The organism is Iodobacter fluviatilis (assembly GCF_900451195.1).
GTDB lineage: Bacteria > Pseudomonadota > Gammaproteobacteria > Burkholderiales > Chitinibacteraceae > Iodobacter > Iodobacter fluviatilis.
The window spans coordinates 3,162,895-3,278,237 of sequence record NZ_UGHR01000001.1 but is presented as its reverse complement, the minus strand read 5'-3'; the positions used below and the strand labels follow the sequence as shown (position 1 = coordinate 3,278,237).

Annotated in this window: 85 protein-coding genes and 1 tRNA gene (1 of these 86 running past the window's edge); 45 read left to right on the top strand and 41 right to left on the bottom strand. The window is 50.1% G+C overall.

The window, feature by feature from the left end; translation table 11 throughout:
- Nucleotides 1–105 precede the first annotated feature (105 nt).
- Entirely contained in the window at nt 106–576 is a 471-nt protein-coding gene (locus DYD62_RS15010) for an Lrp/AsnC family transcriptional regulator (protein ID WP_115228111.1), read from the top strand.
- A 313-nt stretch (nt 577–889) separates the two neighbouring features.
- Here DYD62_RS15010 and DYD62_RS15005 read toward each other — a convergent pair whose 3' ends face one another.
- Nucleotides 890–1,795 (bottom strand): LysR substrate-binding domain-containing protein, encoded by a 906-nt coding sequence (locus DYD62_RS15005; protein ID WP_115228110.1) that lies wholly within the window; start codon nt 1,793–1,795, stop codon nt 890–892.
- A gap of 120 nt (nt 1,796–1,915) precedes the next feature.
- On the opposite strand from DYD62_RS15005, the gene DYD62_RS15000 reads away from it, so the two are divergent.
- Entirely contained in the window at nt 1,916–2,605 is a 690-nt protein-coding gene (locus DYD62_RS15000) for an FMN-dependent NADH-azoreductase (RefSeq protein WP_115228109.1), read from the top strand.
- Between the two features lie 204 nt (nt 2,606–2,809).
- On the opposite strand, the gene DYD62_RS14995 is transcribed toward DYD62_RS15000, so the two are convergent.
- From DYD62_RS14995 to DYD62_RS14980, 4 genes are all read right to left on the bottom strand, one after another.
- Entirely contained in the window at nt 2,810–3,772 is a 963-nt protein-coding gene (locus DYD62_RS14995) for a DUF4349 domain-containing protein (protein WP_115228108.1), read from the bottom strand.
- A 219-nt stretch (nt 3,773–3,991) separates the two neighbouring features.
- Nucleotides 3,992–4,747: a metalloprotease LoiP gene (gene loiP / locus DYD62_RS14990; protein WP_115228107.1), complete on the bottom strand. Its 756-nt coding sequence runs from the start codon at nt 4,745–4,747 to the stop codon at nt 3,992–3,994.
- Nucleotides 4,748–5,222: 475 nt separating this feature from the next.
- Nucleotides 5,223–6,593: a hypothetical protein gene (locus DYD62_RS14985; protein ID WP_115228106.1), complete on the bottom strand. Its 1,371-nt coding sequence runs from the start codon at nt 6,591–6,593 to the stop codon at nt 5,223–5,225.
- A gap of 8 nt (nt 6,594–6,601) precedes the next feature.
- Nucleotides 6,602–8,686, bottom strand: a complete 2,085-nt coding sequence (locus tag DYD62_RS14980; RefSeq protein ID WP_207916789.1) for a CHASE2 domain-containing protein — start codon at nt 8,684–8,686, stop codon at nt 6,602–6,604.
- 331 nt (nt 8,687–9,017) lie between these two features.
- On the opposite strand from DYD62_RS14980, the gene DYD62_RS14975 reads away from it, so the two are divergent.
- A complete protein-coding gene (locus DYD62_RS14975; protein WP_115228104.1) occupies nt 9,018–9,452 on the top strand; it encodes a FecR family protein in 435 nt (144 codons plus the stop codon).
- Nucleotides 9,453–9,455: 3 nt separating this feature from the next.
- Nucleotides 9,456–10,055, top strand: coding sequence for an OmpA family protein (locus DYD62_RS14970; RefSeq protein WP_115228103.1), 600 nt, complete (start codon nt 9,456–9,458; stop codon nt 10,053–10,055).
- Between the two features lie 78 nt (nt 10,056–10,133).
- On the opposite strand, the gene hutH is transcribed toward DYD62_RS14970, so the two are convergent.
- The 7 genes from hutH to hutC form a co-directional block, all read right to left on the bottom strand.
- Nucleotides 10,134–11,669, bottom strand: a complete 1,536-nt coding sequence (gene hutH, locus DYD62_RS14965) for a histidine ammonia-lyase (RefSeq protein ID WP_115228102.1) — start codon at nt 11,667–11,669, stop codon at nt 10,134–10,136.
- Between the two features lie 136 nt (nt 11,670–11,805).
- Nucleotides 11,806–13,476: a urocanate hydratase gene (hutU, locus tag DYD62_RS14960; protein ID WP_115228101.1), complete on the bottom strand. Its 1,671-nt coding sequence runs from the start codon at nt 13,474–13,476 to the stop codon at nt 11,806–11,808.
- Nucleotides 13,469–14,437, bottom strand: a complete 969-nt coding sequence (gene hutG / locus DYD62_RS14955; protein WP_115228100.1) for a formimidoylglutamase — start codon at nt 14,435–14,437, stop codon at nt 13,469–13,471. Before hutG ends, hutU begins: the two co-directional genes overlap by 8 nt.
- Nucleotides 14,438–14,490: 53 nt before the next feature.
- Nucleotides 14,491–15,744, bottom strand: a complete 1,254-nt coding sequence (gene hutI / locus DYD62_RS14950) for an imidazolonepropionase (RefSeq protein ID WP_115228099.1) — start codon at nt 15,742–15,744, stop codon at nt 14,491–14,493.
- A gap of 209 nt (nt 15,745–15,953) precedes the next feature.
- Complete coding sequence (locus DYD62_RS14945) at nt 15,954–17,216, bottom strand: DUF1302 family protein (RefSeq protein ID WP_267896123.1); 1,263 nt, start codon at nt 17,214–17,216, stop codon at nt 15,954–15,956.
- The gene (locus DYD62_RS24235; protein ID WP_267896122.1) at nt 17,164–17,763 is read right to left on the bottom strand and encodes a DUF1302 family protein; all 600 of its coding nucleotides are present in this window, start codon (nt 17,761–17,763) and stop codon (nt 17,164–17,166) included. Before DYD62_RS24235 ends, DYD62_RS14945 begins: the two co-directional genes overlap by 53 nt.
- 279 nt (nt 17,764–18,042) lie before the next feature.
- Entirely contained in the window at nt 18,043–18,750 is a 708-nt protein-coding gene (hutC, locus tag DYD62_RS14940; protein WP_115228318.1) for a histidine utilization transcriptional repressor HutC, read from the bottom strand.
- Between the two features lie 166 nt (nt 18,751–18,916).
- Between hutC and DYD62_RS14935 the strand changes: the two genes are divergently transcribed.
- Nucleotides 18,917–21,100, top strand: coding sequence for a sensor domain-containing diguanylate cyclase (locus DYD62_RS14935; protein WP_115228098.1), 2,184 nt, complete (start codon nt 18,917–18,919; stop codon nt 21,098–21,100).
- A gap of 61 nt (nt 21,101–21,161) precedes the next feature.
- Here the strand turns inward: DYD62_RS14935 and mscL are convergent, their stop codons facing one another.
- From mscL to DYD62_RS14895, 8 genes are all read right to left on the bottom strand, one after another.
- On the bottom strand, nt 21,162–21,587 hold the full coding sequence (gene mscL, locus DYD62_RS14930) for a large conductance mechanosensitive channel protein MscL (RefSeq protein WP_115228097.1): 426 nt from the start codon (nt 21,585–21,587) through the stop codon (nt 21,162–21,164).
- Between the two features lie 102 nt (nt 21,588–21,689).
- On the bottom strand, nt 21,690–22,745 hold the full coding sequence (rlmM, locus tag DYD62_RS14925) for a 23S rRNA (cytidine(2498)-2'-O)-methyltransferase RlmM (RefSeq protein ID WP_115228096.1): 1,056 nt from the start codon (nt 22,743–22,745) through the stop codon (nt 21,690–21,692).
- Nucleotides 22,746–22,775: 30 nt separating this feature from the next.
- On the bottom strand, nt 22,776–24,320 hold the full coding sequence (locus tag DYD62_RS14920; protein ID WP_115228095.1) for a sensor histidine kinase: 1,545 nt from the start codon (nt 24,318–24,320) through the stop codon (nt 22,776–22,778).
- Between the two features lie 140 nt (nt 24,321–24,460).
- Nucleotides 24,461–25,126 carry an energy-coupling factor ABC transporter permease gene (locus DYD62_RS14915; protein WP_115228094.1) on the bottom strand — a complete coding sequence of 222 codons (666 nt, stop codon included), beginning with the start codon at nt 25,124–25,126 and terminating at the stop codon, nt 24,461–24,463.
- Nucleotides 25,123–25,767 carry an alpha/beta hydrolase gene (locus tag DYD62_RS14910; protein WP_115228093.1) on the bottom strand — a complete coding sequence of 215 codons (645 nt, stop codon included), beginning with the start codon at nt 25,765–25,767 and terminating at the stop codon, nt 25,123–25,125. Before DYD62_RS14910 ends, DYD62_RS14915 begins: the two co-directional genes overlap by 4 nt.
- A 98-nt stretch (nt 25,768–25,865) precedes the next feature.
- A complete protein-coding gene (locus DYD62_RS14905) occupies nt 25,866–26,177 on the bottom strand; it encodes a (2Fe-2S) ferredoxin domain-containing protein (RefSeq protein ID WP_099397774.1) in 312 nt (103 codons plus the stop codon).
- A gap of 406 nt (nt 26,178–26,583) precedes the next feature.
- A complete protein-coding gene (locus DYD62_RS14900; RefSeq protein WP_115228092.1) occupies nt 26,584–27,678 on the bottom strand; it encodes a hypothetical protein in 1,095 nt (364 codons plus the stop codon).
- Nucleotides 27,679–27,774: 96 nt separating this feature from the next.
- Complete coding sequence (locus tag DYD62_RS14895) at nt 27,775–28,674, bottom strand: LysR family transcriptional regulator (protein WP_115228091.1); 900 nt, start codon at nt 28,672–28,674, stop codon at nt 27,775–27,777.
- A gap of 83 nt (nt 28,675–28,757) precedes the next feature.
- Here DYD62_RS14895 and DYD62_RS14890 point away from each other — a divergent pair, with 83 nt between their 5' ends.
- From DYD62_RS14890 to DYD62_RS14880, 3 genes are all read left to right on the top strand, one after another.
- Nucleotides 28,758–29,198: a PACE efflux transporter gene (locus tag DYD62_RS14890; RefSeq protein ID WP_207916787.1), complete on the top strand. Its 441-nt coding sequence runs from the start codon at nt 28,758–28,760 to the stop codon at nt 29,196–29,198.
- A 219-nt stretch (nt 29,199–29,417) separates the two neighbouring features.
- Complete coding sequence (locus DYD62_RS14885) at nt 29,418–29,891, top strand: WbuC family cupin fold metalloprotein (protein WP_172476502.1); 474 nt, start codon at nt 29,418–29,420, stop codon at nt 29,889–29,891.
- A 185-nt stretch (nt 29,892–30,076) separates the two neighbouring features.
- Nucleotides 30,077–31,174 carry a site-2 protease family protein gene (locus DYD62_RS14880; protein ID WP_207916786.1) on the top strand — a complete coding sequence of 366 codons (1,098 nt, stop codon included), beginning with the start codon at nt 30,077–30,079 and terminating at the stop codon, nt 31,172–31,174.
- Nucleotides 31,175–31,647: 473 nt separating this feature from the next.
- On the opposite strand, the gene DYD62_RS14870 is transcribed toward DYD62_RS14880, so the two are convergent.
- Nucleotides 31,648–32,319 carry an ABC transporter substrate-binding protein gene (locus DYD62_RS14870; protein WP_115228088.1) on the bottom strand — a complete coding sequence of 224 codons (672 nt, stop codon included), beginning with the start codon at nt 32,317–32,319 and terminating at the stop codon, nt 31,648–31,650.
- 261 nt (nt 32,320–32,580) lie between these two features.
- Here DYD62_RS14870 and DYD62_RS14865 point away from each other — a divergent pair, with 261 nt between their 5' ends.
- Nucleotides 32,581–34,047: a B12-binding domain-containing radical SAM protein gene (locus DYD62_RS14865; protein WP_115228087.1), complete on the top strand. Its 1,467-nt coding sequence runs from the start codon at nt 32,581–32,583 to the stop codon at nt 34,045–34,047.
- Here DYD62_RS14865 and DYD62_RS14860 read toward each other — a convergent pair.
- The 4 genes from DYD62_RS14860 to pepN all read right to left on the bottom strand — a co-directional run bounded on the left by DYD62_RS14860 (nt 34,044) and on the right by pepN (nt 39,628).
- Nucleotides 34,044–34,760, bottom strand: a complete 717-nt coding sequence (locus DYD62_RS14860) for an SDR family oxidoreductase (protein ID WP_115228086.1) — start codon at nt 34,758–34,760, stop codon at nt 34,044–34,046. The two genes, DYD62_RS14865 and DYD62_RS14860, sit on opposite strands and share 4 nt — an antisense overlap.
- Before the next feature lie 168 nt (nt 34,761–34,928).
- Nucleotides 34,929–35,699, bottom strand: a complete 771-nt coding sequence (locus DYD62_RS14855) for a sterol desaturase family protein (RefSeq protein WP_115228085.1) — start codon at nt 35,697–35,699, stop codon at nt 34,929–34,931.
- Nucleotides 35,700–35,774: 75 nt separating this feature from the next.
- Nucleotides 35,775–36,539, bottom strand: coding sequence for a PEP-CTERM sorting domain-containing protein (locus DYD62_RS14850; RefSeq protein WP_233702920.1), 765 nt, complete (start codon nt 36,537–36,539; stop codon nt 35,775–35,777).
- A gap of 470 nt (nt 36,540–37,009) precedes the next feature.
- Complete coding sequence (gene pepN, locus DYD62_RS14845) at nt 37,010–39,628, bottom strand: aminopeptidase N (RefSeq protein ID WP_115228084.1); 2,619 nt, start codon at nt 39,626–39,628, stop codon at nt 37,010–37,012.
- A 450-nt stretch (nt 39,629–40,078) separates the two neighbouring features.
- Here pepN and DYD62_RS14840 point away from each other — a divergent pair, with 450 nt between their 5' ends.
- From DYD62_RS14840 to rnk, 3 genes are all read left to right on the top strand, one after another.
- Nucleotides 40,079–41,740 carry a nitrite/sulfite reductase gene (locus tag DYD62_RS14840; RefSeq protein WP_115228083.1) on the top strand — a complete coding sequence of 554 codons (1,662 nt, stop codon included), beginning with the start codon at nt 40,079–40,081 and terminating at the stop codon, nt 41,738–41,740.
- Nucleotides 41,740–42,240 (top strand): DUF934 domain-containing protein, encoded by a 501-nt coding sequence (locus DYD62_RS14835; protein ID WP_115228082.1) that lies wholly within the window; start codon nt 41,740–41,742, stop codon nt 42,238–42,240. Before DYD62_RS14840 ends, DYD62_RS14835 begins: the two co-directional genes overlap by 1 nt.
- Before the next feature lie 144 nt (nt 42,241–42,384).
- A complete protein-coding gene (gene rnk, locus DYD62_RS14830) occupies nt 42,385–42,768 on the top strand; it encodes a nucleoside diphosphate kinase regulator (protein WP_115228081.1) in 384 nt (127 codons plus the stop codon).
- A gap of 54 nt (nt 42,769–42,822) precedes the next feature.
- Here rnk and DYD62_RS14825 read toward each other — a convergent pair whose 3' ends face one another.
- The 11 genes from DYD62_RS14825 to DYD62_RS14775 form a co-directional block, all read right to left on the bottom strand.
- Nucleotides 42,823–44,025 (bottom strand): EAL and HDOD domain-containing protein, encoded by a 1,203-nt coding sequence (locus DYD62_RS14825; RefSeq protein ID WP_115228080.1) that lies wholly within the window; start codon nt 44,023–44,025, stop codon nt 42,823–42,825.
- 101 nt (nt 44,026–44,126) lie between these two features.
- Entirely contained in the window at nt 44,127–44,975 is an 849-nt protein-coding gene (locus DYD62_RS14820; protein ID WP_115228079.1) for a uracil-DNA glycosylase, read from the bottom strand.
- Nucleotides 44,975–45,424, bottom strand: a complete 450-nt coding sequence (gene rimI / locus DYD62_RS14815; RefSeq protein WP_115228078.1) for a ribosomal protein S18-alanine N-acetyltransferase — start codon at nt 45,422–45,424, stop codon at nt 44,975–44,977. The genes DYD62_RS14820 and rimI overlap by 1 nt, the downstream gene beginning before the upstream one ends.
- The gene (tsaB, locus tag DYD62_RS14810; RefSeq protein WP_115228314.1) at nt 45,421–46,101 is read right to left on the bottom strand and encodes a tRNA (adenosine(37)-N6)-threonylcarbamoyltransferase complex dimerization subunit type 1 TsaB; all 681 of its coding nucleotides are present in this window, start codon (nt 46,099–46,101) and stop codon (nt 45,421–45,423) included. Before tsaB ends, rimI begins: the two co-directional genes overlap by 4 nt.
- A 183-nt stretch (nt 46,102–46,284) precedes the next feature.
- The gene (locus DYD62_RS14805) at nt 46,285–46,497 is read right to left on the bottom strand and encodes a hypothetical protein (RefSeq protein ID WP_046351320.1); all 213 of its coding nucleotides are present in this window, start codon (nt 46,495–46,497) and stop codon (nt 46,285–46,287) included.
- Nucleotides 46,498–46,916: 419 nt separating this feature from the next.
- Nucleotides 46,917–47,735 carry a siderophore-interacting protein gene (locus DYD62_RS14800; protein WP_115228077.1) on the bottom strand — a complete coding sequence of 273 codons (819 nt, stop codon included), beginning with the start codon at nt 47,733–47,735 and terminating at the stop codon, nt 46,917–46,919.
- 125 nt (nt 47,736–47,860) lie between these two features.
- Nucleotides 47,861–48,979 (bottom strand): ABC transporter ATP-binding protein, encoded by a 1,119-nt coding sequence (locus DYD62_RS14795; RefSeq protein ID WP_115228076.1) that lies wholly within the window; start codon nt 48,977–48,979, stop codon nt 47,861–47,863.
- Nucleotides 48,980–49,092: 113 nt separating this feature from the next.
- Complete coding sequence (locus tag DYD62_RS14790; RefSeq protein ID WP_115228075.1) at nt 49,093–49,743, bottom strand: ABC transporter permease; 651 nt, start codon at nt 49,741–49,743, stop codon at nt 49,093–49,095.
- A 1-nt stretch (nt 49,744) separates the two neighbouring features.
- A complete protein-coding gene (locus DYD62_RS14785; protein ID WP_115228074.1) occupies nt 49,745–50,623 on the bottom strand; it encodes a glycine betaine ABC transporter substrate-binding protein in 879 nt (292 codons plus the stop codon).
- Between the two features lie 12 nt (nt 50,624–50,635).
- Nucleotides 50,636–51,337, bottom strand: a complete 702-nt coding sequence (locus tag DYD62_RS14780) for an ABC transporter permease (RefSeq protein ID WP_115228073.1) — start codon at nt 51,335–51,337, stop codon at nt 50,636–50,638.
- 471 nt (nt 51,338–51,808) lie between these two features.
- On the bottom strand, nt 51,809–52,966 hold the full coding sequence (locus DYD62_RS14775; protein WP_115228072.1) for a benzoate/H(+) symporter BenE family transporter: 1,158 nt from the start codon (nt 52,964–52,966) through the stop codon (nt 51,809–51,811).
- A 199-nt stretch (nt 52,967–53,165) separates the two neighbouring features.
- Between DYD62_RS14775 and DYD62_RS14770 the strand changes: the two genes are divergently transcribed.
- The 7 genes from DYD62_RS14770 (at nt 53,166) to DYD62_RS14740 (ending at nt 65,388) form a co-directional block, all read left to right on the top strand.
- Nucleotides 53,166–56,174, top strand: a complete 3,009-nt coding sequence (locus DYD62_RS14770) for an autotransporter domain-containing protein (protein WP_115228071.1) — start codon at nt 53,166–53,168, stop codon at nt 56,172–56,174.
- A 315-nt stretch (nt 56,175–56,489) separates the two neighbouring features.
- Nucleotides 56,490–57,305 (top strand): phytanoyl-CoA dioxygenase family protein, encoded by an 816-nt coding sequence (locus tag DYD62_RS14765; RefSeq protein ID WP_165928782.1) that lies wholly within the window; start codon nt 56,490–56,492, stop codon nt 57,303–57,305.
- Nucleotides 57,306–57,465: 160 nt separating this feature from the next.
- On the top strand, nt 57,466–59,286 hold the full coding sequence (gene typA, locus DYD62_RS14760; protein ID WP_115228069.1) for a translational GTPase TypA: 1,821 nt from the start codon (nt 57,466–57,468) through the stop codon (nt 59,284–59,286).
- 70 nt (nt 59,287–59,356) lie between these two features.
- Nucleotides 59,357–59,755, top strand: a complete 399-nt coding sequence (locus tag DYD62_RS14755) for an RNA-binding S4 domain-containing protein (RefSeq protein WP_115228068.1) — start codon at nt 59,357–59,359, stop codon at nt 59,753–59,755.
- Nucleotides 59,756–59,887: 132 nt separating this feature from the next.
- The gene (locus tag DYD62_RS14750) at nt 59,888–61,150 is read left to right on the top strand and encodes a diguanylate cyclase (RefSeq protein ID WP_115228067.1); all 1,263 of its coding nucleotides are present in this window, start codon (nt 59,888–59,890) and stop codon (nt 61,148–61,150) included.
- 181 nt (nt 61,151–61,331) lie between these two features.
- Nucleotides 61,332–63,140: a M61 family metallopeptidase gene (locus tag DYD62_RS14745; RefSeq protein ID WP_115228066.1), complete on the top strand. Its 1,809-nt coding sequence runs from the start codon at nt 61,332–61,334 to the stop codon at nt 63,138–63,140.
- A gap of 64 nt (nt 63,141–63,204) precedes the next feature.
- Complete coding sequence (locus DYD62_RS14740; protein ID WP_115228065.1) at nt 63,205–65,388, top strand: putative bifunctional diguanylate cyclase/phosphodiesterase; 2,184 nt, start codon at nt 63,205–63,207, stop codon at nt 65,386–65,388.
- Here the strand turns inward: DYD62_RS14740 and pdxR are convergent.
- Nucleotides 65,376–66,830 (bottom strand): MocR-like pyridoxine biosynthesis transcription factor PdxR, encoded by a 1,455-nt coding sequence (gene pdxR, locus DYD62_RS14735; RefSeq protein ID WP_115228064.1) that lies wholly within the window; start codon nt 66,828–66,830, stop codon nt 65,376–65,378. The genes DYD62_RS14740 and pdxR overlap by 13 nt on opposite strands.
- A 172-nt stretch (nt 66,831–67,002) precedes the next feature.
- On the opposite strand from pdxR, the gene DYD62_RS14730 reads away from it, so the two are divergent.
- The 21 genes from DYD62_RS14730 (at nt 67,003) to DYD62_RS14630 (ending at nt 99,536) form a co-directional block, all read left to right on the top strand.
- A complete protein-coding gene (locus tag DYD62_RS14730) occupies nt 67,003–67,449 on the top strand; it encodes a rhodanese-like domain-containing protein (RefSeq protein ID WP_115228063.1) in 447 nt (148 codons plus the stop codon).
- Between the two features lie 441 nt (nt 67,450–67,890).
- Nucleotides 67,891–68,625, top strand: coding sequence for a GNAT family N-acetyltransferase (locus DYD62_RS14725; RefSeq protein ID WP_115228062.1), 735 nt, complete (start codon nt 67,891–67,893; stop codon nt 68,623–68,625).
- Between the two features lie 466 nt (nt 68,626–69,091).
- Complete coding sequence (locus tag DYD62_RS14720; protein ID WP_115228061.1) at nt 69,092–70,102, top strand: putative 2-aminoethylphosphonate ABC transporter substrate-binding protein; 1,011 nt, start codon at nt 69,092–69,094, stop codon at nt 70,100–70,102.
- 176 nt (nt 70,103–70,278) lie between these two features.
- Entirely contained in the window at nt 70,279–70,626 is a 348-nt protein-coding gene (locus tag DYD62_RS14715) for a hypothetical protein (RefSeq protein ID WP_115228060.1), read from the top strand.
- Nucleotides 70,619–71,734, top strand: a complete 1,116-nt coding sequence (locus tag DYD62_RS14710; protein ID WP_115228059.1) for a putative 2-aminoethylphosphonate ABC transporter ATP-binding protein — start codon at nt 70,619–70,621, stop codon at nt 71,732–71,734. Before DYD62_RS14715 ends, DYD62_RS14710 begins: the two co-directional genes overlap by 8 nt.
- The gene (locus tag DYD62_RS14705) at nt 71,731–73,410 is read left to right on the top strand and encodes a putative 2-aminoethylphosphonate ABC transporter permease subunit (RefSeq protein WP_115228058.1); all 1,680 of its coding nucleotides are present in this window, start codon (nt 71,731–71,733) and stop codon (nt 73,408–73,410) included. The genes DYD62_RS14710 and DYD62_RS14705 overlap by 4 nt, the downstream gene beginning before the upstream one ends.
- Before the next feature lie 286 nt (nt 73,411–73,696).
- Nucleotides 73,697–74,785: a 2-aminoethylphosphonate--pyruvate transaminase gene (locus DYD62_RS14700; RefSeq protein ID WP_115228057.1), complete on the top strand. Its 1,089-nt coding sequence runs from the start codon at nt 73,697–73,699 to the stop codon at nt 74,783–74,785.
- Between the two features lie 190 nt (nt 74,786–74,975).
- Entirely contained in the window at nt 74,976–75,809 is an 834-nt protein-coding gene (gene phnX, locus DYD62_RS14695) for a phosphonoacetaldehyde hydrolase (RefSeq protein WP_115228056.1), read from the top strand.
- A gap of 191 nt (nt 75,810–76,000) precedes the next feature.
- On the top strand, nt 76,001–77,401 hold the full coding sequence (locus DYD62_RS14690) for an FAD-dependent oxidoreductase (protein WP_115228055.1): 1,401 nt from the start codon (nt 76,001–76,003) through the stop codon (nt 77,399–77,401).
- A gap of 150 nt (nt 77,402–77,551) precedes the next feature.
- Complete coding sequence (locus DYD62_RS14685) at nt 77,552–78,211, top strand: HAD family hydrolase (RefSeq protein WP_115228054.1); 660 nt, start codon at nt 77,552–77,554, stop codon at nt 78,209–78,211.
- 363 nt (nt 78,212–78,574) lie between these two features.
- On the top strand, nt 78,575–88,060 hold the full coding sequence (locus tag DYD62_RS14680) for a beta strand repeat-containing protein (protein ID WP_115228053.1): 9,486 nt from the start codon (nt 78,575–78,577) through the stop codon (nt 88,058–88,060).
- Between the two features lie 416 nt (nt 88,061–88,476).
- A complete protein-coding gene (locus DYD62_RS14675; RefSeq protein WP_115228052.1) occupies nt 88,477–90,624 on the top strand; it encodes a peptidase domain-containing ABC transporter in 2,148 nt (715 codons plus the stop codon).
- The gene (locus tag DYD62_RS14670) at nt 90,597–91,949 is read left to right on the top strand and encodes an HlyD family type I secretion periplasmic adaptor subunit (RefSeq protein WP_115228051.1); all 1,353 of its coding nucleotides are present in this window, start codon (nt 90,597–90,599) and stop codon (nt 91,947–91,949) included. The genes DYD62_RS14675 and DYD62_RS14670 overlap by 28 nt, the downstream gene beginning before the upstream one ends.
- Nucleotides 91,950–92,003: 54 nt before the next feature.
- Complete coding sequence (locus DYD62_RS14665) at nt 92,004–93,875, top strand: O-linked N-acetylglucosamine transferase, SPINDLY family protein (protein WP_115228050.1); 1,872 nt, start codon at nt 92,004–92,006, stop codon at nt 93,873–93,875.
- 38 nt (nt 93,876–93,913) lie between these two features.
- Nucleotides 93,914–94,408 carry a methyltransferase domain-containing protein gene (locus DYD62_RS14660; protein ID WP_115228049.1) on the top strand — a complete coding sequence of 165 codons (495 nt, stop codon included), beginning with the start codon at nt 93,914–93,916 and terminating at the stop codon, nt 94,406–94,408.
- A 47-nt stretch (nt 94,409–94,455) separates the two neighbouring features.
- Complete coding sequence (locus DYD62_RS14655; RefSeq protein ID WP_115228048.1) at nt 94,456–95,316, top strand: class I SAM-dependent methyltransferase; 861 nt, start codon at nt 94,456–94,458, stop codon at nt 95,314–95,316.
- Nucleotides 95,259–96,452 (top strand): hypothetical protein, encoded by a 1,194-nt coding sequence (locus DYD62_RS14650; RefSeq protein WP_147288271.1) that lies wholly within the window; start codon nt 95,259–95,261, stop codon nt 96,450–96,452. The genes DYD62_RS14655 and DYD62_RS14650 overlap by 58 nt, the downstream gene beginning before the upstream one ends.
- An 80-nt stretch (nt 96,453–96,532) precedes the next feature.
- Nucleotides 96,533–96,940, top strand: a complete 408-nt coding sequence (locus DYD62_RS14645; RefSeq protein ID WP_115228046.1) for a sugar 3,4-ketoisomerase — start codon at nt 96,533–96,535, stop codon at nt 96,938–96,940.
- Nucleotides 96,937–97,653 carry a DapH/DapD/GlmU-related protein gene (locus DYD62_RS14640; protein ID WP_115228045.1) on the top strand — a complete coding sequence of 239 codons (717 nt, stop codon included), beginning with the start codon at nt 96,937–96,939 and terminating at the stop codon, nt 97,651–97,653. Before DYD62_RS14645 ends, DYD62_RS14640 begins: the two co-directional genes overlap by 4 nt.
- Complete coding sequence (locus tag DYD62_RS14635; RefSeq protein WP_115228044.1) at nt 97,653–98,753, top strand: DegT/DnrJ/EryC1/StrS family aminotransferase; 1,101 nt, start codon at nt 97,653–97,655, stop codon at nt 98,751–98,753. The genes DYD62_RS14640 and DYD62_RS14635 overlap by 1 nt, the downstream gene beginning before the upstream one ends.
- 33 nt (nt 98,754–98,786) lie before the next feature.
- Nucleotides 98,787–99,536 carry a DUF5672 family protein gene (locus DYD62_RS14630; RefSeq protein ID WP_115228043.1) on the top strand — a complete coding sequence of 250 codons (750 nt, stop codon included), beginning with the start codon at nt 98,787–98,789 and terminating at the stop codon, nt 99,534–99,536.
- Here the strand turns inward: DYD62_RS14630 and DYD62_RS14625 are convergent, their stop codons facing one another.
- Both DYD62_RS14625 and phnF read right to left on the bottom strand, forming a co-directional pair.
- The gene (locus DYD62_RS14625) at nt 99,537–100,295 is read right to left on the bottom strand and encodes an NUDIX hydrolase (protein ID WP_165928743.1); all 759 of its coding nucleotides are present in this window, start codon (nt 100,293–100,295) and stop codon (nt 99,537–99,539) included.
- A 10-nt stretch (nt 100,296–100,305) separates the two neighbouring features.
- Nucleotides 100,306–101,028: a phosphonate metabolism transcriptional regulator PhnF gene (gene phnF, locus DYD62_RS14620; RefSeq protein ID WP_115228040.1), complete on the bottom strand. Its 723-nt coding sequence runs from the start codon at nt 101,026–101,028 to the stop codon at nt 100,306–100,308.
- Nucleotides 101,029–101,191: 163 nt separating this feature from the next.
- Here phnF and DYD62_RS14615 point away from each other — a divergent pair, with 163 nt between their 5' ends.
- From DYD62_RS14615 to DYD62_RS14595, 5 genes are all read left to right on the top strand, one after another.
- A complete protein-coding gene (locus DYD62_RS14615; protein WP_115228039.1) occupies nt 101,192–102,709 on the top strand; it encodes a fumarate hydratase in 1,518 nt (505 codons plus the stop codon).
- Between the two features lie 582 nt (nt 102,710–103,291).
- Nucleotides 103,292–103,382: transfer RNA gene (locus DYD62_RS14610), tRNA-Ser, on the top strand.
- A 231-nt stretch (nt 103,383–103,613) separates the two neighbouring features.
- A complete protein-coding gene (locus tag DYD62_RS14605; protein WP_115228037.1) occupies nt 103,614–104,108 on the top strand; it encodes a DUF2165 family protein in 495 nt (164 codons plus the stop codon).
- 356 nt (nt 104,109–104,464) lie between these two features.
- Entirely contained in the window at nt 104,465–105,781 is a 1,317-nt protein-coding gene (locus tag DYD62_RS14600) for a hypothetical protein (protein ID WP_115228034.1), read from the top strand.
- A gap of 194 nt (nt 105,782–105,975) precedes the next feature.
- Nucleotides 105,976–107,037, top strand: a complete 1,062-nt coding sequence (locus DYD62_RS14595) for an FUSC family protein (protein ID WP_115228032.1) — start codon at nt 105,976–105,978, stop codon at nt 107,035–107,037.
- A gap of 10 nt (nt 107,038–107,047) precedes the next feature.
- Here DYD62_RS14595 and DYD62_RS14590 read toward each other — a convergent pair whose 3' ends face one another.
- On the bottom strand, nt 107,048–107,557 hold the full coding sequence (locus DYD62_RS14590; protein WP_115228030.1) for an arsenate reductase ArsC: 510 nt from the start codon (nt 107,555–107,557) through the stop codon (nt 107,048–107,050).
- Between the two features lie 270 nt (nt 107,558–107,827).
- Nucleotides 107,828–115,343: the 3' portion of a retention module-containing protein gene (locus DYD62_RS14585; RefSeq protein WP_115228027.1), read on the bottom strand. The gene runs 4,577 nt beyond the window's last position; only the last 7,516 of its 12,093 coding nucleotides appear in the window; the start codon falls outside the window, past its right edge; its stop codon occupies nt 107,828–107,830.

Here is a 115,343-nt window from a genome sequence, read left to right as displayed (position 1 = left end):
TTTGTAGTGAATATATCTTTCAAAATTTAATATATTATGAAATATATGTATTACCATTCATTTGTGTGAATTTTTATTTCATATTTATTTAAATAGTGAACTTTTATGACGTCCATTACGGCTTTAGACGAGCTGGATAAGCGCATCTTGCAACAATTACAGCAAGATTCTTCATTAAGTAATCAAGATCTGGCCGCCAAGGTGCACGCCTCGCCGCCCACCTGTTTACGCCGGGTTAAGCGTTTAATCGATGCAGGCGTGATTGCCAAGCAGGTGGCGATTTTAGCGCCAGAAAAAGTAGGCGCAGGCTTAACAGCCATCGTTGAAATTACGCTGGATGTGCAGACATCTGAAAAGATGCAGGAGTTTGAGCAGCTCGCCGCCACCGAAAAAACCGTGCAGCAATGTTATCGTGTCTCGCCGGGGCCGGATTTTGTGCTGATTATTCAGGTGGCAGATATGAACGCTTATCACCAGCTGGCCCATCGCCTGTTTGCCACCCAATCGAATATCCGCAATGTAAGAAGCTTTTTTTCGATGTTCAGAAGTAAGTTTGAGACGTATTTGGCGTTGTAAGCTTGCGGAATAAACCTTTCAAAGTAAAAAGAATCAGCAGGCACAGCGCTAAAAAAAGCATAGGGAGGGCACAGAGAAAAGCGGGGCTGGTGTAGTAAAACCGTTTACTTAAGCGATTTTGCTTAATTTCCCCCCTTTGAAAAAGGGGGGCCAGGGGGGATTTGCAGTAGACGCTGAGCTTTAATAAGCAAAAAACCAAAGGCAAATCCCCCTCAATCCCCCTTTTACAAAGGGGGAAGCAAAACCAATACCTTAAGTGAACGGCATTAGGGCTGGTGTAGGGCGTTCTTTGTGTGCGTACTGATTTCTGTGTCTACAGGCCTGAGTATTCTTTTGGGTGAGTGCTCGCTGCTTGTATCAACCATTCTTCAACGAGGGTTACAGGCGCAGCAGCTGGTTTTAGTGCCGAACGTACAAGGTGATAGGCCAGCCCTTCGACGATCGGCGTTAAAGGCGCTTCCAGCAGGCCCATTGCTATTTCTTCTCTGACTAATTCTAAACTCAGCAGCGCGACGCCTTGCCCGGCAAGGGCGGCTTGGATGGCGTGGCTTTCTTCTGAATAACGAATACCCGCTGTGCTATCCAGATCGCTTATCCCTGCATTTTGTAGCCAGCCCGTCCATGTTAAATGCGTTGGTGGCGGGCTGTGCCAGTCAAAGTGAATCAGCGGATGCAGGCTTAAATCGGATAACTGCCGGATGTGCAGTTGCTTGCTGGCAACGGGTGCAAAGTGGTCTTGCAGTAGTCGCGTGGCCAGTAAGTCGTGATAGCTGCCCTGGCCATAACGAATGGCTAAATCAACGGCACCTGAGTGCAAATCCACAGCTTGATTTGATGCGTGAATATGCAGATCGATTTCAGGATGCGCTGCTTGAAACGCCGCCATGCGGGGCACCAGCCATTTTGTGGTAAAGGCAGGCGTTGCTGAAAGCGTCACTGTGCTGCGCTGTCTTGCCCGCAAGCGCTCAAGGCCCGCCGCAATGCAATCAAAGCCTTCTTTTGTGGCGGCGTAAAGTAATTCACCCTCGGCACTCAAATCAACTTTTCGCGTTTGGCGTACAAAAAGCGCGCAAGACAAGCTGTCTTCCAGTATTCGAATTTGGTGGCTGATCGCAGTGGGGCTGACGGACAGCGCTTCTGCTGCCAGCTTAAAGCTCTTTAACCGCGCGGCTGCTTCAAAGGCACGCAGGGCAGAAAGGGAGGGGAGTCTGGGTCTCATACTTAAAATCATACATGAATTTAAATCAGTTATAGCAGCAAAATTACTCGTTTGTAGCGTTGAATTAATTAAAACAAACTAAGGCATGAATGAATTTAATCACTGATTGGAGTTTAAAACATGCCGACCTTATTACACCTTGATTCAAGTGCACGCAGTGGTTTTTCTGGGGAAGATCTTCATGGATCGCACACTCGCCGCCTGAGCGCTCGTTTTGCGAAGCAATGGCTAAACCAGCATCCCCATGGGCGAGTGATTTACCGTGATTTGGGTGCTGCGCCGCCTGCGTTTATTACCGGGCAATGGATCCATGCTGCGTTTACGCCCGTGGAAGCTCGTGAGGCGTGGATGAGAGATGTGCTGGCTGAAAGCGATCTATTGATCAGTGAGTTACTCGCTGCTGATGTCATTGTTGCGGGCGTGCCGATGTATAACTTTGGGCCGCCTGCGCAATTTAAGGCATATATCGACAATATTGTACGGGTGGGTGTGACTTTTGGTTTTGATCGCACTCGCAAAGGCCAGCCTTACTGGCCCATGCTGACCGGGCAAGCTAAGCGGCTGGTGTTGTTATCTGCCCGTGGTGATTTTGGTTACGATTCAGGCGGGCGGTTAGCAGCAAGTAACCATGTGGAGGCCGCTGTGAAAACAGCATTTGCATATATCGGCATTACCCACACAGAGGGCGTGGCGGTTGAATATGATGAATTTGCTGACGATCGTTTGGCACAATCGCTCAGGCGGGCAGAGGATGTAGTGGACGGTTTAGCACGGCAAAAGGCCGGGGCGGAGGCTTTGTTTTTAGGTTGAAAAGCGCATGTTTGTGCGGAATGTTTGAATTGATGAAGCCTTGCTAGGGCCGTCCTAGCAAGGCAAGCCAACATCGAAAAGTGAGTTTTTTTACAGGGCTGGCTTTAGCTGCGACCGCACGGTGGATGCCGTTTTGCAGTTTAAGCCATTCCTGCAGAATGGGCTTTAAAGCTCAGAGGATTAAATGGCAAGGCGGCTTGCTTATTACTCTACGTCGCTTATTTTTGTTTCATGCTCTGATTTTATTTCAGATACTTTTTTAGTTTTTCTAAACTTGCGTATTAATAAAGCAATCGCTGCAATCACCAGCCATAAAGGCCAGATTTTCATCAGCTCGATACTGGCGTCCAGCCCCGAATACCAGCCTGATTGAATTGCTTTCCCCATACGGTAGAAAAAGTTTGGGCGGGCTTGTTTGATGATGGCTTCTGTATCGCTGACTTCGGTTTGATTGATCTGTGAGGGCTGATCCAAAAATAAAGTGATTTTGCTGAATGCCACTTGATCGGCGAATTCTTTTTCCAGAATAATCGCGTTGTCTCTGGCTTGTTTGCTGCTGTCTTGTGCATCAATTGCAATGGCTTTGTCTTCTGCATTGCCACTGTTTTTGGCGGCTTTGCCCATTTGGCTTTGCGTTTCCTGATTGCGGCGAACGCCCAGTCTTTGTTTCAGTAGCTCAAATTGTGCATCTTGCGCGAGGAAAGTACGCTCATTTAAAAAGGTGATTTGCCCCGCAATTTGGCGCAGAAAATCCTGGGTTTTTTCGCTGGGCACCCGAATGATCAATGCGCCATTTACGGTGTATTCAGTGAGTTTTAGTTTTTTATTATCGCCAATCGCTTCAAAGTGAATTTGGGCAATTTCAGATTTAATGGCGTTCTTTTCTACAAAGCCACCCAGCTGAGCGGTGATGTCTTCAATAATCAGTGCAGATTTATATACATCTTTCACTTGAAACTTAGCATCGGCCGTGCGGATAAACTGGCGGGTACTATCGCTATAGGTGTTGGCGCTGGAGCTAAGCTGTTCTTTGCTGCTGACTGGGGCGCTATTTGCCGCTGAGCCGGCAGTGCTTGCTTCGGCAGGCATGTCGCCCATTTCTTCTTTTTTACCGCAGGCACAAAGCAGGACAATAGCAAGGCAAAGACAGAATGGTTTGATCTGCAAGGATGGATTTCCTGAAGGTAGTTAATGCAGTGTGTTGGCTTGCTGACATATAGCGTACATATATATTAATAGAGTAGACAATAAAACGGCAGTGATTTTTAAGCTTGTATCTTCAGATGGATGCAGGCAGAGATTGATCGCAGGGGAAGGGTGTGTGAAAAGGGGCTTTGCTTATTTAAAAATAAAGCAAAGCCCCTCTGCGTATTAAGCTTTTAGCTTTTATTTACCGCTGGCGATGCGGTTTTGGATGTTTTTAGCGCGATCAGCAGATGCCGGGTGCGAGCTCAGCATGCTGTGCTCGCCGCCACCCAGTTTTTCCAGTTTCTGGAAGGCAGAGGCAAGAGCTTCACGGTTTAATTTTTTCTGTGTTAACACATCAAAAGAGAAATTATCTGCGTCTGATTCTTGCGATTGCGAGAATTGAGCATTGATCAGGCCTTCAGTAAATTCGCCTAAATCAGAGCCATTGAGCTGGGCCACGGTGGCATTGCCGGATGAGCCCGCTGCGGTGCGTGCGGCAGCAACAGCGTAGGCGGTTTGCATGGCTTTCTTGGAGTGGCCTAGGGCCACATGGCCCATTTCGTGGCCCACTACGCCGATAACTTCATCGTCTGTCATCAGATCCATCAGGCCGCTGTATACGCGGATGCAGCCATTTGCCATCGCCCATGCGTTAACATCGTTGGTTAAATACACTTTGTAATTAACAGGTTGGCCGTTGATATCCGTGCCCAGTTTTTTGGCAATCGCATCCATGCGTTTGCTGTATTTGTTTTTAGCCGGTGCAATTTTTGATTCGGAATCGCTTTGTACGCAAGCCTGATTTGCCAGTGATTTAACATCGGTGTCTGAAAGTGTAGCGGCTTGCAAAGCTTGCTCACCCGCCTTGATCAGGCCGCCAATATCAAAAGCAGAGGCTGCAGGGGCTAATAAACAGGTAAACAGGCCGGTAAGGGCGATAGAGCGCAATTTCATTTAATACTTCCTTCGTTAAAATTTGATGCATTGCCCAAAGCAATCGATTTGCAATCGGGCAGGCATTGATACAGCGCGATGGATGATGAGGGGAGCAACAGGTTTCTGGAGACGAAAGCGCGGCCCTGTGGGGCGGACTTTGTACTGCAAAAGACAATGGCTTACCAAACTTCACATCGCAATCTTGATGGCATAATTTGCACGAGGGTGCTTTATATCGCTGTAAGCATGTTCTTGTAAATAAATTAAGAACATTACTATTTACCTTACAAGCCGGAGAAATGACGTATGAATTTATTTCAAATGGCTTGCATCGTTTTTAATGTGCTGATTTTTTTTAATGCTTTTGCTGGCGTGCCTTGATTTGCCCTTGCTCTGAGTGGCTTGCAAAAAAGCATTAGGCCTTGCCAGGCTCTGCAGATAAGCAAGCCCGCTTAGCAAAACAAGATGTTGGCTGCATATTTAGCCGGGTGGTTTAAGCGGCTGCAGCAGATAAACTGCTATGCAGATGCTGCAGTTCTTCTTTTCTGGAAATGGCAATATGCATACAGGCTTCTGTCATGGCAATAACCAGTTTAGGGTCTAGGCTTTTAAGAAAATCAAGCGAGGATAGCTCGCCGGAGAAAAAGCGTTGTGCCTGTTTCCACGCCTGTAATGTGCCTTGATGTCCTAAGCAGCGGTAAAGAAAGGCCGTAAGGGGGGAGGCATTGAGATCCAGCTCAGTTTCTTCTGAGCGCCCCTGCTCAAAAACCTGCAGCAGCTCAGGCCTGATATCCAGCGCATCGTGCGGCAGGGGCAGGTAATCTTCTGCACGCTCTGGTTTAGTGCCGCTGCTGCTGTGAATATCGCCCAAAAACATGGATACAGGGCAGTCCCCTCCCGTTTCGACGGCCATAGCTTCGATCAGGGCAATGGAGGTGAGTTTTGCGGCCAGAAAATCACAGGAAAACATAATATTGTTATGCGCGGCCTTGCTCAGGCGCTGATATTCTTCGGTGTCTGGAACGCCAGCATACTGATGAAACACAACGTCTGCTTTTAAGCCGTGCAGAAATTTTTCCATTCTGAGTAAGGCCATCCGATAGTCTTGCAGGGTGTAAACACCAACCGCGTTGAGCGGGGTGTTTGATTCCTCAATTAGTAGCCAGGTGGATGATAAAAACTTGCTGGGGTTGGCTTCGGCAAAGCCGCCTACATCCACATTGCTTAAGCTGATCGCTTCATGCATGACCTCTGTTACATATTCATCGCATTGTGCGTCATCCACTATCTCAAGCCGTTTTTTGCATTGCTGCCTGATTTTATCTTCCAGCAGCCCACAGCCATTGGTGTCTGTTGCCCGAAAAGGAATGGTTGCTTCAATACAGGCCACAATGGCGATTAAATCACTCAGAGGCAGGTAGGGTTTTAACAGCCTGACAGCCACCACTGCGCTTAAAAATTCATTCATCCCGCCATAGAGCGGCAGGGCCTGATAGGGTTTGAAGTTAAAAATTTCTGCACACAGAGTGGCAAGCGGGTCATGGCTCATTTCCTGCAAAATAAACCCGCCATTTTCGAGATGGCACACTTTGCTGAGTAAAGAATGGGTTTGTTGGGGAAAGCAGCCGTCCAGCTGGTAATAGACTAAATCGTGAAACAGAGCGGCCAGTGTGGGCCTTGCACCTAGGCCTTCGCACAGCTCAAAAATATGCATGGAGGTGTGATACTTTCGGGTTCTGTTTTCCATGGCGCGGTGGATTAAAATCGCCAGCCGCTCGATATGTGGCATGGGAACATCTGCATCCAGCCGGGTAAAAGCATCGCTGAAAATTTGAATAAAGCGGTTGATTTTTGCGGTGCTCATATAGACCTCTATTTTTCTGTCATAACAATTAAATCGCCTTGCTCTCCCCGGTTTAGCCTTTGCTGATGCAGTAGGACTAAGGGATCATTGGGGTAGCGTTGGGCCATCTCGTTAAATTGGTGGATAGCATCCGGTGATTTTTGAGCCATGGCCTGATAAGCACTTTCGTAAGCTTCAAGCCCGGCATAGTCAGCGAGACGCGACGGGGTGAGAGGCTCAAAAACCTGCAATGCTTTGTTTTTTCCTTTAAGGACTAAACGTCCAACCGGGCGGGTCTGCGCATCCGGGCAGCCGGATAAAGTGGCTTCTGAGATGCAGATATGTGTGCCCAGATGTTTGTTTACACTTTCTAAACGAGCTGCGGTGTTAACTGGATCACCTAGGGCGCGATAGTCAAAAATAGTGGAGCCGCCAAAGTTGCCCACAATCACCTCGCCGGAGTGAATGCCGATACGGGTCAGGCCAAAATGCAGTCCTTTGGCATTCAGTGCTTTGGAATACTGGCTGGCAAATTCATCCATTTCTAGGGCGCAGCTTAAGGCGCGGGCGCGGTGGTCGGCTTGCGGCATGGGGGCAGAAAACATAATGGCAACTGCATCGCCCACAATCCGGTCCAGCGTGCCCTCATGTTTAAAAGCGATGGCAATCATCTGGTCTAGATAATCATTCAGTAAGACCACCGCTTGGGCTGGATCGATACTTTCCATCAGCGAGGTAAAATCGGCCAGATCGGTAAAAATAAAACTGCATTCCTGCCGCCTGCCGCCCAAAGCCATTGAATCAGGATGTTCAATTAGATGGCTGACGCGGTTTGGCGATACATAGCGGGAAAATGCCTGTTTAATCCAGCGTTGTTCTCGCTCGCTCATCCAGTGATGCAATAGGCTGCCCGCAATAAATGTTGCGGTAAAAATCAGCGATGGGGTCACTGCGTTAATCAGCAGTGCGTATTCGGTAAATGCATACCACGCACCCAGCTGCAAGCATAAAAGTAAGGCTGCCGTAATGCTGGCTGCATGCAGTGCGCGGGTTCTGACGGCCATCAGGCCGATAGCAAGGCAGCCTGCCAGTGTGGCCAGTATTTCGGCGATTCTGGCCCATGCAGGGCGTTGCAAAATATGGCCGGAGCTGATTTGCTCTAGGAGCTGAGCGTGTGCCTCTACGCCGGGAAGGATGCGGCCAAGCGGGCTAAAACGCAGGTCCATCAGCCCCTGGGCCGAGCTGCCCACTAGCACCATTTTGCCTTGTAATTGCTCTTTAGGAATTTGCCCGGTGAACAGCTGCCATGCAGGTAAATAGCGGCTGGGGCTAGAGGGGGCGTAGTGCATCCAGACTTCACCATTTTCGGTGGTGGGGATTGTATAGCGGCCAATTCGTATTTCGCTGATCCCCTGGCCATTTTCCTGCGATTTTAAAATATAGTTTTTTTCGCCCTGAGCCACGCGCAGAATTTCTGCATCCAGTGATGGGACAGATTCGTTGGCAACACGCAGTAAAAGTGGAATACGGCGAACGACACCATCACTGTCGGGCACAAAATTAAGCGCGCCATTGCCACTGGCTGCGCTTTCAAATTCTGAGCGGGCTAGAATGGCGCTTTGAAATGAATGCAGCCAGCGCACTGGCTGCGGCCCGGCGTAAATATAGCGAAAAGGGCGGGCAGGTATGTGTATTTCATCTTGGGGTGGCCGCTCGCGCTGCACCGTAAAGCCAAGCACAACCGGCGCTTTTCTGATGCTTTGTGCAAACATCTGATCATGATCGGGAAGGGCTTCAAGCTCGCTGCGTAAGGGGCCATTGAGCGCCCAGAGATTGGCCATGGCGCGGGGCGTAGTGCGGTCCGATTCTGCAAATACCACATCAAAGCCAATGGCTACTGCGCCCGCGCCATGCAAGCGATCTGTTATTTCGGCAACTTGTTTTCGTGGCCAAGGCCATTGCCCCATGCGGGCAAGACTTTCATCGTCGATATCAATAATACGGACTGAATCATCCGTGTTTTCTCTGGGTGACCAGCGCTGGTACTGATCAAACATATTATTACGCAGTGATTGCAAAAGGGCTGGGTCGGCTAATAGCAGGATTAAGCCCATTAAAGCAGCTGTAAGCGGAAGAAAAATACTGAGCCGCAGAAGTGATGTATTGTTCATATAAGCCCGAAGGTGTTTTCTTACACTAATCACTTGGTTTTAAGTAGCGTGGCACAATAAAAGGCCCTGTGCATGGCTTATTTAGATTATCACTTGCCTTTCATTATTCTGAATTCTATTTGTAGAAAATGAATACTGAAAACACGAGCTAATGATATACAGAACTGATGGCGTACGGCTGTCAGTGCTGGGGGAATATGGACAATTAATGCTTACAAATGCATGTTAAGCTTATGGTATTTAAAGCTTTTCCATCGGTGAAGGAGAAAAAGTCATGTTTAAATTCACTTTTATTTGCGGGTTGTTATTATCCTCTGCCCTATGGGCGGCTGAAACACCGATTGCCTATGTGAAAAATGTGAATGGTGAGGCCTCGGTCACAACGGGGGGGAAGGTGGTCAAAGCAGAGGTTGGCACGGCTGTTATGCAAGGCAGTGTATTAAAAACCGGTGCTAAAAGCAGTATGGGGCTTACATTTAAAGACGAAACCATTATGTCTTTTGGTCCGGATACCCAGCTAACCGTGGATGAATACCTGTATTCACCTGCTCAGGGCAAGCTTAGCCTCGTCAGTATGATGGCAAAGGGCACCATGAATTACGTATCTGGTGTGATTGCAAAATTGCAGCCAGATGCGGTTGCGATTAAAACACCCGCCGGTATTATTGGTGTGCGGGGCACACAATTTGTAGTCAAAGTCGAGGAATAAGGCATGCGCTTGAATCAGCTTAAGGGATTTACAGGCTCATTTTTATTGTTTGTAGCGGTATTGCTACAGGGCTGTGCTTCAAACTCTTATGTTGTGCTGCTTGAAAACCCTAATGGTCACACCGGTGCGGTGCAGGTAAAGGGTGAACAGGGAGAGCAACTGATTAATATTGCTGGATATGGTGCCGCGCTGGATGGATCAGAAGTGCCTGCCCCTGTGGATGCAGATCAGATTCAGGAAGACTTTGGCGAAGCCATGGCGGCACGGCCTAAAATTCCTAAGCATTACCTCTTGTACTTTCAAGTAGATACCATGCTGACAGAAGCATCTGAAATGCTGTTGCCAGAAATTATCGCCGAGGCAAAAAAATGGCCAGCGGTAGATATCTCTGTGGTGGGGCATACCGATACCTTAGGAAGTGCGGCCATTAATGAAGAGCTGGCTCTGGTCAGGGCGAATTTAGTGGCTGAGTGGTTAAAGCAAAAAGGGCTTGAATATCATGCCCTGACGGTGGAATCGCATGGCGAGCGCAATTTGCTGGTGATGACGCCAGATGAAACACTGGAGCCAAGAAACAGGCGGGTTGAGATTTCAATTCGCTGATGGTTTAATTTTTTTCTGCCGAATAAGAAAAGCCCGCTGATGTAAAGCGGGCTTTTTTTGTGGCGGCTTAAGATGCAATTACACCGAAGGCAACAGGCCTGGCAGGCTGAATGAGTTGTAAGCTGCACGGCTGATCAGGGCCGCTGCTTTTTCGATATCGGGTGCAAAGTAGCGGTCTTTATCGTAGAAAGTCACCTCGGCACGCAGCAGGGCTTTGGCGGCTTCCAGCTTATCGGATGCCTTGTTGGGTGCTCTGAAATCAATCCCTTGGCAAGCTGCGAGTAATTCCACCGCCAGAATGCCTGCGGTGTTTTCGCTCATGTCTTTCAGGCGGCGCGCAGCGAAGGTGGCCATAGAAACGTGGTCTTCCTGATTGGCGGATGTTGGCAGGCTGTCAACGGACGCGGGGTGAGCCAGTGATTTGTTTTCTGAAGCCAGCGCAGCGCCAGTGACTTGGGCGATCATAAAGCCGGAGTTAACGCCGCCATTATTCACAAGGAAAGCGGGCAATTTAGACAGATTGTTGTCGATCAACAGCGCCATGCGGCGCTCAGACAGCGAGCCGATTTCGGCAATCGCCAGTGCCAGATTATCTGCGGCAAAGGCCACTGGCTCGGCGTGGAAATTACCGCCAGATAAAATCACATTGTCGTCAGAGAACACCAGCGGGTTATCCGATACGGCATTGGCTTCTACCAGCAAAATCTCGGCCGAATTGCGGATTTGCGTTAGGCATGCGCCCATGACCTGTGGCTGGCAGCGTAATGAATATGGGTCTTGTACCTTGCCGCAGTTGGCGTGAGCCTGGGCGATTTCACTTGTTTCCCCAAGCAAGTCACGGTAAAACGCCGCCGAATCCATTTGCCCTGCATGGCCGCGCACCGCATGAATACGGGCATCAAATGGCGTGCGGCTGCCCATGGCGGCTTCAACCGATAAGCTGCCTGCTACGGATGCGGCGATGAATAAATCTTCAGCGGCAAATAAGCCTTCCAGTGCAAAGGCGGTGGAGGCCTGTGTGCCATTTAATAGCGCTAGGCCTTCTTTTGGGGCGAGCACGATTGGCTCTAAACCGGCCGCTTGCATCGCTGCTGCGCCAGTGACGCGTTTACCATCGACAAAGGCTTCGCCTTCGCCGATTAAAACGGCGCTCATGTGAGAAAGCGGGGCCAAATCACCCGAAGCGCCCACCGAGCCTTTTTGCGGAATCACCGGATAAATCTGGTGATTAAACAGGGTAATCAGCGCTTCAATCACCGAGCGGCGGATGCCGGAAAAACCACGCGCCAGCGAGTTGATTTTAAGCGCCATCAGCAAACGCACCGTGCCGTTTTCCATCGGCTTGCCAATGCCTGCCGCGTGCGAAAGTACGATGGAGCGTTGCAGCAGTTCCAGCTCTTCCGTCGCAATCTTGGTGCTGGCCAATAGGCCAAAGCCGGTGTTAATGCCGTAAACCGTGCGGCCTTCAGTCAGAACACGCGCCACGGTGGCGGCAGCGGCATCAATGCCTGCATGGGAAGACGCATCTAGGCTAAGGGTGATGCTTTCATCGCGTGCAATCTTGCGTAAGTCTGCAAGCGTTAATTGGCCGGGCTTGATATTGAATGTGCTCATTGTGTGATCCAGTGTGTTTGTAGGATGGGTGGAGTTTTTTTTGCGATACCCATCAATAGGCTTGCGATGGGTATCGCCGTAAAAGCACCGGCTCCACCCATCCTAGGAACTGTGCTTTGAGATTTGGCTTGGCGATTTACTTCAGCATTGGCAAATCTAAACCCTGTTCTTTAGCGCAGTTTTTGGCGATATCGTAGCCTGCATCAGCGTGGCGCATGACGCCAGTGCCTGGGTCGTTCCACAATACTCGGCCTAAGCGTTTGGCGGCGGCATCGCTGCCGTCAGCCACAATCACCACGCCTGAATGCTGAGAAAAACCCATGCCTACGCCGCCGCCGTGGTGGAGCGACACCCAAGTTGCGCCGCCAGCCGTATTGAGCAGCGCGTTCAAGAGTGGCCAATCCGATACCGCATCCGAGCCGTCCAGCATGGCTTCGGTTTCACGATTTGGGGACGCCACTGAGCCAGAATCCAGATGGTCGCGGCCAATCACGATCGGGGCTTTTAGTTCGCCATTTTTAACCATTTCATTAAATGCCAGCGCAAGGCGGGCGCGATCTTTCAGGCCTACCCAGCAAATACGCGCTGGCAAGCCTTGGAAGGCGATACGTTCACGCGCCATATCTAGCCAGTTGTGTAAGTGTGGGTTGTCTGGGATCAGCTCTTTAACCTTGGCGTCGGTTTTGTAGATGTCTTCCGGGTCGCCCGACAGCGCTACCCAGCGGAAAGGGCCGATGCCTTCGCAAAACAATGGGCGCACATAGGCTGGTACAAAGCCGGGGAAGTCGAATGCATTTGTTACGCCTTCTTCCAGCGCCATTTGGCGGATGTTATTGCCGTAGTCCACGGTGGCCGCGCCACGCGCTTGTAAATCCAGCATGGCTTGTACTTGCTTGGCCATGGATTGTTTGGCGGCCTTGGTGACGCCAGCAGGGTCGGTTTTTTGCGCCTCGCGCCATTTGGCAATATCCCAACCCTGGGGCAAGTAGCCGTGTACTGGGTCGTGCGCCGAGGTTTGGTCGGTGACGCAATCTGGGGTAATGCCACGCGCAACCAGCTCTGCAAAGACATCGGCTGCATTGCCTAATAGGCCAACAGATACCGGCTTACCGGTCTCTTTTGCATCAGCCACGATAGACAGCGCTTCATCCAAAGTGGTGGCTTTGCGGTCTACATAGCGGGTTTTAAGGCGGAAATCGATACGGGTTTCATCGCACTCCACCGCAATCATTGAAAACCCAGCCATGGTGGCGGCCAGAGGTTGCGCGCCACCCATGCCACCCAAGCCGCCAGTCAACACCCAACGCCCCTGCGCTACGCCGCCAAAATGCTGCTTGGCCATCGCTACAAATGTTTCGTACGTACCTTGCACAATGCCCTGGCTGCCGATGTAAATCCAGCTGCCTGCAGTCATCTGGCCGTACATCATCAGGCCTTTTTTATCTAGCTCATTAAAGTGCTCCCAATTGGCCCAGTGAGGCACCAGATTGGAGTTGGCCAGCAGTACGCGCGGTGCATCAGGGTGCGATGGAAATACACCAACCGGTTTGCCAGATTGAATCAGCAGCGTTTGATCGTCTTCCAAGCGAGTGAGCACTTCCAGAATCTTGTCGTAGCATTCCCAGTTGCGCGCCGCACGGCCAATACCGCCGTACACCACTAAGGACTGCGGATACTCGGCCACTTCGGCGTCAAGATTATTTTGAATCATGCGAAAAGCGGCTTCGCTCAGCCAGCTTTTACAAGTCAATTCGCTACCGCGTGGGGCACGAATAACACGGGAAGGATCATGGCGTGGGTCAGTCATGGTTGGGCTCCGGAAATGAAGGTGTGGTGCTTGTTGCAAACAAAGGTTTAAAGCTTCTGGTAATCGCCCATGCCAGTCTGGCTGCGGCTTTGGCACCGTGGCTGTCGGTATCAAACTGAGGGTTGAATTCTACTAAGTCGGCTGCAGCCAGTTTGCCGCTGGCGGCGATGAGGCGGCTCAGGTGCTCGATCACGCTGATTTCCACGCCAAAACCAGCTGGGGCAGATACGGCGGGCATTTGGGCTGCGGGCAGTACATCCAGATCAATCGTCAGATAAACCACATCCACCTGATCGATAAAGGCTTGCAGCTGCGCGGTTGTTTCAGTTAGTTGCCACGATGTCATTTCGGTGTCGAGCCGCCAAGCAGCTTTGAGCCGCTCTGCGGTGGCAAATAGCGCTTGGGTATTGGCGGTTTCTGCCACGCCCATACAGAGGTAATGAAAATCTTGGCCGTGCTTGGCGCAAGCTGCGGCGATCTGGGCAAAGGGCGTGCCGGATGTGGCTTCCGCTGCCTCGCGTAAATCAAAGTGCGCGTCGAAATTAACAATGCCGATGCGCTGCTTAGGGTGTGCGTCGGCAATGCCCAGCCAGTGCCCGTAAGCCGTTTCATGCCCGCCACCGAGCACGAGTGATAAGTGCCCGGCCTGAATATTTTGGCTCACCGCAGCGGCAAGGCGCTGGTGGGCGGCGTTTAAATCACCATCCTCACAAGCCACGTCCCCTGCGTCGTAAAGCGGCAGCGTAGGGTGATAAGCCAGATTCGCCAGCGCCTTGCGCAAAGCCACTGGCCCCGCCACCGCACCCACCCGGCCCTGATTGCGGCGCACGCCTTCATCACAGGCAAAGCCAAGCAGGGCAATGCCTGCAGGCTGATTTGCGGCTAAGGGCTGCACTACTTGATGCCAGCGCCGTGCTGCATCGCCTTCTGCAGCATCAATACGGCCAGTCCAAACGGTCATGGTTTTATCCTGTTTAAACTTTTAGAAAATGCGGTAAAAAAATCGGCTGTGGCTTAACGGCCCCTAAACACCCGCTGTTTGAGCAGAGGCGTGCCCAAGCTGTAAATAATTTCGGCCGGATGCTCGATATTCCAGACTAGAAAGTCGGCTACAAAACCCGCCGCCAGCTGGCCGTGGCTGGCGGCGCGCCCCAGTGCTGCTGCGGCATGACGGGTAGTGCCGGTAAGGGCTTCTTCCGGGGTGAGGGCAAACAGCACACAGGCTTGGTTCATCGCTAGGCGGATAGAGGCAAAGGGGCTGGTGCCGGGATTTAGGTCGGTTGATACCGCCATCGGCACGCCTGCAGCCCGTAGTGCTGCTACGGGGGGCTTTTGGGTTTCGCGTAAAAAGTAAAACGCGCCAGGCAGCAGTACCGCCACCGTGCCCGCAGTTTGCATCGCAGCAATGCCTGCCTCGTCGAGGTGTTCGATATGGTCGGCGGATAGGCCATCAAACTCGGCCACCAGTGCCGCACCGTGCAGATTGGATAATTGCTCTACATGGCCTTTTACTTTTAGGCCGTGTTTTTTTGCGGCCTCAAATACGCGGCGGGTTTGCGCCGGGCTAAAGCCGACACCCTCACAGAATACATCCACCGCTTCGGCCAAATCTTCGCTGGTGGCAGCGGGCAGAATGCGGTGAATCACTTCATCAATATATTCATCGCTGCGGCCTGCAAATTCTGGCGGCAGTGCGTGGGCAGCAAGTAAAGTGGTGGCGATTTCTACTGGATAGTTGTCAGCAAACTGGCGGGCTACGCGCAGTTGTTTTAATTCATCATAGAGGCGCAGGCCGTAGCCGGATTTGATCTCTAGCGTGGTCACGCCTTCATCCATTAAGGCTTGTAGTCGTGGCAGGCTGGCTGCGCTTAAATCTGCCTGCGATAAATCCCTCGTGGCGTTGACGGTGGACACAATGCCGCCGCCTTCTGCTGCAATTTGTTGGTAGGGCACGCCGGTCAGGCGTTTTTCCCATTCCGCAGCGCGGTTGCCGCCGTATACCAGATGGGTGTGGCAATCAATCAGCCCAGGGGTAATCCAAGCGCCCGCCACATCAATGACCTCACCTCTGCCGGCAAACTCGGTAAGAGCTTGCTCCTGCGGCAGAATTGCATGGATTTCTTCACCCTTAATCCATAGAGCATGGCCATGCAGCGCTCCATAAGCGGCGTTGTGCTCTGGGGACAGGGTAGCAAGGCGGGCGTTAATCCAAAGCGATTCTGTAGTGTGGGTCATCATCGGCAGCTGGCTGTGTAATTGTATATACATTTACGCATTTTGCTGTTGATGTCAAGCAGGGAAAGGTCTGATAAGGATTGATTTGTTGCTGGAATGGGGGGTGGCGGGGTGTTTTTGTATAGACAAATCTGATATGGGTAAGTGCCGGATCTGCATTGTTCGCAAGAACGGGGTCGGGATTTAAAAGCTTATTGGCCTGACGAGCAGGCAGATAAGCCGTGCAGATGATTGTCATTTGATTAAAAAGTGGTGCGTGCACTGAGCATAAAGCTGCTGCGGTCTTTTTGCAGGTTATACAGGCCGCCACCTGTTTTGATGTATCGGAAATCCAGCCTATGGTTTTTTTGAAAAATGGCGCTGATGCCTGCTACAGACAGGTAGCGGCCTTCTGAAAACTGGCCGTCTTCAGAGTAGCCTTTTGCATCGTAAGCAAAGGATAGTGAAGGCCGCAATACCCAGTTGCCGGATTGCGACAGAACGTCATTTTCGTATTTTAGCCGCCAGCCCCAAGCCGTGGCGGAGACAAAACCATCTACGGCGCATGCGGCTTGCGGGCCTGTGCAGGCAGGAAAGGCTGAGCTGGGCGCCATTCCAAAGCCACCGCGGCCATAGCGTTTCTCGTAAGGATCAGGCAGGCTATGGACATGCCGGATGCCTATTTCGCCAGCAAGCGTTGCATTTGCTCCCCAAGCAGCAGGTAAAGGGGATTTTGCACCTAATATCCATTGGCTTATCTGAAAATCATCATAGCCCTGTGCAATATAGCCTGTGGCTGTGTCAGAGAGTTGTTTCAGTGGGCCAATACCAAGCAATATACCATTCAGAAAATCTGCGCCATTCCATGGTAAAGGCTGATTGGGGCGATAGCTGTACTCTAGGTAAAGGCCTGCGCCGCCATCTAGTCTCTGGCTCAGGTTGAGCCCAAATAAATGACGGTGGGCAGGGTAGGCCAGTCTGTATTGCCCCGCGATACTTGAGGGCTCTGCCTTGCTTGGCAGAAATACCCCCGGGCCATTGCGTTCTGCCTGAACCACGGCATTACGGCTTGTGTATTGGGCGTAAAAAACGCCTAGTGATGACATCTCCGTTATTTTGTAATTAAAGCTGAAGCCAAATTGTTCTTCGTCCGGAATGAGATCGGCTGTTCGGGCAATATAATCCAGAGCGTTGGTGCTGGATTGCTGGTCGTTGGTGGAGATGGGCTTGTTGTTTAAGACGCTGAGCATGGCTCCGTTTAAGGTTAATTTATTGCAGCCAGTCTGTGCATAATCGTTGCTTGAGTAAAAGGTGCCGCAGCCGGGGTAAGCATTAGGTAGAAAATCAAGCTGGTAGTAGGCATCAAGAGACAGCTGCTCATTCATTTTGAGCTTGGCATAGAGTGCGGGAACGGGGATGCTCAGGGTTTCTGGCAGCGGGTTGCCCCGGCGAAGACTTGCAAAATCCAGTGCGTTAACTTGCTGGATGCCGCCTAGGATAGTCGTGGGGGTGCGCCAGGGAATCACTTGCTGCCCGGCCCGAAGCTCGAGCGCTTTTTGAAAGACAGTAAAGTGGCCGTACACGATATGCATCGTGCAGCTGAACACCGCTAAACTGGCTGAGCGGGGCAAAGCCCGAATCATTTAATGGGCCGGCAGAATAATCATTGCTGACATGCCCATGCGGAACCGAATTATTCAATAGGCTTGGGTCATACCATGCTTTGCCACTGAGTCGCAGCCCATAGTTGCCAGCCGACAGATTAGCTTGCAGATAGGCGTCCAGTGCTTGAGATACCACATCGCCTTGTTCGTAGTTCAGATCTCCATCATTGTGAGTGGACATGCCCTTGCCACTGGTAAAGAAGGAGTCAGGGCTTTCTGCCCTGATGATGGTGCTGATGCCTAAAGCACCTTTCAATTCGATTTGAACATCACCTGAATCAACTTTAATTCCTTCGCCCAGCCCTGAAGGCATATTTCCAAAAACAAGCTCGCCAGCCTCTACGCCAAGCGGGGCAAAGAGCAGCGCTTTACACAATAAAACAACTGTGCAGATTCGTTTTTGTTTCATAAGGCCTCCCCAGCTTGGTTTTCAGCCATGCTCTGGTCTCTGTTCGTTTGGTTCACCAATATCTATGGGACAGGTTTTGAACGAGAATCCTTGTGAACATAGGATGGGCGTTGTCTTCAGAGCTTGCTTGGGATGTTTTTCAGCTAAAAGAGGGCGTCGTGACCAAGGCAGGCTCTGCCTGCGGAAAGCAACATTTCTTTACCTTAGTTCAACAATGACATGGCTTTATTGCGCTTTGGGATCAGGGTGGCTGAGTGGCTTGAGTTTTCTGAGACGTGCTTACTTCTTCACCCTGGTTTGCGAGCGCAGTTTGTAGCTGCTGCCGGGATGTAACAGCCTGCTGAAGCTGACTAAATGCTTATGCGACCATGTGCGGCGCAGCACGCGCAGGCAGGGTTCGGTGGCGGTGATATTGAGTAAAGCTTGCTCGCTGGCATTGGGGAGGATGGCTTCTACCGTGTGCTCGATATCGGTGAGCGGGCAGCTTTTCATTAAGTAAGCGTTTGGCGTCTCAATGCTGAAATCTTGTTGCAGATAATCGGGTGCAAAGGCGGGGTTGACGTAGCGATCTTCAATCTGGATCGCTTTATCGTTTTCAAAATGCACAATCAGCGAGTGAAACAGCGTTTCGCCAGTCACGAGGCCCAGCCAGAGTGCGATTTCATCCTGAGCCGGTTCGGCACGCAGCAGTTCAACCGATGCGCGGTAACGGTGGCCACGGCAGGCGATTTCTTCGGCAATATTATTGATATCCAGTAGCGGTGATTCGGCTTTGCGTTCGGCCACATAGGTGCCGTCCCCGGCAAAGCGGATCAGCACGCCTTCGCTGGCTAAATCACGCACGGCTTTATTGACGGTCATTCTGGATACGCCAAATTGCAAAACCAGCTCGGCTTCGGTGGGGATTTTTGCGCCTGGCAAAAAGCGACGTTCGCGTATGCCTTCCAGAATAAATTGGCGGATACGTAAGTGGATGGGTTTGTTCATATCGTTATTGTAGCGTGAGCTGTGAATATGAGGCAGGCCGTCAGCCAATACGCTGAGCGTCCTATTTGAGTTGGTAAGATGTATGTATTAATTATCCTGGTCTACATTAAATAAATTTTGGTAATTATTTTAAGTTTTTGTAAGAAATAAGGGCCGGAGGTATTTAATGAGCACGGCATGGTTTAGCGGGCATAAGGCAAAAGCAGTTATTACCGGGCAGCATACAGCACTACACCGCCTGAGCAGGCAGCTTTTATGGGGGCTGTTACTGTTGGGCTTGCTGCCTCTTTTGCTGACGGGTGGTTTGGCCTATCAGCGGAGCGAGTTAAGCCTCAGAGAAAAAACGGGCGTTTATCTAGCGGCACAAGCCGATGCCATCATCGATAAAATCGATCGTAATTTGTTTGAACGCTATGGCGATGTGCAAATGATTGCATTGAATCCCAATGTGCGTGGCTCCGCAGCAATGACGGCACAGGCTGCGGATGCCTATGTCCGTGCCTATGGTTTTTATGACTTGATGGTTGCGGCGGATATGCAGGGAAAAATTGTGGCTAGCAATACGGTGAGTGGAGATGGGAGGCGTATTGAAGTTGAAAAGCTGATGGGCCGGAGTGTAGCGGAAACGGACTGGTTTAAAAAAATCAGTGCTGGGGCTCTAGGCACCGGGCAAACGTATTATGCAGATGCCCGAAAAGATCCTTTGCTTGCTCAGGCGCTGGGGCAACCGGAAGTCAGCCTTTTGTTTGCGGCTCCGGTCTTTAATGCTCAGGGCAAAATAGTGCGCGTATGGGCTAATTTTGCCTCCTATGAAAGAGTGGTGGATGCGATTGTCAGCTCGACTAAAGCGCATCTGAATCAAAGTGGCTACAAGCAGGTGCATTTACAAGTCGTCGATAAACAGGGCCGTGTGCTGAGCGATTCAGCAGGCGAGCCCTTTGGCTCGCTTGCCTTGGCTAAACGCTCGCCCGCGGTGCAAGCCCTGATCAGCGGTAATAACGGGGTGCTTACAGAAATAAACCATGGTGATGAAGAGCTGGTGGCTTTTTCTTCCTCAAAAGGAGCGCTGGGCTTTGCCGCGTATGGCTGGGGCGTGGTCGTCCGGCAGGATACCGGGGAGGCGTTTGCTTCGGTAAGAGAGTTGGGGCGTATTGTGCTGTTTTCCCTGCTGATTGCCATTCCCTTGGTGATATGGCTGGCGGTGATGATGAGCGGGCGGTTTCAGAGAATTACCCTGCAGCGTGAGCAGGCCCTGATCCGGGATGCAGCATTGCAGGATTTTACGTCTGAGGTGCACCGCGCGCTGGAGCTGGTCGAAAACGATAGTGATGCAGCCGGAATTGTTTCTGAAGCCATTGAGCAGGGCCTGCCTCAGCGGTCGACGGCGCTGCTGATGTCCGATTCCAGTACCGCGCATTTATCTGTGATGTCCCGCAGTGAAAATTATTCGGCAGAGTCTGGCTGCGGGGTTAAATCACCCGTGCAATGCTTGGCTTTTCGCCGCGGACAGGTGCAGAAATTTGAAGATGCCAGCGCTTTGGATGTATGTCGCTATATGCGCGGCAGAGCAGGTGGAGAGTGCTCGGCCGTGTGTATTCCCCTGACCAGCATTGGGCAGGCCGTTGGGATTATGCATATTGTTGGCCCAGCGCGGCATTTGCCGGATGAGGATGAAATGCTCAGGGCAACAGCGATTGCGGCTCACGCGGGCATGCGCTTAGGGGTGCTGCGGGTAATGAGCGAATCACAATTGCAAGCGCGCACTGATCCGCTTACAGGCTTGCTTAATCGCCGCAGCTTAGAAAATCAAGCGGCCAGAGTGCTGGTCATGCCCGAGCCTGCCTGTATTGCTTTTGCAGATATTGATCACTTTAAGCGCTTAAATGACAGCTACGGGCATGATACGGGCGATCGGGCCTTGCGCTTATTTGCCCGTGTGATGAAAGAAGCTTTGCGCCCAGGGGATTTGGTGGGGCGGTTTGGTGGTGAAGAATTTGTGGTGGTGTTTCCAAATACTGATGAGGCTGGCGGTTTGTGCGGACTGGAGCGTATAAGGGCCGCGCTGGAAGGGCGGATTGCTGTGGCGGGCTTACCTGTGTTTACGGCGAGTTTTGGGCTGGCTTCAGCTTTTGGGCCGGTTGATTTTAGCGAGTTAGTTCATATCGCGGATATGGCTTTATTAGAGGCTAAGCGGACAGGCAGAAATAAAGTGTGCATTGCGGGCAAAGGGTCTGACTTGCCCATTCATGCGGTGGATTTATCTGTAGCCAGCCGACTGAAACCAGAAATCGCTTTGCCCAATAAGCCAGATGGAGCGATATTGCAGGAAGCGCGGGTGAAAAGTGAGTAAGGATAAAAAAGGAATGAAAGCATGGGCAAATGCCCATGCTTTAAATTTAAAAAGTAAGCGTTTACTTTTTAAGTAAATCGCGAATCTCGCGCAATAGTTCGATATCTTCAGGTGTAACAGCAGGTGCGGCAGGCGCGCTTGCTTCTTCCCGTTTCAGTTTGTTTAGGCCTTTAATGACTAAGAACACGGCAAAGGTCACGATGACAAAGCTGATCAGCACATTAATAAATACGCCGTAGTTTAATGTGACCGCTCCGGCTTTTTGAGCCGCATCTAAGGTAGCGTAAGGCGCTGGGGTTTTACCTTCGGATAATAAAAAATACAAATTAGCAAAATCGACCTTGCCCATGAGCATGGCAATCGGCGGCATGATGATATCTTTTACCAGTGAATCAACAATCTTACCGAATGCCGCACCAATGATAATACCGACGGCCAAGTCGATCACATTACCGCGCATTGCAAATTCTTTGAATTCTTTAAACATGCGATACCCCTGTTGCTTAGTGATGAACAATGGACCAACTCTCTTTAAAAATAGACGGATTTTGCGCAAGGGACTGTGGCAGCCCCTCACGCAATGCAATAATTAGCGCTTAATTTTGGTTAAATAACAGGTGACTTCTTCACGGTCGTGATAAAGATGGCGGGCGCGGATCTGATAGCGGATCCCTGCACCATCGAGCGCATCATCAATAATATCAAGGCAGCGCTGCAGTTCATTCCAGCGTTTTTTCATGGGCAGTTTAAAGTTAAAAATAGCCTGACGGGCATGGCCTTTTACCAGCCAGTCTGAAATGAGCGCAGCAATACGGGCGGGCTGTTCAACCATATCGCAAACTAGCCAGTCCACCGGGCTTTTGGGGCGATATCTGAAACCATCTTCACGCAGATGTTTTACGCTGGGGTGAATGGCCATACTGCCTTTCATGGGGCCGTTATCAATAGCAAAAATCTTGGTGCAGCCTCGGCTGACCATTTGCCAAGTCCAGCCGCCGGGTGCCGCGCCTAAATCCACGGCACTCATGCCAGGTTTTACCTGTGCTGATTCGGGCACCAAAATCATAAACGCTTCAGCCAGTTTTAAGGTGGAGCGGCTTGGGGCGTCGGTTGGCATACGCAGGCGTGGAATGCCCAGCGGCCAGTTCACAGAAAAATCAGGGCGGGTAAAGCCGATATAAACACGCTCTAAGGTTGGAAAAAATAAATGCAGACGTGCTTTGGCATCGGCTTGGTTAGCTAAACCTTTTGCGGCGAGTTTTGCATCGAGAAGTGCACCAAATTTACGGCTGAATGAAGAGATTTCCTTGCCATCGTTGGTGTCAGGATATTCAATCCATACATCACGCCAAGGGCCTTTATGCGCTTCATGAAGGTTGTCAAGCGCAGTTAAAATAGGCGTAAGGCGATCTTTAGGCGGCAAATCAAGCATTTCAGCCACAAAAATAATCTGGCGCGGGAAAACCCAGTCGCCACATTCTAGTGTGCGGTAAAGCTTGTCCCAATCGGCGGGGCGCTTAGGCAAAAAGATGCAAAATCCCTGGCCAATTTCCCATTTACCCGGGATATCTGCTTTAAAGGAGAATTCGGCCTCCACATCGGCTTCGAAACCGGGGCGGCAATAAAAAAGAATGGCATGTGTCATGGGCGTAAGGATACCAGAATACGGGTGATTTTAGGCGTGCTTGCCATCCTTTCCCTGTGGGGCAATCAGGGGAAAGCAGGCAATAAAACAAGTTCCTTGGCCTGGTTCCGAATTCACCACCAGCGTGCCGCCTAAGGTTTGGGTGACCAAATTAAAGACAACATTCAGCCCTAAGCCACTGCCGCCGCTGCCTCTTTTGGTGGTAAAAAAGGGATCGAAAATCTTATTTAAGTGCTCGCTGGGAATGCCCATACCGTTGTCTTCAAAACGCAGGGTGACGTTATTGTCTATTTTTGTGGCTTGCAGCGAAATCAGGCCTTCCTGCCCTTCAGCAAAAGCATGGGCTAAGGCATTGGTCAGAAAGTTGGTAATGATTTGAGAAATAGCGCCTGGGTAGCCATCGAGGTTGATCTTCTCGTTGCAGCTGGTTTCAATGCGCACCGAGGTGCGTTTAAGTGTGGGCTTTAAACTCATAATGACTTCGTCAATGTATTCCCCAAGCTCAAAGCTGCGCCTTGCTTCAGAGGTCTGGTCTACCGCGACTTGTTTAAAGCTTTGTATCAGCTGGGCGGCGCGTTCTGCATTAGCCAGAATCAGTCGGCTGGATTCAATCGCCATTTCGGAATAGCGCAATACTTCTGATTTTTTGATGGCACCGGCATCCAGATTGTTTTTGAAGGCTTGCGTGTCCTCAAATAAAACCGATGCGCTGGTTAAAATAACGCCAACAGGGGTATTAACCTCATGGGCAACCCCAGCCACCAAGCCCCCCAGTGAGGCCATTTTTTCGGCCTGAACTAAATTATTCTTGGTTTCATTTAGCTGTTTATACGCGCTTTCGGTGAGATCCCTAGTTACGCGCATGGCGTGCTCTGCGGCTTTGCGGCTTTCTAAATCATCACACAGCCTGCGGGTAATGCTGTGTACGGCATCGGCCACATCGGCAAATTCATCTTTAGTATTGTGGGCCAGCTTGATGTCATTAAAATCAAAGTCTTTTGCATCAGCGGCGTGGACAAGGGCTTCTCTTAGCTGCCCTAAGGGGCGTATCACCACCAGCAGCAGGCTGTGTGAAAGCGCCATAAAGAGGAGTAGATCCAGCAAAACAACTTCGATGATTTTAGCTACAACCATTTGATTTAAGCGGGCGGCGATTTTTTCCCTTGAGAAAACATAAACTACTTTTCCCATCGGTTTGGATACTTCATTGGCGGGATAGTAAATAGGGAAAGTCTGTGCATTGGGTGGCACAGCGCTTTTATGCGCTACGGTCATTTTGCCTTGAGCATTGATCCGGCCATCAACCTGCTCTTCGTTGTTAAAAACCAAAAGCAGCGCTAAATCGGCAGACTGCATTTCAGCCTCTACCACAAGGCCCAGCTGGGTGCTGTCGAAATTCCAGAGTATGCCTGGTAAAACGGTTTGCAAACGTTTTTGCAAGGCCATGGCCGAGAGCCGCATATTGTTTTCAAGCTCTTGCTGCGTTTGCCAATAGGAAATCACGCCCGATGTCGCCAAAAACAGCGTCACGATGGCTAAGAAAATCATATTCAGGCGGAAGCGGATGCTGTGCATGTGATTTATGCTGTAGATGTTTGCTTAACAATAGCCCTCAATGTAATTAAAGGGCAAGTTAAGTCATGTGCTTGTCATGCATAAATAAGAGGCGATGTGTTTTTTGATGCAATGCTTTGTAAGCGGTGCGGCGTAACAGGCTAATTTTTGTGAGTAAGATAAAAGGCATCATTAAAGGTGCTGACCCACTGGGGCCGCCAGATCACTAATAAAGATAAATAGACACCACTTGTAAAGCCCTCGGGCCAGCCCATTAGAAAGTAATAGGGCAGCTGTTCTTCTATCAGAAAATCGACAGGATAGGCCCCACTGGCTGCAAGCAGGCCACAGGTAAAGAGGCCGGTGCACCACATAGAAAGCATGCTTGCGGCAAAACAATTTACAAAAATATAAATAAAATAATTAGCGGGCAAAGCGCGCTGCGCCCAGTTAAACAGGACATCGGTGAGCGTCACCGGCAAAAAAGCAATAATCAGCCAGGACAGGCCCATGCTTGCCCATGCAGAGTGCCCGTAGGCCGTATCTGCAATCAGCACGGCGGCCAGCCCCAGCAGTGCTTTATCGCGCCCGGCAATCATGGTGAGTGCGCTGGCGCCAAGCAAGTGAAACGACAGCCCCGGCTGAATACTGGCTTTCATTTGCCAGAAGCACAACACAAACACGCTTGCGCCAAACCAGCCAGTAAGGCGCTCCTGAGTAAGGGCAAACCATGGGATACGCAAAGCTGCATGCAAAATCAGGCCACCACTGACGAGGTATGACGTCAGCAGCAGCCAGTTTGCAAATGGCCCGGCGTGCAGGTTCATTTAATCCGCCATTCTTTATTCACCCAATCGCCCAGCTGCGTAAGCTTGCCGTGGAAATAGTGTCCTACGCCCGGGAACACCACGACGGGCAGCGATTGCGGTCTGGCCCAGTTCAGTACGGTGTCTAAGCTGATGACTTCATCTTCTTCGCCATGAATCAGCAGCGTTTTGTTGACGGGCACAGCAGGGAAGTTATGTCGGCTGACCGCAGGGCCAATCAGAATCAGGCCTTCCACCTGATCGCTGCCTATGCGCTCGCAGAGTTGGCTTTGCACAAAGGTACCAAAGGAAAAGCCTGCTAATGTCAGGCGACTAAGTGTTGGATGCTCGCTTTTAGCAAAAGCCAGCACGGCGGCCATATCATCGACTTCACCAACGCCATTTTCAAAAGTGCCTGCCGAGTTGCCCACGCCACGTAAATTGGGGCAGTAGGCCACATAGCCTAAGCGGCTGAGGGTTTTTGCGAGGGTATGCACAATCTTATTGCTGAACGTGCCCCCTTCGGTGGGATTGGGGTGGGCGACCAGCACAATGCCGACTGTGGTTTCGAGGGCGGATGAGAGGCGTAAACATTCGAGTTTACCTGCCGGACCATCAATCTCAATGAGTTCAAAAGAGGGGGCTTTACGGGGTGTGCTCATAGCGTGTGGCTTTGCGGGGCGGCCCCGCCTGATGAGTGGATAAAAAACTACGGGCAATCAGGCGAATGCGGATTGCCCCTATACATGCTGGAGGGCGCTTAAATTTTTAAACGCTCAACAACACGGCCATTGACAATGTGCTCGTCGATAATCTCGTCGATATCGCTTTTATCAATATAGGTATACCAAACGGCCTCAGGATAAACGACCAGTACCGGGCCTTCTTCACAGCGCTCAAGGCAACCTGCTTTATTAATCCGTACTTTGCCAGGTTGGCTTAGTCCTAGTTTTTTGATGCGGCCCTTGGCGTGTTCCCACATCTCAACTGCGCCGCAGCTGGCGCAACTCTGACGCTCACCCGGCTCGCGCTGGTTGAGGCAAAAAAATACGTGGTGTTGATAATGGCTCATGGTGGCCTCGATATTGGAAGTGGAAATTTATCGTAGGGCGGGTGCAACACCATACGTGCTAAGCAAATTATTTTTTATTAGTAAACAGCAAAAAAAACGTAATAACCGCGTTCTCTGCACGGGGCTTTAGAGTCCCCTTGAAACACGCCGAAGTGAGGAACAAGCGGGCGGGGTTTCTTTGATGCCTGTTTGAGCGAAGCGAGTTCCGCAGCCGCCGCTCGATTGTCCGCAGATGAGGGGCCTTCGTGCTTTGAGGTTGTGGCTTGGCTTCGTTTCTTGGCCGTTCAAGAAAGGAAGGCCCCCGCGGTGGCCAACCGCTCCAAAATCAACGTGCCGAAGGCACTAAAAAGGTCTTTTTGTATTTTGGTTCGCGCCTATGGGGGACTCCTCCGCCCTACAAAATCAATTAATGCTGCACAACCGCCTTAATATGCGCCGTTACAAAGAACGGCAACTGATCATTATCCATATCAGGCTGTACGTTTTCGATAATGCGAATATCCGTCACCATGCACTCACGGAATAATTCGACCGCGTATTGGTGGATTTTTTCGACATGATCCCAAGCCGATAGCGGCCAGACGAAGCCTTCCCAGCGCTCAGCATCTTCGATGGTCGAAAAGGTAATACGGATTTCGGCGTTTTCGTGCGCGGCGATACAGATGACAGGCGTGCGGCCTTTGCTGCGTATGCTGCGCAGCGCATTGCTGGTCATCAGCTGCAAACGTGTTTCCAGCTGGGTTTCGCGGCCTGCTTCACCGGCAGTCAGCCACGGCATGGGGGTGCGTGGAATAGGAAATAAAGTCACGCCATTGGTTTTAAGCTGCTCGCCAATTAAATTAGCCAACTGCATGCCCCATGCGCCCAGATTGCCACCCAGCTTAATCGCGGGTGCTGCATCTTTCTTTTGCATCGCCACGCCCACCAGATAGCGCAGGAAAACGGCTTCGTCTTTCAGCGGCATTGGCGAGGTGTTTAAATCAATCGGCAAGCCGCCCGAGGCGTATTGCAACTGATCGCGCCATTGACACAGCTGCGAAGGATTAACTCCGGCCAGTGTTTCGGCATGCACCAATTTGGCGGATAGCCAAACGTCGGCGTCGGGCGCGATGACTTCGTGCTGCTTTAATAGGGCCTGCACGGCATCTACATCTTTAAGCTGGCCTGCCAGCTCGGTAGTGCCTTTAAAACCAGCCACCAAAATAACCGGGATGGCAAAAGGAATGGCGTATTGCTCTGCATCTTTAGGTGCAGTTTCAACGGCAGCGCGCAGCAGGCTCCATAGCTCCAGATAAGCGTCTAAAGACGGTGCTTGCGTCATGGCTGCGTTTAAACCGGCATGATCATTGATGGCTAGGGTGTCGGCGAGCAGCCGTGTGAGCTCCTCGCGTTTTTGACTGACGAGCGCGCTGGACGATTCGGTCAGCAGCGACATCAACAGTCGAATAATGGGGTTTTGTGCGTTAACTCTGGCGTAGAGGCGAGGATCTGGCAGGTACATGGCTGGCCTGAACGAAAGGTGACAAAGGGGTGATTATACCGAGAGTCTGGCTGTTTGAATTATTTGGCTAATCCACAACTTGAATAGGGGTTTATTTCACCCCGATTTGCCGCTTATTGGGCTTGAATTGTGAATTAAAGTTTCTTTCAGCCATTGCCCCGCTAAGCCTAGGGGGTGAGCAGGGTGCCAGACCAGTTGCACGCCCAGCTGTAAGCGGCTTTCAAAGTGTTGGAGTGGCAGTTGCACAATATCCTGCTCTAAAGCCAGATCTGCAAAGTGATTGGGCAGGCAAGCCCAGCCTAAGCCCCGGCGAACCAGCTCCAGCACGGCCCAATCACCTTCCACCCACCAGACTGAGGGGGAGTATCTGAAGCGCTCTTTTTCTGCGCCACTGTGGCGGCCGGTGACCATCAGCTGCCTGTGGTTTTGTAGTATTTCTAAAGTAAGGGTTTTTTCCTGGGCTAAAGGGTGTTGGCGGGATACCACAAATTGCATTTCACACTCTCTTAAAGCATGAAAAGCCAGCTCTTTGGGATGCTCGGCGGCCTCGTAGCTGATGCCAAGATCAACCCGGCCTGAGAGCAGCAGTTTGTAGAGGTCTTCCATAATCGGGAATAACAGCTCTAGCTCTAAGTGTGGGAATTTTACCGCAAGCTGTTGCAGTAGGTCGCCCAGCCAAGGCATTTGTGCGGAGTCATCTACCGCTAAGCGCAGTTTGGCTTCCTGCCCCGCAGTCAGTCCATGGGCGATGCCGCTCAGTTGATCGCAGCGCTGCAAAATGGCGATGGCTTCAGGTAAAAGGCGTGCACCTTCTGCACTGAGCTGGGGGTAGCGGCCATCGCGCTGAAATAAACTGACGCCTAAATCAATCTCTAAGTTGGCAATGGCGGTGCTGATCAAGGATTGCGCTCGGCCTAGGCGGCGGGCAGCTGCAGAGAAAGAACCACATTCTGCGGCAGCTTTAAAGGCGCTGAGTTGATCTAATGAATATTTCATCTATCTGTTTTTGTGATGGTTTCTAACTAACAACCATCATAGAAGCAGTTTACTATGGTGGCTACCTTTGAAATGAGAGCCAGATGATGAAAGTGCAAATGAGAAGCCGGGCAGATCGTATCCGGCAAACAATAGGTTTTGAGGTGATTGGCTTCTTGCTGTTTGTACCCTTGGCGCATTGGGCGTTTGGTTTTTCAATGCAGGATTTGGGTGTGCTGGCTGTTACGATGTCGGTGATTGCAGCCGTGTGGAATTACCTTTACAACCTAGGGTTTGATCACTTGCTTGCTCGTTGGAAAAAACGGGTTAAGAAAAATACACTGGAGCGCGTTGTGCACGCCTTTGGCTTCGAAGGCGGCTTATTATTTGTCAGCTTGCCGCTGGTGGCTTGGTGGCTGAATATCGGTCTTTGGGAAGCCTTTGTGATGGACTTGGGCTTTGCTACGTTTTATCTGGTTTATGCCTTTGTCTATAACTGGGTTTACGATAAAGTGTTCCCCCTTCCAGGGTGGCAAGCGGCCTAGAGCCAGCTTCAAATCATTCCAAAGATACTTCAGCGTAAAGCTTAAGGGAGTCAAATCTCAAACCACAGAGAGCACAGCGTTTCACAGAGAAGGCCAAGGATAGTGTGGGGTTCTCTGTGAAACGCTGTGTCTTCGTTTTACCCTGTGGTTCAAGGTTTAGCTCTCTATCAAGGCTCGCTGAAAACGCTGGCTAATCGGATTCCAAAAGAGACCAATCATATGATGAGTTTAATTAATAAAGGCACGCTGGCCGATTTGTCCGCAGCGGCAAAAGACAGCCCAAGATTGCGTAAAAATCTGAATTTTCATGCCAGTAATGAATCGGCCTGTCACCGGCTTTTGAATGCGCTGGAGCCGGGCACGTATGTGCAGCCGCATCGCCATTCAGATGTGGAAAAAGATGAAACCATGATTGTGCTGAGCGGGCGTTTTGGGGTGCTGATTTTTGATGAGACTGGCAAGATCACCTCGCAGGCGGTGTTGGCTGCTGATGGCCATTTAGGAATCAATATTCCCGCTGGCGCGTTTCACAGCATGGTGGCATTAGAAAGTGGCTCGGTCTTTTTTGAAAGCAAGGCCGGCCCTTATGTGCCGCTCAGCGACAGCGAAAAAGCCAGCTGGGCACCCGCAGAAGGTGAGCCGGGCAGTGAGGCGTATTTAACCAAGATGGTGGCTTGTTTTAATGAGGTTTAGGGTGTGACTTGCGGATCCCCGCCCGCATTTTGTTGAGTGTACAAAACGCCGCAGGCCTAGCAAGCTGACTAAGATCACCACTGGCCTGGGGGGTGTGAGCGTCCTTGAATATCTGTAAACCTGCTAAATAGACTCATTTGCTCAGTTTTTATGCACGATTAATTGATGATTAAATTGGATATGCTGTGGAATTATTAAATATTAATTGCCTTGGAAAATCGCTCAGGCTTGAGGGTACGCCAGCGGGCTGGCAGCAGTTATTTTGGGACAATACCTTAGTCGCTGAAAAAAACGCCTCGGCAGAGCGTGAAGGCTTAAGTGTTTTGCAATTTGAGCTGTCGGCAGTCAGCCCGGATGGCACTGCGGCAACGACGCGCGTTTATCTTGAAACCGATTTGCAATGGCAGCCTTTTATTCTCAGATATCGCTTATTGATTGATGAAAAAGAGGCGCTTAAAGGCGAGCGAAATACGCAGGATATTGAGCGACAAATACCTGTAAAGCAAAATATAAAGCCCAATAAACTCAGTATTTTGGGCTTGGGTGCGCTGGCGCTGAAACTGCTGAAAAGTGCCAAACTGGTAAAAGTGGCCCTAGCCGGGGCCAGTGTTGCTGCCTATTCATGGCTATTTTCTTTTCAATTTGCAATTGCGCTGATTGCCTGTCTGGTTTTTCATGAATATGGGCATATTCGGGCAATGAAATATTTTGGCTTAAAAACCAAGGGTATTTATTTGATCCCCTTTATGGGGGGATTAGCTTTGTCGGATGAAAAAATTAATACCCGTTGGCAGGATGTGGTGATTTCCATTATGGGGCCAAGCTTTGGCCTCTTGTTATCAATTGCCTGCCTAATTATTTATTGGTTGACAGGCTCGATGCTGTTTGCAGGGTTGGCTACCTTTAATGCACTGCTTAATCTTTTTAATCTATTACCCATTTTGCCACTGGATGGCGGGCATATCTTAAAAAGTATCAGTTTTTCGATGAATAGCAAATTGGGCTTGATTGCCTGCGTGGTGGGTGCGGCGCTGGGTGTGTTTATTAGCTATTCACTGGGCCTGGCATTACTTGGGTTTTTATTATTGATTGGCAGTGTAGAAATCATTTTTGAATGGCGTGGCCGGCATCAAAGCCACCTATTGCCGCTGGATCGCTACGGGCAAATCTTTTCCACAGTTTGGTATTTAATCACCGTTGGCGCTTTGATCGGGATCATTTGGTACTTTGCCAGCCATGGCGACGAAATGCTGCGTATGCCTTTGCAGATTTTGAAACATTAAGTATGTTATTGGAAGTAATATAAAAAAGCCAGATTGGATGATCTGGCTTTTTTAATAAGGATATGGTTAGTAAATGTTTAAAATAATAGATCTGTTATGCTTTTGTAGTTGCTGAATATGATGGAAAAGATTAAATCCAGTGAAAATAGTGCAAGTAATAATGAAATAACCGCTAGTAATAGCATCAGTTTTGCGTAGGTGTGCTTTTGGTCTTCTGTATTCTTTTTGTGTAGCCTGAGAGAAATGCTTACAGCCAAAAGTAAAGGAGCTAAAAGTATGGCGGAGCATATAGTGGCAGGAAAAAGACTACCCCAGCCCCCCGATCCTCCATGGCCACTATTGCCAAAAATATACGCTATGAGTATTGATAATGGAATACAAGCAAAGCTGCTAATGAGGAAAAAACGAATTAATTTGCTATGCATTTAGATCGCCTAAGATAGACTTTTTATTGCTTTTTAAAATAGAGAGTGCTAGTTGCTCAGCGTTGGTTTTATTTGCTCTTTATTGATTTCTGTAAGCTGTTTTAGAAGGCCTGTGTACCCTTCTGTGTGAATTGTTTTTCCAAATTTATTGCGATATCTTTCTTCAAGCGAATCGTTTCCAGAGATGATGTCGGCGATCAGCCAATGATCCCAGCCCCTGAGAAGAAAAAAATCGACACGTTTTGATTTTTTATTGGCTAATTTTACCGATGTGACTACATAGCTAACCGTAAAATCGACATTGCTATTTTGTGTTTTTAAATTTGTTGCTGAGCAGAATGATTTAATGGCAATTAAATTATCCTGAATAATATATTTTTTAAATTCAGTATTTAACTGCTCTTTAAAGTCATCTGAAAATTTAGAAATGGATTCTTCCGTAAGCTTGAATCCAATATTGTGAAGTAAATTTTGCGTGCTTAAGAATGTATCGAATTTGGCCAGTAAATAATCTTTAATTGCCCGTTCGTTGCAGTTTTTTAGCGACTCGTTGGCCGATAAATCATGACGCAACTCTTGATAAACATGCTGAATGTGTTTTTCGGGGTTTTCAAAGTCATCAGCAAAAGCCATGTTTGATATGGACATAAATATTAACAAGCTTGCGCTGGTAAGGTACTTAATAAGCTGGTAACGCTTGTCGTGTTTTTGTATTTGCATGGGGTTTCTCTGCTTGTATTTACGGTGATGGTTTGAAGGTTTCAAAAATAGTAGAAAGTTTGCTTTGTTGCTGGTTCTTTGTCAGTTCAGTGTTTTGCTTACGGTTGTTTTTTTGATGGCGGCGTTGGTTTTTCTGAAGAATTTAATTCTATAGAGCGAAAGCGGGTGAGGTATGACATTTTTTGCATTCCCTGTATTTGATCGCCGCCTGCGTTCATAAACCCGTAAAATGCCCCCCTTTGCCTCAGCCAGATGTCTGCCATGTCGATTATTCTTTCTACTCTCAACGCTCGCTACACCCATGCCTCCCTTGGGCTGCGCTATTTGCTGGCCAATATGGGTGATTTACAGGGTCAGACGCAGCTGGCGGAGTTTGTGATTGGCACCAAGACCACCGAAATTGTCGAGCAATTGTTGGCTAAACACCCCAAGATTATTGGTTTTGGCGTGTATATCTGGAATGTGGAGGAAACCGAGCGGGTAGTAGCGATGCTCAAACGCGTGGCGCCGCAGATCAAGATTATCTTAGGCGGCCCGGAGGTCTCTTATGAAAGCGCTGAGCAAAGTATTGTTAAGCTGGCGGATTATTTAATTACTGGCTGGGGCGAGGTGACTTTGCCGCAGCTTTGTAAGCAGATTTTGCAAGGCCCGCAACCCTTGATGAAAACGCATGTGGGTGTGCAGCCGCCGCTTAACGATTTGGCGCTGCCGTACTCCTTGTATACCGACGAAGATATTGCCCATCGCACATTGTATGTAGAAGCTTCGCGCGGCTGCCCGTTTAAGTGCGAGTTCTGTCTGTCGGCGCTGGATAAAACGGCGTGGCCCTTTGATTTGGATGTGTTTTTGGCCGAGATGGAAACGCTGTATCAGCGCGGGGCGCGGCTGTTTAAATTTGTAGATCGCACGTTTAATCTAAATATCAAATCCAGCTTAAAGATTATGCAGTTCTTTCTGGATAAAATTGCCGCCCATCCGGATGATCCGGTATTCGCTCACTTTGAAGTGGTGCCCGATCATTTGCCCGAAGCCCTGAAAGCGGGCATTAGTCAGTTTCCTGCCGGTGCTTTGCAATTTGAGATCGGCATTCAGAGCTTTAATCCTGAGGTGCAAGCCTTGGTGAGCCGTAAGCAAAACAATGAAAAGGCGGCGGATAATATTTCTTGGCTGATCAATCATTCGCACGCGCATTTGCATGTGGATTTGATTGCTGGTCTGCCAGGGGAAGATATGGCGAGTTTTGGCCGGGGCTTTGATCAGCTTTATGCCCTGCGCCCGCATGAAATTCAATTTGGTATTTTAAAACGTCTGCGTGGCACGCCTATTATTCGCCATACCGAGGATTTTGGCATGGTGTATGACAGCTTCCCGCCGTACACCATTCTTGCAAATAATGTGATCGACTTTGCCACCATGCAGCGTCTGGTACGTTTTTCCCGTTATTGGGATTTAGTGGCTAATTCGGGCCGCTTTGCCAACACTCTGCCGGTGCTGTTGGGTCATTCGCCATTTGATCGATTTATGAGTTTTAGCGATTGGCTGTATCAAAACACCGATGCCACGCACCGGATTGCCTTGGACAGATTGGCAAAGCTGGTGGAGCAATGGTTGCAGGAGCAGGGAATTGAAGATGCCGCGAGCTTGCTGGCATCCGATTATGCGGGCAAGCCCAAGCGGGGTAAAAGTGGTGTTGCCCCGCTCAGGCAGGCGATGCATTTACAGGCTTAAGCCCAGGCTGCGCCACCATTAAGATGGATGGTGCTGCCGTTCAGATAGGCATTACTCAGGGCAAATAGGGCAGCTTGAGCGTAGTCCTCACCCGTTCCTAGTTTGCCCAGTGGCAGCTGGGTGGCCAGTTTTTGCAGTGCGGCATCATCCAGTACGCTGGATAGCAGTGGGGTATGCATAGGGCCGGGGTTAATGACATTAATGCGGCGTGGAGCTAGCTCGCTGACCAAAGAGCGTGCGAGGCTTTCTACGGCGCTGGCCGCTGCTGCCACCACCGACATAGCAGGGCGTGGGCGCAGGCTAACCATGCCTGATGTCATAACAATAGAGCCATGCTCTGGCATCAGAGGCACCGCAGCACGGATCGCCATCACTGCACCCCAGAAGCGCGAATCCATGCTAATGCGTAATTGCTCCAGTGATCCTTCCAGTAAACGCGCTGGGGCGTTGTTTGCTGCAGTAATAACCAGATGATCCATGTGATCAATGCCTTTAAAAAAGGCATTGACGGATGCTTCTTCGCCAATTTCCAGCGTGGCACCGGCAGCATTGGGGCCCAGATCTACCAGTACCTGAGCAAGTTGTTCTGCATTTCTTGCCCCGATATAAACACGTGCTCCCTCTTGAATCGCGAGCCGAGCTGTAGCCAGACCAAGACCGGAGCTGCCGCCCAAGATCACAATCATTTGCCCGTTAAGTGCTGATGCATGCATGGTGTGACGCCTCGTTGCTTTGAAAATTAAGTTGTTATAATACTAGACCGGTCGATTAATTATTTGTGCAAACTAGGCTGCTTGAATGAACATTAAAGCATTGATTTTATGCTTTAGGAGGCGTAAGGCCATTTTTAGCGCAGAAAAGGTGTTGATCGGGCCTCGCAGTTACTTATCATTACTTAGAGTAGACGTGGTTACAGGCGCAAGGCCATAAGATTTGGGCCACACTTTGGGCACAAAATAACTGCCAAATAGCAAATCTAGGCAGGGCAGCATGGAGGCAAAGTTTACATTTTGTTTTTCATTCTGATTGTGATGCCAGTGGTGGTAAGCGGGGGTCGCAATCATCTTCTCTATAAAGCCAAAGCGCCAGCGGATGTTGGCGTGCAGGAAAAACCCCCAAAATACGCCAATAAAAATCACCAGCATGGGCGATGCAGCCTGATTGGCCTGTCCGGCAAATCCAAGTAAATACATTGGGATGATGCTAAATAGCCGTGTGAAAATAATATCGGCAGGATGGGCGCGGGTATTCACCAAAAAATGAATATGTTCGGCACTATGATGCAGGGCGTGAAACCGCCAAAGCAAGGGAATCTGATGGCAGAGGCGGTGTGCCCAATAGAAGGTGATCTCTCCAATTAAAAACACTGCAATAAAACTGATGATTAGGGGAAGTTGTGCAACGGACTGGCTAAGCTGTGGCGGGGTGATATGTGCAGAGAGGCGGGCGATAAAAGCAACCGGCAGGCTCATTAAAGCGGCAGGCAGCAGGCCATTAATAAAATATAGCGCCAGATCTTTGAATAGTTGCGCTCTGGAAATACGCTCTGTTTGCCGGGTAAATAAGCGCTCCAGCGGTATAAAGACGATGCATAAAATAAATAACCAGAGCGCCAGTCGAAAGCTGTCTATCGCTAGAGTATGAAGAGTCATGGTTGTGCTTTTTATTAGTAGTTGTAAAAGGCCATCCCAACTGCAGGTTTTTCATTGGGACAGCCTTTTTTCTTATTATTTTTTAGCGCGACGGCGTGCGACCAAAGCAACTAAACCTAAGCCCATCAGCGCATAGGTTTCAGGTTCTGGAACAGGGGTAACAGGGACAAGGCTGATATTATCAATCATGGCAAAAGGGGGTTCACCTGTGGGCGTACCCTTGGCCAAAAAGGCGAGTGTTTCAGTCGTATTTTTTGCTTCAAAAGTAAATTCTTTAAAGCTCCAGTCATTAAAACCTTTTGATCCTACGGATTTAATTTCTGTTGAAACTGGGGCTTGATTACCAAAGTAAACTTCCCAGTTTGAAGTGGTTTCGCCAGTTCTATCGGTAAACTGGCCGGCAGCCCATTCAAATGTCAGTGTATATTTATTGCCAATGACTAAATTATTAATATTTTGCCAAATCTTGGTGTTGGCATATGCACCGTCAGAGCCTAAAAAATTGCCGCCGTTATGACTTTGTTTGAAGCCATTGTCTGAAAAACGCCCTTCGCTACCTTGTGGGCCCCACATGAAAATATTGGTACCTTTTGATGCGGTATTTTCTGATGCAAAACCGGTCTTGTCGGCGTTTTTATCTAAGATAAAGTTAAAGCCGAAGTGGGTAGCATCGTAATCAGATGTCCAACCTGTCGCATTAGTGATTGCGCCCAGCTGGCCAACCCCGTTGCTGGTTAATTCAAAATCACCGTTGTAAACCAGGTTGTTTAATGTGGCCTGAGCTGAAAAGCTGCTAATAGAAATCAAGATGGCGGCTAAAGCTGTGCTGTTAAGTTTCATTGTTTCGTCCAGTAAGTTTATATTAATCAGGTAGATTTATATTAATAGCAGTATGACTGCGGTTTGTAGTCTAACTAATTAATTGTTTTTTTAATATTGTATGGGTGAATATTAGATTTCGTTGTTTATGTTATATTGTTAATTATTAAATTATAATATTTCTTTATTTTGTTTTTGCTGTTTGTTCAGCCCGCTTTTTTGTTTGGTTGTCTAAATTAATTACGGTGTGTTTTTTTAGTAAGCATTTCTTCAATTAAATTTAATTAAAGAAAAATGTTGTTTTTTTGCACTTTATAAAATTATTTTTGTTGATGGATGTATTTTTGAATTGGTTTACTTTTATGGAGGGTGGAGCGCTATAAAGGGAGTATTCAATATAGTAAGGATTTAAAATGTAAAAACGGGTGAAGCACTGAAAAATGCTTCACCCGTTTTATGTCAGCTCAGATAAATTAAGCCAATGGCCTTGTTTAGCTTAAAGATTTATTCACAATCTCAGCCAGATCACTGGATAGCTCACTTTGCTGAGCAATGCGTTGCAGCTCGGCCTGCATCATTTGCTTGCGTTGCGGCTCCATTTTTTTCCAGCGGTTAAAGCTGGAAGCTAGGCGGGCAGCGACTTGTGGGTTGATTTTGTCGAGTTCGATAATCCGGTCTGCGGCAAAAGCGTAGCCATAGCCATCTGCTGCATGGAAATGCACTGCATTTTGCAGGCAGAAACCCATGACCAGCGAGCGCACTTTATTCGGGTTTTTAATTGAAAACGCCGGATGATCCATCAGAGCCTGTACCCGGCTGAGGGCACCGGGGCGGCGGCTGGTGGATTGCAGGGCAAACCATTTATCCATCACCAGCGCATCGTCGTGCCATTGCACCGCAAAATCAGCCAGCTGTGCTTCGCCGCCATCGCGGTTGACCAGTGCTTTAAGCGCAGCAAGCCTATCGGTCATATTGTCGGAAAGACGATATTGCTTAGTGAGCAGCTCGGTGACAAGGGGCTCGTCCAGCTCGGCTAAGTAATCCAGACAGATGTTTTTCAGGCTGCGTTTACCGGCGTTTTCATACTGGTAGGCGCTGCCATCATTGAGCTTATTATAAGTTGCAATTAGCTCGGCGCGTAATTCGCGGGCGATCTGCGCTTTAATACTGCGATGCACCTGATGCAGGCGGGCTGGGTTGACTTCATCCAGCTGCTCCAGCAGATAGTTTTCGCGTGGCAGCTCCAGCATCAGGGCAATCAGCGAAGGATCAAGTTTTTCGCTTAATACTTTACGCAGCGCATTGATAAAGCTTGCAGGGGCCAAAGGCTGCTCTTCGTTGCTGGCGTAAAGTGCCAGCAGCAGGTTCTTGGCGAAGGTATTGGCCGCTTCCCAGCGATTAAAGGCGTCGCTGTCGTTGGCCATCAGAAACACCAGTTCTGCATCGCTGTAAGCGTAGTTGAGCTTCACAGGTGCAGAGAAATCACGCAGCAAGGATGGCGTTGGCGCTTCGTCAATATTGATAAAGCTGAAGCTGTGGCTGGCTGCGGTAAGCTCTAGTACGCGTGTTGTGCCCTGCGCTTCTGCTTCGCCTGCTAATTGCAGCGGTAAGTCTTTGCCGTGCTTATCTAAGAGGCCCAATGCCAATGGGATGTGGAATGGGCGTTTTTCGTCCTGGCCCGGTGTGGCCGGGCAGCTTTGCTGGATATTCAGGGTATATGTTTTGGCTGCGGCATCATATTGGCTAGTGATGGCCAATTCTGGTGTGCCTGCTTGCTTATACCATTCTTCAAACTGAGTGAGATCAACACCATTTGCATCACTCATGGCGGCGCGGAAATCATCACACGTTACGGCCTGGCCATCGTGGCGTTTAAAGTAGAGATCCATCCCCTTACGGAAACCTTCGCGGCCTAAGAGGGTGGCATACATGCGCACCACTTCCGAGCCTTTCTCGTAAATGGTCATGGTGTAGAAGTTGTTAATTTCTGAGTAAGCCTCAGGGCGAACCGAGTGTGCTTGCGGGCCAGCGTCTTCGGCAAATTGCATTTCGCGCAGGGCTTTCACATTATTGATGCGCTCCACCGAGCGGCTGCCGATATCGCTAGAGAATTCCTGATCACGATAAACCGTTAGCCCTTCTTTAAGGCTGAGCTGGAACCAATCGCGGCAAGTCACACGGTTGCCGGTCCAGTTATGGAAGTATTCGTGCGCAACTACGGCATCAATGCCGTCAAAATCCACATCGGTGGCGGTTTCAGGCTTGGCCAGCACATATTTTGTGTTGAAAATATTCAGGCCTTTGTTTTCCATCGCGCCCATATTGAAGTCGCTGGTGGCAACGATCATATAGGTATCCAGATCGTATTCAAGGCCAAAGCGTTCTTCATCCCAGCGCATGGCTTTTTTAATGGCGGCCATGGCGTGATGGCATTTATCCAAATTGCCCGGCTCTACAAAAATCTCCAGCGCCACTTGGCGGCCACTTGGTGTGGTGTGCTGATCGGCCAGCATGACTAATTTACCTGCAACCAGCGCAAACAGATAAGCCGGTTTTTTAAACGGATCAACCCATTTTACCCAGTGACGGTTTTTATCCATCTGGCCGCTGTCTACGCGATTGCCATTAGAAAGTAGCACAGGGTAGCGGGTTTTATCTGCAATGATGGTGGTGGTAAATTTAGCCATCACATCAGGGCGATCTAAATAATAAGTAATCTTGCGAAAGCCTTCGGCCTCGCATTGGGTAATAAAATTACCGCTCGAAACATACAAGCCATTTAAGCTGGTGTTAGTGAGCGGGTTAATCATCGTAACGATTTCCAGAATGGCTTCGTCCGGCATGGTCGCAATGATTAAACCCGTAGCCGAAACCGTATAAGCATCCGCTTTCAGTGGCGCGCCGTCTAACTTGATCGATTCAAGTGTCAGCTCTTCGCCTGCCAGCTGCAAAGGCAATTCTGGGGCAGCCTCGGGGTTGCGCTTGAGTACCAGGCGAGATTTAACCCGGGTCTGGCTCTCTTCCAGTTCAAAAGTAAGATCCACCCGGTCGATCAAAAAGGCTGGCGGGGTGTAATCGAGGCGATTAATTGGGGTGCTTTGGAGTGTCATGCTATGGATTCAAAGTTCGATTGAAATGCGAGGATACTCTTCGTGCAAGAGCCGTGTAAATAAAACACCGTTGTGGATATCCCATATGATTGGCCGGTGCCAGAAAAGAGCAAGGTAAATACTTAGCTTTATTTCTTTATTTCTTTTTTTCTGTAAAGCGCTGGGGTGCTGTGCTTTCTGTGCTTTAAGCCTTAAATTTTTGCCAGGTATACCCCGTTTGAGGGGCTTATCATTATGCAAAACATCAGTGTATATGCCGATTGCAGCCTAACCTTATTCAAAAATAGTCATTTAGTTTGCAAAGTGCCGCTGGTATAGTCCTATGGATAAATTGGCTTTTAAGCTAAGCACACTCGGGTAGACAATCTCTGCAGGTAGTGAGATTTTCTGCCCTTTTTATTGCAGCTTTAATAGCAGCGAATAGACCGATCTCTTTTTTGGATGATTCAGATGTATATCTACGACGACTACGACCAACGCATCGTAGACCAGCGTGTGGTTCAGTACCGTGATCAAACTCGCCGCTTTTTGGCTGGCGAGCTGAGTGATGAGGAGTTTCGCCCGCTTCGTTTGCAAAATGGCCTGTATATCCAGCGCCATGCCCCTATGCTGCGCGTGGCGATTCCCTATGGGCATTTAAGCAGTACGCAATTGCGTAAACTGGCCGAAATTGCACGTAAATATGATAAAGATTATGCGCACTTCACCACCCGCCAGAATCTGCAATATAACTGGCCCAAATTAGAAGATGTGCCTGATATTCTGGCGGAATTAGCTACGGTGCAAATGCACGCTATTCAAACATCGGGTAATTGTATTCGTAATACCACCTCGGATCAGTTTGCCGGTGTGGCTCATGATGAAATACTTGATCCGCGCCCTTGGTGCGAGATTATTCGCCAGTGGTCTACTTTCCATCCTGAATTTGCTCATTTACCGCGTAAATTTAAAATTGCCGTCAATGGTGCAGTGGAAGATCGCGCGGCAATCTGGGTGCACGATATTGGTTTAAATGTTGTAAAAAATGAAGCGGGTGAAATTGGCTTTAAAGTGATTGTGGGTGGTGGTCTTGGCCGCACGCCGATTATAGGTAGCGTGATTCGTGAGTTTTTGCCCTGTGTTCATTTACTGACTTATCTGGATGCGGTATTGCGCGTTTATAACCGCTATGGCCGGCGTGATAATAAATATAAAGCGCGGATTAAAATTCTGGTTAAAGCCATGACGCCAGAAGCCTTTGCCAGCAAAGTTGAAACAGAATGGGCGTTTGTAAAAGATGGCCCGCAAACTTTAACGGCTGCCGAAATTGACAGAATGAAAGGCTTCTTTACCGTGCCGGATTACACTGCTTTTGCAGGGGACGATGCAGGCTTTGTTCAGCAGAAAATAGAAAATAAAGGCTTTGCACGCTGGGCAGAGCGCAATGTGTTTAAGCATAAACAAGCGGGCTATGCCGCTGTAACGCTCAGCCTTAAAAAGCATGGTGTTGCACCTGGTGACGCATCAAGCGATCAGTTGGCCGCTGTGGCTGATTTGGCCGACGCTTATTCTTTTGGTGAATTGCGTGTTTCGCACGAGCAGAATTTAATTCTGGCCGATGTAAAACAAGCCGATTTATTTGAGCTTTGGGAAAAAGCGAAAGCAATTGGTTTTGCTACGCCTAATATCGGCTTAATGACTGATGTGATTTGCTGCCCTGGTGGCGATTTCTGCTCGCTTGCAAATGCCAAATCAATCCCGATTGCCATTGCCATTCAGGAGCGTTTTGATAATTTAGATTATCTACACGATCTGGGCGAAATTGATTTAAATATGTCGGGCTGTATGAATGCCTGTGGTCATCACCATGTGGGTAATATCGGTATTTTAGGCGTCGATAAAAACGGCTCCGAATGGTATCAGGTGTCTTTAGGTGGGCGTCAGGGTAATGGCGCGGCATTGGCTAAAGTGGTCGGGCCTTCTTTTGCTCAGGAACAAATGCCGGACGTGATTGAAAAAATCATCGCGGTATTTGTTGAGAATCGCTTGGGTGAAGAGCGTTTTATTGATGTGTTTGATCGCATTGGTATGCAGCCCTTTAAAACCCGTGTTTATGCAAAGGAGATTGCATAATGGCGCGCATGATTAAAGACGCTGAAATTGTGAATTGTGATGCACAACTGCTGCGCCTTGAGGGCGATGGCAGCTTTGCTGAGTTGCCGGCTAGTGGCTTGGTGATAGTGCCGCTGGCTCAGTATTTAGCGCAGAAAACAGCGCTAATTAGTCGTGGCGATGTTGGTGTATGGTTCGCCCCGGATGATGAGCCCGAAAGCCTGGGCGCAGATGCTGCCAGCCTTACGTTGATTGCTGTGGAATTCCCTGCCTTTACCGATGGACGTGGTTTTTCAATTGGACGTTTATTGCGTGAGCGTTTTGGCTTTGTGGGCGAATTGCGCGCCTTTGGTGATGTATTTAAAGACACAATGGGTTATTTAAAGCGCTGTGGTTTTAATGCCTTTGTGGTGAATAGTGATAAAAATCTGGAAGATGCCCTTTTGGGTTTAAATGATTTTCCAGAGGCTTATCAAACAGGCCTTGATCAGCAGCAGCCTTTATTCAGACGCCGCACGTAAATATTATTAAATGATATTTAAAACCCCTTTTTTAAAGGGGTTTTTTTACGCCTGAAATCTGCAAGGGGAACTACTTTTTATAAATAGCGTCTAATCGCTATTATTCTATTAATGCCTGTTTGACAGGCGGGTTTGGAGATCTGAATGAGTGCATTGCCCCCCATTACTGTGTCGACATTAGATAGCGATCGTCTTTATGCTTTGCTCGATAAATTGCCTGCAGATGCTTTTCCTGATGCAGATGCCTTAGAGGCGGAGCTGGGCCGGGCCACGGTGCTGGAGCAAGCCGATATGCCAGATGATGTGGTGACGATGCACTCTACCGCGCGCTTTTTAATGACGCCGGGTAATAAAGAGTTTGAGCTGACTTTATGTTTCCCCCATGAAATTGATGGTGCTGCGGGCAAGGTATCTGTGACGGCACCGGTAGGGAGCGCTTTATTGGGTTTATCCGTGGGGCAAAGCATTGACTGGCCTGCACCAGGTGGTCATGAGGTAAAAGTAAAAATATTAAGCGTCAGCAGGTAATATCAGGTAAATAAAATAACACCGGCATATATATATGTGCGGTGTTTTTTTTGCTCAGCCTAATTCATTGGCCCAGCTCATGGCGCTGAGCAGGGCATCAAAATCGCTGGGTATTTCATGGCTGAGCTGAGGGTCGTTATCTTCAGCAAGTAATGCCTGATTGAGTAATTCCCCCAGTGCATTGTTTCTGCCTGTGAGTGCATCCCGCACATCATCATTTAAATTTAGTGGTTCAATTAGCTCCTGCAGCGGCGCATTAAAGAGCACATCAATTAAAGAAAACATCCCGACCATAAAGGCCTGATCTGCAAAGCTTTGATCGCGTGGTTTTTTCTTTAATGCGAGCAGCTCCATAAATTTACCGCGAATTGCCGCTGTTTGAACCAGTGGATTGCTGCCGATATTTTTTCCGGATTGCTGCACATAGGCTAAGAGATGAATCCAGCGGCCCAGCTGGCGACGGCCTAATACGGTAATGGCTGCAGCAAGGCTGTCTATTTTCTTGGGTGTGCCTGAGCCGACTGAATTAACGAGTTTAAGCAAATTAATCGTCAGATCTGGGGAATGCTTAAATGACAATTCAATATCGTGATTATCCGCATTGCTATTAATTAGCCCCAATAAACGCAATAAAGCCATTTGTGATGGCTGGGGTTTGCTGCCCGATAATATGGTTGGTTTGGCAAAGTAATAGCCTTGGAATAAATCAAACCCCAGCTGCATGCAAAGCTGGTGCTGGTCGGGGTTATCTACTTTTTCTGCCAGAATTTGCAATGGATAGGGGCGAAGCTCTTTGATCAGGGCGCTCATTTGCGCGGCCTGCATATCCATGACTTCCAGTTTGGCGAAGCTTAAATGAGGAAGAAGGGCTTTTTGTGTGTCATCCAGATGAATGATGTCATCTAGGGCGAGCTTAAAGCCTTTCTTTTTGAGTGCGAGGCAGCGCTCAATAATGGTCGGCGTGATTTCTACTGTTTCGAGGATTTCTAAAACGACCTGCTGTGGCGGAAGTAATTCTAGGACGTCAGACATGAGTAAATCTGCGCTGACATTGATAAAGCCCAGTTTGTCCCCCAGCACACTGCTTGCCCCTAATGTGCTGAAAGCATGCTGAATGACATCCAGCGTGGCCAGAAAATCATCGGGAACGATGGCCTCATTGCGATGGCTGCTGTTTCTGAAGAGCAATTCATAAGCCACCAGCTCTTGCTGGCGGTTAAGAATGGGCTGTCGTCCCAGATGATATGAGTTTTGCATGGCAGTCTGAGCAGAGAGAGGTGAGTAATGCAGTCTAGTCGCTAATTTTTAAGACAGGAGAGATCACTTTTACTTTGTTGCTGCCCGACAAGATAATCGGTTTAAAGCAAGGGCTTGCTGAGCGTGGCTTTCAGCCTAAGCAGGTCATGCCATGCGCGGGATTTATCCGGTAAGTTGCGAAGCAGGTAGCTTGGGTTGTAGCTGACAACCAGCGGGATTTGCTTGTAGTGCTGGAGTTTTTCTCTTAAGACGCTGACCGGCTCGTCGCTTTCCAGTAAAGTTTTGAGCGCAAAACGGCCTACAACAAATAATGATTTGGGCTGTAGCAGCTCAATCTGGCGTTTTAAAAATGGGGCGCATTGCTCCGCTTCGACAGCCTGCGGGTTGCGTTTGCCGGGTGTGCGGCATTTTAGGATATTGGCTTTGTAAACCAGCGTGTCTTCGCCAATGGCGGCCAGCATATTGTCCAGCAGCCTGCCTGCTTCAACCGGAAACGGGCTAAGTTGTGCTTCATCATCATGATCCGGGGCTTCACCCAGTACCATAATATTGGGCTGCATCGGCCCGGTGCCAAATACGGGCTGCTCATTGTTTTTCTGACGGCTCTGGCAAAGCGGGCAGGCAGTGCAGCTGCTGACCGCACTTTGCAGCTCATCCCAGTTCATTATGGCAATGCGTTTTGAGCGCTCGTCTTCTGGCTTGTTGTTGGCAGGAATAGTGACTGGCGGGGGGCTGAACTTGGGTGTGCTCACCAGCGGCGCAAGGGCCTGATGTGCCGCGACTGCGACAGGAGACAAGCCTTGCGGGCGTACGCCAGCAACGGGTGCTGCAACGGGTGCTGCAACGGGTGCGGCGGGGGCTGCGCTTATTTGCAGCTCAGGCAGAATGGCTGTGCGTACCCATACCGGGTTCAGGCCCAGTTCTTCCAGTATCAGCGCCCGGCGGCTCATCAGGCTTTACTCATCATCATTGCAAAAATCAGGGCGTCTTCCCGGCCCGCACCACTGGTGGCGGGGTAGTAGGCAGGGCGAATGCCGGTTTCGGCAAAGCCTGCTGATTCATAAAAACGCCGGGCTTTGCGATTGGATTCGCGAACTTCTAAAAACAGGCTTTGAGCGCCGTTTTTTGCCAGCTTTTGAGTCAAGGTGTTAAATATGATTTGTCCAAGGCCTTTCCCTTGTAGTTTGGGCTGCACCGCGATGAGTAGTAATTCGGCCTCATCAACCATTTTCATGGCAACGGCAAAGGCTGAAAGCTCGGTGTTGCCATCAATGCCAAGGCAAACATCGGCTTTTAAAGAGTGCTGCCAGTGGCTGATATCCCATGGGTGCGAATTGGTAGCGGCATCCAGCGCCATCAGTTGCGGAATATCGCTGGCATTTAAATCACGCACTTTCATTTTTTAATCCGCTCGTGAGTCTTAAGGGCCACTTTATTACGCAGGTAAACCAGTTCGGCATCTTGTGCGGCAAGCCCTTTTCCGGCGGCAAGATCAGCCAGAGCCAGTTTAAGAATGTCTTTAGCGTGCGGGAAGCGTTCTGCATTGGCACCGTTGAGCTGAGCGCCAAGGCGTTGTCTGAGCGTTTCGCCATAAGCTGCAAACCCGCTGCCTGCCCCCAGCCAGTTGCTGCCATCTGGCAGCGGTATGCTGTCCGGATCGCTCAGGCAAGGCTCGATCATGGTTTGCCAGACGTCTGCTTCCTTGCGATAAGCCGCGCAATAGACTTGATTCATGCGGGCATCAAGGCACACATACACCTGATCGGCATGGCAGCCTTCGGCCAGTGCCGCTAAGGTGGAAACGCCCAATACCGGCACATCACGTGCAAAGGCCAGTCCTTGGGTAATGCCCGCTGCGATACGCAGGCCGGTAAATGAACCAGGGCCATTACCAAAGGCAATACCTTCGATGTCTTCCATGCTGAGCTGGCATTCTTCCAGTAGGGAGGCAAGAGCAGGAAGAATCATTTCCGCGTGTTTTTGCCCCGCGGGCCAGTCACGGGCAACGATGCCCTCTGCGGTGCTGATGGCGAGGGAAAGATATTCGGTCGAGGTGTCGAGTGCAAGATAGGGCATGGGCGGGCAGAAAAACAGATAAGGCCTGATTCTACCATGTGCGCTGCTATTGCAGGCTTTGTGAATAGGGTGCTTAAGGTTAAAAGCCAGCACTTTGTGCTTTTTTGCAGATTGGCAGCGCCCATGTAAAAAGCCCACGTTGTCGTGGGCTTTTGAATGAACTGCTTAGCTTAGATTACAAAATCAGTGAAATTGCACTTGAATTTGTTGTTTGGCTAAAGCTGCGGCGCTGTTTAAAACGCTGTGCAACTTATTGTCGTGTGCTTGGGGTGCTGCTTGCCAGTCAGTGACTGGTTTTTTTTGCTTGCCGTGACAAACGACGATTTGGTACCAACCTTCCATGCCTGTGTGGCGGGTGGAGGGACGTGCTTCTACGATAAAATCAAATTGTGCCATGATGGCTCCTAGTAAATGGCCATCCAGACATTGGATGGCAAAGCACCAAAAGAAGAGCACCTGGTTCGGGGAGAACTTGCAGAAAAGCTGAGAAGGCTTGCTGGATAGTACTGCTACAAACACATTGCGAATGAAGATATTCGCTTTACAAGGTTATGCTCAATCAAATTAGTGAGGTGATTGTTGCTGGCTTCTTATTTCTTGTCAATGCTTTTTTGTGTTTTTTAGTAAAAAAGTGCAAGTTACAGCATTTTCTTATGTCTTTGTTCTGTAATAATTTGTTTTTAAAGCATAAATAAGCAGGGCGCCACTTTGCCAAGAATGGCGGCCTGCATTGAGTAAAACAGGAAACAAATTAATTGCTTTCCTGTTTGTTTCTAAGGGTGACAGAATTTGCTGGTTTCTGTGAAGTGCAGCGCTTAAGCTGGCGTCAGAACTTCATCCATGATGCGGTGGCGCTCGTCATGATAGGCCTCTTCGCTGTGTTGGTATTTCCAGTAGGGTACGATGTAGCAATGGCTTACGCTTAGCCTCTTATTAATACGTAAATATTTGCGTATTTGCACCACGGCTTCAGTTTCACCCGCAATCGTCGCAGAGACTGATCCTTGCGGCCAGGGTAGATCAAACACAGCTTGTGGCAGCAGGGCGCTTGGCGTGCTGTTGACCAGCCATACAATATTCACCCCCGCTGGATGGCTCAGGTGCTGCTGATCTGCCTCACTGGTGATCTCTATAAAAGCAGTGCCAACGGCATTTTCAGGCAGGGCTTCAAGCACGGTGCTGATTGCAGGCAGGGCAGATAAGTCACCTGCTAATAAGAAGTAATCTGCAGCCGGATTAAGGCGTGCTGGGCCACTGGGGCCGGCTAAGCCAACATCATCACCTATTTGTGCATGTTGCGCCCAGTATGAAGCCGGGCCATATTCATCATGAATCACAAAATCAACGGTCAGCGTTTGTTGCATGGCGTCAAAATGGCGGACAGTATAGGTGCGTACTACAGGGCGGTTTTGTGCTGGAGGCCAGATTAATCCTTTTGGCCCGGCCGTTGGCAGCATGAGTGCCTGGCCTTGCTGAGGTAAAAGGAGTTTGATATGTGCGCCATCACAATGGTTTGGAAAGCCGTTTAGCCCTGGGCCGCCCAGTGTGAGCCGTTGCAGGTGAGGCGTAAGCCGAAGGCTTTGCAGTACTTGCAGTTTACGCGGTGCTTGTTTAGGCGAGGATTCCTGACTCATGGCAGCTCACTTTTTCTACGGCTTTTGAAAAAGCTACATTATCATTAATGATAATTATTATCAATTGTTTGGCTGGGGCTTGTTTTCGTTAATACGGCCACCACGAGTGGGTGGCCGTATGCTTTTTACCGCGCCGGGGCGCTTAAGTGGCGGGCGATATCGTCTTGCGAGATTTCACCTTGATAGTTGTTGTCATCATCCACAATCGGCATCCATACCAGATTGTGTTCATAAAGCTTGGAAAGAATCACTCGCAAATTATCGCTGGCCTGGGCGGTTACTTCGAAGGGGTGAAGCTTATCGAGACAAATGCCGCTGGCGTTGCGGATTTCTTTGCGGGATACATAGCCCAGAGGTGTGGCTTTATCGTCAACAATGGTTAGAAAACGCTGCTCGTTTTCATCCATTAAGCTAAATGCTGTTTTTAAATCGGTAGAAGGTTGTGCTGTTAGGGTGGTTTGGCCATCGCAGACTTGGCCTGCATTAATGAGGAGCAGGCGTTTTAAGGTGCGGTCCTGGCCTACAAAAGAGCCTACAAAATCGTTTTCAGGTGCGGCCAGCAGCTGATCTGGCGTGGCGTGCTGCACAATCTGCCCTTGCCTGAAGATCGCAATGCGATCGCCCAGCTTAATCGCTTCGTCAATATCGTGGCTCACCATGAGCACTGTTTTATTGAGCTTGCGCTGCATCAGTAAGAATTCATTTTGAATCGATTCGCGGTTGATTGGATCGACCGCGCCAAAGGGCTCGTCCATCAGCAGGACGGGGGCATCGGCAGCGAGGGCGCGAATCACGCCAATACGCTGCTGCTGCCCGCCCGACATTTCGCGCGGGTAGCGGCTGAGAAAGCGATTAGGGTCGAGTGCCACCATATCCATCAGTTCTCTGGCCCGCTCGCGGCTTTTCTTTTTATCCCAGCCTAATAGCTTTGGAACGATGCAAATGTTTTCTTCGATGGTCATATTCGGGAATAGACCAATTTGCTGAATTACATAGCCAATCTGGCGGCGCAATGCCACCACGTCCATTTCTTGGGTATCCTGGCCATTAATTAAAATACGGCCTGAAGTGGGGTTAATCAGGCGATTCACCATTTTAAGCGTGGTGGTTTTACCGCAGCCTGATGGGCCAAGGAAAACGCAGATTTTGCCTTCTTCGACTTGTAAATTCACGCTATTCACTGCAGTAACGGTTTGGCCATTTTTTTGGGTAAATGTTTTAGTGAGATTTTCTAGCTTAATCATGAGCTGTCCCCTTGTGAGGTGGTGCTGAATGAGCGATTCGGTTTGTCATTACATCGTCGTGGGGCTGATTGCACTCACGCCGGTGAAACGGCTTTGTATTTTTTTACACGAAATTAGGAGCGGATCCCTTTGGGTGTAAGGTAGTGCTGGATGCGATTGAGGATGAGGTCCATCACAATGGCGAGCAGGCTGATCATTACTGCACCCGCGATCAGCTGGCGGATGTCGCTCTGGCTAATGCCATGCAAAATCAAGAGGCCAAGGCCACCTGCGCCGATGGTGCTGGCAATGGCCATCACACCGATATTCATCACCACGGCGGTACGAATGCCACCAAAAATAAGGGGTACGGCCAGCGGTAGCTCTACCCAGCACAGGCGCTGGAAAAAGCTCATGCCCAGTCCCTTGCAGGATTCGCGGATACTTGGATCAATTTGCTGCAATGCGGTGTGGGTATTGCGGATAATCGGCAGGAGTGAATATAAAAACACCGCCGAAATCGCTGGCACATAACCGATTCCTTGGTTGATCATCGAAAACAGCGGGATCATCAAGCCAAACAGTGCAATTGATGGGGTGGTCAGCACGACCGTAGCAAGGCCGAGTACCCAGGGCGCCAGCGAGGGGAGCCGCACAATCAGTACGCCTATTGGTACGCCCAGCAATATGGCAAAGCCAACGGCAATGGAGACCAGCATCATGTGCTCTCGGGTTAATCCCAGAATAAAGCTGCTGTTTTCCCAAATATAGTGAATGGTTTCCATCTTATTTTCCTTGCAGTAAGCCTTTGTCTTTCAGGAACTGAGCGGCCACTTCGTCCACACGCAGGTGTTCAATATCTACTTTGGCGTTAAGCGTAGAGATCGTGTCGTTGTCGAGCAGTGCAGACAGGGTGTTGAGGGCGTCTTCAAGGCCGGGGTTGGCATCCAGTACGGATTTTTCTACGACAGGTGTTGCCGCGTAGCTGGGGAAAAAGTGCAGATCGTCTTCGAGAATAATAAAATCAAAGCCTTTGACTCGGCCGTCGGTGGCATAAACTAGGCCTACTTCCACAAAACCATCACGGATGGCGTTGTAAACCAATCCAGAATTCATTTGCTTCATTTGCGGGCGATCAAGCGTGAGCTGATATTTCTCTCGCATCGGCGCTAAGCCATCTGGCCGGCCTGCAAATTCGATGTCCAGCCCGAGTTTCCAGTCCTTATGCTGGTTAAATTCTTTAGCCAACTCGCTCATGGTGGTGATGCCCAACTCCTCTGCACGTTTGCGCTGCATGGCAAAGGCGTAGGTGTTGTTCATGGCGGCGGGTTGTAGCCAGACAAGGCCATTGGGAATATCCAGCTCCTTCACTTTTGCATAGCTTTGCTCTGGGTTTACTTCGGTGAGCTTGTGATAAACGATCAGCGCTGTGCCGGTGTAATCCCAAACCAGATCCAGCTGTTTGTTGATCAGCGCGCCACGCATGATCACGCTGGGTAGATCGGTGGTAGTGGAGATTTCAAAGCCTTTGCTGACCAGATATTGCCTAGTCATGGCTGAGAGCAAATGTTGCTCGGTAAAGTCTTTGCTGCCCAGACGAATGGGGGCTGCGCTGGCCAGACTGGCGATCAGCATCAGGCTGACCGAGAGGAAAAATCGTTGCATGACTCACTCCTTTTAGTTTGATGCTCGTTTGGCAAAAATATGGCCAATACGGGCAACGGCTTGATCGAGTGTCAGCGCCACAATGGCGGTTGCACCTGCCCCTACTAAGAGCTGGGTTTGATTATTTAAAAAGATGCCGGGGAAAATGAGCTCGCCATAGCTGCTGGCACCGATCAGGAAGGTCAGCGGCACTGTGCCCACATTGATTACCAGAGCTAGGCGGATACCCACCAGAATAACGGGGGCGGCATTGGGTAGCTCCACATGCCAAAGGCTTTGTCCGGGGGTCATGCCAAGACCGCGTGCGGCTTCAAGCAGGGCGGGCGATACGCCGCAAAGACCGGCGTAAGTGTTGCGGACAATCGGCAGAAGCGAGGCTAAAAACAGCGCAATGATGGCGGGCTTGTCGCCAATACCAACTAGGACCATAGCCAGAGCCAGTACGGCGAGCGGGGGGAGGGTGTTGCCAATATTAAAAAGTTGCAATATGGGCTCGGCGAAGCGTCTGGCCCTGCTCCGGCTGAGTAAAATGCCCGCAGGCAGGCCAACAATTAAGGCTAAGAGCATCGAGTAGCCAGCAAGCCGAAGATGTTGCTGGCCAAGGTAGATGAGATCGCTTTGGTAGGTTTTTAGCCACATAGGTTGCGACTGAATCAGGGCGAAGATCGCTGCCAAAAAGGCAATGAACAGGCCGCGTTTAAGATGCACAGACATGTGCTGACTCCTTTCTTGTAGAGCGTAAAAATCCGCTCGCAATGATGAGAGTGACAACTTAAATGTTGAGGGTTGCCTAGCTTAGGGATGTTTGAAGCCTGTTTTTTGCACTGAGCAGAAACACGCAACACCCCAGCGATTATGCAAAATCGCAAAGTGAATGCACTGGCTGAAGCCGCGATAATGTTTCACAGCTTGTTTCGAGCAAAATACTAAGGGCTTAACGCCACAGTATCGTCAGTGCAATAAGAGAGGTTTTCAGGCCTTGATCACCGCTTTCTAAGGGTGATTTTTAATAGAAGAGGACAGTTTTTATCACGATGCCAAGTGAAATTGCAATGTAAATGTAAGACATTGTAATTAATTGTGACGGTTGATTTCATCACAATGTCATGGCTTTTTTTGCCATGTTGCGCTCATTCTCACTGCATAAAGCAAGAGAGGCGCATGTTTTTATGATTCTTTGTTTTATCAGCGTTTTTTCATGATTAATAAAGCAATTGTGCCTGCGGTTAAACCCCAGAATGCCGCGCCAATTCCTAAAAGTGAAATGCCTGAGAGTGTGACTAAAAAGGTGACTAAAGCAGGCTCGCGAATTTGCTCATCGCTCATCGCGGCGCTCAGCCCATTGGCGATCGTGCCCAGTAGGGCGAGGCCGGCAATCGCCAATACCAGGGCTTTGGGAAAGGCGGTAAAGAGCGCCCCAATCGTTGCGCCAAAAACACCCAGCAATAAATAAAAACCACCAGCGGCAATGCTGGCTTTATAGCGCTGAGCGGGGTCTTCATGCGCCTCTTTGCCCATACAAATGGCGGCAGTAATGGCGGCTAAATTGAGCGAGAAGCAACCAAAGGGAGCAAGTAATAAAGTGGTGATGCCCGTCCAGCTGATTAAAGGTGAAATGGGCGTGTTGTAACCATTGGCCCGAATCACCGCTACACCAGGCATATTTTGGGACGCCATCGTCACGACAAACAGTGGTATGCCAATGCTGAGCATGGTTTGCCAGTTAAAAACCGGCATCATGAATTCTGGCCTGGCAAAGGCGATCTCTACTTCTTCTATATGTAATAAGCCCTGTCCTGCCGCAATTGGGATTCCCAGTAGCAATACCAACATGATGGCGTAGCGCGGCCAAAATCTTTTGCAGATTAAATAAGCAATGAACATGGCAAAGACAAGGACGAATTGGCTCTGCATCTCGGTAAAAATATTGATGCCAAAACGGGCTAAAACCCCTGCCAACATGGCGGCTGCAATCGGCAAGGGAATGCGGCTCATGATGCGTTCAAACCAGCCGGTGATACCACTTAAGGTAATTAGTGCTGCGCAAAACATAAATGCTGCAATCGCTTCCCCCATGGGAATGCCCTGCAAACTGCCTGCCAGTAGTGCTGCTCCCGGCGTGGACCATGCGGTAACGATTGGGTTTTTATAACGCAGCGATAAACCAATGCAGGTGATCCCCATTCCCATCCCAAGCGCCCACATCCAGGAAGCCAGCTGTCCTGGTGTTGCGCCCGCAGCCGTGGCGGCCTGAAAAACAATCGCGGCAGAGCTGGTAAAGCCCACTAAAACCGTGACAAAACCGGCGGTTAAAAGTGGCAGGGAGCTGGAGGTTTGTCGCATGGCTTTCGCTCAAAAAGAGGGAGAGCATGGATCATGCAGCCGGGCGGGGTGTTTGACCAGAAAAGATGGGGGGTAAGCGCGGGTGTTGCAAATTTCAGACTGAAGTTTGAAAAAATTGCACCTCGCATATGATAGTTAGCTAATATGCGGCTCCGCTCGATTTGGGTAGCGGAAAATCATCACAATTAATGAGTATTTTATGACTTCCCCATTACGGCAACTCTCTGCCGCCTTGCTGTGTTTTGTTATTTTTTTTCTGCCCGTGAAAGCTTGGGCCATGCAAATTTTTGTAAAGACGCTGACAAGTAAAACCATCACGCTTGATGTTGAAGCCAGTGATTTAATCGAAAATGTAAAAGCCAAAATTCAGGATAAAGAGGGCATTCCGCCCGATGAGCAAATTTTGAAATTTGCCGGTCTGGTGCTGGAAGAGGGCCGCACTTTATCTGATTACAATATTCAGAAAGAATCGACGCTTATTTTATCTTTGCCACCAGCGCCAGCGCCAACAGGCTCGCTGACTTTTGCGCTTTCGGGCAAGGTCAGCGTGGTCGTGGGAAACACCTTTAAAAATGTCGCTGTACCTTCATTAAGCGGGGGCGGCTATGGCGCGGTGATCTACAGTAGTGACAACCCGGCGCTAGCATCGGTTGATGCGGCGGGGCAAGTGACTGCGCATCGTGAGGGCCAGGTGGTGATTACGGCCAGCCAGATGGCTGTTGCGGGGATCAATACGGCAGTCAGCCAGTCTTATACATTAGATATTCAGCCGCTGCCGGTGCCCACTCTGACCTTTGCTGTGCCTGATCGGGCAAGCGTATTGGCGGGCCGTCTGTTTAATAATGCAGCGATTTCCAGCTTAAGCGGCGGCCGCTACGGGGTGATTTCTTATCAGAGCGCAAACACGGAGATTGCCTCGGTGGATGCCAGTAGTGGTGCCGTGACTGCGCTTCGTGCCGGAAACACCGTCATCACCGCAAGCCAGGCCTCGGTGGCCGGGGTCAATGCACAGGCGATGCAGTCTTATGTACTGACTGTTGCTCCCCTGCCTGTTGCCACATTGACCTTTGCCATCCCGGGCTCGGCCTCAGTCGTGCAGGGCCAGACCCTGCTGAACAGGGCCACTTCAAACGGCGAAGGCGTAATCAGCTACCAGAGTGCCAATCCTGACATCGCAACCGTTAACGCCAGTACGGGAGAGGTGAATGCGCTGGCTGCGGGCGTTGTGGTGATTACGGCAAGCCAGGCGGCGGTGCCGGGGGTGAGCGCAGTATCCGTACAAAGTTACACCCTGACGGTGACGCTGCGCCCAGTTCTGACCTTTGCCAGCCCGGATGCCGGTACTGTGGTGCTGGGCGGCACATTTAAAAATGTGGCTAGGTCATCTGCCACAGCGGCAGAGATTTCATACCGCAGTGCTCATCCTGATATCGCAACGGTTGATCCTGTAAGTGGAGAGGTCACCCCCGTTCGTGCCGGAACCGTTGTGATTACGGCGGCTCAGGCGGCCGTGCCGGGTGTCAGTGCCGCTGCGGAGCAGAGCTATATTCTGACGGTTAAGCCGATTCCTGAGGTATCTAAAGTAGTTCAGGCAGTGGTGCAAAGTAATAGCAGCCAGAACACGATTGCTCTTGTGAGTGGTGTGGGTGTGGTTCGCAGTATTGAGCTGCTGAGCCAGCCACAGCATGGCGTGTTAATGATCAGCAGGGGCGCGGGCAGCGCAGAAGGCGGCATTGTTCCTAGCCTTCGGTATACCCCGCATGCTGCTTATACGGGGGCCGATCAGTTTACTTATTTGCTTGGTGATTTTCAGGGTGGCGTCACCGTGGTGTCTGTTGCTTTGCAAGTGAACCCGCCACCGCCGGTGTTAAAAAACCTTGTGGCAAGCAGCACTTCGGGAACGCCTATTTTAGTGGATGCAGGGGCTGAGGCCAGTGGCGGGCCGTTTACTTCACTGACTTTACAGTCGATACCTGCGCACTGCCGTGTTGAGGTGCAGGGCACCCGCTTGCTGATTACGCCTGATGCGCAATTTACGGGTGTGTTGTCAGTTGATTATCTGCTGAGTAATGCTTATGGCTCTTCGATCGGGCAGCTGACGGTGAATGTGGCTGCACGGACTGATCCGGCAAAAGATCAAGAAGTATTGGGTTTGCTGGCCGCACAGGCCGATGCGGTTCGCCGCATGGCAAGCGCTCAGCTGGGCCATTTTAACCGCCGCCTAGAGCGCTTACACAATCAGAAGGGAAGTGATTTTGATCTGGACATCAGGCATAAGTCGCTGAATATGACGCCTTACTTAAAAGCGGCTGCAGATACCTGCGCTTTAAGCGTGGCTCAGGAAGATGGTAAAGAAGCTTGCGCGGATCAAGCTTCTGCCCGCGAGCAAACAGCATTCTGGCTTGCTGGTTCAGTGGGGTTTGGGCAGCAAAATGAGTCGGATATTCGCTTTCAGAGCGACAGCATCAGCATGGGGGCCGATTTTCGGCTGAATGAGCAGTTAACCGCGGGGCTGGGGGCTGGTTTTAATGTGGAGCGCAGTGAGCATGGTCGTCAGGGTAGCCTGAGCAAGCATCGTGGCGGCGTATTGGCTGTGTATGGCTCATTACGCCCCGGCAGCAATGTATTTATTGATGGCGTGGCTGCGTATGGGCAGCTGGATTTCGAGCTGAATCGCTATATAACGGCAACAGGCAGTATGGCCAATGGTCAGCGAGATGGTGAACAGGTTTTTGGCTCGCTGTCGGCAGGCTATGAATATCGGGATGAGGCGCTGATGATTTCTCCTTATGGCCGGCTGGAGCTGATGTCGTCTAAATTGGCCGCCTATAACGAGGCCGCTGCGGGCCGTCAGGGTTTAAGTTTTGATGCGCAAACTATCCGCATGTTTACTGCTAAAGCGGGCGTGCAGGGCGAGCGGCATTTTCAGTGGGGCACAGCTAAGTTGCTACCGCGTTTTAAACTTGAATATCAGCGCCGTTTTGAAGCGGCGGATGAGGCCGGGATCCGTTATGGTGATTTAGGCCAAGCTGGCCAGCACTATTCCGCTTCATTGGGCTCAGCCAGTCAGCATCAGGGTCTGATTGAGCTTGGAAACCGTTTTGTGCTTACAAAAAATATGGATTTAAATTTTTCTTATGGGCATTTGTTGAATCGCCAGCAGGGAGATGAGCAGACACTGAGCCTGGATGCCGTATTCAGGTTTTAGCCGTCTGCCAGAGGCATTCTGAGGGGCCGGATTGATTGCACAGGCAATTCATCCGGCCCCTTTGTGTTTGGATTGACCAAACGCGGCTGAATTCCGGCGTTTTCAGATTGCTGGGCCTATTTTATGAAGGGCTTCGTTTCTAATTAAATAGCAAGTATGTTGGCGTAAGTAGCTGTTTATGCCATTAAAAATGCTGATCTGAATCAATATCTGCAGGGTTGTTAGGGATTTCCAAGGTATGAAACCCTGTGGCAGCGCGGGACGCAGCTAAATGCGGGCTGTTACAATTTAACTTTATTTGCCGGAGTCACGGCCTTGCTTGCTGAATTTTGTCTGCCTGTTGATTTAGCCCGGTTGCGTAAACGCTTTAAAGCAGATGGCGTGGTGCTGTTGCGTGGCTTTGTCTCGAGGGCGCGTGTGAATAAAATTCGTACAGTGGCTATGGCCGCAGTAGAGCAGCGCCTGCCTCCGTTTGAGCTTGAGGCCGAGCTGGGCTACCCTGGTGCGCCTGAATCGACGGGAGTTGAAGGCGGCGGCACAATAAGGCGCTTACGAAATATGGCGGGCCGGGATCCTGTGTTTGCAGAATGGGCAGGGGATGCTCTGCTGCTTTCGCTGATCAGTGCTTTGCTGGATACGCCGCACATCACCCTTACTCAGGCACATCACAATAGTTTAATGAGTAAGCAGCCCAGCTTTAGCAGCGATACACGCTGGCACCGCGATATGCGCTATTGGCGTTTTGACCGGCCAGAATTAGTTTCTGCATGGTTGTCTTTGGGTAAAGAAACCACTGAAAACGGAGGCTTGGGCTTTATTGCCGGATCGCATCGGGTTGATTTTCCTGAAGATGCTTATGACAAGCGTGAGTTCTTAATGGCAGATCATCCGGAAGCCACGCCCTGGGTGGATCTTGCTGTGTTCCCTGAGCTTGAGGCAGGCGATGTTGTGTTGTTTGACGCGCGCACTTTTCATGCTGCCAGCAGGAATCGTACGGCTTTGACTAAATATTCTTTGGTGTACAGCTATCACGCCAGCAACAATTTGCCTCAGGAAGGCTCGCGTTCTGCTAGCCTGCCAGGGCTTGCTTTTCATGTGGCAGCGCAGCAGCCGGAGGGTGTAAATTTGTAAGTAAGGGTGGTTTTTCTGCAGAAAATTCATGGTGTGGAAATATTTCAGACCAGTAATCGCCTGATTTATATGAATTATTTCCTAAAGCGTCGGAACTTAGTCGCGAAATCCACTTCGCGTGGTACAATCGCGCACTTTTTTAAAATCTGCAGCCCAGACAATGACAACCCGCGCCATTCGTAATATTGCAATTATTGCCCACGTTGACCACGGTAAGACTACCCTCGTTGACAAACTCCTCCGCCAATCCGGCACCTTCCGCGACAACCAGCAAGTTGCTGAACGCGTGATGGACAGTAATGATATCGAAAAAGAGCGCGGTATCACGATTCTGGCTAAAAACACCGCCCTTGAATACGAAGGCTACCATATCAATGTGGTTGACACTCCAGGTCACGCCGATTTCGGTGGTGAAGTGGAACGTGTTCTGGGTATGGTTGATGGCGTATTGCTGCTCGTTGATGCTGTTGATGGCCCGATGCCACAAACTCGCTTCGTAACTAAAAAAGCTTTGGCACTCGGTCTGAAGCCTATTGTTGTTATTAATAAAATTGACCGTCCTGGCGCACGTCCGGATTGGGTTGTAGACCAGACTTTCGATTTGTTCGATAAGCTTGGCGCAACCGACGAACAACTTGATTTCCCGGTTATCTACGCTTCTGCATTGAATGGCTACGCTAAGCTCGAACTCGAAACCGAGAGCGATAATATGCGTGCGCTGTTTGATACCGTGCTGAGCCATGTGCATGCTCCTACTGGTGATCCTGAAGCACCATTGCAATTGCAAATTTCTGCGCTGGATTACTCCACCTACACCGGTCGTCTTGGGATTGGCCGTGTCTTGAATGGTCGTATCAAGCCAGGTCAGGCTGTTGTGGTAATGAACCACGAAAATCAAGTGGGTCAGGGCCGTATCAATCAGGTTCTGGGCTTCCAAGGGCTTGAGCGTATACCTGTTGAAGAAGCACAAGCTGGTGACATCATTATTATTTCTGGTCTGGATGAGATCGGTATCGGTGTAACCATCTGTGATAAAGAACAGCCAGTCGGCATGCCTATGCTGACAATTGATGAGCCAACACTGACTATGGACTTTATGGTGAACACTTCACCATTAGCCGGTACTGAAGGTAAGTTTGTGACCAGCCGTCAGATTCGTGACCGCCTGACCAAAGAGCTGCTGACTAACGTTGCTCTGAAAGTTGAAGAAACTGAAGACGCTGATATCTTCCGCGTTTCAGGTCGTGGTGAGTTGCACCTGACTATTCTGCTGGAAAACATGCGTCGTGAAGGCTTTGAAATGGCCGTGGCTAAACCACGCGTTGTTTACAAAGACATTGATGGCGTTAAATGTGAGCCTTATGAAAATCTGTCTATCGACCTTGAAGATGAACACCAAGGTGCGGTAATGGAAGAAATTGGTCGCCGCCGTGGTGAGCTGACCAATATGGAATCCGATGGTAATGGCCGTACCCGTCTGGAATACCATATTCCTGCGCGTGGTCTGATTGGCTTCCAAGGCGATTTCATGACCATGACTCGCGGTACTGGCCTGATTGGCCACGTTTTTGATGACTACGCACCGGCTAAAGCCGACATGCCAGGCCGTCATAACGGTGTATTGGTTTCTCAAGAAAATGGTGAAGCAGTTGCCTACGCATTGTGGAAGCTGGAAGACCGTGGCCGTATGTTTGTAGCCCCAGGCGACAAATTGTACGAAGGCATGGTTATTGGTATTCACACGCGTGATAACGATCTGGTAGTTAACCCGGTTAAGGGTAAGCAACTGACTAACGTTCGCGCTTCCGGTACGGATGAAGCGGTTCGTTTGACCACAGCGATCAAAATGACGCTGGAATCAGCGGTTGAGTTTATTGATGATGATGAATTGGTAGAAATCACACCAACAAGCATCCGTATTCGTAAACGTTACTTAAACGAAACAGAACGTCGTCGTCACTTTAAAGCTAAAACACACTAAGCTTTTATTCCGGTTTTCGGGATACACAACACCCCGCTGCTGCGGGGTGTTTTTGTTTCAGGAGCATCAAATGGATAGCGGTGTTCGTATCGATAAATGGTTATGGGCAGCCCGTTTTTTTAAAACACGCTCTCTAGCGAGTGCAGCGATTGACGCTGGGCATGTGCATTTAAACCAGCAAAGAGTTAAGCCAGCCCGCTTGATTAAAGTGGGCGATACTTTACGTGTTCGTACAGAGCAGGGCGAGTATGAAATCGCTGTACTTGAACTATCTGAGCAGCGCGGGCCCGCCCCAGCGGCACGTAGGCTTTATCAGGAAAACGCAGAAAGTATGCTTAAGCGTGAGCGGGATAAAGAGGCTCGTCAGCTTGCGCCAAGGTTTGAGCATCCGGCGGGGGAAGGGCGCCCAAGTAAAAAATGGCGGCGGCAACTGCATCAGTTCGAACAAAAAAATAGTATGGGTGACTAGCTCTGATAAACCGTGGAAGACTGATATTCTGAAGACTATGTTTTTGCCCCGCTGCAGCTAAAAGCACGCAAAAAGCTGTTTTTGCGCTTATATTTGCAGAGGACTGATTTTAATAAACACCAGGCTGTCGATATGAATTCGGATCAAAAAAAACCAATTGTGTATTTATCTGCGCAGCAGATTCAGGGAAGTGCCGAATTAGCAAAACAGCTGACTTTCTTTGGTTTTGAATGCCGGTCTTATATGAAGCAGAGTGCCTTGCTGGTGGCCATGCATACAGAGCCGCCATTTGCAGTCTTGCTTGGAGAGGAAGGGTTGGAAGATTGCTCCGCAGAGCAAATATTGCCCCGCCTGCAGAAGCTATCCCGCGGGCCGGTTTTGTTTCTGACTTCGGAGCTCACCGTAGTAGAGCAAATTCATTATGTAAAATTGGGTGTGACTGATTTTGTTTATATTCCGCTCGATATTCAAAAGCTGATTGATCGCTTGGATGTATTGTTGGAAAAGACACAAAATACGCCCTATCGTGTGCTGATAGTCGATGATTCCGAAGCAATGGGTAAGGCAAGTGGCAATATTCTGCAGCAGGCCGATATGCAGGTTCAGCAGATTAAAAACCCATTGGATGTATTTGTCTCGCTTGAACGGTTTATGCCCGATATTGTGCTGATGGATGTGTATATGCCTCAGTGTTCTGGTGATGAAATGGCGAAAGTCATCCGCCAGCAAACTCAGTTTGATAGCGTTCCTATTGTTTTTTTATCAACAGAAACAAATAGAAATAAGCAATTAATGGCGCGCAGTATGGGGGGGGACGATTTCTGGGTAAAAAATATGCCCGCTGAAGAGCTGGTGGCGTCAGTAGCGATGACCTGTGCGCGCTATCGCTCATTACGGCGCTGGATGAGCTGTGATAGTCTTACAGCATTATTAAACCATACGCATATTATTGAATGGCTGGAGCGGGAAGTAAAACGCTCGCAAAAAGAAGCGCTTTCTTTGTCTTTTGCCATGGTTGATATTGATCATTTTAAAAAGATTAATGATAGTTACGGTCATGCTGTCGGCGATAAAGTGATTAAAATTCTGGCGCGTTTATTACGTCAGTCCATTAATGGTGAAGGGGCTGTTGGGCGATATGGTGGAGAAGAGTTTGCGGTGGTTTTTTCAGAAACCAGTATGATTCGTGCAGCACAAAAAATTGATCATTGGCGGCTTCGTTTTACTGAGCTGATTCAATTATCTGGCGATATTCAATTTCCGGTCACATTCAGCGCGGGCGTTGCCCTTTTAAAAAATGGCATGGATGCGCAGCAATTAATTGATGCCGCTGATGAGGCTCTTTATCAGGCCAAACATGCAGGACGTAATCAGGTTGGTTTATATCAGGGTTGATTTTCTATCTATCTGCAGTGCTTAAAGTAATGTACTCATTGCCTTTGTTTTATCCTGATCATCTTTCTTCAAAGGCTGATGGGTGCATTTATGCCGGGGCACTGCATCGCCATGCTTGTTTAAAGGCGTAAATCGCACAGTGTATTTGCTGTTTTTATCGACTTTTGCTTAAAGATAATTCATGACAATATCCTATAAAATTTCACCTGCGTCTTTGCACGCACATCTTTTTCATGTTTCTATTTTCATTAAAAATCCAGATCCGGCAGGGCAGTGCGTCTATTTGCCTGCCTGGATTCCTGGCAGTTATTTAATTAGGGAATTCGCCAGAAATATTGTTGAAATCAGGGCCGAATCAGATGGTAAAGCGCGGGCGCTGACTAAAAGCGATAAGCATACCTGGCAGGCGGAGCCCGTGAATGGCCCATTAGAAATTCACTACAGCGTATATGCGTGGGATTTATCGGTCAGAGGCGCGTATTTAGACCAGACACGGGGCTTTTTTAATGGCACCAGTGTCTTTTTGGCGGTGAAGGGGCAGGAAAAAAATAGCTGCAATGTAGAAATCATTGCACCGGAAGGAAAAGAATATAAAAACTGGAAAATAGCCACGACGCTGCCCGCGCATGGCGCAAAACAGGGGCAATTTGGCCGCTATCAGGCGGCAGATTACGATGAGCTGATTGATCATCCGGTAGAAATGGGTGAATTTAGCCAAATCAGTTTTAAAGCCTGCGGCATTCCCCACGATATTGTGATTGCCGGGCGGCATAATGCTGATTTAAAGCGTTTGAAAAAAGATTTAAAACAAATTTGCGAATACCAGATTCGTTTATTTGGCGAGCCTGCGCCTTTTGATCGCTATCTGTTTATGACTATGGCGCTGGGTGATGGTTATGGTGGATTAGAGCATCGCTCATCCACCGCGCTGATGTGTAATCGCGATGATTTGCCATTTGAGCATGAAACACAAGTTAAAACGGGCTATCGCCAATTTCTAGGGCTGTGCAGTCATGAGTATTTTCACAGCTGGAATGTCAAAAGAATCAAACCGGCTGCCTATGCACCCTATGATTTAAGCCAGGAAAACTACACACGTTTATTGTGGGCTTTTGAAGGTGTGACTTCTTATTACGATGATTTAACACTGGTGCGCACAGGTTTAATCAGCCCGCAGGAGTATTTGGATTTATTGGCGCAAACCGTGACCGGCGTGCAAAGAAGTCACGGTCGGACAAAACAAACTTTAGCCGAATCCAGCTTTGATACGTGGGTGAAGTTTTATCGCCAGGATGAAAATAGTCCCAATAGCTTGGTTAGCTATTACGCCAAAGGTGCATTAACAGCTCTCTGCCTTGATTTACTGATTCGCCAGCAAACAACGGGGCAGAAATCGCTTGATGATGTGATGCGGGCGCTCTGGCTGCGCTATGGCAAAGATTTTGCTACTCGTGGCGAAGGGGTGGCGGAGGAGGCGTGGGAAGCGCTGGCCAGTGAAGTGAGTGGTCTCGATTTGAAACCCTTCTTTGATACGGCGATACGCTCTACAGACGAGCTGCCGCTGCAGGCTTTACTGGCTGATTTTGGTGTGGATTGGCAATTGCGTGCTGCAGTGGGTGCTGCGGATAAAGGCGGCTGGTTAGATAAAGAATTGCAAGCGGTCAATAGCCTTGGCGTACGTACCAGTATTGAAGGGGGCTTTGTAAAGTTAAGTCATGTACTGGATGGTGGTGCGGCGCAACAGTCGGGCTTGTCTGCTGGCGATTTATTGATTGCAATGAATCACTTACGTGTGACCGGCGGTAATTTGGATGGCTTGCTGGCCAGCCAGCCGACTAATGGCAAAGTAGAAGTTTTGGCCTTCCGCCGCGATGAATTGATGCAGTTTAATGTGCATTTGCAGCCTGCTGAAGCAAATACTTGCGGTCTGAGGCTTAAATCCCTTGAGGATAACTTAAGCATTACACGAAACGCATGGCTGAAGGGGTAATATTCTGATATTGCCTTGCTAAGATCTGACTGCTATCAATTTGGAATGACAAGGATTATAAAATATGTCGTTTCATATGATGGCTCAATCGATTCAGCGTTGGTTTCGTCAGCTGAGCAGTGCCCGAATTAAAATTTTACTGGTACTGCTGGTACTCAACCTGCTGCTTATGGTGGTCTTTACATTACTCATGCAATGGGTGATGTGTAATGGGGTGCGCCGCGATGCAGATACACGCTTGTCTGCTGCGGTGCGAACCCTTCCTATGCTGTTGCCTGCTGATTATCTTCCCCGTGCCTTGTCGGGCGCTGTCATTGCCCAAGATGAATATCTGCACCATGTGGCCAGCTTGAATCGCTATTGTCAGATTGCTGGCTTGCGTTATCTTTACGCATTTAAGCGTGAGGGTGACAAAGTCTCATATTTGGTGGATAGCGCTTCGCCCGCTGAGCTTGTAAAGGGCAGTTATGGGCCTTATCAGACCTTCTATGCCGATCCAGGCGGTAACGCCTTAGCCGCTTTAAAAGATGGTTTGCCACGCACGGTTACTTTGCACGATGCATGGGGTGAATTCCGCACTTTTTTACTGCCGGTTCAGTTTGCTGATGGCTCTTATTATTTGCTGGCCGCCGATATTGATAATCAGCTCTTTAATGAAGCGCTCGCCAAGGCCCGCTGGCAAGCAGTCTGGATGGGGCTTGTCTTGTTTGCTGTGGCGTGTGCCGTATGTTTTGTGGTTGCACATCATTTTTCTGCGCCTCTTGCAACTTTATCAAGGGCGGTGCGCAGAATGGCCTCCGGGGATTTTGGCGTGCGAATTCATGCGGGCAGGCAGGATGAGCTGGGCAGCCTTGCGCGAGCATTTAATGCTTTGGGTGAGTTGGTTTTAGCTAGAGATAAGTCCTTGCGTGAGTTGGCTTTTGTGGATTCATTGTCTGGCCTTGCCAATCGGGCAGGGTTTTTATTGTATGTAGAGGAACATTTGCGGCCCGAGAGCGGTGCTTATGCCTTAGTTGTTCTGAATGTAAATGATTTTCACTTTATTAATGAATATCTTGGATATCAGGATGGTGATACGGCGCTGCGCTTTGTTGCAGGGCGTCTGAATCTTTTTCAGCGTCCCGTCACAAAGGTGGCTCGTCTGGGAGCAAATACCTTTGCTTTATTGCTGGAGCGGGTTTTGCACGACGATGTGCTCAAAGTGCTGGAGCGGGTTGATGTATGCATGGCAGAGCCACTGCTGATCGGTAAAGAGCGCTTGGATATCAGCGCAACCTCTGGAGTGGCCTTGTTTCCCGAGCATGGGTTCAGCGCCGACAGCCTGTTACGCAATGCAGAAGTGGCGCTGTGTGATGCAAAAAGAGCCAGGCGTAGCTTTGCATTTTATGATCCCGAGCAAGAGGCCTATTCGCGTAATCAGCTCACCTTAATGGGGGATTTGCGCGAGGCTCTGGCAGAGGGGCATTTACTGGTTTATTACCAGCCCAAGGTAAAAATGGTTGATGGCGTGGTCCATGAGGCCGAGGCCCTTGTGCGCTGGCAGCACCCAGAGCGCGGGTTTATATCGCCTGGCGTATTTATTCCTTTTGCCGAGCAAACGGGCAAATTGCGGGCGATTACAGAATGGGTTGTTCATGATGTGCTTACCCAAGCCTCGGCGTGGCTGAATGAAGGGCTTGAGCTTTGTATTTCGGTTAATGTGGGTGTCAGTGATGTGGAAGACGCTAGTTTTGTGTCTTTTTTGGAAATGCAGCTGGCTGGGTGCCAAGTGCCGCCACAAAATTTATGCTTGGAAATTACCGAAACGGGCGTGATGCGCAACCCTAAGGAGTTAATGCGCAATTTAGAATACCTGCGGGCCATGGGCGTTAAATTATCGATTGATGACTTTGGTACGGGTTATTCCTCTTTTGCCTACTTAGCCAAAATGCCGGTTCATGAATTAAAAATTGATCAGAGTTTTGTTATGTCGATGAATGAGCGTTTCGAAAATGTCTCTATTGTGCGTTCGATTATTGAGCTTGGGCATATTCTGGGTTTGTCTGTGATTGCTGAAGGGGTAGAAACTGAAGCCGTATGGCAGGCGCTGGCTGTTATGGGCTGCGATGAGGCTCAGGGTTATCTGATTGCAGCTCCTATGCCAGCCAAAGCGTTCTCACTCTGGTGCCGGTCTGATTCAAGGCTGCATTTGCCGATTCCATTACCCAATATGGCTGAGGGTAATTACACGGTCCGTCATTTTTCCTGATAGCTTTTGATCAATGTTTCACTTGCTCTGATGATTTGCTCGTTACTCAATGAGGCGTAACCCATTAGCCAGCCTTCCGTTTTTGCCTCTTTCTGATAAAAAGCCGATAAAGGTCTGAGTGCTAAACCCGCTGTTGTTCCGCTTGCCGTCCATGGTTTTTCTAAGCCCTTGGATAGTTGCAATGCAAATTGCAATCCCGCCGCCGTGTTGACCGGCTTTATGACATCGGCTATGGGTTGTAGTTTTTCCAGTAGTAAATCTCGGCGGCTGCGGTAAAGCAGGCGCATCTGACGTAAATGGGTGGCAAAGTGGCCTTGTGTTATGAAGTCTGCCGTAACGGCCTGCAAAAACTGTGCGCTATGCCCGTCAAAAGCGATTCTTGCGGTAATAAATGCAGGGACTAAGGCGGGCGGCAAGACGATATAGGCCAGCCGCAGCGAGGGGAACAAAACCTTGCTGAAGGTGCCCACATAAATCACCCTCCCTTGCTGATCAAGCCCTTGTAGCGCAGGTAGCGGGCGCTGGTCATAATAGAATTCGCTATCGTAATCATCCTCAATAATCCATGCCTGATGTGCTGCCGCTTGCGCAATCAGTGTCATCCGCCGGGGCAAACTCATCGCAATGCCGAGCGGATATTGGTGCGATGGCGTGGTGTAAATCAGCCGGGGCGCTGCCAGTGTCTGGCTGATGCCGGTGTTAAAACCTTCTTGATCTACCGGCACAGGCACGATCTGTGCGCCTGCCGCCAACATGGCGTTTCTGGCGCCCAAATAACCAGGGTCTTCCAGCCAAACGGTGTCTTCCGGATCAATCAGTAGTTGGGCAATCATTTGCAAGGCTTGTTGTGAGCTATTCAAAATAAGTATCTGCTCGGGCTGGCAATCCACGCCGCGCGCTTGTGCCAGATAGCCAGCAATAGCCAATTGCAACTCCGGCAAGCCTTGCGCGGGGCCATAGCTGGCGAGTGCAGCCCCACTTTTACTCCAGCGCTGCTGCATTAGCTTTTGCCATAGGGCATGGGGAAACGCGCGGGTGTCGGGCTGTCCTGCATTAAAAGCGAGGCTAGGCAGGGTGGTATCTCGGCAGCCGCCCGCATCCACAATCCCTTGCCCTCTCTGTGAGAGCTGTGCCGACGCGCTGGCCGTTTTTTTTGACGGGCGTAACTGCGGCGTAAAAGCCACAAAACTCCCTGATCCTGCCCTTCGTTCAAGATAACCTTCTGCCTCCAACTGTGCATAAGCGGCCTCTACGCTACTGCGTGAAATGGCTAAATCTTTGGCAAGCATTCGGCTGGCAGGCAAGCGGCTGTCCTGGGGTAATCGCCCGGCAAGCAAGGCTTTACGTAGGGTGTGGATCAGTTGGGCTTGAATCCCCATGCTCGCAGTGGCACTTGCCGCAAATAGGGTGGGCCAGACTGGCGCAGAAAGTGGTTTGCTCATGGTGGCTGAAGTGGTAGGTAGCAGCAGGCCAATTTACCTTTAAATTAGCGCTGTGAATATCTGATTGGGGACGAAGATGAGCGATCAATTTGCTCGTCTTCGTAAATTGCCGGGTAGCAGCAGGACCTGGTCCCTTTAAATTGGAGCTGTGAACCATCTTTTGGAGGTGATGATGAGTGATCAATCTGCAGTGAAAAGCAGTGGCTTAGCCAGCCCTGCGGAGTCGGCCGCTTATTTGGCAGAAAAACTGCGCTTTCATACGGATGCGGCCGATTTAGCCAGCGATCTGTATGCCCAGCACTCAGAAATTGTTGCGCTGGATACCCGCAGTAGTGAGGCTTATGAGCGCGGCCATATCCCCGGTGCCATCTCGTTTCCACATCGCTTAATGGACGAGGCAAGCACAGCACGGCTGGATCGTAGCAAGGTCTATGTGTGCTATTGCGATGGCATAGGCTGTAATGGCTCGACATGGGGTAGCTATAAGCTTGCCAAGCTTGGTTTTATGGTGAAAGAGTTGATTGGTGGTTTGGATTTCTGGCAGCGCGATGGGCACCCGATTGCCCTTGGAGCAGAGGCGGGGGTGTTGGCGGGAGGGGGGATTGAGTGTGATTGTTGAGGGTGGGGGATGTGTCAGTCTTATCAGCTTAAGTGAAACGGTTTTCTTAGGGCGGGTGCAGCCCGCGAAATACGCGGGCTTCACCCCATGCACGCTAAGCAAAGTCAAAAAAATCTTTTTTGTGCCTTCGGCGAGTTGATTTAGGTGCGGGATCCCCGCGGGGACTCACTTTCTTGAACGGCCAAGAAAGTAAGCAAAGAAGGCCGCCCCTAAAACACGAAATCCCCTCGCTGTGGACAGCGGCGTTGTGTCAACTCGCTTCGCTCAAACACGAATTGACGACTACCCCGCCCCGCTTGTTCCTCGCTCGGCGTGTTTTTAGGGGGGGGTAAAAACCCCGTGCTGAGAGCGTAGCTGTTATGTTTTTTGTATGAATGCGACGTAACAAATGGCTAGCGTTGAGGCTTTTTCTTTGCTGTACATTGATCTTGAGGAGTTTGTATGAGTTATGAACTAAACCAATTCGGCCAGCCTGTTGGTCTGCCGCTGCAAGACTGGGTTGCCCCTGTTTTTCCTCCTGCAAAGACGCTGGTCGGCTGGGGTTGTAAGGTGGAGCCTTTGGCTCGGCATAGTGATGATTTATGGCAGGCTTTTTCGGCGGATGATGGCCGGATGTGGACTTATTTAACCTCTGGGCCTTTTGCCGATGTGCAGGCTTTTAATGTCTGGTTAGATAGGGTAAGTGGCGGGGTTGATCCGCAGTTTTACGCTATTGTGGACGAGGCCAGTGGCAAGGCCTTGGGGCTGGCTGCTTATTTGAGGATAGAGCCGGCAGCGGCAGCGATTGAAGTGGGCTGGTTGCATTTTTCCCCAGCTTTACAAGGCACACGCCTCGCGACGGCGGCGATGGTGCTGATGATGAAAAATGCCTTTGAGCTGGGCTACCGGCGTTATGAATGGAAGTGCAATGCACTGAATTTGCCTTCGCGCAAGGCGGCACAGCGTTTGGGGTTTAGCTTTGAAGGCGTGTTTCGCCAGGCTACGGTAAATAGAAATCGCAACCGTGATACAGCGTGGTTTTCGGTGCTGGATAAGGAATGGCCAGCGCTGGAAGAGGCGTACGTTCAATGGCTGTCGGCAGAAAATTTTGATGAGGCAGGTCGGCAGCGGCTGGCTTTGTCTGAATTAACAAGGCCTCTGCTGGCAATGAAAGATGTGGCCTCGCCGCTCTTGTGAAGGTTGGTCGTGGTGGCGGGTTGATGCGATTTGATTTTAAAAAATGCTTCAGTTTGGCTGTGAGCTACACCTTGAACCACGGCGTAAAAAGAGGGGGGCAGAGTGCCGCAGAGAAGATCGATCTTTGGCTTGTGGCACTCTGCGCTCTATGTGGTTTAAGGTTTAACGCTCGCAGCACGCCCTCACTTGTCTAGCAGCCTGTCGGACTTAAGACTGTCCTACTGCAAAAACACCGGATTTGGCCATATTTCGATCTTTTTTTCGTTAAATAGCCCGCTATTCGCCTCAAAAAACCTCAAAATCTGCCTCAAACCGGACGTTTTCTCGCTACGGACGCTCAAGTCCGACAGGCTGCTAGAAAAGATCGTCACATAAGATTCGTCTAGACGTCATGCCTATGTAATGTTGTTTTCCTACAATCCTTCACGCTCCCTTGCTACTTTACCGATCGTGAAAGGATAGAAGAATGACACGTATTGCTGTATTGCTCTCTGCGCTGCTTGCCGGCCACGCTTTTGCTGAAACTTCCCTGACCGTATATACCGCGCTTGAAGCGGATCAGCTCAAGCCTTATCAAGCACAATTTGAAGAACAAAACCCCGGCATCAAGCTGAAATGGGTGCGGGATTCAACCGGCATTATCACGGCTAAATTACTGGCAGAAAAAAACGCCCCGCAAGCCGATGTGGTGTTAGGCGTAGCGGCTTCAAGCCTGCTGGTGATGGAAAAAGAAGGTATGTTGCAGCCATATGCTGCCAAGGGTGTTGAAAAGCTTTCCAAGCAATACGTTGACGACAGCAATCCACCTGCTTGGGTAGGAATGGATGTTTGGGGTGCGACGGTTTGTTTTAACACGGTAGAAGCGGCCAAGCTGGGCCTGAAAAAACCAGAAAGCTGGCGCGATCTGACCAAGCCTGAATACAAGGGCAAAATTGTGATGCCTAATCCGGCATCCAGCGGTACAGGTTATTTTGATGTCACAGCATGGCTGAAGGTGTTTGGTGGCGAGAAAGAAGGTTGGGCCTTTATGGACAAGCTGCACGAAAACATGGCGCAATACACACATTCAGGCTCCAAGCCTTGCAAACAAGCTGCTGCGGGCGAGTTCCCAATTGGTATTTCCTTTGAATACCGTGCAGCCAAGCTAAAAGAAGGCGGTGCACCAATTGATCTGGTCTTCCCTAAGGAAGGTTTGGGTTGGGATGTGGAAGCCACCGCTATCATGAAGGGCACTAAGAATTTAGATGCGGCTAAAAAATTGGCGGATTGGGCTGCATCAAAAAGCGCAAATGAGTTGTACGAAAAGAACTTCGCCGTAGTGGCCTACCCTGGCGTGGCTAAGCCCAATGCGCATATCCCTGCGAACTACGAGCAATTGCTGATCAAGCAAGATCTGCGCTGGTCTGCACATAACCGCGACAAAATCTTGGCTGAATGGACACGTCGTTACGACGCAAAATCTGAGGCAAAGAAATAAAAATGCGGCACAAACCGGCTTACCTCCTGAGGTAGGCCGGTTTTTGGCGTTGTAAGTAAAACCCAAATCTTAAAACACAGAGGTCACAGAGAACACGGAGTTTCACAGAGAAAATCTGGTTTTCAATTAAGCCCTTTTTTGTTTTTGGAACGCTTTCAAATTTTGAGTTCTGTGATATGTCGCTTCTAGTTGCACAGGGCTTAAATCTCCCCTTGAAACACGCCGGAGTGAGGAACAAGCGGGGCGGGGTTTCGGCCAGGGAGCGAGGCAGCGAGCCAATCCCGCCTGCCGCCGACTCGATTGTCCGCAGCGCAGGGGCCTTCGTGTTTCGTGGGGTCGCCTTCTTTGGCTTCGTTTCTTGGCGAAGCAAGAAAGGAAGGCCCTGCGGTGGCTACCGCTCCAAAATCAACGTGCCGCAGGCACTAAAAAGCTTTGAAGTTTTCTTGGGCGGGCAATCTCCGCTCAAGAAAAACTTCATCACTTGTTCCAAAACGTTTACCGCTTCAGGCCTGATTAATGAATAGAAATATTGAATTGCCCCTCGTCGCCAGCACAGATTATTTAACAATAGAAGGCCTAGCGAAGCGCTTTGGTGCTTTTGTGGCCTTAAAGCAAATCTCGCTGAGTGTTAAAAAAGGCGAGCTGCTCTGCCTGCTCGGGCCATCCGGCTGCGGCAAAACCACGCTGCTGCGCATGATTGCGGGGCTGGAGTTTGCCGATGCGGGTGCCATCACGGTGGAGGGCAAAGACATCACTCGTCTGCCTGCCGCCAAGCGTGATTACGGCATTGTGTTTCAGTCTTACGCTTTATTTCCCAATTTAAATGTGGCAGACAATATTGCTTACGGCTTGAAAGGGCGCAATAGCGATAAGGCTGCACGCGTTACAAGCTTGCTTGAGCTGATCGGCCTTGCGGGTATCGAGAACAAATATCCGGCGCAGTTATCCGGCGGGCAGCAGCAGCGGGTGGCTTTGGCGCGCGCCTTGGCCACTTCCCCAGGTCTTTTATTATTAGACGAGCCACTGTCTGCGCTGGATGCCCGTGTGCGCGAGCACTTGCGCCGCGAAATTCGCAGCTTGCAACAACGCCTGGGTATTACCACGATTTTAGTGACGCACGATCAGGATGAGGCGCTGACGATGGCCGATCGGATTGTGGTGATGAACCACGGTGTGATCGAGCAGGTTGGCACGCCTGAAGAAATTTACAGCCATCCGCAAAGCCGCTTTGTGGCCGAGTTTGTTGGTAAATCGAATTGGATTAAGGCCCGGGTAAGCGGCAATCAATGCCTGAGCGTCGCCGATGCTGAGCTTTACGCCCTGCATCTGCCGCCATTACCACCGGGGCAGGAGGTGGAACTCTTTATCCGCCCTGAGGCGGTGCGCCTGCATGCCACTTGGGATGCCGCACTCTTGAGAGAGCCCAACACTGCGCTGGCTGATGTCAGCAAGATTGAACTATTAGGCAGCTTTTACCGTATCAGCCTGCATGTGCCGGTGTGGAACAGCGATTTAATGGTCGATCTCAGTCGTGATCAGCTTGCCCTCTATCAGCCTTCTTTAGCACAGCGTATCCCGGTTTCCTTGCCGCACGATCAGCTGCGGGTTTTTTGTAGCAAGGATGCAGAATGAGCACAGCCCTTACTTTAAAGCTCGATATTCGGGAAAGAATGGCGGGCAGCATCAGCTATCTGATTGCGGCATTTTTGCTGATTGGCGTGGCGGGGCCGCTGCTGGCGATTCTGGGTAAGTCTTTACTCGCACAAAGCGGCGAATTCACCGGCTTAAGTAATTTTATTGAAATCACCAATGTGGCAGGCTTTTGGTCTGCGGTGGGCAATAGCCTGTGGGTGTCGGCGTTGACTACGACGATTGTGCTGCCGCTGGCCTATGTCTTTGCCGCAGCGCTGAGTCGTAGCGCCATGCCGGGCAAGGCGGTGTTTCGCTATCTGGCTTTGATTCCGCTCCTCGCGCCGTCCCTTTTACCCGGCATTTCGCTGGTTTATTTATTTGGCAATCAAGGCCTGATCAAAAGCTGGCTGCCGCTGGGCGTCAGCATTTATGGCCCGCTGGGTATTGTACTGGGCGAGGTGTTTTATACCTTTCCACATGCCCTGATGATTTTGCTCACCGCGCTGGCGATTGCCGATGCGCGGCTGTATGAGGCAGCCACCGCGCTGGGGGCTGGGCGAGTGCGGCAATGGTTCACCGTCACTTTGCCAGCAGTGCGTTATGGCCTGATCTCGGCGGCATTTGTGGTGTTTACGCTGGTGATGACCGATTTTGGCGTGCCAAAGCTGATTGGCGGGCAGTTTAATGTGCTGGCGGTTGAGGCGTATAAGCAGGTGATCGGCCAGCAGAATTTCCCTAAGGGCGCGGTGATTGGTCTTTTGCTGCTCTTCCCGGCTTTGCTGTCTTTTGTGGTTGATTACTTTGTGCAAAAAAAGCAAAAAGCCCTGCTTACCGCGCGTGCCCAGCCTTTAGTGGCAAAGCCTTCTTCGCTCAGAGATGCCGCCGCTTTTCTGTGTTGCAGCACAATTTCCCTGTGGTTGATCGTGATGCTGGGCGTGGCCGTAGCGGCGTCTTTAATCACGCTCTGGCCGTATAACTTAAGCCTGACACTGGCGCATTTTGATTTTGAGCAAATGGATGGCGGTGGTTGGCTGGCTTATTTTAATAGCTTAAAGCTCGCATTCTGGACGGCGATCTGCGGCGTGTTGTTGGTATTTATCGGTGCTTATTTAAATGAAAAGCTAAAAGTAGCGCCGCTGGCCCAAGCCATTTTGCGCGTATTAGCGATGTTGCCAATGGCCGTGCCGGGCTTGGTATTGGGCTTGGGTTATGTGTTCTTTTTTAATCACCCGCATAACCCGATGCACAGCCTTTACGGCACGATGGGTATTTTGGTGCTCTGCACCGTGACGCATTTCTATACCACGGCGCATCTCACCGCCACCACTGCGCTTAAGCAGATGGACGCAGAATTTGAAGCCGTCGCCGCCTCGCTGAAAGTGCCGTTCTGGACCACCTTTAGCCGCGTCACCGTACCGGTTTGCCTGCCCGCTATTTTAGATATCGCCCGCTATTATTTTGTTTCTGCCATGACCACTGTCTCTGCTGTGATTTTCCTCTACACGCCAGACACCGTGCTCTCTTCCCTGGCCGTGCTGAATATGGACGACGCAGGCGACACCGCCGCTGCAGCAGCAATGGCTACCCTGATTGTGATGACATCGGCCTTGGTGTGTCTGTTATTCGCTATTGCCTCGGCGCTATTGGGCAAACGCTCGCAAGCGTGGAGAAGGTAGCTTGGTGCGATAAAGTGTTTCTTAGTTATAACGATGCTTCTGTTTAAAGTTAAGGGAGCTAAATCTTGAACCACAGAGAACACTAAGAGCACAGAGTTCCACAGAGGAACCGAAGAATTTGATGGTTTTCTCTGTGTGCTCTGCGTACTCGTTTTACTCTGTGGTTCAAGGTTTAACGCTCTATCAAGGTGAGCTGAAGTGTCGTTGTCCACTCTGCAAAATTTATATATCCAGGCCTCGGCCATTTTTTTGTATCAAAAAATTCATCTAGACGATTGGAGTCATCATGCGTGAACCGATTTTACTCACACCCGGTCCTTTGACCACCTCGCTGGCAACTAAAGCCGCCATGCTGGTCGATTGGGGCTCTTGGGATGCTAAATTTAATGCGCTGACAGCCAGTGTGTGCGCCGATTTGCTGCGCATCGCCAACCTAGGGGATGGCTATGTTTGCGTGCCTTTACAAGGATCTGGCACGTTTGCAGTGGAGGCCGCCATTGGCAGCTTGGTGCCCAAAGATCGTGAAATCCTGGTGTTGGTGAACGGTGCTTATGGGCAAAGAATGGCCAAGATCGCTACCGTAATGGGGCGTAAGGTCAGCGTGCTGGCGGTCAGCGATGGCACGCCAGTCAGCGCTGCTGCCGTTGCTGAGGCGCTGGCAGCCAATCCGGCCATATCGCATGTGGGCATGATTCATTGTGAAACGGCGACAGGTTTACTCAATCCCGTGGCAGAAGTGGCCGCCGTGGTGCAGGCCGCTGGGCGAGCCTTGATTTTGGATTCGATGTCGGCATTTGGCGCTTTGCCGGTGGATGGTTTGCCGGTGGATGCCGTGATTTCTTCGGCCAATAAATGCCTGGAAGGCGTGCCTGGCATGGGTTTCGTGATTGTGAAGCAATCGGCCTTGGTGCAGGGGCAAAGCCCATCCTTATCGCTGGATTTATGCGATCAATTTGAATATATGCAAAAAACTGGCCAATGGCGCTTCACCCCGCCAACCCATGTGGTGGCGGCGTTTAGAGCAGCGCTCGATCAATATTGGGCAGAAGGCGGCCAGCCTGCACGTTTAGCTCGCTATCAGGCCAATGGCGATGCCCTGCTTGCGGGGATGAAAAAGCTCGGTCTGCAATCCTTTTTGCCCGCCGATTTGCAAGCGCCGATTATCTATACCTTTTTTGCGCCGCATCACCCTGGTTACGATTTTCAGCGCTTTTATCAAGCCGTTCGCGCCCGGGGCTTCTTGCTTTACCCCGGCAAACTCACCGAAGTAGAAACCTTCCGCGTGGGCTGCATCGGCGCGATTGATCAAGCAGAAATCCAGCAAGCAATTGCGGTGATTGCCGAGGTGCTGGCGGAGCTGGGGTGGTCTGATTAAGGAGCGCAAGTTTGCGTGAGCTAAACCTTGAACCACAGAGTAAAACGAGGACGCAGAGGGCCACAGCGAAAACCATTCGACACTTTATTTTCTCTGTGACCCTCTGTGCCCTCGGTGGTTCAAGATTTAGCTCTGTATCAAAACTCACTGAAGAATCTTACTCATCAGAACAATTAATCAAGGAATAAACATGAATTATCGTTACACCCGCGCTTATCTTGGCCCGATTCAGGCGGTTATTTTTGACTGGGCTGGCACCGTGCTGGATTTTGGCTCTTTTGCGCCGACTCAGGTTTTGATCGAGGCTTTTGCGGGCTTTGGGATCGAGATTTCCCTTGCTGAGGCGCGTGTGCCGATGGGGATGGCAAAGTGGGACCATATCAAAGCTTTGGGGCAATTGCCAACGGTGGCCGCACGTTGGCAGGCGAAGTTTGATCGCAGCATGACAGATGCCGATGTGGATGCACTGTACGCGGCGTTTATGCCTTTGCAGATTGCCAAGGTGGGCCAGTATTCCCTGCCAATTAACGGTGCGCTCGATGTGATGGCCGCGCTGCGTGCCAAGGGTATCAAAATTGGTAGTTGCACGGGCTACCCGCGCCAAGTGATGAATGCCTTGCTGCCGATTGCCCGCGAGCGTGGTTATGCGCCGGATTGCATCGTGGCGGCCGATGATCTAAAGGCAGGCGCGCGCCCGGGGCCCTGGATGGCATTGCAAAATGTGATCGAGCTGGCCGTGAGCGATGTGGCCGCCTGCGTGAAGGTGGACGATACCGCAGTGGGAATTGATGAGGGCTTAAATGCCGGTATGTGGACGGTAGGGCTATCGGTGACGGGTAATGAAGTGGGCTTAACTGCCGCAGAGTGGGCCGATTTAAGCACTGCCGAGCAAGCCAAAAAACGTGCCGTGGCGGTAGAAAAATTGTCACGGGCGGGGGCGCATTATGTGATCGATAGCATCGCCGATTTACTGCCGGTGTTGGCCGATATTGAAGCACGCATGGCTCGATCAGAGCGTCCTTGATCTTTGTTTGTGGATGTTTGTGGGCTTGAGTTAAATCTTGAACCACAGAGTAAAACGAGGGCACAGAGAAAACCTCTTAAAGCACTAGAAATCGCTTTCCTCTGTGAAACACTGTGACTTCTGTGGTTTAAGTCTTAGCTCCCCTCAAAAAACACGCTGAGTTTGATGTTGTATCTATTGGGAAGGCTCTAATGAGTGAATTTCGCCCCTGGTGGTTTGAGCAGGCTTTGATTAAAGAAAATTCGCAGCCAGCCGTGCCGCTCGGGCAGGATTTACAGGCTGATGTGTGCATTGTGGGTGGTGGTTATACCGGCTTATGGACGGCGATTTCGCTCAAAATGGCTAAGCCGGAATTAAGCGTGGTGGTCATCGAAAAAGACCTTTGTGGTAGCGGAGCATCGGGCCGTAATGGCGGCTGCCTGCTGACGTTGGCGACGAAGTTTTTAACACTGAAAAGGCTGTTTGGCGAGGCAGAAGCGCTGCGTATCGTTAAAGCCTCGGAAGACGCGGTTTATCAGATTGCACAATTTTGCCGCGATCATCAGATTGACGCCGAGGTGCGTGTCGATGGCACGCTCTATACCGCCACTAATACTGCTCAGCTGGGCAGTATGGATGGCGTAATGAACGAGCTGGCGCGGCATAGTGCGTCAACTTGGGTCGGCTTGCCCGAGCACGAAGTTAAACTGATGGCGGGGTCAGATTTGCATATTGCAGGGGCGTTTTCACCTGTGGGTGGGAGTGTGCAGCCAGGCTTACTGGTACGGGGTTTGGCGCGGGTGGCAAGGGCAATGGGTGTGCAGATTTTTGAAGTCACGCCGATGGAGCGCTTAATTGAAAGTGCTAGGCCGGTGGTGGTGACGGCGCATGGCAAAATCAGCGCGGGCAGGGTGGTGCTGGCGCTCAATGCCTCTATGGCGACGATGTTCCCGGCGCTCTCACGCAGCATTGCCCTGGTTTCATCCGATATGATTATCACCGAGCCTTGCCCCGATCTTTTGCAGCGCACTGGTCTTACGCGTGGTGTGGCGGTCTGTGATTCGCGTATTTTTGTGAATTACTATCGCAGTACCGCAGATGGGCGATTAATGTTGGGTAAGGGGGGGAATACCTTTGCTTATGGCAATCGGATGCTGGCTGCGTTTGATCGGCCCAGTGCTTATCAGCAGTCGCTCACTCATACCTTGAAACGATTTTTTCCTGCCTTGCAAGACGTGGCGATTGCCGCTTCATGGAATGGTCCTTCTGACCGGTCGGTAACGGGTATTCCTTTTTTTGGCCGGCTTAATCAGCATCCGCATATTTTTTATGGCTTTGGCTATTCGGGCAATGGCGTGGGGCCGACTTATCTGGGCGGACAGATTTTATCGTCCCTCGTGCTGGATGCAGATAATGAATGGACACGCAGCCCGCTGGTCACGGGCCCAAGAGGGTTTTTTCCGCCAGAGCCCATACGCTGGCTGGGAGCCAATATGGTGAGAAACGCCATTCGCCGTAAAGAAAATGCGGAAGACAGAGGCGCAAAGCCATGGTTGCTGGATTGCAAGTTGGCGGGCTTTGCCGCAGCGGCTGGAAAATCTGATAAAGCTTGAATAGTTCATTTTGAATGTATGCACGATGCAGGGCGTACCCGAGGTTTTTGCCTGTGCTTTTTTATGGGTAGCAGGTAAAAGCGCCGTATGCCAGCCACACAGCACGATCAATCAACCCCAAGCCTGTCTGAGGCGAAGCAAGGATAAGTAATGGCATTAGCAATTTTTGATTTAGACGACACTTTAATTAATGGCGACAGCGCCAGTTTGTTTCTGCGGTTTTTGGTAGATAAAGGGCTTGCCGATACCAGTATGCTGGCCAAAGAAGCAGAGCTGATGCAGGCATACCATCTGGGGCTTTTGCGAATGGAGGACTATATGTCTTTTACCTTGCAGGCTTTAAAAGGGCGTTCAGTTGATGAGGTGAGGCGGTGGGTGGCTGTTTTTATTGAGCAAATGATTGCCCCTATCGTGTTTGCAGAGGCGCGGCAGGTCATCGAAAAGCACCGTGCTGAGGGCAACAGGGTGCTGATTATTTCTGCAACAGGTGAGCATATTGTTGGCCCTGTAGCCCGCTTTTTGGGTGTGGCGGATTACCTTGCTATCGGCCTTGAGGATGAGTCGGGTTTATATACTGGGCAGACAAAGGGAGTGTTGACTTACCAGCAGGGCAAGGTGCTGCGATTGCATGATTGGCTGCAGCAAGAGGGTGAAGTTCTGGTAGGCAGTACGGGCTATAGCGACTCAAGAAATGATTTGCCACTGTTGCGGGCGGTTGAGCACGCTTGTGTGGTGAACCCCGATTCTGTTTTGTGCAATCTTGCCGCGGAAGAAGGATGGAAAATCTTACGATGGTGTAATGTTTTGTAAGTAAGCGGAGTGTGGTGTGCTTTTTTGTGATTGTGGTCACATTTAAGCCATTGATCTGCTTGCTGTGGTGGTTTTGTTGAATTAATGGTGATTTTTGGAGCAAAATCAAAAGCATAGCGGGGGTTTGTGGTTTTTTTGCCGATTAAATTATGTAAGAAAATAAGCATTTAATTGTGCTAAAGTTACCTTTATTTTTGTCGATAGATGTGGTTAGTGATGGTATTTGTTGCTTGTTTAAATAAAAATCACATTTTTATAAATAAGTAAACAATATTTCTTGTAAGCTTTTGTGGAAAATTAGAGCGTAAATACAGTGCCTAAGTCTGCAATTGTGGTTTGAAGTCACTCTTCAGGAAGAAAAAAATGAGCTATATCACTGCACTGTCGACGGCACAGGTTGCTGCACTGACAACCCAGCAAATCGCTGGATTTACGACCGCAGATATAGCGGAATTTTCTACCAGCCAGTTTGCAGCGTTAACTACCGCGCAGATTGTGGTGCTGACCACTTCGCAAATTAACCGAGGCTTAACCACCGATCAGGTTGTGGCGCTCACCACGGCCCAAGCACAAGTCCTGACCACGCGCCAGATTGCCGCCCTGACAAGTACAAACGTTGCGGCCCTTGAAACGCGCGATCTTATTGTATTGAGTACATCCGGCATTGCCTCGCTCTCTAGTTCGCAAGCCAGAGCATTGACCACTGCTCAGGTTAATAATCTGACCACAGACCAGGTTGTTGCCCTGACTACCACGGTTGTAGGTTCTGGATTCAGTACGGATCAAATTGTTGCTTTAAGTACGGCACAGGCGGCCGTACTCACTTCACGTCAGGTTGCGGCGCTTTCTACTGCCAATATTGCCGCGCTCGAAACCCGTGATTTAGCCGTGATCAGCACGCAAGGTGTGGCGGTCTTGTCGAGCGCACAAGTCAGAGCGCTGACCACTGATCAGATCGCTAATTTAACGACAGATCAGGTAGTAAACCTGAATACATCGTCTTTAAGTGGCCTAACGACGGATCAGGTGGTTGCCTTGACGACAGCCCAGGCCACCGAGCTGACTTCCCGCCAGGTGGCCGCACTCTCAACCACAAATATTGCTGCACTGGAAACAAGGGATGTGGCCGTACTGACCACAACATCCGTAGCGGCGATGACCACCAGCCAGGTTAGGGCACTGACCAGTGATCAGGCGGTTGCATTAACCACCGATCAGGCCGCAACACTGTCTTCATCGCAGATTGCCGCACTGTCCACCGGCAGCGTGGCAGCGCTTGAAACACGCGATGTAGTGGTGCTCAGAACAAGTGGGATTGCTGTTTTAAATACGGCGCAAATTAATGTCATGACCACTGCCCAAGTGGCTAATCTGACGACCGATCAGGTAGTGGCGCTGAATACGGCGGCGTTTTCAAGCGGGCTGACAACCGATCAGGTGGTCGCCCTGACCACGGCACAGGCTGCGGTGCTGACTACCCGGCAGGTGGTAGCTCTCTCCACTAATAATGTGGCCGCGCTGGAAACCCGTGATCTGGTAGTACTGAGTACTGCGGATGTTGCTGTTTTGTCCAGTACGCAAACCAGAGTGCTGACTACCGCTCAGGTTAATAACCTCACCACCGATCAGGTGGTTGCCTTAACGACCAGTGCAATAGGCAGTGGTTTAACCACCGATCAGGTGGTTGCTTTAAGCACTGCACAGGCTGCTGTTTTAACCACACGCCAGGTGGCTGCACTTTCTACTACCAATATTGCCGCGCTCGAAACCCGTGATTTAGCCGTGATCAGCACGCAAGGCGTGGCGGTCTTGTCCAGCGCACAGATCAGGGCCTTAACGACGGATCAGGTTGCTAATTTAACAACAGATCAGGCCGTGAATATCAGTACTACCGCGCTGGGTGGTTTAACTACCGATCAGGTTGTGGCGCTGACGACAGCCCAAGCCACCGAGCTGACTTCCCGCCAAGTTGCTGCACTCTCAACCACAAATATTGCCGCACTGGAAACACGGGATGTGGCCGTACTGACCACAACATCCGTAGCGGCCATGCTGACCAGTCAGGTCAGGGCGCTGACCAGTGATCAGGCGGTTGCATTAACCACCGATCAGGCCGCGACGTTGTCTTCATCGCAGATTGCCGCACTGTCCACCGGCAGCGTAGCCGCCCTTGAAACTCGCGATTTAGTGGTCCTGAGAACCAGCGGCATTGCGGTGCTGAATACTGCACAAGTGAATGTCATGACCACTGCCCAAGTGGCTAATCTGACGACCGATCAGGTAGTGGCGCTGAATACGGCGGCGTTTTCAAGCGGGCTGACGACCGATCAGGTGGTCGCCCTGACCACGGCACAGGCTGCGGTGCTGACTACCCGGCAGGTGGCGGCTCTCTCCACTAATAATGTGGCCGCGCTGGAAACCCGTGATCTGGTGGTGCTGAGTACTGCGGATGTTGCTGTTTTGTCCAGTACGCAAGCCAGAGTGCTGACTACCGCTCAGGTTAGTAACCTCACCACCGATCAGGTGGTTGCCTTAACGACCAGTGCAATAGGCAGTGGTTTAACCACCGATCAGGTGGTTGCTTTAAGCACTGCACAGGCTGCCGTTTTAACCACACGCCAGGTGGCTGCACTTTCTACTACCAATATTGCCGCGCTCGAAACCCGTGATTTAGCCGTGGTCAGCACGCAAGGCGTGGCGGTCTTGTCCAGCACACAGATTAGGGCCTTAACGACGGATCAAGTTGCTAATTTAACAACAGATCAGGCCGTGAATATCAGTACTACCGCGCTGGGTGGTTTAACTACCGATCAGGTTGTGGCGCTGACGACAGCCCAAGCCACCGAGCTGACTTCCCGTCAGGTGGCTGCACTCTCAACCACAAATATTGCCGCACTGGAAACAAGGGATGTGGCCGTACTGACCACAACATCAGTAGCGGCCATGCTGACCAGCCAGGTCAGGGCGCTGACCAGTGATCAGGCGGTTGCATTAACCACCGATCAGGCCGCAACACTGTCTTCATCGCAGATTGCCGCACTGTCCACCGGCAGCGTAGCAGCCCTTGAAACTCGCGATGTAGTGGTGCTGAGAACCAGCGGTATTGCGGTGCTGAATACTGCACAAGTGAATGTCATGACCACCGCCCAAGTGGCTAATCTGACTACCGATCAGGTAGTGGCGCTGAATACGGCGGCGTTTTCAAGCGGGCTGACGACCGATCAGGTGGTCGCCCTGACCACGGCCCAAGCTGCGGTGCTGACTACCCGGCAGGTGGCGGCTCTCTCCACTAATAATGTGGCCGCGCTGGAAACCCGTGATCTTGCTGTTGTCACTACCTTGCCGGTTACCGTGCTTTCAAGTAATCAAGTCAGAGCCTTAACGACGGCACAAGTGGCTAATTTAACAACCGATCAGGCGGTTCAATTAACAACCGCATCTCTCTTGGGCCTGACAACAGATCAAATTGCTGCGCTGACTACTGCACAAGCTGCCGCTTTGACTTCACGTCAGGTGGCGGCTCTCACCACCACCAATATCGCCGCTCTTGAAACACGCGATCTGGCGGTGATCAGTACGCTGGCAATTGCTGCACTCTCCAGTGCGCAGGTTAAAGCGCTGACCACCGATCAAGTGGCGAATCTGACCACCGACCAGGTCATTAGTCTCACCACCAGCTCGCTGGCGGGTCTGACCACTGATCAGGCTGTGGCATTGACCACCGCGCAGGCTATCGAGCTGACATCGCGTCAGGTCGCGGCCCTCTCCACCAACAATATTGCCGCCCTAGAAACTCGCGATCTGGCTGTACTGACTACCACGGCAGTTGCTGCGATGACCACCAGTCAAGTACGAGCCCTGACCACGGATCAAACCGTGGCGCTGACCACGGATCAGGCCGCCACACTGTCTTCATCACAAATTGCGGCGCTCTCGACCAACAGCATCGCCGCCCTTGAAACTCGCGATTTAGTGGTCCTGAGAACCAGCGGTATTGCTGCACTGAATACTGCGCAAGTGAATGTACTGACGACCGCACAAGTCGCGAATCTCACCACCGACCAAGTGGTTGCCCTGAGCACGGCTGCAGTGGCCAGTGGCTTTACCACCGATCAGGTGGTAGCACTGACGACGGCCCAGGCTGCAGTGCTGACCACCCGCCAAGTGGCTGCGCTCTCCACCAACAGCATGGCTGCGCTGGAAACCCGCGACTTAGCGGTGATCAGCACAGCAGGGATTGCGGTACTGTCGAGCAATCAGATTAAAGCGCTGACCACCGCGCAAGTTGCCACCCTGACCACCGACCAGACATTGGTCCTGACCACCGGCTCACTGCTGGGCCTCACCACCGATCAGGCTGCGGCATTGACCACCGCCCAAGCCGCCATCCTGACATCCCGTCAGGTGGCTGCGCTGAGCACAACCAATATCGCCGCTCTTGAAACACGCGATCTGGCCGTGATCAGTACACTGGCGATTGCAGCACTCTCTAGTGCGCAGGTTAAAGCGCTGACCACCGATCAAGTGGCGAATCTGACCACCGACCAAGTTATTAGTCTCACCACCAGCTCGTTGGCGGGGCTGACCACTGATCAGGCTGTGGCATTGACGACCGCACAGGCTATCGAGCTGACATCGCGTCAGGTTGCGGCCCTCTCCACCAACAATATTGCCGCCCTAGAAACCCGCGATCTGGCGGTACTGACTACCACCGCGGTTGCTGCGATGACCACCAGCCAGGTACGAGCCCTGACCACGGATCAAACCGTAGCGCTGACCACGGATCAGGCCGCCACACTGTCTTCATCACAAATTGCCGCACTGTCCACCGGCAGCGTAGCCGCCCTTGAAACTCGCGATTTAGTGGTCCTGAGAACCAGCGGTATTGCTGCACTGAATACTGCGCAAGTGAATGTACTGACGACCGCACAGGTCGCGAATCTCACCACTGACCAAGTGGTTGCCCTGAGCACGGCCGCAGTGGCCAGTGGCTTCACCACCGATCAGGTGGTGGCACTGACGACGGCCCAGGCTGCGGTGCTGACCACCCGCCAAGTGGCTGCACTCTCCACCAACAGCATGGCTGCGCTGGAAACCCGCGACTTAGCGGTGATCAGCACAGCAGGGATTGCGGTACTGTCGAGCAATCAGATTAAAGCGCTGACCACCGCGCAAGTTGCCACCCTGACCACCGACCAGACATTGGTCCTGACCACCGGCTCACTGTTGGGGCTCACCACCGATCAGGCTGCGGCACTGACGACTGCCCAAGCCGCCATTCTGACATCCCGTCAGGTGGCTGCGCTGAGCACCACCAATATCGCGGCCCTTGAAACACGCGATCTGGCTGTGATCAGTACACTGGCGATTGCTGCACTCTCCAGTGCGCAAGTGAAAGCGCTGACCACCGATCAAGTGGCGAATCTGACCACCGACCAGGTCATTAGTCTCACTACCAGCTCGCTGGCGGGTCTGACCACTGATCAGGCTGTGGCATTGACGACCGCACAGGCTATCGAGCTGACTTCCCGTCAGGTTGCGGCACTGTCCACCAACAATATTGCCGCCCTAGAAACCCGCGATCTGGCGGTACTGACTACCACCGCGGTTGCTGCGATGACCACCAGCCAGGTACGAGCCCTGACCACGGATCAAACCGTAGCGCTGACCACGGATCAGGCCGCCACACTGTCTTCATCACAAATTGCCGCACTGTCCACCGGCAGCGTAGCCGCCCTTGAAACTCGCGATTTAGTGGTCCTGAGAACCAGCGGTATTGCCGCACTGAATACTGCGCAAGTGAATGTACTGACGACCGCACAGGTCGCGAATCTCACCACCGACCAAGTGGTTGCTCTGAGTACGGCCGCGGTGGCCAGTGGCTTTACTACCGATCAGGTGGTGGCACTGACGACGGCCCAGGCTGCAGTGCTGACCACCCGCCAAGTGGCTGCACTTTCCACCAACAGCATGGCTGCGCTGGAAACCCGCGACTTAGCGGTGATCAGCACAGCAGGGATTGCGGTACTGTCGAGCAATCAGATTAAAGCGCTAACCACCGCGCAAGTTGCTACCCTGACCACCGACCAGACATTGGTCCTGACCACCGGCTCACTGCTGGGCCTCACCACCGATCAGGCTGCGGCATTGACCACCGCCCAAGCCGCCATTCTGACATCCCGTCAGGTGGCTGCGCTGAGCACCACCAATATCGCCGCTCTTGAAACACGCGATCTGGCCGTGATCAGTACACTGGCGATTGCAGCACTCTCTAGTGCGCAGGTTAAAGCGCTGACCACCGATCAAGTGGCGAATCTGACCACCGACCAAGTTATTAGTCTCACCACCAGCTCGTTGGCGGGGCTGACCACTGATCAGGCTGTGGCATTGACGACCGCACAGGCTATCGAGCTGACATCGCGTCAGGTTGCGGCCCTCTCCACCAACAATATTGCCGCCCTAGAAACCCGCGATCTGGCGGTACTGACTACCACCGCGGTTGCTGCGATGACCACCAGCCAGGTACGAGCCCTGACCACGGATCAAACCGTAGCGCTGACCACGGATCAGGCCGCCACACTGTCTTCATCACAAATTGCCGCACTGTCCACCGGCAGCGTAGCCGCCCTTGAAACTCGCGATTTAGTGGTCCTGAGAACCAGCGGTATTGCTGCACTGAATACTGCGCAAGTGAATGTACTGACGACCGCACAGGTCGCGAATCTCACCACTGACCAAGTGGTTGCCCTGAGCACGGCCGCAGTGGCCAGTGGCTTCACCACCGATCAGGTGGTGGCACTGACGACGGCCCAGGCTGCGGTGCTGACCACCCGCCAAGTGGCTGCACTCTCCACCAACAGCATGGCTGCGCTGGAAACCCGCGACTTAGCGGTGATCAGCACAGCAGGGATTGCGGTACTGTCGAGCAATCAGATTAAAGCGCTGACCACCGCGCAAGTTGCCACCCTGACCACCGACCAGACATTGGTCCTGACCACCGGCTCACTGTTGGGGCTCACCACCGATCAGGCTGCGGCACTGACGACTGCCCAAGCCGCCATTCTGACATCCCGTCAGGTGGCTGCGCTGAGCACCACCAATATCGCGGCCCTTGAAACACGCGATCTGGCTGTGATCAGTACACTGGCGATTGCTGCACTCTCCAGTGCGCAAGTGAAAGCGCTGACCACCGATCAAGTGGCGAATCTGACCACCGACCAGGTCATTAGTCTCACTACCAGCTCGCTGGCGGGTCTGACCACTGATCAGGCTGTGGCATTGACGACCGCACAGGCTATCGAGCTGACTTCCCGTCAGGTTGCGGCACTGTCCACCAACAATATTGCCGCCCTAGAAACCCGCGATCTGGCGGTACTGACTACCACCGCGGTTGCTGCGATGACCACCAGCCAAGTACGAGCACTGACCACGGATCAAACCGTGGCGCTGACCACGGATCAGGCCGCCACACTGTCTTCATCACAAATTGCGGCGCTCTCGACCAACAGCATCGCCGCCCTTGAAACTCGCGATTTAGTGGTCCTGAGAACCAGCGGTATTGCTGCACTGAATACTGCGCAAGTGAATGTACTGACGACCGCACAAGTTGCGAATCTCACCACCGACCAAGTGGTTGCCCTGAGCACGGCCGCGGTGGCCAGTGGCTTTACCACCGATCAGGTGGTGGCACTGACGACGGCCCAGGCTGCGGTGCTGACTACCCGCCAAGTGGCTGCACTCTCCACCAACAGCATGGCTGCGCTGGAAACCCGCGACTTAGCGGTGATCAGCACAGCAGGGATTGCGGTACTGTCGAGCAATCAGATTAAAGCGCTAACCACCGCGCAAGTTGCTACCCTGACCACCGACCAGACATTGGTCCTGACCACCGGTTCACTGCTGGGCCTCACCACCGATCAGGCTGCGGCATTGACCACCGCCCAAGCCGCCATCCTGACATCCCGTCAGGTGGCTGCGCTGAGCACCACCAATATCGCGGCCCTTGAAACACGCGATCTGGCTGTGATCAGTACACTGGCGATTGCTGCACTCTCCAGTGCGCAAGTGAAAGCGCTGACCACCGATCAAGTGGCGAATCTGACCACCGACCAGGTCATTAGTCTCACTACCAGCTCGCTGGCGGGTCTGACCACTGATCAGGCTGTGGCATTGACGACCGCGCAGGCTATCGAGCTGACTTCCCGTCAAGTTGCGGCCCTCTCCACCAACAATATTGCCGCCCTAGAAACTCGCGATCTGGCGGTACTGACCACCACAGCCGTGGCGGCCATGACCAGCAATCAGGTGCGTGCGCTGACCAGCGATCAGGCGGTTGCCCTGACCACGGACCAAGCCGCTATCTTGTCGTCCTCGCAAATTGCGGCGCTCTCGACCAACAGCATCGCTGCGCTTGAAACCCGCGACGTGGTTGTGCTGAGCACCAAGGGGATTGCCGCACTGAATACCGCGCAAGTGAATGCAATGACTACGGCTCAGGTTGCCAAGTTGACAACCGATCAGGTCGTCGCATTAACATCGGCCAGCCTTGCTACCGGGTTTACTACGGATCAGATTGTGGCACTGACTGCGCTGCAAGCGGCTGTACTGAGCTCGAATCAAGTGGCAGCATTGTCATCGACCAATATTGCTGCACTGGAAACAACTGATCTGGCGGCCTTAATCACCACATCTTTTGTTGGGCTTACTACCAAACAAATGGGGGCGTTAACAACAGCTCAGGCGGTTGCGCTGACTTCTGATCAGGCTTCGGTATTGAATTCTGCTCAGGTTGCTGCGTTGTCGACCAATAGTGTGGCTGCTCTGGAAACCTCTGATCTGGTTATGTTAACGACCAGAGCGATTGCCGCGCTGACTACTCAGCAAATTATTGTGCTTGGCACGAACCAGATTCAGGCATTAACAACCAATCAGGTTGCGGCAATTACCACGACGCAAGTGATGCAAATGACTACGTCGCAGATTCAGGCCTTTACGACGGATCAGATTTCTCATCTGGCCTTGGGTAGCCCGCTGATTCTTGATTTGAACAAGAATGGGAAGGTAGATACCTTAAGCATTGCGGGTGGCGTGAAGTTTGATTTGTTTGCCTCGGGTGAAAAAATCAATACGGGCTGGGTAGGCAGCGGAGATGGTCTGCTGGTCATGGATCGCAATCACGATGGTGTGATTAACGATGGTAAAGAGCTGTTTGGTACATCAACGTTACTGAGCTCAGGTGAAAAAGCGGCTGATGGTTATGCTGCACTGGCCGGGCTGGATAGTAATCAAGATGGCACGGTTGATGTTAAGGACGATGGCTTTAATGATCTGCGTGTTTGGCTGGATGAAAACGCTGATGGTATAAGCCAGACATCAGAGCTGAAAACACTCGCGTCGCTTGATATTGCCAAACTAAATCTGGATGTGAGCAAAACAGCAGAAAAAGATAACGGCAATTTTGTAGGGCTGAAATCTACTTATCAAAGCACCGATGGATCCAGTCATGCTGCTGCCGACGTCTGGTTTGTGGCGGATAACCCGGCTACCGCAGCAGCACCGGATATGCGCTCTAAAGTGGTTGATTTAGTGCAGGCTATTTCTGCCTTTGAAGAAGGAGAGAAACAAGCCGCTGCGGGTGTGGGGGTATTGAAAGATCAATTGCCTGCCGATGCCAGCCTCACGCTGGTCTCTGCTGATCATGTAGGGCAAATGACCGATCTGCTGAAGCAATTTGATGCCAACGGCAAATTGATTGAATCTGCCGGTGATTCTCTGGTCTCGGCCGAGCAGAAACTACACTTAAATGGCCTTGGCCGTGCAGGCGATGCGGGTATTCTAGCGGTGAAGTAAACATTGCCAGTGGCTTAAATCAGGCAAATTAAACGGGTAGGGCGAAGTGGCCTTGCCCGTTTTTTTCCGCTCTTTTACTGAAAGCCCGCTGATTTTCTATTCCTGACTGGCTTGGCTAAGCGGTATGCGCATAGTTAATGAGTGGGAAGAATGAAGTGCCAGCTATTTAGGCCGCGTACAGAATGATCAGAATCCTTCAAATATTTACTGTGTGCAAAAGGGCGATCTGGCACAGTGGAATTTCTTGGTAGGCGTCGCTCATTTAATCAAAGACTCTCTGATGTGTTGTTAAATATTTAATCTATTCAAAAATTAATCGCGTATTACATTTGCTGCGTTATACTCAATAAAAATAGTTAAATGATAAAAATCATTGTTTATTTTATCCCCTCTTTATATAAAGACTATTTTTTATAATGTCGGATAAACCACTGCATACTGTTATTCAGTGCTTGGCTGCGATTGCCCAGCACCATGGTTTACAGATCAATCCGGAGCGCCTGATTGATGAATATGCTTTGGGAAATGAAGAACCGGCTAATTCCGTACTTCTGCGTATTGCCAATGATATCGGCTTAAAAGCCAGAAGCGACAAGCTGACTTGGGCGGGCTTAATTGCTCAGGTTGGGGTTTTTCCTTTGATTGCGCGCACCAGCTTTGATCATGCGGTGATCGTGGTGGGTATTCGCCCCGATGGTGAAGGGGGGAATAAAATTGCACTGATTGATCCTGCCGCCAGCCAGTCTGAAGTATTACTGGAGGATCAAGCCACCTTTTGCAGCCGCTGGGCTGGCGAGGTGTTTTTTGCCAAGCGCGAGCATAAGCTGGCAGACCCGAATCAACCCTTTGGATTAACTTGGTTTCTGCCGGAAATTGCCAAGCAAAAAAGCGCTTTTCGCGATATTTTTATTGCCGCCGTGGTAATGCAATTGTTATCACTGGCTTCTCCTGTTTTCTTTCAGCTTGTTATTGATAAAGTATTAACACATCAAAGTGTTTCTACCCTTTGGGTGCTTGCCGCCGGAATTGTGCTGGCGTTGTTGTTTGATACAACTTTCGGTTTTTTACGTCAGATTCTCACTTTGGCCGCTACAAATAAAATTGATATGCGCCTTACCCGGCGGGTGTTCGGGCACTTGCTTTCCTTGCCTATTGATTATTTTGAGAGTAATTCGGCGGGGGTGGTTTCCCGGCATATGCAGCAATTAGAAAAAATCCGTAGTTTTCTGACCGGCAGATTGTTTTTTACCGGCCTTGATTTAATTTCACTGCTTATTTTTCTGCCTGTTTTATTTTCTTATTCAAGCAAGCTATCCATGATCGTATTGTTATTTACCGCCATGATTGCCAGCATTGTTGCGGCGATGGTGCCTACATATCAGCGGCGTTTAAATAATCTTTATTCGGCCGAAGGCCAGCGGCAAGCCATGATGGTGGAAACCATACATGGTATGCGCACCGTAAAAGCCTTGGCGATTGAGCCCAAGCAGCGCCGCACATGGGATCAGCTATCGGCAGAAGCCATTACCCTGCATTTTAAAGTGGGGCAGATATCGATTATTGGGAATGCAATTACTGATTTTTTAGGCAAATTATTGCCTGTGGTGGTGATTGTGATCGGTGCACAGGATGTGTTTGATCAAACCTTAACGGTGGGGGCGCTGATTGCATTTCAAATGATGTCCAGCCGGGTTGTTCAGCCGCTGATTGCCATTGTGGGCCTTGTGAATGAATACCAGGAAACCGCTTTATCAGTCAGGATGATGGGCGAAGTCATGAATCGCCCGCCTGAGGGCCGGGTTGGTGCGGGTGGCTTGCGGCCACAATTAGTTGGTGAAATTGTGTTTGATGAAGTGAGCTTTCGCTACCCAGGTGCAACTGCGACTGCACTTAATAGTGCCAGCTTTACGATTCCCTCTGGTGCGGTGGTGGGTATTGTCGGGCGCAGCGGCTCTGGCAAAACCACCGTTACCAAGCTGATCCAGGGGCTGTATGCCTTGCAGGGAGGGATTATCCGTTTTGATGGTATGGATGCGCGTGAAATAGAGCTATCCCATTTAAGGCGGCAGATTGGTGTGGTTTTGCAGGAAAACTTTCTGTTTCGCGGCACTGTCCGGCAAAACCTAGTGGTGACCAAGCCCGATGCCTCGCTTGAAGAAATTGTTGCCGCAGCAGAGGCCGCAGGGGCCGATGAATTTATCGAGCGTATGCCGCAGGGCTACGACACCATGCTGGAAGAAAACGCCTCTAATTTATCCGGCGGACAAAAGCAGCGTTTATCCATTGCCCGCTCGCTGCTAGCCAAGCCCCGTGTTTTGATTTTGGATGAAGCGGCCAGCGCATTAGACCCGGAAAGCGAGGCTATTTTTATCCGTAATTTATCCAAGATCGCCGTGGGCCGTACGGTGATTATGATTTCCCACCGTCTGTCCACGCTGGTCAATGCGCACACTATACTGGTGATGCAGCAAGGCCAGCTGATGGATAGCGGCCGTCACGAAGAACTCTTAACCCGCTGTGAGACATACCAACATCTATGGCATCAGCAAACAAGCCACCTGTAGAGAAAAAAGGCAAGAAAGAATCGGCTGCGGTCGATTTCCTGCCTGATGCCGATGAAATCGAGCAGCGGCAACTGCCGTTTTATGTGCGCAGCACCATGCTGGTTTTATTGATTTCCTTTATCAGCTTTTTGCTATGGGCCAATTTTTCTGAAGTAGAGCAAGTGGTGGTGGCACAGGGGCGCTTGGTGAATCCATCGCCTAATATTGTGGTTCAGCCTTTTGAAACATCGATTATTCAGCGCATTGAAGTGCGTGTTGGGCAGGTGGTGCGTAAGGGCCAGCTTTTAGCCACGCTCGATCCCACTTTTGCGCAAGCAGATGATGCCCAGCTGCGGGCACGCTTACAAAGCCTAGAAACACAGATTGCCAGCTTACAGGCCGAGCTGACGGGCAAATCCAAAAGCAATACCAGTACCGATGCCGATACTGTTTTGCAGTCTCAGATTCTGAATGAGCGGCAAGCAAACTTCAGGGCGCAATCGGCCAAAATTGAGCAAAACCTTGCCCGGCTGGGGGCCTCGCTGCAGTCTAACCGTCATGATTTTCAGGTTTTATCCAAACGCCTGAAATCAATGGTAGAAATCGAAGCCATGCAGGAAAAAGCCGCCGCACAGCAATACGATTCCAAGCTGCGTTTGCTTGAAGTGCGGGACCGGCGCTTAGAAATCGAACGGGATTTAGGCTTGGTGCAAAATAAAGAGCTTGAGCTGCTTAAAGAGCAGGGTGCTTTACACGCTGAAAAAATGGCTTTTGCCAATGGCTGGCGGCAAAAAGTAATGGAAGACATGCTGGCCGCCACGCGTGAGCGCGATACCCTGAACGAGCAATTACAAAAATCGGACCGTAGGCGGCAAATGGTTTCGCTGGTTTCACCTGTGGATGCTGTGGTACTTGATATTGCCAAGCTGTCTCAGGGCTCTGTTTTAAAAGAAGCAGAACAGATGTTTACCCTGGTCCCTTTGGGTGCGGTGCTGGAAGTTGAAGCCAAAATTGATTCGCTGGATATTGGCTATATTAAAGAAGGCGATCCGGTGCATATGAAGCTGGATGCCTTTCCTTTTCAAAAGCACGGCATGTTAGAGGGAAAGGTACGCACCATTAGCGAAGATTCTTTTCGCAATGAAACGGCCCCGCGTGGCGCAGATGCTTTTTATATCAGCCATATTAATTTAGGGCCAAATAAGCTAAAAATGATGACAGGTAAATCACGCTTATTACCCGGCATGACGCTTTCTGCTGAAATTGTTGTGGGTAAGCGCTCAGTGATTTCCTATTTAATCTGGCCGCTAACCAAGGCAATGGGCGAGGCAATCAGAGAGCCTTAATCGTGGGTCTTGTATTTTATCTATCCGTATTCTTTTGCTAAAAAGAGCATAACAATGCCTGTTGCTGACAAACTGATCCAAGCCATTGAATTACAAAATAAGGGAGAGATTGCTGCTGCAGGTAAGGTTTTTATTGAGATTCTGGATGAAGATCCAAATAATGCCGCAGCCCTTTATTCCTTAGGACTGATTGCGCTTAATTCGGGTGATGCTTCTTTGGCATTGCAGCTATGCGAGCGTGGTGTGAATGCAGCACCACAATTTGCACCCTTAAGATATTTACACGGCTCTATCTTACAGGGCATGGGAAATCGGGAAGGTGCACTTAAAAGCTTTGATCTGGCTTTGGAAATTCAGCCCGATGATGTCAGCGTATTACTTAATAGCGGCGTATTGCTCAGAAATATGTACCGGCATTTAGAAGCTCTGGAAAGATTTCAGCGGATATTAAGAATTAACCCGGATCATGTGGCTGCGCTTGGCAATAGCGGTATTTTACTGACCGAATTTAAGCAAAGTGAGCAAGCCATTGCGATATTTCAGCGGCTGATTCAAATTGACCCCTCCTATAATTATGGTCTGGGCCTGTTATTTTACGAGCGCATGCATATTTGCGACTGGGCAGATTTTAATTTGCTCACGCAACAGATTGTCGATGGTATTCGTAAAGGCGAGCGTACGTGTAAATCGCTGGCCTTTATGTCGGCCTCTGATAACGCGGCAGATCATTTACTGGCCGCTAAAATATTTGCTGATCAATATTGCCCTAAAAATGCCAAATCCCTTTGGCAAGGGGAACGATACCGGCATAAGAAAATAAAATTAGTATATTTATCGCCTGATTTACGCGAGCACCCGGTGGGCCATTTGATGGCAGGGGTGTTTGAACACCATGATAAATCTCGTTTTGAAACAATAGCGATTTCACTCGGTATTGACGATCAGAGCCGCTTGCGCGCACGAATGATTAAAGCCTTTGATCAGTTTATTGATGTGCGGGAAATGGGCTCGGAGCAGGTGGCTCAAATGCTGCGCGATATGGAAGCCGATATTATTGTGGATTTAGGAGGATATACCTCGGATACCCGCAGCGATATTTTGGCCTTTAGGCCCGCCCCTATCCAAGTGAATTACCTTGGCTATCCTGGCACCATGGGTACAGATTATATTGATTATATTATTGCCGACCGCTTTATTATTCCGCCGGAGCAGCAGCAGTATTACACCGAAAAAGTGGTGTATTTACCAGATACCTATTTGCCAACCGACAGTAGCGTTCAGATTGCCGATCGCACCCCCACGCGCAGCGAATGTGGCTTGCCCGATAGTGGCATTGTGTTTTGCTCCTTTAGCCATGATTACAAAATCTCACCGGCCGTATTTGATGTCTGGATGCGGCTGCTTACAAAAGTACCGGGCAGCGTACTCTGGCTGATGTCACGCGGGGATGCATCGCAGCGTAATTTGCGTAAAGAGGCCGTGGCAAGGGGAGTAGACCCAGACCGGCTAGTATTTGCCAGCCGGGTGCCGCTGGTGGAAGACCATCTGGCACGCTATCGCCAGGCTGATATTTTCTTAGATACCCATCCCTACAATGCCCACACCACCGCCGCCGATGCCCTGATGGCCGGCTTGCCTGTGGTTACTTATATGGGGAATTCCTTCCCGTCCCGGGTGGCTGGCAGCCTGCTGAATGCGATTGGCCTGCCAGAATTGATTACCCATTCATTAGCGGAATACGAGGCAAAAATTCTGGCGCTGGCTTTGGATGCTAGGCAATTACATGCCCTGAAACAGAAATTAAAAGAGCATAAGGCAAGCTTTGCCCTGTTTGATACTGAAGGGCTTTGTAAAAATCTGGAAAACAACTATATCGCTATGTGGCGGGCTCAGCAGCTGGGTGAATTTAAAGATGAATTAAGCTGATGAGCACTATAGTGAAAGCATAAATAAAAGGGGATGGTATGACACGAAGCTTGGATATTGGTTGCGGGCCTAGCCCTAAAAACCCATTTAATGCCGATGAAGTATTTGGCATTGATGTCAGGGAAGATTTGGATGCAAATATCAAATGCGCTGACTTAGTGCTTGATCCTATTCCTTTTGAAGACGGGTATTTTGATTTTGTCACTGCGCACGATTTTTTAGAGCACGTTCCCCGGGTGATTTATGTGCCCAATCGTAGAAATGCTTTTGTTGAAGTGATGAATGAAGTTTATCGGGTATTAAAAGTAGGTGGGCAATTCTTATCCTTTACACCCGCATACCCTCACCCGGAAGCATTTCGCGACCCAACCCACGTTAATATTATTACCGATCAAACATTTCAGGCTTATTTTGATAATGTAAATCGCTGGGCTGCCGCCTATGGGTTTCATGGTGCATTTGAAATTAAATTGCAAGAATGGCGCGGCCCGCATTTGCTTACTGTGATGCAAAAAGTAGAAATTCCAGAATAAATTAATCGCTGCATTTTGAATGAATGATGAGATAAAAGGCTGCCGCTATGTCGATGAATGAGATCCATGAAAAGCATTGGGCTGAATTTATGACCGATGCGCATCACCGCACCTTATACGATTCATGGTGGACTTCTCGCAGTGTGGGCTATTGGCGGCAAACCCGTTTATATGCGGCGGTATTTGAAGTATTAGGTGGCTTAAAAGATTTTTCATGGCTTACTGTGGGCGATGGTGCAGGCTACGATGCCTGGCGTTTATTGCAGGCAGGCTATCGCGAAGTATTGGCCACGGATTTGGATGATGCCGTACTAGCCGAAACCAAAGCCGCCGGTTTTATTCAGAATATATCCATTGAAAATGCTGAATCACTCAGTTTTGCTGATAATTCATTTGATTTTATTTTATGCAAAGAAGCATTGCATCATATGAGCAGGCCCTATGCTGCTATTTATGAAATGTTTCGTGTGGCGCGCTATGGTGTGGTGGTGATAGAACCTCAGGATCCATGGGTAGATTACCCCTGCCGCGTGGATCAGAGCCAGCCTCATTATGAATCGGTTGGCAATTATGTTTATCAGTATTCCACCCGAGAATTAGAAAAGATTGCCTATGGCTTAAATATACGAGGCATTGCCAGCAAAAAAATGATGGATGTCTATACACCGGGCTGCGAATTTGCCATGTGTAATGATGGCGATCCAATATGGGAATCCACCCGCACACGCACCGAGCAATTAACCTCGGCCATGCATGCGGGTGAAGTGGTGGCCAGCTATGTGCAGGCGGTGTTTTTCAAAAATACAGTGACGCCAGAGCTGTTTGATATGCTGGCTCAGCAAAATCCTGAATGGCGTTTTTTACGAACAGATACAAACCCATTTCTGAATGGAACAAACGCATTTTAATGGATCCGGATAAAGAGCATGCTCATCGTGGTTCGGGAGGGCTTATGAATGAAATTTACCAACTGATTGAGAAGCTGGCTGCAACATCAGGACAATTTGCAAGTCTTTTGCAAGACCCTTTGCTGGATTCTCTGCTGTTTAATAAAAAGAATGATTTAATTAAAAAATTAACGGCGACTGATTTTTCAAAAATAAGTACGGTGTATTTAGGTGCTCATCTTTTGCATGCCAGATCAATGAGCGAAGATGTGCATTTTGTGCATTTGGCTAGCGATTTTTTACATAAGCCGCCTGCAAATATCCCCAAGGGGGCAGTGTTTATTTTACTGAATAATGATATAGGCAAAGATTTACCCGCGTATATTGATTTTTATAATAAAAATCCACAGGCTCTGTTTGTAATATGGGATTGGGATTCCCAGCATTGGCTGCAAATGAGTGCTTTGTGTGCCATTCATTGTGATGTTTATATATCCGCTTCATCAGAAACAGTGTTTGCTTTATCTCATTTTAACCCCTGCGTGATTGGCCCTGTTTTTGCCTGTGTTCATCAGTGGTCCAGAGCCTTTGTATTAAATAATCTGGAGCTATTATTATCTGAAAGAGCTGACGGGCCTTTTGGCATGCATGTCCACTATGAAAAGTATGCAAAACGTAATCGCGCAATCGCTTCGGTTATGCATCATTTTCCATCAGTTGCATTTGCAAATAATGATTTTAAAGGACGTTCTGATTTAGATAATCTGAAAGAATGGGGCGCATATAAAACGCACTGGATCATGCCCGTCTTAGGAGGGGTTCCTATTCGCGTATATAACGCGCTGCTGACGGGGGGCATTCCAATATTACCTGCTTTCTATCAAAATATGCCTGAAGTAGCTTATTTAGGTTCAGTGCCATTATATTATGATTTAAATGGCCTCGTTGAGCCTCTGGAAATTGCAAAATCAGCCCTCAGCGTATTTAATGAAAGTGGCGAAAATGGTTTAATTCAAAGAGTGCTTGATGGCTTGGCAAGGCATCATGCAGATACACGTTGTAATGATATTTTATTACGTGTGCAGCATACCATTGATGGTATTTTAAAAAATGATTATGCATTTCACGATTCTTATTTGAGTGCGTATCACGCCTAGTTCAATTTTGTAGTTTGCCATTTTGTTTTTGCTCAGTTTTTTACTTATGCGGATTCGGTATTTTTGAAGCAGAGGTTATTATGCAAATTAAATTTATTCAACTACAAAAGCATGGGGATGAGAGGGGATCATTGGTTTCTCTCGAAGAACAAAAGAACATCCCTTTTCCAATTAAGCGGGTTTATTATTTATTTGGCACAAAAGAAGGCGTCCGTCGAGGATTTCATGCACACAAGACCTTGAAGCAGGTGGCTATTTCATTACGTGGGTCTTGCCGTTTTTTGCTGGATGATGGTAAGGAAAAAATTGAGCTTTTATTAGATAACCCGGCACAAGGATTATTAATTGAGTCGATGATTTGGCGGGAAATGTATGATTTTAGTGACGACTGTGTTTTATTGGTATTAACCGATGATTATTACGACGAGTCAGACTATATTCGTAGCTATGAAGAATTTACTAATCAAGCCGTGAGTGCCATATCATGATTCATCCTTCTGCAATTGTTTCAGAAAAAGCAAAATTAGGGGCTAATGTTACCGTCATGCCTTTTGCTGTAATTGGCGAGTGCGTGATCGGCGATGATAGTGTGATTCATCCCCATGTGGTTATTGCTGATGGGGTGAGCATCGGACGCGCTGTTGAGGTTTTTCCAGGGGCCTTTATTGGTAAAGAACCTAAAGGTGCTGGTGCTTTGGCACGTATGCCAGAATTTGATAAGGTGGTCCAAATTGGAGACGAGTGCTCTATTGGTCCCAATTCAGTTATTTTTTATGATGTGATTATCGGCAATAACACGCTGCTGGGTGATGGCGCTTCTGTCAGGGAAAAATGCAGCGTGGGTAATTTCTGTATCTTAAGTCGCTATGTCACGGTGAATTACAATACTAAAATTGGCAGCCGCACTAAAATAATGGATTGCAGCCATATTACCGGGAATGCGGTTATTGGTGATGATGTATTTATCAGCCTGCATGTAGGCACAACGAATGATAATGCGGTAAGAGAAGGATATTCATCGCATGTGGTTGGCCCCACCATTGAAGATAATGTAGTTATTGGTGTGGGTGCTTCATTATTGCCGGCTATTCGGGTTGGGCAAGGCGCTACAATAGGTGCAGGCTCGGTTGTGACTAAAGATGTAAAAGAAAAAACATTAGTTGCCGGTGTACCTGCGCGCTTTGTGAAAACACTTGAATAATGAAAAAAAATATTCCCTTTCTTGATTTGAAATCGATTAATGCTCAGCATCGTGCTGAATTAATCCAAGTATTTGAGCGGGTTTTAGATTCCGGCCATTATATTCTGGGGGATGAATTAAAGCGTTTTGAAAATTCATTTGCCAAGTATTGCGAAACAAAGCACTGCGCCGGGGTGAGTAATGGTCTCGATGCACTGCATTTAATTTTGCGTGGTTTTGGCATTGGGGCGGGTGATGAGGTGATTGTGCCCTCTAATACCTATATTGCTACTTGGCTGGCGGTCACCTATGCGGGTGCCGTGCCTGTGCCGGTAGAGCCGCTTGAATCCACTTATAATCTTGACCCGGCATTAATTGAAGCGGCCATTACGCCGCGAACCAAAGCGATTATCGCCGTGCATCTGTATGGGCAGCCTGCGGATATGGATGCGATTATGGCTATTGCCGATCAGTATCATTTAAAAGTAATTGAAGACGCAGCCCAAGCGCATGGTGCCATATATAAAGGCAGAAAAGTGGGGGGGCTTGGCCATGCGGCAGGATTTAGTTTTTATCCGGGTAAAAATCTGGGCGCATTGGGCGACGCCGGGGCAATTACCAGTAATGATGATTTGCTGATTGAAAAAGTACGTATGCTTTTAAACTATGGATCAAAAGTAAAATATTTTAATGAGGAGCAGGGCTTTAATTGCCGCCTAGATGAACTGCAAGCGGCTCTGCTTAGTGTAAAGCTTCCCAATTTAGAGGTAGAAACCCAGCAGCGCTGCCGCATTGCGCAGCAATATACGGAAGGATTACAAGGGCTGCCATTGTATTTACCCAGCGTGCCTGAGGGGGTTTCACCCGTATGGCATTTATATGTGCTGCGCTCTGCAAAAAGAGATGAATTACAAAGCAGGCTGGCAGAGCAGGGTATTGCTACCTTGATTCATTACCCGATTGCACCGCATCAGCAGGGTGCTTATAAAGCATTTAATCAATTATCTCTGCCTGTAGCAGAAAAAATACATCAGCAGGTGTTAAGTCTGCCATTAAGCCCGGTAATGAGCCAGAGTGATGTAGAGCAGGTGATTGCCGCGGTTAAAGCATGTGCCGAATAGCTTTTAATAGATTAAGCTGATGAAAAGGTTTTTATGCAAGAACAAGTGATTGTGCTTATTCCGCTCTATAAGCCCGCTCTGACTGAAATAGAGCGCTATTCTCTGGATGTGTCTTTGCAAGCACTTTCCGGGCGAAAAGCACAATTTATTGCGCCAGAAAGTATTGACCGTGCTTATTATCAGGCCAATTATCCTAATATCTCTTTTGTGTGTTTTGAAGATCATTATTTTGCAAGTATTGAGGGCTATAATCGCCTGCTTTTGGCGGGTTCTTTTTACCGGCGCTTCGAATTATATGAATATATATTGATTTTACAAACAGATGCCATTGTTTTGCGTGATGAGCTGGATCTATGGATCAATAAACCTTTTGACTATATTGGTGCGCCATGGGCCGATGGTAATGAGTTGTTTGTGAATCTTGGATTGTTTGAAGGCGAGTATGGCAAAGTCATTAAAGTATTTGTGGGAAATGGCGGATTAAGTTTACGCAGAACCAAAAAATGCATCAGTCTACTGGAGGAATTCCCCGTTGCCCTTGCGGTTTTTCTTGCCGCGGGCTCCAGTGAAGATTTGTTTTTCTCTTATATGGGCGCTTTATCTGCAGATTTTATTATTCCAAATGAAATAACGGCTTCTTTATTTTCTTTGGAATTAAAGCCTGCTTATTACTATAAGGTGAATGGGGGCAGGGTGCCGATGGGTGGGCATGCATGGTGGAAATACGATGCTGCATTCTGGAAGCCCTTTTTACCCCCCTCGGCGCTTTTAAATGATTTTTAATTAAATATGGTGTTGTTTCAGAAACGCCTGCGTTACCGCCGCCGCATCCAACGTCATCTTAGGCAGGATTAAGCGGATCTGATCAAAGCTAAAGTGTTGAAAGCCCGCCACTTCGCCATCGGTATTTTGGGGCCCAAAATCCTCGGGTAGTAGTAAATCATAGGTATAGATGACTTCGTCGTGCCAGCCATCGGCCTCTGCCCGCGTTGTCCGCAAGCTGCCGCTGGAGACGGCCCGGCTGGCTAATTGGGCAGGGATGCCCGCTTCTTCTGCCAGCTCTCTGATCACACAATCCCATGCTTTTTCCCCTGCGGATATGCCGCCTGCGGCTAGGTTGTCCAGCTTGTCGGGATCAATGGCTTTGCTGCAGGCACGTTGGGCAATCCATAGCCCGCTACGGGTGTAGCCATTGATATGGACGGCACGGCTGGTCAGGCCAAAGCGGCGAAAGGCGGCGCGTTCAAGCTCGAATAAAGGCTGAGATAAATCCAAATCACCGGCCTGATCGCTGGCAAATACCGTGTAGCGTTCATTGCGCCAGCCCTTAATCCAGCCGGCACCACGCATCTTGATTGCGGCGTGTTCTAGTTGTGCTTCAAGTGTTTTTGCATCGAGGCCTGCGTTTACACAGATTGCGTTGTCGCTGATCTGCATTGCCGCTGACCCCAGTGTGGCTTGCAAAAACGGCAGGCTGCTGTCTTCCATCCAGCCTAATGTTTGGTTCAGGGCAATAAATCGGCGTAAGGGCTTGGCTGTCATGGGCATCGGTTTAAAAAGTTTCGGCTTCTAAGTAAATTTGCACCGCATCGCCGGTGAAATGGGTAATGCCATATTCAATAATCTGGCTGTCTGCATCACTGTAAACGCTTTCTACGCAAAGAAGCGGCTGAAATTTAGTTTGTGATAAAAGCTGTGCCTGGCCGCTTTCTGGCAGGCGTGCGCTGATGCGGGATGATTTACGCTGGCATTGTTCAATACCAAAGGCTTTAAGCGCCAGATTAGTATTGGGCTGGCTGGTGTAAAAAGCCTCAAAGCCCTGAAAGCGCGGCAGGGGAAAATATTGATGGCATACGCCCACTACGCGTTCATCCACAATATCCAGCGCCTCGATATGTAAAACATGGCTTTCTGTAGCAATGGCAAGGTGCTGACAAATTTCTGGATTGGCAGCCTCGGTTTTCACATTTAATACATGGCTTTGCCCAGCAAGACGTTGCTTTTGTAAGCTATGCGAAAAACGTGTGCGCCGGCCCAGCTGATAATCAATCATTTCTTCTTGAACAAATGTGCCACGGCCTTGCTCTATTCTGACTAAGCCACGTGCTTCAAGTGCTTGTAATGCACGCCTTATGGTATGGCGGTTGACGGCAAATTGAGTGGCCAGCTCGGTTTCATTCGGCATGCGATCCCGCAGCAGCTTGTTGCCGATATCGCGTGCCAGAGAATCTTCAATTTGTCGCCAGAGGGCAACGCCAGAGTGACGATCAAGCATGATTATAGTCTGTAGTGTAAGTGTAATAAAAGCTATTGTAATTGAATTACATTGCAACTAGATGATATTGATCTAAACGTTGAGCTGGCTGTTAGCGCTAATATTTTCTGACCCGCGCATGCGCTACAATTGCGTCATCCTGTAAAACCACTGGGACCAGAAGATGACAACAATCCGTCAGCAAGACGTAATCGATAGCATCAGCGACAGCCTGCAGTACATCAGCTATTACCACCCTAAGGATTACATCCAGGCTTTAGGTGTGGCTTATGAAAAAGAAGAATCGCCCGCCGCAAAAGACGCCATTGCACAAATCCTGACCAATAGCCGTATGTGTGCCGAAGGCCATCGCCCTATTTGCCAAGATACCGGCATCGTCACCTGTTTTGTGCGTGTCGGCATGAATGTGCAATGGGCCGACGCGACCATGAGCCTTACCGATATGATTAACGAAGGCGTGCGCCGCGCCTATCTACACCCAGATAACAAATTGCGTGCGTCTATTCTGCAAGACCCGGCAGGCAAGCGCCAAAACACCAAAGACAATACGCCGGCCGTGATTCATTACGAAGTTGTGGAAGGCAATACGGTAGAAATCGATATCGCGGCCAAAGGCGGCGGCTCGGAGAATAAATCTAAATTCGCCATGCTCAACCCATCCGATTCGATTGTGGATTGGGTATTAAAAACCGTGCCACAAATGGGCGCGGGCTGGTGTCCGCCGGGGATGCTGGGCATCGGCATTGGTGGCACGGCAGAAAAAGCCATGGTGATGGCCAAAGAAGCACTGATGGAAGAAATTGATATCCATGAGCTGATCGAGCGCGGCGCGCAAACCCGTGCGGAAGAGCTGCGGATTGAGCTGTACGAAAAAGTAAACGCGCTGGGCATTGGCGCGCAGGGTCTAGGTGGCCTTGCTACCGTACTGGATGTCAAAATCAAAGACTACCCAACCCACGCTGCCAGCCTGCCGATCGCCATGATCCCCAACTGTGCCGCCACTCGCCATGTGCATTTCACGCTCGATGGTAGTGGCCCGGCTGTGCTGGAAACGCCAAAGCTGGAAGACTGGCCCGATGTGACTTGGACACCATCGGCAGAATCGGTTCGTATTGATCTGAATACCGTAACGCGTGAAGACGTTGCTAGCTGGAAGCCCGGCCAAACCCTGCTCTTAAACGGCAAAATGCTGACCGGCCGCGATGCCGCGCACAAGCGCATGGTGGATATGCTCAATAAAGGCGAAAAACTGCCGGTTGATTTCACTGGCCGCTTTATTTATTACGTTGGCCCGGTAGACCCGGTGCGTGATGAAATCGTCGGCCCTGCTGGCCCAACCACCGCCACGCGTATGGATAAATTTACCGAGCAAGTGCTGGCCGAAACCGGCCTCTTGGGCATGATCGGTAAGGCAGAGCGTGGCCCGGCTGGGCTGGACGCCATCAAAAAGCACCAGTCCGTTTATTTAATGGCCGTAGGCGGTGCTGCATACCTCGTTTCCAAAGCCATTAAAGCCAGCCGTGTAGTCGGCTTTGCCGATCTGGGGATGGAAGCCATTTATGAGTTTGATGTGGTAGATATGCCCGTGACCGTAGCCGTGGATTCACAAGGTATCTCGGTACACGCTACCGCACCGAAAATCTGGCAAGCTAAAATCGGCAAAATCCCGGTTGTGGGTTAAGACGGAAATACAGCAGTAAGTGCAAACAAAACCCACCGTGTGTGGGTTTTGTTTTGTCTGGTAAGTAAAAAACAATCTTATCCCGCTGAGTGGCGTGTTTTTGTTGGGCGGCTACAAGCTGATCCCCTGCTGCAAATCCTTAGGTCGGTAGGGCAGGGGCGCAGCCCACCAGCCAAGAAGTATTTCATAGTTGCGTATAGCCGCGTTGAGTTAACAGAATGTATATCTTGCCGTGCAAAGGGTGCAGCACAAGCAAACATGCGCCCCTTAAGCAAGCATTGCCCCTCGTATTAAGCGGATAGGGCGTGGATAAAGTTTCCCATGATTCATTTGCGAGTGATTGGCGCTAAATATGCCAATTGAATTGTTTGGGTGTATTCAGGCAGGCAAATCTCTTTTACATTTACCCGGTTTTTTTAAATGGGTGAGTGATAGCTAATTATCTGATATATATCATAAATATCTATTTTTATTAAATGAAATGGGCTGGGGGCGCAGAGAAACTGTAAAGAAAATGAAAAATAATCGCAGAAAGGGCTTGCGCACTGCCGCTAACTTGATTATTATTCGGCCTCTTCTCGCGGAGAGATGGATGAGTGGCTTAAGTCGCACGCCTGGAAAGCGTGTATAGGTTAATAGCCTATCGGGGGTTCGAATCCCCCTCTCTCCGCCAAGAAGCCCAATGAAACCCTGACTTGTCGGGGTTTTTTTTCGTCTGCTATTTCTTGTTGTCTTTTTGAGATACTCAGCATCGCTGTGATCAAAACGTATATCAAACCTCATGCCTTTCGTATTTATTACGAATAATTTCTATAGTCTATATTTTGATTCTTGTTGAAGGTAAACTGAAAGCGTCTTCTGTTTGTATAAGACACATTCTTTTTGCCTGATTTCCGAGGATTCAATGTATACCCGACTCTCTAAAATTGCCCTTGTCTGGGCGGTGGCATTTTTTGTTTCTTTAGTGGCAATTAATAATTTGATGGATTATGAGTCTAATTATCGATTTGTGAACCATGTTTTAAAAATGGACACCACGTTTCCAGATAATGCGGTGATGTGGCGATCTATTGGCTCGCCCCTCGTTTATCATGCGGCATATCATTTTTTAATTGGTTTTGAGTTATTAATTGCTGCTTTGTGCTGGCTGGGTGGTTTTAGATTATTGAAGGCAATAAAAGATGCTTCAGTATTTAATCAGGCTAAGGGTATTGCCATTTCAGGGCTTACCCTGGGGATTATCTTGTGGTTTACAGGGTTTATTACCATAGGAGGGGAGTGGTTTTTAATGTGGCAATCCACGATTTGGAATGGGCAGGAAGCCGCTTTTCGTGTGGTGGTGATTATTGGCTTTACGCTTTTATACCTGGTTAAAGTGGATGATGGGATGCAAGCCTGAGGCGCTGCTTTTTTTAAATGCATGGAAATTTCAGTTTTCTTATTGGGTTTTTTGTAAGTTATTGGAAGGATTTTGGTAGGTTGTATAACATGAATGGGAGGCTCATTCACAAAAAGTGAGTGCCGCTTCGATGATAGGGGGAGTGATGTCCACTATATAACTGGCTGTGGACGGGGCAGTGTTTTAACTTCATAGGCCAGTTTGTAGTGGAAAATCGCTATGGGCTGGCTTTTATCTTTATTATCTATGCATATTTTGACGTAAAGCATAGATGACTACTTCATTAGCATATACTTACAAAACATTATTTGAGATAATTCAAGCCTTACACACAATTTCGTTGATGAACGGTCAAAATGAAAAAAACTTCTTATAGTGCAATGGCTCTTGCTGTTTCGGCTGCGCTTGTTTTGGTGGCTTGTGGTGGTAGTGGCGATGATGCTCCTGTTACAACTACACCCGTTGTGACAGTTGATCCCGCAAAAGAAACATTAGGCCAATGTATTGCTTCTTTGCCTAATGACTTAAAAGCGAGTGATACCAGTGAAAGCGATTTGGCTGTATTTACTTGGGACGGGCTCAAAAAATATGACTCATCTGGTAAAGGCAATTTTAAAGAGAACTGGTTGGGAGGGAGTTTTAAGCATGATTATGATGTGAGTGCCAAGCTGCTCAATATTGAGGGTGAATCAGTATTACAAACATCCAGTGAATATATTCTTAATGAAGACTTAGACGATAAATATAACAAGACAAAATACCCATTAACGATTGCTGCTCAGGAATATCGTTCTCCTGATGGTAAAAAAATACTTGGATGGGGCGAGGTGGCGACTGAGCAAAATGGTAAAGAAAACTATTGGCAGAAACGACGTGTGACTACGAATGCATCGACTGAGTTTTCGATAAATGATTTGGTTAAAGATCAGCCAAAAAATATTGAATACACACGAAAAGTAACGATTAGTTGGTTAAATGGTACGGGCACGGACAGCATCAAATCAGAGTATCGATTTTTAGGTCGTGAAAAAATTGAAACTAAATTGGGTGTTTTGGAAGCTTGTGTCAGTCAGGAAAAAACGAATGTCGCTTATAAAGACGACAAAGACAGCTCTGTTTCAATCTGGACAGAAAAACGCTGGCATATTCCCAAGCTGGGTTATGTGAAACGTGAAACCATTGACCAATCTTTTGATCCAATTAGTAAGGCGCTGACTTTTGAAGAAAAGCGGACTTACGATATCGTTGGTGCGCGTAAAAATAATAAGCGCTATGGCAGCTACGATATGTGGACTGGGGTATTAACTGGGCAGCAAAGTAATGCAGTGCCTCAGTATAGTATGTGTAATTATAGTGTGTCGGGTTCGACAACAGGCTTTCTTTGGTTGTTTAAGCCAGAAGCCAATGGTAAAGGCACTTACCGGGTTTGGGATGGCAGCAAGATTGCCGATATCGCAGTTAATTACCCAGGGAAAATTGCGCTGAATAACTTTAAGTCAGAACAGTTTAATAATGACAGTGGCGTAGGCTCAATCTCCTGGTCGCAGGATATTAATTTAGATTTAAATGCCAAATCATTGCTGGGTACGTACACCCGTACCGAAAAGCGTAATGGCCCTGCGGCGTGTGAAGGCCTTTATCCTTATAGTGCCAAAGGTACAAAAGTATTTTAATGGTTTGATTGTTTGAAGAGAAAACGCGATGTGGCTTTGGCTGCATCGCGTTTTTTATTGCAAATAAAACTTATGCAATGGGTGTGGCTTATGTAGGCTAGATCATTGCTGCTGATGATGTGGTTTGCCGGTCAACAGAGTAATTACTCACGCTAGCCTCTCTATTGATAGCCTGCTTTGTTATAGTAAGGCTTATGAAGCTATCCCATATTTTGACTGCGCCGTGGCGCGCGGTAAAAAATCCTTTATTTCTTTATCAGCATCATCGCCAGATCCATGCTTTGCGGGTGGCTTTGGCGTTTTTGTTTGGGCTGATGATTAATCTTAGTTTTCCGATTCAGCATGGCAGCTGGATGCTGGTAACCATTGTGGTGATGCTGGGCAATGTGCCGCATTTGGGCGCGGTGGCGCAAAAGACGCGGCAGCGCACGGTGGGGACTACGGTGGGGGCGCTGGCGGGTTTGCTGGCTTTGGCCCTCTATGGGGTATCGCCGCTGCTGTCTTTTGCTTGGATGGTGCTGGTGATTCTATTAAGTGCTTACCATGCAATTGGTAAGGCGGGTTATACGGCGCTGACGGTAGGGATTACGCTGGTGATTGTGGCCGGGGTGGGGGATGGTACGGTAGATGAGTCGCTGTGGCGTACGGCTAATGTGGCTTTGGGGTCTTTGATTTCGATGCTGGCGGCGTCTTTGTTTCCGCAGCGGGCGCTGGATCACTGGCGCTTTTTGCTGTCGGATAATTTGCGTGAATCGGCGCTGATTTATAGTCATATTGCGCGGCGTGTGCCGCTGGATACCGAGGCGTCGCTGGGGCGGTTTAATACGCGTCTGGTGGCAATGCGGGGCTTGATGTCGGCAGCGGCAAGCGAGTGTGAGCAAAGTGCGGTGAGCTTTGAATCAATTCAGCGTGGGCAGCGCACTTTATATAGTTTGTTTGACCGGATGGATGATATTGCTGAGAAAACAGCGGTGCTAGCTGATGGCGGGCGTCAGCGGCAGGCGATTGTAAAAGCGCTGTTTCGTGCCGCACACGGCATCCGTTTTTTGCATGCCGATTTATTGATAAATGCGCTGCCAGAGCCTCAGCTAAAAGAGCGCACGCCAGGCGCTTGCGATTGGCTGAGCGCCGAGCTCAGCCAGACTACCCGTCGCCTGTGTGATGAGTTATTGCTGTTAATGCCTGCTATTTTGGCTACACAGCAAACGCTTTTAGCATTATCAAAGGAAGAGGCGCTGCGCCGCCTAGAGGATTAGCCTGTCTGGCTCAGCCAAGGGGCGTTTGGCCAATTTCCTGCACAAGATGGTTAAGAGTGAGGTGCTCCAGTTTTTCTGAGGGCAGGCTGACCAGCAAATCAATTCTGCGTTTGATTTGTGCAAATATTTTGCAATACGAGGCGTGTTTTTCTTCTTCAGTTTCGCCGCTTGGGTCTTCATAAGCCCAATGTGCGCTGATCGGGTGGCCTGGCCAGCTTGGGCATATTTCGCCGCGGGCATCATCACATACCGTAATCACGATATCCATGTGTGGCGCATTGCGCCCTTCAAATTCTTGCCATGATTTGGAATGCAAATGACTGGTGTCATAGCCTATGGATTGAAGCAGCTCGATGGTATAGCGGCTGATTTCGCCGCTGGGGTGTGTTCCTGCGCTGTAAGCGTTAAACCGGCCATGCCCCAGTATATTCAGCAGTCCTTCCGACATAATGCTGCGCGCTGAGTTGGCGGTGCATAAAAATAAAACATTGAATACACGGTTAAATGCGGGTTGAGTCATTCGATGGTTCTCGTCTTTTTGCAATGGTGAGGCTGGATTAATCGCTTCAGCCTGAATGCTGTTGTGGTTTTTATTTAAGCCGTTGTATGTGCGGGCGCTTAAGGTGTTTGCGGATCAGGGATGAGATCTTAAACGCCTTAAATGAAACGAAAGCTTCATATTTCTTACAATGTGTAATTTATTTTGTCAGTTGTGCGGGTAGAGAGGAGCGTGTTGCGTGTATAAAAAAACGGCTCCCTTAGGAGCCGTTTGCTTTGCCGTTTTTAAAGCTTAATCAACGATCAGCTTATTGTTCTGTAGCAGGTTTTTCAGAATATCTGCATCAGTTGCGCCAGTTAGATCAACCCCTTGCAAGATAATGGTCTGATCTTCTTTGGCTGCGTTATAGCCACCGCCAAACTCACCTGCCGTGCTGACATGAATTACCGTGCTGCTGCCTGATTTTTCTACGTGCAGATAATTAAGCAGGTTGCCAATATCGTTGCTGCCATGCGTTTCACCAATCAGTAGATCACGCATGTCGAGCTTATCGTTATTGCCCGCTGAGGTGTTCTGATTGAAATCCATCACCACATCGGTGGCCGTTTTTACCACATTGACATTGGCTCCAATGCCAAACTCGTTGCCTGTGCCTGCTGCTGTAGCGCCGCGTGCAACGGCTTGATCGCCAGGCATCCAGAGGAAGACATCGTCACCGGCATCGCCTTTGAGTACGTCGTTTCCAGAGCCGCCGCGTAATACATCATGGCCAAGCCCGCCACGCAAGGCATCGTTATCACTGCCACCATCAAGGTAATCATTGCCGGTGTGGCCATACAGCAGATCCACACCAGATTGACCAAAGATGGCATCGTGGCCAGTGCCGCCGTTCACAACGTCGGCCTTGGGGTTGCTTACGCCAACTGCGGCGCTGAACAGCTGGGTGCTGGAGTCTACTAAAGAGCCTAAATCCAGCGTCATCAGCTTATGGCCCAGAATATCTGCAAATTTGTAGCCTGCAGAATCGCTGTCCCCTGCGTAAATCACATCATCGCCGCGGCCTGACTCAACGTAATCGTTACCGCCTCCTGCATCAATTACTTGATCTACCGACTGGGTGTATTGGAAGCGCTCACCAGGATTTGGATTAGGTGCACCTGCAATAGCGCCACCGCCTAATTGCAGGTCAATCACCGTGCCTTCTGTTTTTTCTGTGCCCCATAGCGTGGTGGATTCACCATACATATCGCCAATCTGATCATTAAAGCTGGAGCCCATGATCACTACCGGATCGGTATGGCCTTGGATATTGATCGTGAGCGTGGCGGTAGATGTGCCGCCTTTGCCATCGGATGCGGTGTAGGTGAATTTCTCGCTTAAGGTATCTCTGTCGTTAAGCGCATTCACGCGCGGATTGCTGTTGTCTAGCGTATAGCTATAGCTGCCGTCCTGGTTGATCGTGAGCTGGCCAAACTGACCGCTGATAGCCTTACCCACATTGGTGGCATTGTTGTTAATGGCCTGAACCACCAGCTTATCGCCATCGACGTCGATATCGTTGCTAAGCACATTGCCGGTAATCGGATTCGCTGCACTGTCTTCGCGGATGCTTGCGCTATCGTCGTTGGCGCTTGGTGCATCGTTGGTATTGGCGACCTGAATGGCGACAAAGGCGTTGTTGGTGGCGGTTTCACCTGTGCTGTTTTCTACGCTTACCGCTTGCAGGCCCACCTTGTATTCACCAAAGAAATTAAGCGGCGGTCTAATTTGCAGATTGTTTAAGTCCCAGCCTTTCAGATTGAGCGCCGAACCATCGCTTGGCACGTTATAGGTATGCACACCATCAAAAACGGTGCTGCCAGCTTTCAGCTCTGTCAATGAAAGGCTTTGCAAGCTTTCGGAGCCATCGGTATCGCTGAGCTTGGCTGCCAAGCCAAATAGTTTGATGAAGCTGTCTTCCTGGCCGCTGATGCCCTGCGGGTAGTAGCCGCCATCACCCGTTGCCACCAGATTGCTGTGCAAGCCGCCGCTGGTTTCAAGCTGAGCTAGGTTGCTGTAGAGCTGGAAGTTGCTGGTGTTAAAGTCGACGGCTTTTCCGCCATTAACGCTGACATTCAGATCCATCGCGCCTACGTTGGATGCGTTGTAGACGATCATTTCAACGGTGTAGTAGCCCGATTTTCCTGGTACAAATGGCGTGGCAGTAAATGTGCCATAGCCATCATAAGGGCGGTTCATCAGCTCTACGCCGCCAATTTTCAGCAGGGAAGTATCGTCAACATAGCCGCTAAACGTATAGTTTTTGCCTTCTTCAAGGTAAACCAAGCCACTGACTCTGTAGGCAGAATCGGTTGCGATGCCGCTTGGCGCATCAGTGCCATTAGGCACATAAACATCGGGTGATGTGACCACGGTGGTGCTGGTTGGCACTTTGCCTTCCAGCTCTGCTTCGATACGTGTTGGCGTTCTGGCTGTGGTGGTGTTCAGGTTGTCGTTGGCATTTGGCGCATAGTACTGCTGGGTTAAGCCATTGCCTTTCGGTGGCGTGACCGTGGTTGTGGAGCCATTCACTAGGCTAATCCCGCCAATGCTGATCACGGGCATATCGGCCACCGGCTTGATATCTACCACCATGCTAACTTTATCGCTGCTGGCGCTGCCATCATTGACCTGATAATCAAACTTGGCATAGTCAGATTTTTGATCACCTGTACCTGCTGAGTTAAAGCTATTGTGGCCCGATTCATTGGCGTCAGGGATAAAGGTCAGCTTGCCCGCATCAATATCCGCCTTGCTGAAGGTGAATTGAGCCGGGTTAGTGATGGCTACGCCGTTAAATTGCAACACCCCATCAGCAGGCAGCGAGCTTAATTTGATCAATAGGCTGCTTACTGATGCATCACCAGCGGAGGCATTAAAGTCACTCCATGTAAAGGTATAAGCCGTATCTTCAGTGCCAGAGACTGAGCCTCCGGTGCTGGCTGGCGCATCGTTTGTGCCGATCACAGTGATGCTGACCTTGCCCGCTGTGCCATCTAAGCTGCTTACCGGCAGATCAAATTTAACCTGCTCGCCTTCCTTCAGTGCTTGAACGGTGGCGCTGTTGTTGTCGATATCAAACTTCCAATCGCCATTGGCTTGCAGGGTAAAGGTTCCGTAAGCGTTCTTCACGCTTTGCGGTGTGAAGCTGGCTTGGCCTGCGTCTTTGTCGGTTACCGTCAGGTGGCCGTTAGCAGTGGTTTGCGCAGCGGTATCTTCTTTGACGGTGCCTGCACCGATGTCACCCACACCTTGACCAATGATGGCAGCATCATTCGTGCCGATCACGGTGATGCTGACCTTGCCAGCTGTACCATCCAAGCTAGTGACGGGCAGATCAAACTTAATCTGCTCGCCTTCTTTAAGCGCTTGAACCGTGGCGCTGCTGTTGTCGATGTCAAACTTCCAATCACCATTGGCTTGCAGGGTGAAGGTTCCGTAAGCGTTCTTCACGCTTTGCGGTGTGAAGCTGGCTTGGCCTGCGTCTTTGTCGGTTACCGTCAGGTGGCCGTTAGCAGTGGTTTGCGCAGCGGTATCTTCTTTGACGGTGCCTGCACCGATGTCACCCACACCTTGACCAATGATGGCAGCGTCATTCGTGCCGATCACAGTGATGCTGACCTTGCCCGCTGTGCCATCTAGGCTGCTTACCGGCAGATCAAATTTAACCTGCTCGCCTTCCTTCAGCGCTTGAACGGTGGCGCTGCTGTTGTCGATATCAAACTTCCAATCGCCATTGGCTTGCAGGGTAAAGGTTCCGTAAGCGTTCTTCACGCTTTGCGGTGTGAAGCTGGCTTGGCCTGCGTCTTTGTCGGTTACTGTTAGGTGGCCGTTGGCGGTGGTTTGCGCTGGCGTGTCTTCTTTAACCGTGCCCGCGCCAATATCGCCCTGGCCTTGGCCGATGATGGCAACGTCATTCGTGCCGATCACAGTGATGCTGACCTTGCCCGCTGTGCCATCCAGGCTGCTTACCGGTAGATCAAATTTAACCTGCTCGCCTTCTTTCAACGCTTGAACAGTAGCGCTGTTGTTGTCGATATCAAACTTCCAATCGCCATTGGCTTGCAGGGTAAAGGTTCCGTAAGCGTTTTTCACGCTTTGCGGTGTGAAGCTGGCTTGGCCTGCGTCTTTGTCGGTTACCGTCAGGTGGCCTGTCGCGGTGGTTTGCGCAGCAGTGTCTTCTTTAACGGTACCAGCACCGATATCACCTTGGCCTTGGCCAATGATGGCGGCGTCATTCGTGCCGATTACGGTAATGCTGACTTTGCCAGCCGTGCCATCCAAGCTAGTGACAGGCAGATCAAACTTAATCTGCTCGCCTTCTTTCAGCGCTTGAACGGTGGCGCTGCTGTTGTCGATGTCAAACTTCCAATCGCCATTGGCTTGCAAGGTAAAGGTGCCGTAAGTGTTCTTCACGCTTTGTGGTGTGAAGCTGGCTTGGCCGGCGTCTTTGTCGGTAATCGTTAAATGGCCGTTAGCAGTGGTTTGCGCAGCGGTATCTTCTTTGACGGTGCCTGCACCGATGTCTCCCACACCTTGACCAATGATGGCGGCGTCATTTGTGCCGATTACGGTAATGCTGACCTTACCTGCGGTGCCATCCAAGCTTGTCACGGGCAGATCAAGCTTGATCTGTTCGCCTTCTTTCAAGGCTTGAACCGTGGCGCTGCTGTTGTCGATGTCGAACTTCCAATCGCCATTGGCTTGCAAGGTAAAGGTGCCGTAAGTGTTCTTCACGGTTTGTGGTGTGAAGCTGGCTTCGCCGGCGTCTTTGTCGGTAATCGTTAAATGGCCGTTAGCAGTGGTTTGCGCAGCGGTATCTTCTTTGACGGTGCCTGCACCGATGTCACCCACACCTTGACCAATGATGGCAGCATCATTCGTGCCGATCACGGTGATGCTGACCTTGCCAGCTGTACCATCCAAGCTCGTTACGGGCAGATCAAACTTAATCTGCTCGCCTTCTTTTAGCGCTTGAACCGTGGCGCTGGCATTGTCGATGTCAAACTTCCAATCACCATTGGCTTGCAGGGTGAAGGTTCCGTAAGCGTTCTTCACGCTTTGCGGTGTGAAGCTGGCTTGGCCTGCGTCTTTGTCGGTAATCGTTAAATGGCCGTTAGCAGTGGTTTGCGCTGGCGTGTCTTCTTTAACCGTGCCCGCGCCGATATCGCCCTGGCCTTGGCCGATCACAGCTTTGTCATCCAAGCCTTGCACGTCGATGCTGATGGTGGTCTTGGTGCCGTCACTCAGCGTGACGTTGAAGGATTCAGTCTTGAATTCGCCGGTTTTAAGGGCTTGCACATTGTCGGCATCGTTGTTCAGCGTGTAAGTCCACTTGCCATCGCTGCCCAGCGTCAATTTGCCGTAAGTACCTGCGGCATCGGTTTGCGGCACAAAGCTCGCTCCGCCGGTGGCGGTGAGCGTGCCCGTGCTGCTTTGCACGGTGTCTTCTTGTACTGCGCCGTGGCCGACGGTGGCGGTTTCGTTGGTCCCGTTGACGGTTATGGTGATGGTGCTTTCTGTGCCGTCGGCAGATTTAACGGTGAAGGTTTCAGTTTTTACATCGCCGTCTTTCAATGCCTGAACAACGGGATCGTTATTGTTCAGAACATAAGTCCACTTGCCATCGGTACCAATGCTGAACTTACCGTAAGTACCGTCGGTATTAGTCTGAGCCTGGAAGCTGGATTGACCAGCGTCTTTATCATCCACCAGCAAGGTTCCGCCGGTAGTCAGAACGGAATCTTCCTTGACTTGGCCAGCGTCATCGCCTGGCTTATTAGGTGTGATCACGGCTGCATCGTTGGTGCCGACCACCGTCACAACCACATTCGAAGTCGTGCCGTCTGCAGACTTAACGGTAAAGGTTTCAGTCTTGGTTTCGCCTTCCGCCAAGGCCTGAACATTGGCCGCAGCATTGTTCAGAACATAAGTCCACTTGCCATCCGTACCAATGCTGAACTTGCCGTAAGTGCCGTCGGTATTAGTCTGAGCTTGGAAGCTGGATTGACCCGCGTCTTTATCATCCACCAGCAAGGTTCCGCCGGTAGTCAGAACGGAATCTTCCTTGACTTGGCCAGCGTCATCGCCTGGCTTATTCGGTGTGATCACGGCTGCATCATTGGTGCCGACCACCGTCACTACCACATTCGAAGTCGTGCCATCAGCCGATTTAACAGTAAAGGTTTCAGTCTTGGTTTCGCCTTCCGCCAAGGCCTGAACATTGGCCGCAGCATTGTTCAGAACATAAGTCCACTTGCCATCGGTACCAATACTGAACTTGCCGTAAGTACCGTCGGTGTCAGTTTGTGCCTGGAAGCTGGATTGACCAGCGTCTTTGTCGTTAACGAGCAGCGTGCCGCCGGTAGTCAGAACGGAATCTTCCTTCACTTGGCCAGCATCATCGCCTGGCTTATTAGGTGTGATCACGGCCGCATCATTCGTGCCGACCACCGTCACAACCACATTCGAAGTCGTGCCGTCGGCAGACTTAACGGTAAAGGTTTCAGTCTTGGTTTCGCCTTCTGCCAAGGCCTGAACATTGGCCGCAGCGTTGCTCAGAACATAAGTCCACTTGCCATCGGTACCAATACTGAACTTGCCGTAAGTGCCATCGGTGTTGGTCTGTGCCTGGAAGCTGGATTGGCCAGCGTCTTTATCATCCACCAGCAAGGTTCCGCCGGTAGTCAGAACGGAGTCTTCCTTGACTGAGCCCGCATCGTCACCCGGTTTGCTTGGGGTGATGACAGCTTTGTCATCCAAGCCTTGCACATCGATGCTGATGGTGGTCTTGGTGCCGTCGCTCAGCGTGACGTCGAAGGATTCAGTCTTGAATTCGCCAGTTTTAAGGGCTTGTACATTGTCGGCATCGTTGTTCAGCGTGTAAGTCCACTTGCCATCGCTGCCCAGCGTTAACTTGCCATAGATTCCTGCGGCATCGGTTTGCGGCACAAAGCTCGCTCCGCCGGTAGCGGTCAGCGTGCCGTTGCTGCTTTGCACGGTGTCTTCTTGTACTGCGCCGTGGCCGACAGTGGCGGTTTCGTTGGTCCCGTTGACGGTCACAGTGATGGTGCTTTCTGTGCCGTCGGCGGATTTAACGGTGAAGATTTCAGTCTTCACATCGCCGTCTTTCAATGCCTGAACAACGGGATCGTTATTGTTCAGAACATAAGTCCACTTGCCATCCGTACCAATGCTGAACTTGCCGTAAGTACCGTCGGTGTCGGTCTGAGCTTGGAAGCTGGATTGGCCTGCGTCTTTGTCGTTTACAAGTAAAGTACCGCCGGTAGTCAGAACGGCGTCTTCCTTGACTTGGCCAGCGTCATTGCCTGGTTTATTAGGTGTGATCACGGCTGCATCATTCGTGCCGACCACCGTCACAACCACGTTGGAAGTCGTGCCATCAGCCGATTTAACAGTAAAGGTCTCGGTCTTGGTTTCGCCCTCAGCCAAGGCCTGAACATTGGCCGCAGCGTTGTTCAGAGCATAAGTCCACTTGCCATCGGTACCAATGCTGAACTTACCGTAAGTGCCGTCGGTGTTGGTCTGAGCCTGGAAGCTGGATTGACCAGCGTCTTTATCATCCACCAGCAAGGTTCCGCCGGTAGTCAGAACGGAGTCTTCCTTGACTTGGCCCGCATCGTCACCCGGTTTGCTTGGGGTGATGATGGCTTTGTCATCCAGACCTTGCACGTCGATGCTGATGGTGGTCTTGGTGCCGTCACTCAGCGTGACGTTGAAGGATTCAGTCTTGAACTCGCCAGTTTTA

What these genes read in the sequence shown, in the direction of transcription:
- DYD62_RS15010 (WP_115228111.1), top strand. Translation starts at nt 106, where the DNA reads ATGACGTCCATTACGGCTTTAGACGAGCTGGATAAGCGCATCTTGCAA.
- DYD62_RS15005 (WP_115228110.1), bottom strand. Translation starts at nt 1,795, where the DNA reads ATGAGACCCAGACTCCCCTCCCTTTCTGCCCTGCGTGCCTTTGAAGCA.
- DYD62_RS15000 (WP_115228109.1), top strand. Translation starts at nt 1,916, where the DNA reads ATGCCGACCTTATTACACCTTGATTCAAGTGCACGCAGTGGTTTTTCT.
- loiP (WP_115228107.1), bottom strand. Translation starts at nt 4,747, where the DNA reads ATGAAATTGCGCTCTATCGCCCTTACCGGCCTGTTTACCTGTTTATTA.
- DYD62_RS14985 (WP_115228106.1), bottom strand. Translation starts at nt 6,593, where the DNA reads ATGAGCACCGCAAAAATCAACCGCTTTATTCAAATTTTCAGCGATGCT.
- DYD62_RS14980 (WP_207916789.1), bottom strand. Translation starts at nt 8,686, where the DNA reads ATGGGCTTAATCCTGCTATTAGCCGACCCAGCCCTTTTGCAATCACTG.
- DYD62_RS14975 (WP_115228104.1), top strand. Translation starts at nt 9,018, where the DNA reads ATGTTTAAATTCACTTTTATTTGCGGGTTGTTATTATCCTCTGCCCTA.
- DYD62_RS14970 (WP_115228103.1), top strand. Translation starts at nt 9,456, where the DNA reads ATGCGCTTGAATCAGCTTAAGGGATTTACAGGCTCATTTTTATTGTTT.
- hutH (WP_115228102.1), bottom strand. Translation starts at nt 11,669, where the DNA reads ATGAGCACATTCAATATCAAGCCCGGCCAATTAACGCTTGCAGACTTA.
- hutU (WP_115228101.1), bottom strand. Translation starts at nt 13,476, where the DNA reads ATGACTGACCCACGCCATGATCCTTCCCGTGTTATTCGTGCCCCACGC.
- hutG (WP_115228100.1), bottom strand. Translation starts at nt 14,437, where the DNA reads ATGACCGTTTGGACTGGCCGTATTGATGCTGCAGAAGGCGATGCAGCA.
- hutI (WP_115228099.1), bottom strand. Translation starts at nt 15,744, where the DNA reads ATGTATATACAATTACACAGCCAGCTGCCGATGATGACCCACACTACA.
- DYD62_RS24235 (WP_267896122.1), bottom strand. Translation starts at nt 17,763, where the DNA reads ATGAAACAAAAACGAATCTGCACAGTTGTTTTATTGTGTAAAGCGCTG.
- hutC (WP_115228318.1), bottom strand. Translation starts at nt 18,750, where the DNA reads ATGAACAAACCCATCCACTTACGTATCCGCCAATTTATTCTGGAAGGC.
- DYD62_RS14935 (WP_115228098.1), top strand. Translation starts at nt 18,917, where the DNA reads ATGAGCACGGCATGGTTTAGCGGGCATAAGGCAAAAGCAGTTATTACC.
- mscL (WP_115228097.1), bottom strand. Translation starts at nt 21,587, where the DNA reads ATGTTTAAAGAATTCAAAGAATTTGCAATGCGCGGTAATGTGATCGAC.
- rlmM (WP_115228096.1), bottom strand. Translation starts at nt 22,745, where the DNA reads ATGACACATGCCATTCTTTTTTATTGCCGCCCCGGTTTCGAAGCCGAT.
- DYD62_RS14920 (WP_115228095.1), bottom strand. Translation starts at nt 24,320, where the DNA reads ATGCACAGCATCCGCTTCCGCCTGAATATGATTTTCTTAGCCATCGTG.
- DYD62_RS14915 (WP_115228094.1), bottom strand. Translation starts at nt 25,126, where the DNA reads ATGAACCTGCACGCCGGGCCATTTGCAAACTGGCTGCTGCTGACGTCA.
- DYD62_RS14910 (WP_115228093.1), bottom strand. Translation starts at nt 25,767, where the DNA reads ATGAGCACACCCCGTAAAGCCCCCTCTTTTGAACTCATTGAGATTGAT.
- DYD62_RS14905 (WP_099397774.1), bottom strand. Translation starts at nt 26,177, where the DNA reads ATGAGCCATTATCAACACCACGTATTTTTTTGCCTCAACCAGCGCGAG.
- DYD62_RS14900 (WP_115228092.1), bottom strand. Translation starts at nt 27,678, where the DNA reads ATGTACCTGCCAGATCCTCGCCTCTACGCCAGAGTTAACGCACAAAAC.
- DYD62_RS14895 (WP_115228091.1), bottom strand. Translation starts at nt 28,674, where the DNA reads ATGAAATATTCATTAGATCAACTCAGCGCCTTTAAAGCTGCCGCAGAA.
- DYD62_RS14890 (WP_207916787.1), top strand. Translation starts at nt 28,758, where the DNA reads ATGATGAAAGTGCAAATGAGAAGCCGGGCAGATCGTATCCGGCAAACA.
- DYD62_RS14885 (WP_172476502.1), top strand. Translation starts at nt 29,418, where the DNA reads ATGATGAGTTTAATTAATAAAGGCACGCTGGCCGATTTGTCCGCAGCG.
- DYD62_RS14870 (WP_115228088.1), bottom strand. Translation starts at nt 32,319, where the DNA reads ATGCAAATACAAAAACACGACAAGCGTTACCAGCTTATTAAGTACCTT.
- DYD62_RS14865 (WP_115228087.1), top strand. Translation starts at nt 32,581, where the DNA reads ATGTCGATTATTCTTTCTACTCTCAACGCTCGCTACACCCATGCCTCC.
- DYD62_RS14860 (WP_115228086.1), bottom strand. Translation starts at nt 34,760, where the DNA reads ATGCATGCATCAGCACTTAACGGGCAAATGATTGTGATCTTGGGCGGC.
- DYD62_RS14855 (WP_115228085.1), bottom strand. Translation starts at nt 35,699, where the DNA reads ATGACTCTTCATACTCTAGCGATAGACAGCTTTCGACTGGCGCTCTGG.
- DYD62_RS14850 (WP_233702920.1), bottom strand. Translation starts at nt 36,539, where the DNA reads ATGAAACTTAACAGCACAGCTTTAGCCGCCATCTTGATTTCTATTAGC.
- pepN (WP_115228084.1), bottom strand. Translation starts at nt 39,628, where the DNA reads ATGACACTCCAAAGCACCCCAATTAATCGCCTCGATTACACCCCGCCA.
- DYD62_RS14840 (WP_115228083.1), top strand. Translation starts at nt 40,079, where the DNA reads ATGTATATCTACGACGACTACGACCAACGCATCGTAGACCAGCGTGTG.
- DYD62_RS14835 (WP_115228082.1), top strand. Translation starts at nt 41,740, where the DNA reads ATGGCGCGCATGATTAAAGACGCTGAAATTGTGAATTGTGATGCACAA.
- rnk (WP_115228081.1), top strand. Translation starts at nt 42,385, where the DNA reads ATGAGTGCATTGCCCCCCATTACTGTGTCGACATTAGATAGCGATCGT.
- DYD62_RS14825 (WP_115228080.1), bottom strand. Translation starts at nt 44,025, where the DNA reads ATGCAAAACTCATATCATCTGGGACGACAGCCCATTCTTAACCGCCAG.
- DYD62_RS14820 (WP_115228079.1), bottom strand. Translation starts at nt 44,975, where the DNA reads ATGAGCCGCCGGGCGCTGATACTGGAAGAACTGGGCCTGAACCCGGTA.
- rimI (WP_115228078.1), bottom strand. Translation starts at nt 45,424, where the DNA reads ATGAAAGTGCGTGATTTAAATGCCAGCGATATTCCGCAACTGATGGCG.
- tsaB (WP_115228314.1), bottom strand. Translation starts at nt 46,101, where the DNA reads ATGCCCTATCTTGCACTCGACACCTCGACCGAATATCTTTCCCTCGCC.
- DYD62_RS14805 (WP_046351320.1), bottom strand. Translation starts at nt 46,497, where the DNA reads ATGGCACAATTTGATTTTATCGTAGAAGCACGTCCCTCCACCCGCCAC.
- DYD62_RS14800 (WP_115228077.1), bottom strand. Translation starts at nt 47,735, where the DNA reads ATGAGTCAGGAATCCTCGCCTAAACAAGCACCGCGTAAACTGCAAGTA.
- DYD62_RS14795 (WP_115228076.1), bottom strand. Translation starts at nt 48,979, where the DNA reads ATGATTAAGCTAGAAAATCTCACTAAAACATTTACCCAAAAAAATGGC.
- DYD62_RS14790 (WP_115228075.1), bottom strand. Translation starts at nt 49,743, where the DNA reads ATGGAAACCATTCACTATATTTGGGAAAACAGCAGCTTTATTCTGGGA.
- DYD62_RS14785 (WP_115228074.1), bottom strand. Translation starts at nt 50,623, where the DNA reads ATGCAACGATTTTTCCTCTCGGTCAGCCTGATGCTGATCGCCAGTCTG.
- DYD62_RS14780 (WP_115228073.1), bottom strand. Translation starts at nt 51,337, where the DNA reads ATGTCTGTGCATCTTAAACGCGGCCTGTTCATTGCCTTTTTGGCAGCG.
- DYD62_RS14775 (WP_115228072.1), bottom strand. Translation starts at nt 52,966, where the DNA reads ATGCGACAAACCTCCAGCTCCCTGCCACTTTTAACCGCCGGTTTTGTC.
- DYD62_RS14770 (WP_115228071.1), top strand. Translation starts at nt 53,166, where the DNA reads ATGACTTCCCCATTACGGCAACTCTCTGCCGCCTTGCTGTGTTTTGTT.
- typA (WP_115228069.1), top strand. Translation starts at nt 57,466, where the DNA reads ATGACAACCCGCGCCATTCGTAATATTGCAATTATTGCCCACGTTGAC.
- DYD62_RS14755 (WP_115228068.1), top strand. Translation starts at nt 59,357, where the DNA reads ATGGATAGCGGTGTTCGTATCGATAAATGGTTATGGGCAGCCCGTTTT.
- DYD62_RS14750 (WP_115228067.1), top strand. Translation starts at nt 59,888, where the DNA reads ATGAATTCGGATCAAAAAAAACCAATTGTGTATTTATCTGCGCAGCAG.
- DYD62_RS14745 (WP_115228066.1), top strand. Translation starts at nt 61,332, where the DNA reads ATGACAATATCCTATAAAATTTCACCTGCGTCTTTGCACGCACATCTT.
- DYD62_RS14740 (WP_115228065.1), top strand. Translation starts at nt 63,205, where the DNA reads ATGTCGTTTCATATGATGGCTCAATCGATTCAGCGTTGGTTTCGTCAG.
- pdxR (WP_115228064.1), bottom strand. Translation starts at nt 66,830, where the DNA reads ATGAGCAAACCACTTTCTGCGCCAGTCTGGCCCACCCTATTTGCGGCA.
- DYD62_RS14730 (WP_115228063.1), top strand. Translation starts at nt 67,003, where the DNA reads ATGAGTGATCAATCTGCAGTGAAAAGCAGTGGCTTAGCCAGCCCTGCG.
- DYD62_RS14725 (WP_115228062.1), top strand. Translation starts at nt 67,891, where the DNA reads ATGAGTTATGAACTAAACCAATTCGGCCAGCCTGTTGGTCTGCCGCTG.
- DYD62_RS14720 (WP_115228061.1), top strand. Translation starts at nt 69,092, where the DNA reads ATGACACGTATTGCTGTATTGCTCTCTGCGCTGCTTGCCGGCCACGCT.
- DYD62_RS14715 (WP_115228060.1), top strand. Translation starts at nt 70,279, where the DNA reads ATGTCGCTTCTAGTTGCACAGGGCTTAAATCTCCCCTTGAAACACGCC.
- DYD62_RS14710 (WP_115228059.1), top strand. Translation starts at nt 70,619, where the DNA reads ATGAATAGAAATATTGAATTGCCCCTCGTCGCCAGCACAGATTATTTA.
- DYD62_RS14705 (WP_115228058.1), top strand. Translation starts at nt 71,731, where the DNA reads ATGAGCACAGCCCTTACTTTAAAGCTCGATATTCGGGAAAGAATGGCG.
- DYD62_RS14700 (WP_115228057.1), top strand. Translation starts at nt 73,697, where the DNA reads ATGCGTGAACCGATTTTACTCACACCCGGTCCTTTGACCACCTCGCTG.
- phnX (WP_115228056.1), top strand. Translation starts at nt 74,976, where the DNA reads ATGAATTATCGTTACACCCGCGCTTATCTTGGCCCGATTCAGGCGGTT.
- DYD62_RS14690 (WP_115228055.1), top strand. Translation starts at nt 76,001, where the DNA reads ATGAGTGAATTTCGCCCCTGGTGGTTTGAGCAGGCTTTGATTAAAGAA.
- DYD62_RS14685 (WP_115228054.1), top strand. Translation starts at nt 77,552, where the DNA reads ATGGCATTAGCAATTTTTGATTTAGACGACACTTTAATTAATGGCGAC.
- DYD62_RS14680 (WP_115228053.1), top strand. Translation starts at nt 78,575, where the DNA reads ATGAGCTATATCACTGCACTGTCGACGGCACAGGTTGCTGCACTGACA.
- DYD62_RS14675 (WP_115228052.1), top strand. Translation starts at nt 88,477, where the DNA reads ATGTCGGATAAACCACTGCATACTGTTATTCAGTGCTTGGCTGCGATT.
- DYD62_RS14670 (WP_115228051.1), top strand. Translation starts at nt 90,597, where the DNA reads ATGGCATCAGCAAACAAGCCACCTGTAGAGAAAAAAGGCAAGAAAGAA.
- DYD62_RS14665 (WP_115228050.1), top strand. Translation starts at nt 92,004, where the DNA reads ATGCCTGTTGCTGACAAACTGATCCAAGCCATTGAATTACAAAATAAG.
- DYD62_RS14660 (WP_115228049.1), top strand. Translation starts at nt 93,914, where the DNA reads ATGACACGAAGCTTGGATATTGGTTGCGGGCCTAGCCCTAAAAACCCA.
- DYD62_RS14655 (WP_115228048.1), top strand. Translation starts at nt 94,456, where the DNA reads ATGTCGATGAATGAGATCCATGAAAAGCATTGGGCTGAATTTATGACC.
- DYD62_RS14650 (WP_147288271.1), top strand. Translation starts at nt 95,259, where the DNA reads ATGGCGTTTTTTACGAACAGATACAAACCCATTTCTGAATGGAACAAA.
- DYD62_RS14645 (WP_115228046.1), top strand. Translation starts at nt 96,533, where the DNA reads ATGCAAATTAAATTTATTCAACTACAAAAGCATGGGGATGAGAGGGGA.
- DYD62_RS14640 (WP_115228045.1), top strand. Translation starts at nt 96,937, where the DNA reads ATGATTCATCCTTCTGCAATTGTTTCAGAAAAAGCAAAATTAGGGGCT.
- DYD62_RS14635 (WP_115228044.1), top strand. Translation starts at nt 97,653, where the DNA reads ATGAAAAAAAATATTCCCTTTCTTGATTTGAAATCGATTAATGCTCAG.
- DYD62_RS14630 (WP_115228043.1), top strand. Translation starts at nt 98,787, where the DNA reads ATGCAAGAACAAGTGATTGTGCTTATTCCGCTCTATAAGCCCGCTCTG.
- DYD62_RS14625 (WP_165928743.1), bottom strand. Translation starts at nt 100,295, where the DNA reads ATGACAGCCAAGCCCTTACGCCGATTTATTGCCCTGAACCAAACATTA.
- phnF (WP_115228040.1), bottom strand. Translation starts at nt 101,028, where the DNA reads ATGCTTGATCGTCACTCTGGCGTTGCCCTCTGGCGACAAATTGAAGAT.
- DYD62_RS14615 (WP_115228039.1), top strand. Translation starts at nt 101,192, where the DNA reads ATGACAACAATCCGTCAGCAAGACGTAATCGATAGCATCAGCGACAGC.
- DYD62_RS14605 (WP_115228037.1), top strand. Translation starts at nt 103,614, where the DNA reads ATGTATACCCGACTCTCTAAAATTGCCCTTGTCTGGGCGGTGGCATTT.
- DYD62_RS14600 (WP_115228034.1), top strand. Translation starts at nt 104,465, where the DNA reads ATGAAAAAAACTTCTTATAGTGCAATGGCTCTTGCTGTTTCGGCTGCG.
- DYD62_RS14595 (WP_115228032.1), top strand. Translation starts at nt 105,976, where the DNA reads ATGAAGCTATCCCATATTTTGACTGCGCCGTGGCGCGCGGTAAAAAAT.
- DYD62_RS14590 (WP_115228030.1), bottom strand. Translation starts at nt 107,557, where the DNA reads ATGACTCAACCCGCATTTAACCGTGTATTCAATGTTTTATTTTTATGC.